The sequence below is a fragment of the Nonomuraea sp. NPDC050227 genome, assembly GCF_044459705.1.
Taxonomy (GTDB): domain Bacteria; phylum Actinomycetota; class Actinomycetes; order Streptosporangiales; family Streptosporangiaceae; genus Nonomuraea.
In genome coordinates this window covers 1-110,913 of the sequence record NZ_JBITJF010000019.1, presented here as the reverse complement: position 1 = coordinate 110,913, position 110,913 = coordinate 1, and the positions used below count along the sequence as shown (strand labels likewise).

Sequence of the window (110,913 nt, the reverse complement as noted above, 5' to 3'; positions counted from 1 at the left end):
GAACGACACCATCGCGACACTGCAGGACAACGCCCGCCGGCTGCCCCACCCCGCGCTCGCCTCCGCTGCCTTGGAGCATGCCGCGTTCCTGGGTGACCTGTCCGCCCGCCATGACCTGCTCAGGCGCCAGGTCCTGCTGGTGGTCCGCGAGCCCGTGGCAGGTGCGAAGGGACGCGACGCAGCCGCCGCGCGAGCGCTGCGCCGGTTGGACGAAGCGTTCAGAGTGCTCAGCTCGTGCGGGCTCACCGCCCGCCTTCTGGACGCCCGCGCCGTCACCGCGCTGCTGGCTTCCTGCTTCGACCCCTCCGCGCCTCCACTGCCCGACAACGACATCGCCCTTCCCAGCGAGGTCATCACGACGGGAGGCACCTGGTGAGACGCCGTCGTACTGCTCCCCCGCCCACCGGCTTCGGCCCACAGGCGGTGGACGTCGATGCCCGGCACGTACAGGTCGGCGACGGCGTGTGCGCCACTCTGGCGATCACGGGCTATCCCCGGGAAGTGGCCCCCGGCTGGCTGGAACCGCTGCTCACCTACCCGGGCCGACTGGATGTCTCGTTGCACATCGAGCCCGTGCCGTCGCTCGTGGCCGCCGACCGGCTACGCAAGCAACTGGCCCGGCTGGAGTCCGGCCTCCGCTCCGACCACGAGCACGGCCGGCTGCTGGACCCCGGCGCCGAGGCAGCCGCCGAAGACGCGCAGGACCTCGCCTCCCGGATCGCCCGCGGCCAGGCCAAGCTGTTCCGCGCCTCCATCTATCTCACCGTCCATGCCACCTCCCCCGTGGAACTGGACGACGCCTGCGCCCAAGTACGCGCCCTGGCCGCATCCCTGCTCCTGGACGCCCGCCAGGTGACCTACCGCCAGCTGCAGGGCTGGGTCTCCTCCCTCCCGTTCGCCTACGACAACCTCGGCATGCGGCGTACGTTCGACACGCCCGCGCTGGCCGCGGCGTTCCCGTTCACCAGCCCTGACCTGACCACCGAACTGGGCGACACCGCCGTTCTGTACGGCGCCAACCTCGCCAGTGCTTCCTTGGTCGCCTGGGACAGGTTCGCCCAGGACAACCACAACTCCGTCACCTTGGCCCGCTCAGGCAGCGGCAAGAGCTACCTGACGAAGTTGGAGGCCCTGCGTTCCCTGTACGCGGGCATCGAGGTGGCGGTCATCGACCCCGAGGACGAATACGCCCGCCTCGCCCACGCGGTCGGCGGCGCCTACGTCCATCTCGGTGCTCCCAAGGTTCGCCTCAACCCGCTCGACCTCCCCCCGAAGAACCAGCGAGGCGAGGATCCGCTCACCCGGCGGGCAATGTTCCTGCACACGCTGATCGCGGTCATGCTCGGCGAACCACTCGGCAACACCGGCAAGGCGGCACTCGACCGCGCCATTCTCGCCGCATACCGGCGAGCGGGCATCACCCACGCGCCACAGACGTGGAGCCGGCGGCCACCTCTCCTGAAGGATTTGGCGGCGATCCTCGAAGAGGATCCCGACCCGAAGGCCAAGGAGCTCGCGGCCGGCCTCGCGCCCTTCGTCTCCGGCAGCCATCGGCAGTTGTTCGACGGCCACACGACCACCCGCCCCGATTCGCATCTGATCGTCTTCTCCCTGCGCGATCTGCCTGACGAGCTCAAAGCGGTCGGAACCCTCCTGACCTTGGACGCGATCTGGCGTCGGGTCTCCGACCCCTACGACAGGCGCCCTCGCCTGGTCGTGGTCGACGAAGCCTGGCTGCTGATGAAGATCCCCGAGGGTGCGCAGTTCCTGCTCCGCATGGCCAAGTCCGCACGCAAGCACTGGGCCGGCCTATCGGTGGTGACGCAGGACGCGGCCGACCTGCTCGGCTCCGAGCTCGGCCAGGCCATCGTCGCCAACTCCACCACCCAGATCCTGCTGCGGCAGGCACCACAGGCGATCGACACCGTCAGCGAGGCGTTCCGGCTCTCCGACGGGGAGCGGCAACTGCTCCTCTCAGCGGAAAGAGGCACCGGGCTCCTCACAGCCGGCGCGAGCGGCCAGCGCTGCCCGCTCCAGGTGATCGCCAGCGCCCGTGAGCACGAACTGGTGACCTCCTCGCCCCAGGAACTGGCCGACCTCGAGTACGAGGAGGCAGACCTGTGATCCACGACCTTCTCACCGATCCCGACGCGTTCCTGGATCGGGTCCTCGAATGGCTGACCGCCCACGCCTGGCAGCTAGGTTCAGCGCTGATCTGCATTGAAGTGCTCGCCGTCCTGTTGCGTGCCTGTGTCGTACGGCTCCGGCACCGCAGCCTCGCCAGAGGTGCCAGGCGCGTGGAGATCCTGGCTCCGCCCGTGGCCAACATGCCGGGCGCCGAAGCGCTTTGGGGCAATCTCATGGGGCTGCTCAGGCCGGCCTGGAAGCGGGTCGTGTTCGGACAGCCGCACCTCGCCTTCGAATACGTCTTCGGATCAGGCGGCGTACAGATCAACCTCTGGGTGCCAGGCTCAGTTCCTCAGAACCTGGTCGAGCACGCGATCGAGGCTGCGTGGCCGTCCTGCCGCACGGTCATTCACCAGGCGGATCCCCCTGTTCCCCTCAGCGGCTACGCCACCGGCGGTCAACTGGTCCTTGCCCGTGGCGAGCGACTGCCGATCCGGCACGATCATCGTACTGACCCGCTGCGAGCCCTCATCGGTACGGCGGTCGGCATGCCCGGATGGCAGCACGCGTGCGTGCAGATCATCGCCCGTCCGGCAAGCGGGAGCCGGCTCACCAGTAGGGGCAACAACGCTGCAGCCTGGCTGCTGCGGTGTCTCCTCGACCTCCTCGTCCCAGGACCACGCCACCTGCCTCGACCGCACACCGACCGCGCCGAACGGCTGGAGGAGCTCAACGAAGCGCGGGCGATCAGGGACAAGGCGCACCACTCGCGCTACGAAGTCGCGATCCGCTACGCCGTACAAGCCGACGAGCTGGCTCCCGCCGAAGCTGCGCGTGAGGTCCGCCAGAACGCCATCCGAGGGCGCGCCCATGCTCTGGCCTCGGTGTTCGCGCTCTTCAGTGGCCACAACCGGTTGGAGCGACGTCGACTGCTCCGGCCTGCGAGCCAGTTGGCCTCCCGCCGAATGAACCGGGGTTACCTGCTTTCGGTGCCTGAGCTGTCCGCGGTGGCCCATCTCCCCTTGGACGTCGCGGTACCCGGACTGCAACGAGCAGGAGCCAACTCCGTCCCACCATCGCCGAAGATCTCCCACGGCGGGACAAACGCCAAGGCTCTCGGCTTCTCCGACGCAGGTCATCAGCGCTCAGTAGCGCTGCGGGTCGCCGACTCCTTTCACCACGTGCACGTGATGGGCCCCAACGGCACCGGCAAGTCCACATTGCTCGCCCAAATGATCCTCTCCGACATCGAGGCCGGCCGCGGCGTGGTGGTCATCGAGGCGAAAGGCGACCTCGTACGCGACCTGCTCGGGCTGATGCCCGAGAACAGGGCCGAGGACGTAGTGCTGATCGATCCCGACGACCGGCACCCGAGGCCGTCCCTCAACGTCCTTCGCGGATCCGACCTGGCCACAGGCGTGGACAACCTCGTCGGCATCTTCCACCAGATCTACGCCGACTACTGGGGTCCGCGCACCGACGACATCCTTCGCGGTTGCGCGCTCACCCTGGCCCGCAACGACGGCACCCTGGCCGACATCCCGGCCCTGCTGACCGACGAGTCCTTCCGCCGGCGGCAGGTCGCCACCATTGGCGATCCCCTGCTGCGCGGGTTCTGGAGCTGGTACGCCTCCCTGTCCGAGTCGGCTCAGGCCAACGTCACCGCACCCATCATGAACAAGCTCCGGGCGTTCCTGCTGCGACCGTTCATCCGGGACGTGCTCGGGTCCACGAGCTCCACGTTCGACCTGGGCGAAGTGCTCGACGGCAAGATCCTTCTGGCCCGGCTGCCGAAGGGCGTGCTCGGCGACGACTCCGCCCGGCTGCTCGGCTCGATGATGCTCGCCCAGGTATGGCAGGCCGCCTCCCGTCGCGCCAAGACGGGTCACGCGCGGCCCGCCTCGGCCCTGTACGTGGACGAATGCCACAACTTCCTGACTTTGCCGCACGCACTGGCCGACATGCTCGCCGAAGCCCGCGCGTATCGAGTCTCCCTCACCCTCGCCCACCAGCACCTGGCTCAGCTCCCCCGGCAACTGCGCCAGGCCATCTCCTCCGACGCCCGCAACAAGATCTACTTCTCGCTCTCGCCTGACGACGCCCGCGAGGTCGAGCACCACTTCACGCCTTTCCTGACCGCGCACGACCTGGCCAACTTCGACGCCTTCCAGGCCGCCGCCCGCCTGGTCGTCCGCTCGGCGGAGGCGCCTCCGTTCACGCTGCGCACCAGACCACTCCCCGAACCCTCCAGCGACGTCGCCCAGCACATCCGGAGCGCCGCCGCGCAAGCCCACGGCCGCACGGCAGCCGCGGCCACTCCCAAGCCGGATGCCCGGCGCACCTTCTGAAAGGAGACCATCGTGTCCATCCGCTACACCCCGAGGATGCTCGGCGAGCTGGCCGTCCGCCTCACCCAGCGCGACCGCACCCTGATCCGCCTGATCCGCGACTTCCGCGTCCTGACCTCACCCCAGGTCAGCGAGATGTTCTTCGACACCGACGACGCCGCCCGGCGTCGACTGCTGGCGCTGACCCGGATGGGCGTCCTGGAGCGCTTCCGCCCCAACCTCCCGCCCGCCATGGGAACCGCGCCCTACCACTACGTCATCGGCGAGACCGCCGCCGCGGTGCTCGCCTCCGAGGAAGGCGTCGACCTGGCCGACTTCGGCTATCGCCGTGACCGCGTCCTCGGCATCGTCTACAGCCAGAGGCTCGCCCACACCGTAGGGACCAACGGGATCGCCGCCGGCCTGTACGGGTTCGCCCGACGCCATCCGGTAACCGAGCTGACCACATGGTGGTCCGAACAGCGCTGTGCCAAGGAGTGGGGCTCCATGGCACGTCCAGACGCCTACTGCCGATGGACCGAGGGGGCCCACAGCATCGAGTTCTTCCTCGAGTACGACACCGGCACCGAGCCCCTGGATCGGGTGGCTCACAAACTCGACGGCTACGCGCGGCTGACCGAGTCCAGCCGCATCGTCACCCCCGTCCTGTTCTGGGTGCAGGGCGAGCGCCGGGAAGCCAACCTCCGCAACAAGCTCAGGCGCCACCCCGGCGACATGTTCGTCCCGATCGCCACCGGCCACGCCGACACCGTCAACGGCACCGTGGACGACGGACCGGCCGGCGCCCGATGGCTGCCGACGGATCTGGAACGCCCGCGCTGCCGTCTGGCCGAACTGGCCAAGCACTGGCCCGGCCTCGGTCCCCAGATTGCGCCCGAGCCGGTCGAGGAGGAGGCCGAATGATCCTCGAACTCGGTCTGGCCAAGGTCATCGCCGCCGGAGGCGGCCTCGTCTCCAGTATTGCCCTCATCGCCGGAATTGCAGGCGGAGGCCACTACGCCGCCGCCAAGGCCGAACCTGGCCGGCTCAAGTCTGCTGTTTGCGCGTACACCGACAAGAAGTCTTCACATCCACTCAAGGCGAGCGCTCTTACCGCCCGCCTTCGCCTGACTCCAGCGCAGGTGCGGAACGCACGAATCATCATCGAGACAGCCGAGGAGCTCGGGTTGCCACCACGAGCCGCTGTGATCGGCCTCGCCACAGCCTGGCAGGAATCCGGCTTCAACAGCGCAGCCGTGGGTGATCGCGGCCAGGCGTTCGGCATCTTCCAGCAGCATCCGCAGTACGGCTGGGGCACGCGAGCCCAGGTCTCCACCGCCGCCTACGCCAGCGAGGCGTTCTTCTCCCGACTCGCGAAAATCGAGAAGTGGACCAGAAAACCGCTCACAGTCGTCGCCCAAGCCATCCAGCGGTCAGCGACCCCGAATGCCTACGCAAGGCACGAGACGCGTGCGAAGCGCCTCTTCGCGGCATTGACCAGGTCAGGCGTTCAGAAGAAGCCCCGCGGCACAGTGCGGCTGTCCCCGGAGGACTTCCGGGCAGTTCGCAACAGCCTGGAGATGGCCACCGCTCTGGGAGTGAGCCGCGCCACGGTGGTCGCCGATATTCAAGAAGCCCTCAACGCCGGCAAGCTCCCTAGCGTGCCCCGGTCAGGAAGGACTTCGGACCTGGCCGAGAAGGTCTTCACAACGGTCGCCGAGAAGCTCTGCCAGGAACTGACTCAGAGGATCGACGAGGCGCTGGATCCAGCGGCTCTCGCTGCGCTCCAGACCTCGGGCAGAGGCTCCGTCGCCCTTGCCGCCGCCTTCAAGATGATCGGAGTTCCCTACTCGTGGGGCGGAGGCGGCCCGAACGGACCGAGCTACGGGACCGCGCAAGGCGCCGGAATCAACGGCTTCGACTGCTCGGGCCTGTCCGAGTACGCCTGGGCCAAGGCAGGCGTGAGGATCGGCAGCGACACGTCCGCGCAATGGCGGGCAGGCGTCCGGGTGCGGCGCTCACAGCTCAAGCCCGGCGATCTCATCTTCTTCGCCACCAACCCCAAGGATCCCTCGACCATCCATCACGTCGTCATGAACATCGACGGAAGGCGCTACATCCACGCACCGAGCACGGGTAGCCGTGTCCGGGTCGACACCTGGACCTCGTACCGAGAAGCCGAATACGCGGGAGCCGTACGGCCCGGATGACCTCGGCGTAAGCTTGAGACGACCGCTCTCACCTTTTGACCAATCGGTATGAGCAGGTCAACGGGGAGGATCTTGCGCCTAGCGCGGGTCCTCCCCGTGCTCGTCGGGGAAGCAAGCTTGCAACAGTATGTAGCCCGGCATGTGCTCAGCCGGGCGTACCCCGATCGTGAACATCTCCGGATCATCGAACACCGGCTCGCCGCTGGGGCGACGGCTGTACGGGACTCGCCCGTAATCCACCCCGTCGCCCTGGTCGAAGCTCATCCAGGTGATGGCTTCCTGTTCCCCTTCGCGGAGGGGATGGCTGGACATCGCACGGCTGTAGACCTTGTCCGGAGTGATCAGCCACACCTGGGGAACGGCGAGGATCCATCGGGTGGCCCCGACCTCCCGCACCTTGTCAGCGGCGCGCGTCTCGAACGCTGCGGCAGCCTGCTCGTCACGCAGGTAGTCGTAATCGCTGAGCACGAGCAGCCGCTCCCCCTGCATGGCGACAATCGCGGGGCGCTCACGAGCGGCGATGTTCTTTTCCAGGCGCTCGACGACGTCGAAGAGCAATGCGGTCGTCTCGTCGTTCATGGCGCCCTCCGAACTTCGCGGTCCCCCGATCCTGCCATGAGGGGGTGGAGAGTGGGCCGCCGTTCAGGCGGCCCACTCTCCTGCGTCAGACGGCCTTTCGAAGTACGGATCGGTCGAGCACTCTCTCCAGCGTCTTGAGCGTGCTCAGGTCGAGTTCGTCCACGCCGCCTGTCACCATGCGGAGCATGTTGCGTTCGGCGCGGACGGCTCCTCGCACGACCTGCTCGTGATGGGCGAAGGTGTTGACGGCCTGGATCACGCCGAACGCGGTTCCCTTCCACGGAGTGACCCGGTCGTCGTGGTTCCAGAGACGGTTCAGGCCGGCCCGCTTGGTCTCCGCCAGGGTGCGCTTGCGGCCACGTTCGCGGGGGATCGGCGTCTGAACGTCAAGGAAGGAGTTCCACTGTGCACCGGACACGTTGACCTGGCACAGCCGCTTGACTTCCTTGGCGAAGTCGTCGGCGACGCGGTGGATGATGCCCAGAGCGTCTCGGACTTCGGCGATCCGGTGCAGAGAGTTGCGTGAGTGCTTGACCTTGATCCGCTTCGCGGTGCCTTCGGCCAGCGAGGCGGAGAGGGTGTTGTCACACCTGATCAGCTGAGCGCCTGTCTGGTAGGTCGACGCCAGTGAGCCGTCGAGAGAGGTGGCCGCGGACAGGAAGGGGCGGAAGGTGATCCCCTCGGGAGTCGTGCAGGACTCGGGCACCTCGACCTGGACCCACGCGACCGCGCCGTTCTTGAGCAGCCCCGCGGACCCGATGAACAGCTCGTCGTCCAGGATCGTTTCGAGGTTCTCCAGGAGCCAGCGCTTGTACTCGTGGACTCGGAACTTCTGGCTGAAGACGCCGAGGACGGTTCCGGTGTCAGGACGAATGATCGTCTTCCGGGTGGGGTCGGTGATCCTGGTGACGCCGTCGTCGGTCACGTAGCTGGTCTCGACCGTCCCCTCGATCGGCGTCCAGGCGAACAGACGCCGCTTGACGTCGTCGACGGGGATCGGCCCGCTGTAGTGGTTCGGCTCGTCGCCCTGCTCGCTGGCGCGATAGTGCCAAGCGCTCCCGCGCTTGGCGGTGAAGCCGATCAGCGTGTTCTGGTTGAGCCATCGCAGTGATTCCCTGGACATGTGCCCTCCTGACAGGCGAATGGCGCCGGGCAAGTGCCCGGCGCCAGGGGTCGGCAGTGTGGTCAGGTCGTGGTGGGGTGGGGAGGAAGGATCGGCCGTGCTCCCAGTGGCTGCTTGGCCGCGAGCTCGGCGATCACCTGCGCCTGGGCGGCCCAGTCCACTTCTGCGAGCTGCGCGGGAGGTATGCCGACGTCCAGCCCGAAGCTGATCAGTCGGGCGAACCGGTACTCAGGATCGACTGCCAGCGCCCGTTCGACGGCGACGCGGGCAAAGGCTCCGTCGCCTGCGCCGAGAGCGATGAAGGCCAGGTTGGTCGCGGGGGCAGGGACATACTCGGGCTCGACTCGGCGGACCACCTCGGTCCACAGTCGCCGGCACACCGCGTATCCTCGCCGGGCGGTCTCCGTCATCGCGACGTCGCGGATCTGGATGCCGGTCAGCAGCACGCCGAGCCAGGCGACGTCATCGGCTGGGAGTTCACGGTTGGCCTCGACATGAGAGAAGCAGACTTCGATGTGACGGAGTCCCTCCGTGAACCAGTACGTATCCTTCTGCGTCCGCAGCAGGCCATGCGCACGAGCGCGCGCCAGTGCCGTGGCTTGCCGCATCTCTTCACGATCAGCCCCACTCACGGGGGCGAGGGAAGCGATCAGAGCGTCGCGGTTGGGCAGTGCGACGACGCCCTTGGCCACCGCTTCCACGGCGACTTGGTGGGTCGTGACGTCGTACGGTGTGCCCTCGACCGGGCAGCATCCCAGGTCGGAGCACGTGTACGACCAATATCGCCCCCCATCACAGCGGAGGGCCTCGACGATCTTGATGTCCGTCTCACGAAGTGCCTCGCGGACGGCGTCCATGGCGGGTGTCACCCGTCCGCCGCTCCCGTAGCCGATCAGCACGGCCGCCGGGACGCGTTCTCGGGTCAGGACACTCCGGCAGTTGGCAGCGATCTGATCTACGCCTTCGGCGCTGTCCGGCAGGTCGTAGCGGATCACGCTGGTTACCGATCCGGTGTGACCGATGCTCATGGCCACCAGGCTGAGCACTGGATGGAAGCCGAGCAGGTAAGGCAGGGCAGCGAGCAGGTCGGACGGCGCGCTCAGGACGATCGCCTTACCATCGGGACCGGTGGGGATGTTCATGTCTTCCGCCTCCAGGAATGACGAAGCCCCGGCTCGGTTCAGCCGGGGCAGGGGGATGTCAGGGCTTGTTTCCGTGGGCTGCGCAGCGAGGCCACGGAAGAGAGTTCCGCGAGGCCTTCCGGGACGGGCGTATGAATCGGAATCGCCGCGCCGAAGGTCGAACTATCTGGTTGTGGTCACATCTCGCAGGATCAAATCGATGCACAACCAGGGGAAACGTGATCTCCTCCGCAGTAGGCGCAGAGGTCATCCAGGGCATAGCCCGACAGAGCCTCGGCGAATTGATCGCGCCAGTTCAGTTGCGCCCGCGTGTAGTGGCTGAAGTACTCCTCGTCGGTGTCGCCCTCGCCGAGAGTGAGGAACGCCAGCACGGTCCGGCCGGTGGCGATCAGTGACTCGGTGCTCAAGGTGACACCGATCGGTGAGCTGACATCGGTAGCGTTGAAGATCGTCCGTCCGTAGCGGGACAGCCGGTAGAGCCAGCTGAGCCGCCCCTCGGTGGTGCGACCGCAAGGCCACAGCTCCAACAGGTGCTCACCGTCGATAGGCCAGCCGGGGAGCAGCCGCGGCGTGATCCTCCATCTCGGCGGCAGAGTGACGCCGTCAAGCACGGCCATAGGGGTGACCTCCTCGTGGTCGGCGCTCACGTGATGACGACTGCGCTTCCCGCCCATCGGCGCCAGCATCGGCCCGCCGGGTGCTGTCCTGGAGCGCGTCCGTGAGGCACTTGTGAAACAGGACTCCCGGAAACCGCTGACGGATCTGGTCCAGGTCCGTCACGGTGCCGCTCCAGTCGCCTGGCAGACCAGGCCGAGGCGGGATGAACAGGTGCCGGAAGGCGCAATGCGATGCGTGTGCCTCGGGCGAGAGATCCGGGCACAGCACCAAGATCAGCAGAGGCTCTGCGGGGATCACCTCCAACGGCGATACCTCCCTTGGATGTGTTGTCTCGTCCGGACGGCCGTGCTCGACTGTCCGGACGAGGAGCAAGGACGGAGAGGCGCTGAAGCCGGAGTCCGCGCTGCATCCGACGCTTCATCTACTAGTCATTCCAGGCGGACGGCCTGGACACTGGCTTGGTAGAACTGACCGGCGACCTGCACCTTGCCAGCGGCCCGATAGCCCCTCCATCCACTGACGGACTCGCGTGGAACAAGGCGAGAGGCCACGAGGCCGGCCAGCCCGGCGATCATGTCCTCTCTTGTGGCCATGACCTTGGATGCCGGGTTGCTCCGAGAGCGGACCAGCACGGCTTGGGCTTGTGCCCGGTACCGGATCTCCTCGGCGAGGACTTCGCCTGCGACGTAGAAGCCTCTGGATCCAGTGGAGAACTCCGTTGCCTCCAGTTCGGCATTGATCAGGATCACCAGGGCAAGGCTGATTTGCATGTAACCCCCTGCACGGCCATGGATCGGACCTTGTGCCCGAACCACATTCGTGAGGCGATACCAAAGGCCATACAGGGGACACCAGCGCAAGCGCACAGTGCGACCGCCGAAGTCACTCGGCTCTCACTTAAATACGGTGGCGGACAAGCCCCAACCGTCCGTGAACCTTCTCGATTTTCCGACCCGAGCTGCTTGCTCGGGCGACCCTCGGCGAGGCGCGAGAGCGAATTCGCTCTCACTTAAATACGGCCGCCGAGCCACCCCAGACGTCCGCCGAACCCAACAATTCTTCGCTGAATACACAAAGCCCTGGAGGTGTCACCTCCAGGGCTTTGTGTTCAGGCTTTTCAGTCGCTCACGGCTGAATCCTCCCCCGCGTGAACCAGATTGCCCCTTGCATCGTCCAGGCGCTCCGAGAGCTCGCGCAGCTCTGACCGCGCCGCGTCCCGGACACGGATGACGGCACGGCGCGAGCCGTAGACGCCGCCTTCTCGCTCCTGCGCGACGGTCGCGAGGATGCCTGCGCGTCCGAGGTCGTCCGCTTGCTCGGCCTTCGAGATGATCTCTCGGAGAACGGGGAACTCCTGCCCGTCGCCGAACGCCTGCCGGAAGATCTCCGCGCTGTGCTGGGCCGCGGAGAAGGAGACAGCCGCGTACGTCGCGTTCTCCACATGCGGGAGTCCTCGCATGAGTTGCGCTCCCGGCGTGCTCTCCACTTCGGTCGGAGGCACGTCCACCCGATAGCCGTTGCGCGCCGCGGCGTCGCGGACGGCCCAGCGCTGGAGCGTTGTCCGCGTGATGGTCATCTCCGTTCCGTCGCGCCGTACGTACGTCCACGCCTGGCTCTCCCGCGTCGAACCGCTCTCGGCAGTGGGCTGACACTTGTTCAGCACATCCCGGAGTCGCTGAGCGAACAGGAGAACCGCGTCCTGGTTGACGTCGTCAGAGACGTCGTCGGTGCCGTAAGGGGCGTGACCGGCCTTAACGATCGTGGCGCTACCGTCCATGCGCTTACGGGACCGCGTGGCATCGACCGTACGACAGTAGCCACGGGCCAGCTTACGGATCTCCGCCCAGTCCTCCGGCGTGACGCGGGCCATGTCTTCGGCGGCGAGACTCCCACCGGGAAGTGTCGTCGGTACGTGCTTTCCGGAAGCGCCCTTGGTCATGACCACTCCGATCTCTTTGTGTCTCCGCACCATCGCGAAGACCTCACCTTTTGACCACTTCAATTCAATCGCAAAATGCAGATCAAATCAATCGGCTTACCAGATTATTTACCTAGTTCCGCAGGTCAGGCGGCCAATCAAATAGAGGTCGCCATCCATTTATCCCTTAATTTTTTCGGAATGGCCTACATCAAATCCATGATCCATGCATGCGAATTGACACTTCCATCCCTCGGGTCCCCACCGGTCCTTCTTTAGTGGCCGCCACACCAAGAGTCGGAGCGCTCTACAGGTCTCTGACGGGCGCGCTACCTCGGGATACACACCGCCTGCCCCTACCACTTAATCTGGAGGCATATTCGCACCGCTATCCGAAGCCCTATCAGGACACGACATGATGCACAGAGATCGCGTCCAAGACGGCGGCCGCCGCGGTCGTGTGCCCTGCCCAGAAGCAGGCCGCTCGCGACGTCAAGACCTCGCAGTTCACACAGGCCACAGGCTCCCGATCACTGCGGCCCTTCGAACGCGTCATCACCGCCTCCCCCGGTGAGCTGACTAGGTCGCCTACGTCCTGAATGGGTCCCGGAGATCGGGAACGACACTCTCCGTGATCGCCTGTTTGTCAGTATGTGGCATCAACCAGCTCCAACATCACCACGGTGTGGCGCGGTGACCGATCACACGATGTGCGTCACGGAGCGTGGCGCGCCATGCGCTCCCGAGTGGTGATCGCCCACCACTCGTCGCCGGTCGCGGAGAACGTCGCAAGGGCAGTCTCATACCAGACGGTGGCCGCCGCCCGATCCGACGCCGCGGCACATCCCTCAGCCCGGTGGAAGGCAATCACCGCCTCTCCCCGAGGCATGTCCATCTGCTCGAAGAGTGCGTACGCTTCATCCAGCGCGCCTCCGGATTGTGCGAGGAGGCCGGATTCGCCCAGAACCGCGCCCAGCCAGCACAGCGCCCACGCCTCTCCAGCCCTGTCCCTCATCTCTGAGTAGAGCCGGGCCGAGCGCTCCAGAGTGTGGCGCGCCTCCTCCAGCTGGCCGGTGGCCTGCTGCGTCCTGCCGAGGTCGATCAGCACGGCCGCCTCGCCCCGAGACACCCCGGGGTGCAGCTTCGCGAAGAGTTCCAGGCTCTCCTCGAAAGACGCCATGGCACGCGGCCAGTCGCCCACGGCCCGGTAGTGGTCCCCCAGGCCGCGCAGTCCCCACGCCTCCCCGAACCGGTCTCCGGCGGCGCGGAAGAGCTCCAGGCAGCGCAGAACGGCCCGCTCCCCCTCGGCGTAACGGCCGAGGCCACGGAGCAGTTCTCCGAGGCTGCGTTGGTTCCAGCCCTCTCCCACCTGGTCGCCGAGGACCTCGAAGAGCGAGAGCGCCTGCTGCAGTGTGGTCATGGCCTCGCGGAGCCGCCCGGCCTCCATCTGTGTATCGCCCATGCACCGCAGGCACCACGCCTCGCCGACGCTGTCGTCGTACTCGCGGAACATGGCCAGGCACTCGTCGAAGAGCTCCAGGGCGCGGGCGAAATCACCCTGGTCCTTATGGACGCAACCCAGGCTGTTGATCGTGTACGCCTCGATGAGCGGGGCCGTGCCCAGCTCGCGGATGGCGGTCAGGCTCTCCTCCAGGCAACCGCGCGCATCGTCGAACCGGTTGAGTTCGAGGAAAACGTCGCCCATGTTGGACAGTGTCTGCGCGACCCCGAGGGACTGACCGAGGTCGCGGTAGAGCCGGACGCACTCCCCCAGAGACGTCAGTGCCTCCTCAAATCTGCGCTGGTCACGGTAGCAATTACCCAGGCTGCGCAGGATCGCCGCCTCGCCGCCCCCGTTGCCGGAGCGTCGGGAGGCCTGGAGCGCCAAGCCGTACAGGGTCTCGGCGTCGCGCCACTGCGACCGCAGCCGCAGATGATGGGTAAGGCTGTAGGCCAGTTCCCAGGCCACGCCCCACAGTTCGGCCGCGAACGCCTGCCGTACCGCCGACATCAGTACAGCCTGCTCCGCGGCGAACCACGAGAACGCCTCGGCCGTCGTCGGCCCGGCATCCTCGGCCAGCGGTTTCAGGGGGGACATGGCGGCCTCGGCGACCTTCAAGTAGTTCACCCCCGCGGGCAGCACGGCGAGGGCCCGCCGGGTCGAGTCGCTACAGACCTCCAGAAACGACAGCAGCGCGCCACGCCGGCCGTCCGCCGTCTCCTCCGCCGCGAGCTTCTCCCGGGCGAACAGGCGGAGGAGGTCGTGAAATCGGTAGCGGAGCTCGTAACGTGTGTCCTCACCCATGGATTCGATCAGCTGCGATTGCACGAGCCGGTCGAGGAGATCCTCGGCCTCCTCCTGGCTCACCCCGGCGAGAGCCGCGGCCGACCAGGCGGCGAAGTCGAGCGCCTCCAGCAGGCCAAGAGCGTGCAGCATTCGCCGTTCGCCGGGATCGCACATGGCGTAGCTGAGCTCGAAACCGGTCCTGACCTCGCGGTCGCCAAGTCGCAGTTCGTCGAGCCTGCGCCGTTCGTCCTCCAACCGGCCGGCCATGCGGGTCAGCCGCCAGTGCGGACGGGCGGCGAGCTTCGCCCCGGCGATGCGGATCGCCAGCGGAAGGCCGCCGCACAGCGTACAGATTCTCGCAGCGGCCTCCGGCTCCGCCTCGACCCGCGCCGTTCCGACGATCTTGGTCAGCAGGGCCAGCGCGGTCTCGGCCGAGAGGACGTCAAGGTCGAGGCTACGGCTCCCGTCGAGCCCTGCCAGCCGCGACCGGCTGGTGATTATCACTCCGCATCTCGCGCTTCCCGGCAGGAGCGGCCTGACCTGCTGTTCGGAGACAGCGTTGTCGAGGACCACCAGCATCGAACGTTCGGCGATCCTGGCACGGTACAGACGCTCCCGTACGTCGGGGTCGGCCGGTATGTCCGCGTCATCGGCACCGAGCATGCGCAGGAACTCTGCGAGCACGTCCTCTGGCCTCAGGCGCTGGGACTCGTACCCACGGAGGTTCACGTACATCTGCCCGTCGGGGTAGCGGGTGCTCAGCCGGTGACCCGCGTGAACGGCCAGGGCTGTCTTGCCGACCCCCGCCTTGCCTGAGATGGCGGAGATCACGACTGCGGCGCCGGCCGGGCGAGCCTCCACGAGCAGAGTCTCAAGCGTCTCCAGAGCATCATCTCTGCCCGTGAAATCAGAAATGTCTGGCGGAAGTTGCTGAACGCGCGGGACGGACTCCAAAGAGTCAGAGTGAACAGCGACGTTTGCCGCGTATGCGATGTTAACGATTTTTCCGACATGGCCACCTGTAACCACCGTGGCCAGTGCCGGGGGAGTCTCTGCGTCGCCGGGCATCGTCCTCATCCGCGGTCATGGCACGTCAGGTTACCTGGATCATCGGCGGCATCCCGCCCGAGGTCAAGGAGAACCAGGTAGTTCGTTCCCGGCTTTCCAGACACCATTACCTTTTCTACAGTGATGGAATGAGACCGCTGCGCGTGGCCTTGCTCCAGCTGTTCTCCAACGGCCTGGACATCGAGGCGAACCTGTGCAAGGGAGAGCATTACTGCAGGGAGGCCCGCCGCCTCGGCGCCGATATCGCCCTCTTCCCGGAAATGTGGAGTATCGGCTACACCTTTCCCAGCGACCTGACGGAATGGAGCCGGCTCGCAGTCTCCCGCACCGGCCCTTTTGTCACGCACTTCATGTCGCTGGCCGGGGAGCTGGAGATGGCGATCGGCCTGACCTACCTCGAACAATGGCCGGGGGCTCCGCGCAACTCCCTCACGCTCATCGACGGCCGGGGCGAGCCCGTCCTCACCTACGCCAAGGTTCACACGCTGGACGACGACGTCGAGGCGGCCTGCACCCCTGGCGACGGTTTCCACGTTGCCACTTTGTCCACCGCGGTGGGCGAAGTCACCATCGGGGCGATGATCTGCTACGACAGGGAGTTCCCCGAGAGCGCGAGGGTCCTGATGCTCAAAGGAGCCGAGCTGATCCTCACCCCCAATGCCTGCCGACTGGACGATATCCGCATCAACCAGTTCCAGGCCCGCGCGTTCGAGAACATGGTGGCTGTCGCCATGGCGAACTACGCCTCATACGGCCATTCCATCGCGTTCAGTCCCGTCGTCTACGACGACCGGGAGGAGCGTCTCGACCCGCTCCTGGTGGAGGCCGGAGCAGGTGAGGGGGTATTCCTCGCGGACTTTGACCTGGACTCCATCCGCGCCTACCGTTCCCGCGCCAAGTGGGGGAACGCCTTCCGCAAGCCCGCCCACTACGGCCTGCTCACCTCCGGCCTGGTCTCCGAGCCGTTCATCCGGCAGGCAGCCCGGTGACGGCGCCGCGCAGAGAGAGGATCAGCGTGCACGCACAACGTTCGGAACGCGCACTCCCATGGACCGCCGAGCAGGAGTCGGCGATGGTCAACGGGTTCGACGACGGTATGGGCATAGCCGAACTGGGCGCCGTGCTGGGCCGCCATCCCGCCACGGTCAGGGCTCGGCTGCACCTGTTCGGCCGCCTTCCCGCCTGTGATCCGGTGCGCGCGGCGGAGGACCTCCGCCTGCTGGAGCGGTTCGGCGACGCGGCTCGCGAGGAACCGGGGGAGGTGCTTCCCCCACAGGGCGCCGAGCGGAAGCCGAACGGACTCCTGCGCAGGCTGCTCGGTTCCTGAGCTGTCCGGCCCAGTGGGGGCCGGGCCGCTCACTTCACGATCAGCCTGTCACCGATCACCAGGGCGTCGAGGTCGGTCCCCGCCAGCGCGTCGAGTGCCTGCTTCGCCGTCTCGACGATGGGCTCGCCCCGCACGTTGAGCGAAGTGTTGAGCAGGACCGGGGGCCCTCCTTGCCGATGGAACTCCCTGATCAGCTCGGCGAGGACGGGATTGTGCGCATCGTCCGTGGTCTGCACGCGTGCCGAGCCGTCGACGTGGCACACGGCCGCGACCGACCGGCGCAACGACTCCTTGATCGGGTAAGAGAACTGCATGTACGGCGAGGGGTCGGCGCCAGGAAAGAAGTCGTGCAGATGCTCGGTGAGAATCACGGGGGCGAACGGCCGGAACCACTCACGCGACTTGATGCGGTTGAGCCGGTCCCGCGTCTCGGGGCGGCTCGGGTCGGCGAGTATGCTCCGGTTACCAAGGGCACGTGGGCCGAACTCCGCGCCCCCACGGAACCACGCCACGGCCTTATCCTGATGGAGCAGAGAGGCGACAGCGGCGCAGAGTTTCTCCTCGGTCAGGCGCACGCCGTAGGCGTCGAGGCCGTCGTCTCCGGGGTCACGCCCCAGGTAGGGCGAGTGGGAGAGGCGCCACGGGCGGTCGTTGCCCACCTCTTCCAGCGCACAATGCACCGCGGCGCCGATGGCGGTACCGCCGTCGCCGGGCGCGTACACCACGTGCACGCGTTCGAAGGGGGTGCGCTCCTTGATCTTTCCGTTGAAGACGCAGTTCAGGGCGACTCCGCCGGCGAGGCAGAGGTCGGAGTCACCTGTCGTGCGCCAGACTTCGTCCAGCACATGGAACAGGATCGTCTCCAGACACGACTGAACGGCGAAGGCGATGGCGGCGTTGGTGTCGAAATCGTCGTCGAGGGGACCGTTCGGGATGCCGTCGAGGATCTCCAGCACACCGCCCCTGTTCTCCATGGCGATGGAGTAGTGCCCGCGGGCCTCTAACTCGACGGCGTCCATCAACCGGTCCACGAACCGATCGTCTCCATACGGCGCGAGCCCCATGGTCTTGCCAGCCTGGAGGAACCCGAAGCCGATCGCCTCGGTGGCCGCTCGATAGAGGTCACCGAGAGAGTTCGACATCAGGGCGTCGGCGTCGTTCGAGTCGGGTGTGCCACGCTTCTCCCCGATGACGCGATCGAGCGGGCGCAGGAGGTTACCGCGGCCGAGCGCCCACGAGGTCGTCTCGCGCGCATGCCGTCCCAAGGACCGTCCCGGGACGTCGGACACGCTCCCGGCACCGTCCGCCACCACGATGGCCGCCTCCTCGAACGGACTGGTGAAGAACGTGCTCAGCGCATGGGAGTGGTGGTGGTTCATCCAGCGGAGCCGCTCGCCCGGCGCGTCGAGGACGGTACCCAGCACGCCCATGAGCATGTCGTTGGCACCGAACGTCGCTGTGTCGACGATGTCGGGGCCCACGGTGTCGAGGCAGTAGGCCAGGGAAGCGGAACAGGGATCTGGGTCACCGTCGGCGTAGCGGACCCGGCTCAGCCTCTCGTCCTCGATCGCGACGATCCGGCCCTCACCAGTCAGCAGACAGGTCGCGAAGTCATGGATGGAACCGCCGAAACCAATTGCCGGTCTCATGAGACTCCTCGTTGCGCGTGTCTCTTCCGCCCACTTGCCGCGCCTTCCTCACTATGCACACTATGGAAACGCATATCTAGAGCATGGCCACCGGTCCCACATGTCTTCACCCCCCCCCGCGGGCGACCGTAAAAGGAAAAGTGATGGCCGAAATAGGTATCGTCCTGGCTGTGGGAACTTTTCTCGTTCTCCTCGGAATGATGAATGTAATCCCCGCGATCAGCCCGGACGGACGGCGTTATCTCTCCGCCGGCCGCGGTGAGCCCGTGTCCATGCCTTTCGCCCTGCGGTGGCTGCTGCCGACGCTCTGCCGGGACAGGATCGCCCTCTGGCGCTGGAGCACCACGCTGCACCTGCTGGCACTGCCTGTGCTGGTCACGATATGGCTGGAGCCTTGGATCCCTGATGCACGGCTGCGTGTGACGGGCGGGCTGATGATATGCGGGCTCTCGGGGGTCTGGCGCATTCACCTCCGCTGGCCGGTCCTGGTGGACGCAGCGGCGATGACATGGGCCGTGGCCGCCGCGGTGGCGTTCCAAAAGGGGATGCCCATCCTGGGTGTCGGGCTCGCCCTGGTCTCCGGGAGCATCAAGGAGTCGGGGCCTGTCTTCGCCGCCTGCTACGCCTGGAACCCGCTCGCGCTCGTGGCGCTCGTCGGACCGCTGGCGCGCAGGCTCACGGTCAGGACCGGCGAGGACTTGATGGGGCAGCCTCACGTCACCCACCAGCCGCTGATCGCGAGTAGGGTGCATCACCTGGGCAAGTGGTTCGACCCCAAGGTCATGATCCTTCCCTGGGGCGCCGGAGTACTGGCCGTGCTCGCCGAGGACGCTCGCTTCCTCCCCATGCTGATCGTGACCTTGGCGCTGGCCTACGGGCAGACCGTCATCGCGACGGACACGTCCCGCCTCTACCAGTGGGCCGCCCCTCCAGTGATTCTCGCCGCGGTCAGCGTGATTCCCGACGAATGGGCGATAGCATTGCTCATCGCGCATCTCTTCAATCCATGGGCCGGCACCGCCGAGGTGTGAGGGAAGGGAAGAAAATGATCGACCCCGTGTTTCTCACCGCTGCCACCCTGTTCCTCTCCAAACTTATCGACGGTGTCACGGGAGAGATGGGGCGGGAAACCTGGAACGGAATGAAACGGCTCGTCGAGCTGGTGCGCGATCGCCTCTCCGGCGACGACTCCGCGCAAGAGGTGATCTCCGGTGTCGAGGCGGGCAATGACGTGCCAGAGGCGGCCAGGTCCCTGGCAGAGGTCCTCGATCGTCACGCCGCCTCCGATCCTGCATTTCGCCGTACGTTGGCGGAGCTCATTGGGGAGGGGATGGCGGATCCGGCGGCGGGCCGGATGGTCACGCAGATCTACGGCAATGCCGAGGTCGGCAAAGTCGTGACGATCGGCACCGTCACGGGTGACGTCTCCTTCTGACCGGTGGTTCCGTCCCGCAACCTCTGTTGCCGCGGGCAGCTCATCCTCAGCGGCGCGGCTCATGATCCGGATATGTGGCTGGCTGGTGTTGCCAGACCGGAGCGGAACAGCCAAGGGCACTAAGATCACGGTGCCTGCGACACGAGGCAGCGGCGACGCTCCTGCGCGTTCACCTCAGTTCTACCGGCAGATTCGGGGCTGGCTAGGTCATGTCTCGAAGGATTGTGAGCCAGTCGTTGATAGCCGCGATGTGGCCGGCGGCTTCGTAACGGACGGCGAGTTTGTCGTACCGGTGGCCATACCGTGATGGCGTTTGATTCGGTTGATGCCCCGCTCGACGGCTGAGCGGGCGCGGTAGTCGGCCGCGCCGAAGGACGGAGGACGGCCACCGTGACTGCCACACCACAACCGGGGACGACGCGGTCGGCCGGTTCGGGAATGGTGCACCGTCGGTAGCCCCCGCGCGCAGGGCGCGGCGGTAGCGGTCGCCATCCAACACCAGAGAGTTGGGCGGATGCTCCATGCGGTCCAGCGGCAGGCAGTCGTTGCTGGTAACCCGGCACTCGCCGGGCAGGGGGCGCCGACGCCGCGCAACGTGTTGGAGGACGTGCGCTGCCACTCCACGCCCGGATAACCCAGATCGGCGTGAGTCAGCGACAGACCATGGCGCTGGGACGGGCGGCCATCGGCGCTCTGCACCCCAAAGCTGATTGGTCGACTCCTGGGTGACCTGAACTGCTGAATTGCCCGCTCCGACCACGATCACTTGCTCACCTGGGGCAGCGAAGCCGGCTCGCGATAGTTGACGATGTGCAGCACTAGTGTGGTGGGCCGAAGGAGCCGCTCCCAGAGCCGAGGACAGCTCCATGATCATCTATGAGGTCCTCGGTCGGCTTCGATGCACCGATGCGTCTCAACGTCCTTGCATGTCCCCACTTGTCATCCTGACAGCATTGAGTCGCAGGTCATCTACTGACAGCAGTCAAGTCCTCCGACGTACCAGTTCAATCGGTACGGCTGCTTTCAGAAAGGGATCCCAGATGACCAAGTCCTCGGCTTTGTCAGTCGCTGAATCGGTATCCATTCGCCGCGGAGAGCCGCTGGTCGGCTCTATTCAAGTCGATGGCTCGAAGAACGCCGCTCTTCCCTTGATCGCGGCGGCCGCGGCGGTGGGACGACTCGTACACCTGAGCAACGTGCCGCAGTGCCAGGACGTGCAGACCATGCTCGATCTTCTCCAGCAGTGCGGCTACAGTGTCGCCCGATCGGTCACCAATCCCGAAGAGGTGGTGATTCAGCCCATCTCGTTCAATGGACAACCGCCGGAACTCGCCGACGCGGGACGCATCCGCGCCTCGTACTACCTGGTACCCGCACTCCTCGCCTCCTGCGGACAAGCACGCCTGCCATGGCCCGGCGGCTGTGCCATCGGAGAACGGGGCATGGATCTGCACTTCCGGATCTACGAGGCCTTCGCGGATCGAGTACTCCTGCACAGCGAGGGCTATCAGGTTCAGAGGGCAGCGCCCAGGACGATCTCGATGGAGATCTCACTGCCGTTCCGGTCCCGGGGCGCCACCGTGGCGGCCATGCTCCGGGCGGTCGTCGACCGCTGCCGGTTGACTCTCTTCCAGCCGAACCTGTCGCCTGAGGTGGTGGAGATCATGGCGTTCCTTCGGGAAGCCGGCTGGGACGTGTGCGGGGACGAGGTCGCGGTGAATCTGGTGCCACCGTCCGACGATGTCTGGGGTCCGCTCCTCTGGGAGGTGCCCGGGGACAAGGTCGAGGCAGTCACGCTGGCCTGCGCGGTAGCGGTGAGCCGGGGATGTGCAGTGATCAAGGGAGTCCGGGCGATGGACGTCCTGCCTGCGATCGAGGCGTTCGACTGGCTCGGCATCCCTGCAGACGCCAGCGCCGACACGCTGACGGTGCAGGCCATCGACACTCAACTGAGCGGACAGCCGCTGCGCGCGGTCGCGTCCCTGTCACCGGACGGGCTGGACGCGGACTTCGAGCCGCCGCTGATGGCCGTGGCCCTGGGGGCGCCAGGAGTGCACCTGTTCGCCGACGCCATCAACCCGGGACGGCACGGCAACCTGATCCCGCAACTTGCCCGGCTCGGCGCCGTCATCGAACAGTTGTCGGCGACGCAGTGCCGGTTCTCAGGCCCCCAGCGGCTCGTCGGCGCCCAAGTGACGGCCAACGACATCCGCAGCGGGTCCACCCTCATCATCGCTGCCTTGACGGCCACGGGGGTGACCACCGTACGAGGGATGGCGCAACTACGTCGCGGGCATGCCAATCTGCCGAGAAAGCTGCGACTGCTCGGCGCCGACATCACTGAGGAGGCAGCATGACCAGTCATCGCGTACTGGAGAGCATCGTGGCTACCACCGATGTTCACTCCAGCTTCGACCGGTCGCTGCCCATGCTCGCGCACCTGCACGCGGTTCGTGATCGGGCGTTGGTGGTCGATTGCGGCGACTTCTTCGAAGGTAGCGGCTACTACCGGCTCGGCGGCGGGTACATCGAGCGGCAGGCTCTGGTGCTGCTCTACGACGTCATCGCACCCGGCAATCACGGTTGGCGACACCATCTCGACCCCGACATCCGCTCGCTCAGTGTGTGTGCCAACACGATCGACGCCGGCACGGGAGAACCGCTGTTCCGGCCGCTCCACATCGCGCAGATCGGTGGCCGGCGGGTGGGCGTGACCGCCGTACTCGGCGAACAGGCATTCCTCACCATCCCTCTCGCAGATCGCAGCGATCACGCCGTCCTTCCACCTGCCCCTGCCCTCGAAGCGCTCTGGCACCGGTACGCCGAGGACATCGACGACTGGATCGTGCTCAGCCACTCCGGCTTCCAGAGCGACCTTGCCCTGGCCGCCGCCTGCCCGTTCATCTCGGTGATCTTTTCCGGTCACTGCCACAGCGAGCAGTACGGGCCGGTGCGCGTGAAGGACACGATCGTGGTCAAGGGCTACGAAATGAGCGCGGGTTATGCGGAAGCCGCCCCCGATGGCCGGCACTGGACCGCACGGGCTCAGGTCTTCACGGAGCCCACTGCCGTGACCGATCCCGTGGCTCGTCTGAGCGCGCAGATCCAGGCCCTGTCGGATCGCCTGGCCATGCCACTCGGCGCTCTTGCCATGCCCTTCCGCGATATGCCCCTCGACCGCAGGGAGCTCTTGACGCAGATCGCGCGACAGCTCCGCTCGCACCTCCAGGTGGAGGCCGTCGTCCTAAACGAAACCTGCCTCCGTCCGGCTCCCCTCGGCAGCGTTCTCCTTGAAAGAGACCTCCTGGCTATCGAGCCGCACGCCAACGAGCTTGTCTACGCCACGTTGCCGGAGACCCGCACCTGGGATGCGTTTCTCGGCGAGCTCGCCCTCCCGCTTGGGCCGCTCGTCGTCGCTCGTGATCCACGCGTCAGGCGGCCACGGCGGACCATCACCACCCAGTACCTGGCCGACACCTTCCTCGGCGGGCACTGGAGGGGGCCGAAGCTGCCGCTCGATCAAGCCGTACAGGCCATCTTGACGGGGCAAGGAGGCGACGTCCGGTGATTCTCACAGGGCCTGAGATCAGCACCGCTGCTGACGACGGCCGCATCAGAATCCACCCGTTCAACCCCGAGCAGGTCAACCCCAACAGCTACAACATCCGGCTCGGGCCAACCTTGCTGACCTACACCGCGCCCGTGATCGACGCCTACGAGGTCAACCCCACGCAAGCTGTCACGATCGGCAGCGAAGGTCACGTTCTGCTGCCAGGGGAGCTCTACCTCGGTCATACCGTTGAAAAGGTCGGCTCCGACACCTTCGTGCCACTGCTGTTCGGCCGATCGTCAGTCGGACGGCTGGGCCTGTTCGTCGAGATCACCGCGCCGATCGGCGACCTCGGCTTCCACGGCCAGTGGACCCTGATGCTCTCCCCTGTACGCCCGCTGAGGGTCTACCCCGGCATGAAGATCGGACAAATCATGTTCTTCGTGTCCGCCGGCGCCGTCGCCCTGTATCGCGGCAAGTATCAAGACTCCATTGGCCCACAACCGTCCCAGCATTGGCGCGACCGGCTGAAGGCAGGTGCGTCATGATCTTGACCGGAGCTGCCATCGGCGCCGCGATCGATCGGGGCCACATCACCATCGACCCCTACGATCCTCGGCGGCTGTCTCCCAACGCCTACGACTGGCGCCTGGGCGATCGCATCAGGATCTGCGATGGGGCCTTGGACGTCGCCCGCCCGGCCGACTTCGAGGAACTCGCCATCCCCCAAACCGGCATGGCACTCTCGCCAGGTCTGCTCTACCTCGGCGTAACCCACGAGCGGACCTGGTCAGAGCGCTACGCCCAGCTTCTCAACGGCAATCGCACCACCGGGGCCCTGGGCATCTGGGTCCATGTCTCGGCCCCGCTCGGCCACACCGGGCACGCCATCCCCTGGACCTTGGAGATCAGGGTCGCACGTCCCGTCCGGGTCTATCCCGGCATGACCTTCGGCAAGCTCGTGTTCCTCCACGTCTATGGCGCTTCAGCGAGCTACCAGGAGCACGGCAGCAAGTACACCGCCAGCACCGGGATCGACGTCTCCCGTCTCTACTTGGAGATCCGCTCTGGCGGAGGCCACGCATGAACCCCGTCGTCACCGCTCTGGACCTCCCACTGGGAAGCGCCGACGGCAGCGTCGAGCTGCTCCAGGATCTCTATGGCGGCGCAGAGCCGTTGATCTCCGCACGCGTGTTCATGCTGGACAACGGCAGTCCGCCGGCGCCGCCCTTCGAAGCCCTGAAGGTCGAGGCCAAGTGCCTGACCGGGCCGCGTTTCTGGACCTACGTCCATGCCCTCAGCACCGCGATGGCCAGCGTCCTCAGGCCTGACGACGGAGCCGTCGCACATCTGCAGCACCTGACCCTCGGCGCCACGCCTGCGCTGCTTCGTGCGCTCCCCCGGCGTCCGACTATCGCCCTCGTCCACGGCACCGACCTGCTATGCGCCACCTCCAACGCGACGCAGCGCCAAGTCCTGCGGCAGAGCGCCCACTGGGCGACCGCGATCGTGGTGCCGACGCCCGCGATGGCCGACGGCCTGCGTGACATGGTCCCAGACTTGGACGTCGCCAAGGTGGAACACATCCCGTGGGGCATCCCCGACCAGCTTCTGCAGCAGCTCCCAAGACCGTGCAGATCGAGCGACGAGCCCTTCCGCCTGCTCTATGCGGGGCGGCTCACAGCCGAGAAGGGCGTTGCTGCCCTGGCGGCGGCATGTGCGGACATCAGTGCCATGACCTTGAGCATCGCGGCCCCGGTCCACGAGTACGCGCGATTCGCCGAATAGCTTCGCCGATGCGGTTGTGATCATCACTACCTGGGCTGGCTCGATCGTCCTCAGCTGTGGGCCGCCTTCAGCGATCACGACGTACTCGCTGTGCCGTCCACCACGTTGGAAGCCTTCGGCCTGGTCGCCGTCGAAGCACAAGCCTGCGGCCTACCCCGTCCTCTACCAGCCCGTCCCCGGTCTCACCGACGTCCTGAGCGACACGGCGCTCCAGACCGACTTCACCCGCCCAGCGGCGCTCGCCTCCACGCTGAAGACCTTGAAACACGATCGAGGTGCGCGAGCCGAGCTGAGCACCGCAGGTCTCGCCAACGCACGCCGCTTCCCCATCAGCAGCACCGCCCAGGCACTCTCCAGACTGGGCGCCCAGATCACCTGACCGCCCCATCCGTGCGGCTCGCCGACCATCGTGTGAGTCCGTTACTACGCTGGCAACTGCAGCCACCCACCGAGAGGGAGATCATGACGCCCGATTCCGACCGCATCGAGAACCTCCTCCAGCAGGGCGTCCACCAGGAGGTCTATCCCGGCGCGGTCTGGGCGGTCGGCGACGCCGGCGGCACTCAACTCACCGGCTCCTGCGGCCTGCTCGATCCCCGCGACCCGGACCACCCCATGCCCCAGGACACCGTCTTCGACGTCGCCAGCCTCACCAAAATCATCGCCGTCTGGTCGGTCATCGGCATGCTCTGGGAACAGAAACGCCTCAGCCTGGACGACCCGCTCTCGGTTCACATGCCAGAGCTGGACGGCTTCGAGCTGGGCCCCGTCACCGTACGCCAGCTCCTCACCCACACCGCGGGCCTGCCCCTGCGAGCCAACCTCAAGAACCTCTACGGCAGCGACCCGCGCCAGATTCGCGACGGCGTCCTTCGCGAAGCCCTGCACCACCCACCCGGCCAGGCCGTCGAGTACACCGACCGGGCCGCCCTCATCCTGGGCTTCCTCGCCGAACATCTCGCCGGCACTCCGCTGGACCAACTCGCTCAGGCGCACATCTGGCGCCCCATGGGCATGACCACCACCAGCTTCGGGCCGCTTCCCCCCACCCTCATCGAGCGCTGCGCCCCCACTGAATACGACGAGAAATCTGGCCGACACCTCAAGGGCACACCCCATGACTTCTCAGCCCGGCTGCTCGGCGAGGTGTGCGGAATCGCCGGCGCCTTTTCCACCTTGCCTGATCTGGCGCAGTACCTGCGGCACTTGCTCGCTCCCAGCCCCGGGCGGGGGTTCGGCGCCGCCTGGACCCAGGAGTCCCTCCAAGTGCACACAGGAGACCTACAGCCGGCGCGCGGCCTGTTCTGGCACCCGGCCGCCGGAACCGATCCCGCTGACGGCATCTTCGTCCACTACGGCTTCACGGGGACCGGGATGTGGATCTCACCCAAGCAAGATCGATGGGCGGCGCTGCTGACCAACAAGCTCTATTTCGGTCGCGATCGCCAGCCGCTGACCGAGATTCGCAACGCCTTCCGCGCCTTGGCGTTCGCGTAGGCGAGGTCATCTGTGGAGCACCTCGCTCAAGCGCTTCTCTGTCCGATGGTCCCCTGGCACGCCAAGGCTGCGCTGGTGCTGACGTAGCAGCTCGGCGGTGCGCGAGGCATCGTCGCGCCGGTCGAGCCGCAGTTGCAGCCGGATGATGCGGAAGTACGTCTCTTCGGTATCAGGGTCCAGCTGGCGGGCACGCTCCAGCGCGGCCAACGCGCCCTCGGCGTCCACATCAGTGAGGTGTTCCGCCAGTTGGGCGAGAACATCGGCCTGGGAGCGGGTCAACGGATACCGCTGGTCGTCGATCCACTCCGCGGTGAGCCCCTCCGCCAGCTCGCCGGTGCACAGCTCGGCGGCCTTCGTGAGGGCAACGAGACGGTCAGCCGGCTCGACAGCCGACCTGATCCGCTCCAGCGCCTTCTCGTAGTCCCAGAGGTCAACGCTGATGAGGTCGCGATCGATGCGGTAGACCGCGGAGTCCTTCGTGGTCGAGGCACTGATGAACGGTACCCGCTTCGCCTCGACGCTCTTGTGCCCTGTCGCCGCCACAAGTGCGCCTCGGAGGTGCCGGAGGGCGTTGTGGATGTCCTTGCCGAGATCGTCCGGCCAGAGCGCAGTGGCCAGCTGATCACGGGTTACACCATTCGGATGCAGCGCGAGGTAGGTCAACATGTTCAGCTGCAGCCAACTCAGCGTCAGTGCTTCAGACCGGCCACGAACATGTACGGCAGGATGACCGAGAACCGTCAGGCGAACAAGCGTGGAACCTGGCCAATCGGACGGTTCATCATCTGTCACAGGCGCAGGACTGTCCTCCTCCACGGGGACGAGCTGCCGTAGGTGAGCCGCAGCCTCGTCCGCGTTGATGTGGAACAGGCGCGCGCCCATCATCGATTCGCTGTCACGCCCTTCGGCGCTTTCCACCTCACGCGTCTCGCCGATGTCGCAAGTGATGCCCCCTGGCCAGGACCCCAACAACAAGCCGCCCACCCCCGCACGCCAGCCGGCTGTGAGAGGTGCCGTGACGTGCTCATAGACCTCGTCATCGAGGTCGGTGATGAGCAGGATGGCCGGCAGGGCTTCACCTGGATCGTTTCGGCGTACTTCGCCGATGTCCGTCGACTCGCGTTCGAGCACGATCCGCGTGCGCATGAAGTACGCCTCCTCGAACTGCCGCAAGGCGTCCTCATGCGAAGCGGCAAGCACGAGCCCCGGCAGCGCGGCGCCGACCTGGCCGACCTCCTCTCCAGATAGACCGAACAGCTTCTCCGCCAGGGCCGAGCAGATGATGATCTGGACGCGGTAGTTGCTCGACTGGCGAAGCAGATCGACGATCAGATAGCGAACGACGTCATCTGCGCCGGCACCGGTGAGACCGAGCCCGGGTCCTTCAAGGGCGACGCGTAGCGGCGAGCCGTCCGGTCTCTGCCCCAGATGAATCTGGTTGGGGACGTCGATGGAGTACTCCTGCTGGATCAGTTCCCCATCGGCGGGTACCGGCTCGGCCCGTTGGGCGAACGCTCGACGGTGGGCACGATGTAGCTCCAGGACAGGGGCCGGCGGTTCGGACTCGGGAGTGATGCCCAGAGGCTCGTCGGCGGTCGGGGGAATTCGCCGGCGGCGTCGATGGAGACGACCAGCGACATAGGCGGTGCTGATCCCAGCGGCGTACGACAGCGCCACCAACGATCCCGATGAGAGCTGAACGACATCATCGCTTTCACGCTGCTTGGATGGCGTAATCGACGGTTTGGCCGGAGTCGGCTCTGCCGCAGGCGGCTGCTGCCTCGGCAGCGCTGCACGGGAGATCTCTGAGCGCTTGAGCGGAATGCGAAGCTTCCATCCAGGATGGATCACGCCTGGATTCGTGAAGGTCCGGCCATGTGGTTGCCGTGATCCGGCGTTAGCCTTCCAGATCTTCGGCCAACGGCGTGGGCTGCCCAGTTCCTCGTCGGCGATGCCCCAGAGGGAGTCACCTTCCTTCACCCGGTAGATCCGCTCTTTTGGGGACGACTCCACGTCTGGGGTGACGGTATGCCCCAGTGGATGCGCGGTCGCCACGGCGATCACGTCCGGTAGAGCTGCGGCACTACTAACCCCTGGCGTGAGGACTGCCAGTGTCGCTGAGGCGACCAAGTACGCGACAACGCGTTGCATCCCCTGAAGCCCAGAAAGCCGAGGTACGGCACTTCGGCCTCGCAGTTTGGCGACGACCTCGACCAGGACACTGAGAGTGAAGGCCGCCCATGCTCCCCATGCGACGACTTCCAGGCCCGCCACGAAGAGAGTTCCGTCGGCCGGGGCGCTCAACACTTCAGCGACTTCGCGCAAGCTCGGCAGGTGATCAGGAACGGGGAATCCCACGATCCTGACGAACAGGACAGGGAAGCCGACGACACCCGAGAGCAGTACAGCGAAGGCGGCCACAGCACGCAGCAGGCGAAGCATCGTCATCGGCCGGGTCCTTCCACGCCTGCGACCAGATTCGCATCGGCATGCGCCGTCATGGACACCGTCGCCATGCCTATCAGGGTGAGCAGCCAGGTCGCCTTGGCGACCGTGACAGTGACCCGGACAGAGGTGGGCCCTGAGATGACGACGTCGCCCTGATGGCCGGTGCGGGACAGATACGCTCGGGCCGCACGAAGAGCGGCACCACGGTCGACAACCAGCTTCTCACCGCGGTAGGCCGCGGTGCGATCGATCTGTCCTGCCCCCGCTCTGGCGGCTTCCTCAGCGATGCCGACCGCCTCCCATCCGGCCCTCAACTTGTTGCCCAGATCGACGACCAGGCCGACGAACAGCATCAGGATCATGACGAGAATCAGGGCGTACGGCGTGATCGAACCTTGCTCACTGTCCGGCGGCGTCCACCGTCGCATGGCTCACCTTCCCCTTGTTCTGTAGGGATCCAGCGGGCTGAGAGAGGTTGCGTGCCGCTCGATGCTGCCGGGCAGCCCGGGGAAGGCCACGTCCGCCAAAGGCACGGAGCAGGAGACCGTTGCGGACACGTCAGCCGGAGTGCCCACCGGGCGGCTGAAACCCTTGGTGTTCACCGTCACCGCCACCGCCCTGCAGTGCACGTCATGACCGGTCAGCGACTCCTGGCCACTCGCCTTGGCCTCGCGGGCAGCGGCGGCGGCCGTTCGAGCGATTGACGCTTGGCGGGCGGCATCCCGAGCAGCGGCTTCGACCGCGGCGCCGGCGACGGTGATGCGGCCGACGGCCACGCCGAACAAGATGATCAGCATGATGACCGTGATGGCAAGAATGGCTTCGACGGTGACGCTGCCTTGTTCCTTCATGGTGTGCCTTCTGCCGGGCTGAAGCGTTCGACGGCTCCGGCCGCCTGCTCGGAGATGCCGATCGCCGGAAGGAACGGCACAAGGGACAACGATCTGCCCGTCACGGTGACTCGAATCGTGTTGGCGTCGCCCGTGCTCGCGGCGCTGATCGAAGTCAGAAAGCCGCTGGCGGTTCGTTCGGCATACTGCTTGGCCACGCCGGCTCCGGAGGTATGGGAGGCGCCGTAGGCGCGGGCGGCCCGTACTCCCTGTTGGGCGGCGGCGAGCGCGGTCGACTTGGCGAAGAACAGCAGGCATATCTGCATGCAGGCCATGACGGCGAGCATGAGGATGGGCAGGGCGATCACCGCCTCCGCGGTCACGCTTCCCCGATCAGCGCGGGACATCGGTTACCTGTCTAGAAGTCGATCGAGTTCGCCTTGTCAATGATCTTGGCGGTCACGATGCCCATGACGGTGACCGCGACCAGTACCAACGCCGCGATGATGATCATCGCCTCCGCGGACATCGCGCCCTTCTCAGGTTCTCGGCGGGCACGCTGGAGACGGTCTCTGAGGAGGCTCGCCAGCGCGGTCCAGTACGCGGCCTGTGGCGGTAGGAGCTTGGGCATGATCGCTCCCTTTCAGCTCATGATGCGGTAGATGGCGGGGAAACAGACGAGCACCAGGAAGCCGAAGACGGAAACGCCGATCGCGATCGGCATCTCGCTCGTGCGGCTGTTGGCTGCGGCTCGGGCGTCGGCCAAGGCGGCCGTACGCATGGACTGGGCCTTGGCCAGGAGGGTGGTCAGCACGCGGGTGCCTTCGGACCCGGCGTCCTCCGCGATGTCGGCCAGTTCGGTGAGCTGCGCGATGCCGACCCGGTCTCCGAGCGCTCCAAGCCCTCTCCAGGGCTGCTCACCTGCGCGTTTGGCGTGCTGGATCACTTGGGCGATCTGGCCGAACACCCACCCGCTGCAGATGTCCACAGGTGCCTGAAGCGCCTGAGGAGGGCCGGAACCCGCGGCCCGCTCCAACGCGACCATGTCCAGGTACGTCGCGAGGGCGGCCCGAAATTCCTGGCGGCGTTCGCGGGCCTGGCGGCGCGTGCTGATGTCTGGGATGAGCACGAACAACAAGGCGAGCACCACGGCGGCACCTACGGGCACGGACCAGGGCAGCGGAACGCCGGCGAGCGTGCACAGCAGATTGAGCGGCACAGGGAAGATCAGGCCGATCAGTAAGAAGACGACGCGCTGGACGGTGAAGCGCTCCACGCTGATGCCCAAGAGGGCCAAGTCGTCGCGCGGGATCGGCAGCCGGGACAGGCGCGTCCTGATCCAGTCTCCTCGCGCCGGGGCGGGCTGCCCGGCGAGTCGCGCGAGCACGGCATCCAGTCTCGGAGGGCCGGGGAACAGCTCGTTCAAGAGGATCAGCAGCCCGAGGGCGAGCAGTGATCCGCCTGCCATGGCCAGCAGGTTCATCGCTTCGCTCCGGGACCGTTCAAGAAGCGGTAGCCAGGAGCGGCGTGTCCGAGCCGATGCAGCCATGCCAGGGTTACGGCGTAGAACAGCACCACGACGGTCAGCACCACCTGGCCGATTGGAGTGCCGAAGGGCGCGACGTAGCTCTTCTGGACAACCGCCAGCGCGGCGAACCCAACGAGGATGGCGATGATCCAGCGCGCTGTCGTGCGGTGCTCGGCGCGGGCCGCCTCCACCTCCCGCCGATCGGAGACGTCCTTGGCCACCAGCTCGGCCAGTTGCTGGAGCACGGCGCTGGCACCCTTGCCGCGGCGACGAGCGACCAGGATGAGGGCGGCGGCGATTCTGTCGCCGACGGCGTCATCCACTTCGTCCGCGAACAACCGCAACGCGTCCTCGGTCGACATGCGGGTGACACGGAGCCTGCGAGCCAGCGCGGTGACCGGAGCGGCGATGGCAGGCGGGACGTTCCGGGTCGCACTGTGTTCCAGCGCCTGTTCCAGGGCCCGACCGGCGATGAGCAGATCAGCCAGCCTGCGGGTCCACTGCTCCAACGCCTCCAGCTTGCGGATTCGGTCCGTAGCGGCTCGCCCGGTCATCACCTTGGGTAGTACGAACACCGCAGCCGCGCCGGCGACGGCGGCCACTGGCCAGTCAGTCAACACCCAGACCACAACGGCTGCCGCCAGTGCCACGGCTGCCATCCGACGATGTGCCTGGACCGCCTTGCGGACCACGATCCAGCGCGACGGGGGCCGAGCGGGCAAATCGGTGTCCGAGGTACGCAGAGCGACTACCGTCCAGATGACGCCACCAAGGATCATGGCACTGCCGAGTCCTGCCAGTAAGGCGTCGTTCATCGGACCTCCCATCGAGCGGCCATGGGATCGAGATGTGCGGGGTCGAAGCCCACGGACCTGAGCCGGGACAGGCACTGTGGGGTGATGTCGGGAACGGCCCGGCCACCAGGTCCCATGGGCCTGTAGAGGTGGTTACGGCTCGGCATCTCACTGTCGGCCGGAGGTAGCACCTCCAGAACCTCGGACACGAACCGTGTGTTGGTCACCGGGTCCAGGCGCAGGTGCACGACCAGGTCGATGGTCTCGCCGGTGTTGAGGTGGATGACGGCGGGCGGCGTCTGAGCTCCGACACCGCGGGTCCACAGCATGACGATCCTGTTGAAGATCTCCTCGGTGCCGTCGGCATGGATGGTGCACATCGAGCCGGGATGTCCGGTGTTCATGGCCTCGAACATCGGAACGATCTCATCCGCCCGTACCTCACCGACAATGATCCGCTTGATGTTCTTACGCAGAGAGTGTGGGATCAGATCGTTCAACCCGACGCCGCCGGCGCCTTCTGAATTGGGCTGCCGTGCCTGGAAGGCGATCACGTTCTGGTGGCGGTCCGTGAGACGGTCCAGGAACAGCTCGTAGTCCGATTCCAACGTCGCCAGCCGCTCCGCCGGATCGATCACGGAGGCGAGAGCACGCAGCAGCGTCGTCTTGCCCGCCGCGGTACCGCCGGTGATGACGATGTTCAGCCGGGCCAGTACGGCGGCCCTGAGGAACGCGTACAGGCTGCGGTTGATCGTACCGAGCTTGAGAAGGTCATCCAGGGTGACGTCCACCAGGCGATGGCAGCGGATGCTGGCGCAAGGCCTGCGGGTGACCGCCATGGTGGCGCTGAGTCGTACGCCGACGCCGTCATCGCCTTCCGCCGCCCGCAGCGCCACGTTGAGCAGCGGGCTGGCCGCGGAGAACTCGCGTGGGTTGTAGCTCTTGTGCAGCGCCCACATCTGGATCATCTTGACGAGGTCTTCGTCGCTGGCAGCGACCGCCGGCCCGCGCTCACATCGTCCGTCTCCATAGGTGATCCACACCTGATCACAGCCGTTGAGGTCGATGCTCTCCACCCGAGTGTCCCTCAGGTAAGGAGTGAGCGCCCCCAGCTCGAACCGCTCGTCGATCACCGCTTCCACCAACTGGCGCTGCATGGCGAAGCTCACCGGTTTCCCGGAACCGACCTGGCCCTGGGCCCAACGCTGGACGTGCGTCTGGATGATCCGCTGGGCGTCGTCGCGATCCTCGCTGTCCCTCAGGTCGTCGGCGACAGCGACCGATACGGCCAGCACCGCCTCTCGGAACGTCCGATCGTCGGGCACCACCGCGGCCTGAGGAAAGGCGATCGGATCCATCGTGGTCCGCGGCGGCCAGGAGTCGCTCACGGCGCCGTCACCTTCTTCTCCAGATGCGACCTCATCGCCGCCCCCAGCCGTGAAGCACCGCGCAACAGGCCAGACCGATGAAAGGACTTCCTGGCCGGCACGCCGTCGGACAACACCATGGCCGCCCTCCAGTCGTCAGGGATCTGCGCGAGCACAGGCAGGTCGAACAGCGCCTTGCTGACCTCCTGAGAGGTGTACGGCCCACCACCGACGGTGCACAGCCCGACCGAGACATCCGTCCCTACCCGGCGCCCCAACGCGTCGAGCCGCGGGCGAGCCTGAACCACATGCCGCAGTGTCGGCCGGACCAGCATCACCGCCACATCACAGGCCGCGATCAGGCTCATCGGCGTGTCGGACCGGCCGACCTGCCCTACGTCGACGACCACATCGACCTTCTCCTGAGCGGCCATGAGCACCCCTGCGACGGTCTCCCAAGCACCTTCCAACTGCACGAGGTGGCGGGGATCACGCAGCCCGGGAAGCAGTAACCACTTCCTCGCCTCCTGATCAAGTGCAATGACGTGCTTCCACACGATGGCCGGGTCCGAGTGGTGAGCGGCGGCCAAGGCCAGCTCCAGCAGCCCGTACTCGTGCCCGTCCATGTTTCCGGCCAGGAAACCCGGCAAGACGCTGCCGCCCTGAGGGTCACACTCGGCCAGCAGGGCGCGTCCCTCCCAGACGTACGTCGTGGCCAGTGCCGTGGTGGTGACCCCGGGAGACCCGCCCGGACTCATCAGCGCGAACATCGCCATCAGGGCCTCCTGGGCGCCAGGGCCATGGCGATGTTCCCGTCTGACGCCAGCGCGGCCAGCCTTGGGCCCTCCCGACTGGGCACGAGGACGTCCACCACCATCAGCCCGTCGTTGTCCGGCCCCTTAACCTGATCCACCACAGCCTCGACCCCTCCCGATGGGGCCTTGACATCAGCAGGCACCGGCTGAGCCTCCGAGGTGGGCACGACCAGAAGCCGATCACCGGGTCGTAGCCCTCTGGCCGGGAGCCGGCTGGGCTTGACGGCGATCGGTATGAGCTGCTGATCAGTCAGGGGTGTGACCTGATCGGTCACCATCCGGGACTGGACGAGCACGCCTTTCATCAGGTCGACGGCCGCTCGCTTGCCGATCACCCGCTGCAGCTCATGACCTCCTACAGCGGCGACGGCCTGATCGGCGCCCACCATGGCAGTCGAGATGTTCTGCGTGGTGAAGGGCTGTCCGAGCGCCACATCCTGAGTCACCACCAGCACCGGCTCACGGTCGTTCAGCCGCATGACCGTCTGGACGGTGAGGAAGGCGCCGCCTGCGACCACAAGCGTCCCGAACACCAGCGAGCTACGCCGACGCTGACGCGGCTGCGCCAGGAGCTTGGGGGCACGTGTCGGAGGCACCTCACCTGCGGACAGCTGTCCCGATGCATCGGAAGTCGTCTCGCGCGCCATTCAGGAACCCCTTCCAACCAACGCCGGCGCCTCGCCGATCCGTAGCGGGAACGTCGTCGAGGTCGTGATGGGCGCCACTGGCCCACTGGCGCCACCCGACCCAGCCCATCGAGCAGTCCAGACCACCGAGACCTTCACCTGGTACTGCGCCCCGGGGAGCCCAGCGCTCGACTGCGTGAACACGTAGGTGCACCCAAGGTTCTGTTCGTCGGGAGACCTCGCGTGGTCATGGGGCGCTCCCGGGCCCGAGCATGTGAGGGCTTTCTGGCCCGCCCCGGGCTGAACGGTCAGCTTCGAGGGAGTGGCGGTCACCTCGGCCCACACGGGTCCCGCCGTGACCTTTTTACTGATCGCATGCCACTGAGCAGGCTGCACCCGAAAGAACTGCCGCAGCCCTACGTAGCCGTTCTCCCCTCGGGGTGGCGCGGTGACGATCCCCGGCTTCGGTGGAGTGAGGAGACGTCGCGCCTCCTTCATGAGGTCTTCTGGAGAGACCCCAGGACCTGCCTGATCAGGAGCAACGGCGTTGAAGACGTTTCGCTTACTGTCAGGACCGCGCTCACACTCGATGTAGCTGATCGAGCCCCCGTCGATGCTGTGGCAGCCGCTGAAGGCACCACCCGACCCTCTCCGGGCGCTTTGAGCGGGGCCACCGGGATTCACCTGCCCATGTGAGCTATATGTGACCCAGTTCCCACCCAAACGGACGGCTCCGTTGTCGTCATGCGGCGGCCCATGCAACGCCGTAGCCAGGATCGTGCTCACCGCGACGGCGAGGTGCATGTCGTTCCCTTCATGCTCAGGTCCGTCAGCCGCCACCGCCCGTCGCGGGATCGTTCCAGGACTGCCGTGACCGTCGTGGTGGTTTTGGCGTCCGCAGTCTCCGGAAGAAGCCGGTGAGTGCGGCGATCCGCCATGGCCGCAGCCGACATATCCAGACAGTCGGTGACCTCGGCGTAGGCGCCACTCACACGTACTTCCTTGATCCGAGGCACGGCCTGACCAAACGGCTCCCGCCCCTGCGCGACCATGTCTCGGACACCGTCGACCAGATGGTCGAGATAGCCGCCTCTCACGTACGGCTGCAGCAACTCGCGCGCCTTCTCGGGCGACGACCTGCCCGCCTCGGCGAGGACGGGCCAGTATGCCGAGTACGTCTTCACGATCAGATCGTGCGGACGGGTTGCCCGCTCTGTCGCCATCGCGGTCGGCGTCGTGGGCGTCGATCTGGCCTGAGGCGGAGTCGAAGATGGCGTCGCTTGGCATGCCCCTACGACCAACAGGACGGACACAAGACCTACGGCGCGGGCGCGAGACCCCACAAATATCGCCACTTGACTCCCAATCATTATGTGATCGAAAACGGTCGCGCAGGGTTCGATAGATCGATCATCAAGACCGAGAGCGGCGCGTTCTGGGACAACGTTTCGCGAGGTGCCACACTCAGGCCGGACTAGCACTCGCCGACCTGATGGCTACGCACGGAATGCGCGACACCGACTCGCCGGCCTCCAGGGATACCAGCCGCCTTGATGGCGGCAGGGAAGTGCTGTGAGGGGGCCACCCGCCCCCTCGCGCTCTCTATCTCACATCGTCAGGCTTGGGCTTCGCCCATACCGGCGTCCCGCATTTCTCCCAGACCGCATGCCGCTTGGCGTCGAGATGTCCCCAGCAGAGCTTGAAGACCCACACATCGCCAAGGACTGAACTGTCGGTCTCGCAGCCCCCCTGGGGGGCACGCACCTCGAACGGCCTTCGCGCGTCGATCTTGTTGTCGTTCATCCAGACCGCCTTGTAAACGCGGTCGTCGACCTTTCCGTCGCAGACCTTGACCGCCGATCGGTCCGGCAGGACGCTCACCCTGCCGTCGCCATAGCTGGCCTGCCAGCCCTCAGTTGTCCCTGCGTGTGCCGTCGCCCCCGACATCAGAGCACCCACCAGGACGCCTGCCGCCGTCCACGCTCGCACTGCCACCCGTTCTCCCATCTCTCGGTTTCTGCCGACCAGAGAAGATAACTTTAAGTAATTGGTCAACTTCGTCAAGTGAAGGTTGGGTATGAAGCGCCCCTGGATGACCTCTATGAAGGCATTTCTGAGCAGGCGAATTCAGCGTGCTCGCATCGTTTCGAGCCGGGGTGCGTCAGCGGTGGAATGGGTGATCATCACCGCCATCATCGCCGGGGTAGCACTTGGGCTGGCAGCCGTGATCAAGTCCGCGGTGGAGAGCCGCCAGGCCGACATCGTGACCGAGCTCAACGCCAAGTAAGCACTCGCATCAGTCCATCACCCCTAGGGGCGGAGGCGGCACGGCCGAGAGTCGACTCCTCGCTTCAGAGCGACTTTCACCTTCGTTGCGTCTGTTCGACGCCACGGCGCGCCTCACGCTGCCGAGTCTCTTTCGTCCCGTGACACTCTCGTGACCGTCCCAAGGCCACACGCTTCAGCGCATGGCCTTGGGACGGCGGGCGTGACCAGGTTGGTAGCGATCTCGCACAGCCAACGCCCGATCCTTCACACAGGACTCGTCTCCAGCTGGAGCCGTTAGGCGATCTCTCCCCTGGTGCAGAGAACACGACCAAAGACGCACGTGTATGGCCGACACCGGACCGACGGCGCTCACGCCGCGCCAATCGCCGCCCTGAACGTTCCGGATTTCCTGTCCGTACCTGTCCGGCCTTGTCATCCTCCCATTCCCCAGTGCACTTGCTCTGCTTGTCGGAATGACACACACGTCTTCTCATCACTGCCTGTCTGCAGCCCCTGTGCGGGTGATTCGACTCTTCGCATGCGCCCAGCGCCCGGCCTCGACCAATCACCAGCGAGGTCAGCGGCGCTCGCCGGCCCGTGTTCTTGTCCCAGAACGAGCCCGGCAGGACAGGCCATGACCAGCGCCCATCAGAAGATCGGTATGCGGGTGACCATTGTGGACGTCCTGCACAGCCATAGCAGGGCGCGGGCGTACCGAGATCAACTTCTCGGCCGGCAGGGCGTCATCGTGGCCGTCCTGAGAGAGGGACTGCTTGCCCTCGTGAAGCTGGACGACGACACGGAAAAGTATCCGGGGGGTGTGCGCCGCTGGTCTCTGTGTTGGGACGACCTGGCCTTGGAAGAAGACGAAGACCATGTCGACGACGTGCTCGAAGCGGGCTACAGGGCGGGATTCGTCTGGAGCGGGCGCCACGCTGTCCAGCATGCCGTGCTCACTGGTACGGAGGTCAGCTTGTGCGGACGATCCGTGTGCGCGTTGCCGATCTGTGGGTGGTCTCTGACCTTCTCGCCCGGCTCATCCCGGGCCTGCCCTCTCTGCGTGGACCTGACAGGCGTATCGCGCCCGAGACTCTTCTCGAGAGCTGCCCCCTCTGCAGGAGGCCATCCACCCACCGCCGAGTCCAGGCAACCTGTTCCTCATGTCCCACACAAACCGGACAACAACTGCGGCGAGGACTGCAATCTTGCCGCTGAACAGAGAAGATGAGACATCCAGGGCCCAGAAGAAGCACCGGGCGGACGAGGAGGCGGACATGGCCGACCACCCATTGTTCTGGCCGATCCGAATTCGGGCGGAACGTAAGGCCCGCAAATGGGACACCCACGCCATGGCCAGACAACTCCGAGAGGCGGCCGGCGAAGACCGACATGATCTGCCCGAGCACGGAGATCTCGTTCGTTCCATCCGCCGATGGGAATCCGGCTCCATCGCCCTGATGAGTGAGCGCTATCGCCTGTTGTACTGCGCCGCATTCCAGTTGGACGAGGCGGCTCTCTTCGCGGCGACCGCCGAACCTGCCGCACCATGTCTGTCTCTGGAGGCCGACAACGACCTCGGAAAGATGCGCTCCCTTCGGCAAGCTGACCGACAGGTAGGCGGAGGCCATCTCTATGCCAGTGTTCTCGGCTACCTCCAAGCTGACATCGCACCGCGTCTCTTCGGCGGATCCGACGGACCGCAGGCGTTCGTCGCCGCGGCGGCATTCACCGAGATGGCCGGCTGGATGGCTCATGATGCGGGCAAGGACAATATCGCCGACCGGCATTTCTGCCGCGCACTCGACTTCGCCAAGACCAGTGGGGACCTGCAACTCGAAGCCCACATCATGGGCAGCATGAGCCACCTTGCGCGGCATCGCGGACAGCCGGAGGAAGCGATCCGGCTTGCCCAGTTGGGAACGGCGAGGCTGGGCAGCCGTACGACAGCCCCGCGGATGCAGGCGCGTCTGCTCTCCATGGCCGCGCGCGCCCATGCGGTCATGGGCGAGTCCAATGCCTGCGCTCGGCTCCTGATCCGGGCCGAGGATGCACTGACTCAGGTGCAAGCGTCTGCTCACTCACCCTGGGCAGGACCGTTCGACGAGGGCACTCTGGCGCTGGACACGGCACGGGCGATGCTGAGCTTGGGCCAACTGGGCGAAGCACAACGGCAAGGGTGCCGAGCGCTGGAGCTTCGAGCGCGCGACCGAACACGCAGCCGAGCTCTCACCCAAGTTCTCCTGGCCCAGGTGACGCTCGCACAAGACCATGTCGACGAAGCGTGTGCACGGGCCAAGCATGCGGTGGAAGACACTCGGTCATTGAGCTCGTTCGTCATCGCTCAGCAACTGGCCGACCTGCGCGGGCAGTTGCAAGTCCATAAGAAGCACGCCTCCGTGCCGGACACACTCCGAATCCTCGATGACGCCCTTCGCGAGCGTTACTGGTTGTACCAGTGGGGAGACTCTTATCGTGAACCCGGACGCACCGCTGTACGAGCGTGATCCCAAAGCGTGGAACGCCTACCTTGCTGAAGGCAACGCGCGCCAGGCGCGCAAGAGAGTTGGGGCGGATGTACTGATTCGCGACGCGCTCGGACGAATCCTTCTCGTGAATCCGTCTTATAAACCTGATTGGGATCTACCTGGCGGCATGGCCGAAGCCAACGAGCCTCCCGCTGCCGCAGCGCAACGCGAGCTCAAGGAGGAACTGGGCTTGGATTTGGAGATTGGCCGACTCCTCGTGGTGGATTGGGTACCTCCACACGGACCTTGGGATGACTCACTCATGTTCATTTTCGACGGAGGGGTATTGCCGAGCGATCGGGTCGACGCCCTCCGTATCGTCGACTCCGAGCTGTCTGAATTTCGGTTCGCCACAGCAGCCGAGGCAGCCGAGCTGCTGCGCCCATACGTTTGGAACCGAGCGTGTTCTGCCATCGCCGCGATCTCTGGGGGGCAAGCCATCTATTGCGAAGAAGGAGAAGGACGTTACTGGTCAGAGAATTGAGCAGGCTCCCACCTTGTGAACGTATAACCCGCTCGCGTGCCAATACAGGTTCAGAGGACGCGCTGTAAGCGGGATTGTTCTGAACCACTGTCCTCCCCCTCGCCCTGCGCGGTCGATCGGCCCGCGCACGTGGTACATGACCGCGTCGATCGCAAGCATGACGATCAGGATCCGCCGCCGGGTCAGCCCGTCTGACCTCGCTCCCCCGGCTAGGAGCAGGCACGACGACGCGATGCCCTTGGCGGCGAGCAGACGCGGACCGTCGACGCGCCGACTCAGGCGCTGAGCACGGAGACGGCAACGGCGACCGCCAGGGTCTGCTCACCCATGACAAGCGCTGAAATGCTCATTAGATCCTCGATTGTCACCCCAGCCCGCGGCGACGGTCTCAAGCCGGATCAAGGCGTCGTAGATGGCCTTAGGGGCATCTTCCCGAGGCGGTCCACCGACCAGTTGCACATCGGGGCGTTGAGCACGCCCTCAAACTCCTTACACCCTGTCGAGAAGTCCCCCTCGGACTCGGGCCAAGAGCGGCCGCAACCTAACCGAGTAGTCACAAAGGGCCTGCTCAGGGCCTCCCGAATCAAGTTCAGGCCCCTAACCTGAAGATCCCCCGCACGCCGTCGGACAACGGATGAGACGGCCACACGACGGGGTGCGCGAAACACCTCGCGCCATCGTTCCCAAGGAGTAAAGGACCTGTGCCATCGAACGCTGACCTACACGCAACACCAGCCGAAGACCCGCACGACAACGATGCGCCACACATCTGGCGCACGACCGAGGAAGTCGCAGCCATTCTCACCGTCGACCCGTCAACCCTCCGCCGCTGGCGCTCGGCCAAGCCACCGCAGGGACCTCCCTTCGTCCGGCTCACAACGCGCCTGACCCTCTACAGCACCCACGATCTCCAGCGATGGCTGGCCGAGCACCGCATCGACCCTCGCGAGGTGACCTGATGGCGGCGCGACCCGAACTGCCGCCCGTCGGCATCGCCCTCGCCTCCGACGTGGAGGTTCGCGCGGGCAGCAATCCGTATCGAGCCCGCGTGCGATGGGTCGATCCCCTCACCGGCAATCGGCGCTCCAAGTCCGTGGCTCTCCCTACCGAAGGCGCAGCCTCGGAGTGGATCACGGAGATGGAGAGCGCCGCACGGGGCGGTGTCGATCCGAAGATGGCGACAATGCCTCTTATCGAGTACGGAGAGTGCGTCATGCACCTGGCCATACGCGGTCTGGAGCCCAAGACGCTGGCTCCCTATCTGGCTGGGTGGCGTAAACGGGTGGTGCCCACCTTGGGGCACCTTCCCGTCCGTATGATCACGAACGGAGCGGTCGATCGTGGCGTACACGGCTGGATCGCCGACGAGTGCAGCCGATCCACGGTCAAGAACAGTCTCGCCATCCTGGTACGCGTCATGGAGCAAGCAGTGCGGGATGGCATCATCGACCGCAACCCGGCTCGCGTGACAGGCTGGCAACGGGAGTACAAGAAGGCCGAGGACGAACTGGACGACCCGCGCGGGCTGGCTCTACCCAACTGGGCGGCGCTGGAGCGGCTCTCCCACGCACTCGTGGCTCGCTCGGCCGACGGCTTCCCGGGCTGGGGACAGGTCGTCATCTTCGCCGCCTGCACGGCCGCACGCATCGGCGAGGTCTCCGGAGTACGTGCGGGGGACATCGACACCCGCACATGGACCTGGACGGTCCGCCGGCAGACCACACCGAGTCCCGGAGGGCTGGCGGACAAGGGCACGAAGGGCAAGCGGGCCCGGCGAGTTCCGCTCATCGTCGAGGTTCGCGATCTTTTGCTCACGCGGCTACAGGCGGCCGGGAACGATCCAATGGCCCGCTTGTTCACGGGCCCGAGGGGTGGGCGTATCACCACGGCCGTCCTGAGGGATGCCACGCACTGGGATGAGGTGGTGGCCGCACTCGGGTACGAGCATCTGCGCCGTCACGATCTTCGTCACACCGGCCTGACCTGGATGGCCGACGCCGGGGTCCCGGTGCACGTCCTTCGAAAGATCGCTGGCCACGGCTCCCTGACGACCACGCAGCGTTATCTCCACCCGGACGGCGCTGCCCTTGCCGCCGCGGGCACCGCACTCAGCGCCCATCTCACAGGGGGCTGGTCCCAAACTGGTCCCAAACTGAGAGTGGTCTAGATCATCGATCAAGGTCGAGCGATCAACGAAAAAGGCCAGCCGACCTGGGTTTTTATCCAGATCCGCTGGCCTTTTGCAACCGTCGGGACGACAGGATTTGAACCTGCGACCCCTTGACCCCCAGTCAAGTGCGCTACCAAGCTGCGCTACGTCCCGGTTGTGTCGGCCGCCCCCTGCGGGGCGGGACGTCATAACCTTAGCGCACATCGGAGGTAGGCGCGTACACGGAAAGCGGGAGCGGAGGGCGTGGTGGGGCGGAGGCCGAGCGTTGATCGGGCGGAGCTGGCGCGGCTGGTGGCCGGCGGGATGAGCGTGCAGGAGCTGGCCGCTCATTTCGGGGTGTCCGAGTCGGGGGTGCTCCAGGCCAAGCGGGCCGCCGGGCTGGCCAAGCCGATGCTCGACCACAGTGCCGCCGTACCGTGGAAGCTGGCGCGCGTGCACGCGCAGTCCGGGCCGGCCACCAATCTGCGGAACCTGTCGGCGGCGGCGCAGGGGAAGCCGCCGGCGGCGGAGCGGTTGAACACGGCGCTGCGATGGGCGCAGCGGCTCGTGGACGCGGGGCTGGACGTCCGGTACGAGGCGGATGAGGGGTTCAGTGAGGTTCCGGCGTCACCTGCCGGCTCGCACGTCGCGACGGTGCTGGAGGCCGCCAGGAAAGGGCTTGCAGCTCACTGAGCACGCGAGTTTCGATGGCCTTGATCGTGGGCAGTCGCAGGTCTCATTACAGAGACCGGAGGCGAACATCAATGACCACCTTGATCTGGGTGGCCGTCGTCGTGGTCGCGGTGGTGGCGCTCGCCGCAGTGGGCTATGTCGTGCTACAGCAGCAACGCCGCAGCCGTCTCCGCGAACGTTTCGGCCCTGAGTACGAGCGTACGGTGGCCGAGAGTGACAACCGGCGTGAGGCCGAGCGGGAGCTCATCGCCCGCGAGCAGCGCCATTCCGAGCTCGACATCCGGCCGCTGCCGGAGGAGACGCGCGACGCGTACGCCAACCGGTGGACCGAGGTCCAGGAGCGTTTCGTCGACGCTCCCGGGTTCGCGGTGACCGAGGCGGACCAGCTCGTCACCTCGGTGATGGCGGACCGCGGCTACCCCACGGACGACTTCGAGCAGCGGCTGTCCGATCTGTCGGTCGGGCACGCGGCCACTCTCGACCACTACAGGACGGCCCACGAGATCAGCGGGCGGGCGGCCAGGAAGGAAGCCTCGACCGAGGAGCTCCGGCAGGCCATGGTTCATTACCGCGCGTTGTTCGAGGAACTGCTGCACGAGACCACGCGAGGGCGGTGAACGTAGATGAGCAGCAGCAGAAGGAACGAGGACGAGCTCAAGGTCCCGTCGCAGCGGTCGGACGAGGCCGGCAGGGACGGCGAGCACAGGGACCTCACCGACGGGTCCGACGACACCACAGGGCGGCACGACGGCGGCTACCCGAACGACGCCGGTCACACTTCGGCGAGCCACGGGTACGCCCCCACGGTCCCCGACCGGGACCATGACGACGAGCCGTCCTACAAGGACCCCTACGCGAGCACCGGCGACGCCGGCGAACTGCCGACCGAGCCGCACCGCGAGACCCTTCTGGGACACGGTGCCGATCACCGCTCCCCCGACCCCGTCCCCGACCCCGACCCCGCTCACGCCGGCGTCCCCGCCGACGAGACGCCCGGGCACGAGACCTCCCGGGACGTGCTGTCCGGAACCGGGGCACGCCACGACGACCGGTCCGACGACGTGCTCGTGCACAGCGACCGGTCCGACGACGTGCTGGTCCACGGCGACCGGCCCGAGGACAGGTCGGTGCACGGCGACCGGCCCCACGACGAACTGGCCCATCACGGGCGAGCTCAGGACGACGTCCTGGTTCACGGCGAGCGGGACGACGACGATCTGGCGCGCGACGATCTCGCGCGTGACAACCTGACCCCAGCTGGGGCGGCCCGCGACGGGCTGGCGACCGACGGCGGTCTCACCGACAGCCGTCGCACCGACAACGATCTCACCGACGGTGAGTTCGGCGAGGGCGGGCGGCCGGTCGAGGGGGCTCCCCTCGAAGGGGCGCCCGTCCAGGGAGCGCCCGTCCAGGGAGCGCCCGTCGAGGGCGCTCCGGTCGATGACGTTCCCTCTCACGCGGCCCCTCTGGAGGTCGCCCTGTTCGACCAGGACCCCGCCGAGGTGCAGGCCCGCTGGCGGGACGTCCAGGCGTCCTTCGTGGACGACCCCGCCGAGGCGATCCAGCGCGCGGACGGCCTGGTCGGCGAGGTGGTGGAGTCGCTGACCAACTCTCTCACCAGCCGTACCGGCGCTCTGCGCGAACGCTGGAAGGACGTCGACTCCCCCGACACCGAGGACCTGCGTCAGGCGTTCCGCGACTACCGCAACGTCCTGGAGCGGCTGCTGGCGCTGTCCACGCACAATCTGTCCGCTGAAACGAGGAGGTGATCGGCATGCTCGCAGTCGTCGCAGCGATCATCTTCGGGTTGGGCTTCCTGCTCGACCTCGTGGGTGTGAAGATCGGCGGGATCTCCGGCATGACGTTCGTCCTGCTGGGGCTGACCTTGCTGGCCCTGCATCAGGCAGGCGTCGGCACGGCGAGCATCCGCGGCGGGACCGGCCACTGGCGCGGCCGCAGCCGCCGCTGAGCAGCCGCTGAACGCGCGGTCAGGGTGGGAGGCCGACCGGCCTCCCACCCGAAACACCCCAAAGAACTAAATAGGGCTAAATATCCAGAAAAATCGGGGCGGACCCGGGGCAGAGCGGAATGAAGAAGAGTCAACGCCGAGATCGACGAAGACAGGCCCAGCGCACCCGGGCCAGGCGCCGAAGCCGGCTTCCCCGAGGATCACCCCTTACCGGGAAACCTCATGATCACGGTGCTCCCCCCGCTCCCCACCCGCAACGTGAAATCAGAGGACAGCAGCCGCGCCACCCACAACCCCATCCCCCCCACCGCCCCCGGCAGCGGCCCCGGCTTCCAGAAGCCCTCGTCGTGCACCTCGACCACCAGGTCCCCGCTGATCACCCAGGTCCGCATGGCCGCCCGGTCGGCCCCGTGCGTGACCGCGTTGGTCGCCACCTCGTTGACCGCGATGACGAAGTCGCCGACCGCCTCCTCGGGCATCCCCACGGCGCGGGCCTCGTCCTCGGCGAACTGCCGGACCTCCGGCAGGTCCGGCAGGCGGAAGCGCAGCTCCTTCACGGGCACGCCGGGTGGCGGGCTCGTGTAGCCCGACTGAGGCTCGACGTCCTCGTTCACCCGGCGACTCGCCTTTCTCTCACCAGCCGGCCAGCGGCTAACCGACCAGCAGCTCACTGCGGAGCTGGTCGAGTACCTTACGGAGAATCCGTGAGACGTGCATCTGCGAGATGCCGAACTCGGCGGCGATCTCGGCCTGCGTCATGTTGCCGAAGAAGCGCAGCAGCAGGATGTGCTTCTCGCGGCTGGGCAGCGCGTCGATGAGCGGCTTGACGGCCTCGCGGTCGACCATGGTGCTCAGCGTGTCGTCGTCCTCGGGGATGACGTCGCCGAGCGAGGCCGCGTCGTCGTCGGTGCCGAGCGGCGCGTCGAGCGACAGCGTGCTGTACGCGGCCGAGGCGTCGAGGGTGAGCAGGACGTCCTCCTCCGAGATGTTCATCTTCGCGGCCAGCTCGGCCACGGTCGGGGACCTGCCGAGGTCCTGGCTGAGGTCGGCGACGAGCCGGTTGAGCTCGGACCGTCGCTCCTGGTAGAGACGCGGGACCCGGATGGCCCAGGTGCGGTCGCGGAAGTGCCGCTTGACCTCACCGGTCATCGTGACGACCGCGTAGCCCCTGAAGGCGTGGCCGAGGGTCGGGTCGAAGCCGTTGACGGCCTTCATCAGGCCGACGTACGCGGCCTGGAGGAGGTCCTCCAGAGGTTCGCCCCGGTATCGGTAACGCCTGGCGATTTCCATGGCCAGTGGCCGGTGCATCTCCACGATGCGCTCGCGCAGCCGTTCCCTGTGGCTGTCGGGTGTGTCTTCCCTGACCATCTCAGCCAGGAGTTCTTCCGCGGTCATCTCCTCGAGGACGTACTCCTGCACAGCCATCGCTGCTCCTCATATGGGTCGCAGGGCGGCCTCCGCCAGCAGAAAAGCCCAGGCAGAGGCACGCCTCGCTCTACTCTCGAGACGGAAGCCCTCTGCTGGACTTCGGTCCCAGTCTCCCCCCTGCCGCGGGAAGTATTCCTCGGTCGCGTGGTGACAGTAGGGTTGCTTCGTGACAATGCCCGAAAACGGCGAGGGGCCCGTGGCCGCCCTGAGCCTGACGTCATCGCCCGTCGGCGAGATCACCGTCGTCAAGGTCGACGGTGTGCTCGACGCCACGACGCGTGAGCAGTTCGCCGACTACCTGTCGCTGGCCGGAGCCGACCTGATACTCGATCTGGCCGGGGTGACGTTCATGGATTCGCGGGCACTCGGGCTGATCGTCCATCACTGGCAGACGAGCCTGGCCTCACGTGCGAAGTTCGCGCTGGTCGGCGTGGAGTACTCCAAGTCGAAGGTGATGTGGATCACCGGGCTGGCCCAGCGTCTGCCGCTGTACGACACGCTCGACGACGCCCTGGCCGCCATCGGCTGAGGCCCTATGAGCGACGCGTCGACTTGCGCTGGTGCTCCTCCACCAGCAGCCTGGCCAGATCGGCCACCTTGACCTGATGGTGCTGCGAGATCCTGCGCAGCTCCTCGAAGGCGGCCTCGGCCGTGCATCCGCTGGTCTGCATGATGATGCCCTTGGCCTGGTCGATGACCGACCGGCCGGCCAGGGCCTCCTGGAGCTGGGCGGCGTCGGTGCGCACCTCCTCGAACTCCCACATGTTCGCCATGGCCACCCCGACCTGCTCGGTCAGCATGTCGGCCAGCGAGTGGGCGGCCTGCGGGGAGAAGGCACCCGGGCGCACGGAGTAGAGTCCGACGATGAGCTGCGCCGGCGCCACCTCGATGGGCACGATCAGTACCGAACGCACCCCCCAGCGGGTCGCCAGTGCGTTGTAGCGGGGCCAGCGGCTGTCGCTCAGCACGTCGCTCACGCTCGCGCGGGCGCCGCTCTGGCGGGCCTCCAGGGAGGGTCCCTCACCGAGTTCGCGTTCGCCCTCGACCAGCATGATCAGCTCGCTGTGCGAGCCGGAGACCAGCACCCGCTGGTCGCGCCAGTGTTCGGCCGAGCCGCCCGAGCACCCGGGCACACCGGCCGCCAGCGCCGTGGTCAGGCCGCGCAACACGCTCTCCGTGGAGGTGTCCTCACCCAGTCGCCCCAGCGCCGCCAGGTCTCGGGCGAGCCCGGGAGTGATCATCGCGGTCGATTCCATAGCAAGAAGCCCCTACCCCTTATGGCTACCGTTATCCCCGGTGGCGTAGCGTCAAAGGATGACCATGCCGGACCTCGAACACGCTCTGGACGCGCTGGCGGGACGCGTGTCGTCCTTGCGTGAGGCGAGGACCGCCTACCCTACCGACCTCGCGCCCACGCTCGACGCGGCCCTGGCCGAACTGGACACCGCCGCCGAGTTGCTCGCCGAGGCGCGCGAGGCGCTGCGCAAGGCGCCCAAGCGCGCCGCGAGCAAGAAGGACGGCACCCAGCGGGAGCTGAAGCTGCTGCGCCAGGTGTTCCGGGCCTTCCCGGTGCCGGTGATCGTGCTCGACGGCGGCGGGGTGGTCCGGCGGATCAACCCGGAGACCTCGCGGGTGCTCGGCAGCCCCGACGGCTACCTGGTGGGGCGGTCGTTCCCGCTGCTGGTGGACGTCTCCAGGCGGGCGGCGTTCCGCTCGCACCTGAACTCGGTGCTGCAGACCGGGCAGCCGTCGGCGTTCGAGACGCGGCTGGCGCACCAGGGGCGGACGCACACCGTGCAGCTCGCGCTGACGCGGGTGACGATGCCGGGCGAGCCGCAGCAGATGGTGGCGGCCGTGGCGCTGCCCACCGAGGTGCAGCTCCCCGAGCCCGGGGGGCGGCGGCCCGAGCAGTCCGACGGGGCGCTGCTGCTGGCCGCGTCCAAGCGGCAGGACCTGCTGGCCAGGGTCGGCGGGCTGCTGCTGGACGAGGAGGCGCTGCTGCGCCCGGTGGCGCTGCCGCGGACGACGCGCCTGCTGGCGGCCGAGTGGGCCGACTGGGTGATCGCCGACCTGGTGCGCGACGGGCTGCCGCGGCGTTCGGTGGTGGTGGCGCCGAAGAACCACCCGCTGGGCGACCTGGTGCGGCTGGTGGAGTCGGCCGACCCGGCCGGCAGCCAGGTGGTGATGCAGGTGCTGGAACGCGGCTCGGGCGTGGTGCACGAGATGGTCGACGACGAGTCGCTGCTCGGCTTCACCGCCGACGGGCCGCTGCTGACCGCGATGGGCGCCGGCTCGCTGCTGTCGGTGCCGATCGGGCAGTCCGACGGGGTGCTGACGCTGGTGCGCACGCACGACCGGCCGCCGTTCTCGCTGGCCGACCTCGGCGTGCTGCAAGACGTCGGGATGCAGCTCGGCCTGGCCGTGCGCGCCCAGTCGAGCTTCCAGAGCCGTTCGCGGGCCGCCGACGCGCTGTCGGCCAGCGTGGCCCCGCGCAACCTGCCCGACGTGCCCGGCTACGAGGCGTCTGCGGTCTACCATCCGGGTGCGTCGGTGGGCGCGGAGTTCTACGACGTGTTCCCGGTCGCGGGCGGCTGGGGGTTCGCCCTGGGCGGCGCGGCGGGCAAGGGCGAGGAGGCGGCCTCGGTCAGCGCCATGGTGCGCGGCGGGCTGCGGGTGCTCAGCACCTGGGAGTCCCATCCCGACCTGGTGATGCGCAAGGTCAACGAGGCTCTGGTGGCGCAGGGCACGGGCATGTTCGTGATGGCCGTGGTGGGGTTCGTCAAGGGCCGGACGATCCAGCTCTCCTCGGCCGGTCACCATCCGGCGGCGCTGCTGCAGCCCGACGGCAACGTGCGCTTCGCGGCGGGCGGCGGCGTGCCGATGGGCATCTCCCCCGAGGCCGAGACGGGCGTGCAGGAGCTGACCGTCTCCGTCGGGGAGACGCTGGTGCTCTACTCCGAGGGCCTGATCTCCTCCAGGAACGACGCCGGCGAGCCGTACGGCGAGGAGCGGCTGGCCGACGTGCTGGGCCGTTGCGCGGGCCAGTCACCGGCCACCGTGGTCAAGGCCGTGGAGGCCGACCGGCACGCCTTCTCGGGCGGCCAGGTGTGGGACGAGATCGTCGTCCTGGCCCTCAAGGGTGTCTGATCTGCGGGGGTTTGCGATCCGGCTAAACATGGGTATTGTCTTTCCGTAGAACAACGTGCCTAAGACGCAGGCACACCTTGAAGGCTTTTCCACGCTGAGGTGTGCCATGAATATTGCGATCGTCGCGTCCGCCAAGGGAAACCAGCGCCACCGTATTCTCTCCGTAGCGCGCGAGCTGGGCCGCGAACACCACGTCACCATCTACTCCCGCCGTGACGACGCCGAGGGCAAGCCCAAGACGCGGGTGGCCCCGGGGGTCACTCTGGAGCAGATCGACGTGGGCCCGGCCAAGGACCTCACGCCCGAGGACGTCGTACCGTACCTGAACGACGTGGGCGAGCACCTCATGAAGCGCTGGAACCAGGAGCGCCCGGACGTGATCCACGCCCACTCGTGGACCGGGGGGCTCGCCGCCGTGGCGGGCGCCAAGGGGTTGGACGTTCCGGTCATGCAGACCTTCCACACCGTGGACGCCGCGCACCAGAAGCTGGAGCGGGCGCTCGGACGCCGGGCCAAGGCGGTCATCGCCGGCTCGGGCGACGAGGAGTCGGCGTTGATCAGGCTGGGCGTGCCGCGCGGGAACATCGCGATCGTGCCGCACGGTGTGGACACCGAGCGTTTCCAGCGGCGCGGGGCGATCGCCACCAAGGGCGCCCGCAAGCGGCTGCTGCACGTCGGCCCGCTGTCCCCCGAGCGCGGGGCGTACACGGCGGTGCGGGCGCTGCAGGGGCTGACGGACGTCGAGCTGGTCATCGCCGGCGGCCCCGAGCCCGAGGAACTGGACGACGACAGGGACGCGCGCCGGCTGCGCGCCCTGGCCGAGCAGCTCGGCGTCGCCGACCGGGTGACGCTGCTGGGGCAGGTCAAGCGGGCCTCGGTGCCGAAGCTGATGCGCAGCGCGGACGCCGTGGTGTCGGTGCCGCGCGAGGCCGCGACGGGCGTCGTCGCGCTGGAGGCCATGGCCTGCGGCGTGCCGGTGATCGCCTCGGCCGTGGGCGCCCACCTCGACTCCGTGATCGACGGCGTGACCGGCCTGCTGGTCCCGCCGGACCGGCCGGCGCGCACCGCGCGGCTGGCCCGCGAGATCCTGTGCGACCCGACGCTGCGCACCGCGCTCGGGTACGCCGGCGCCGACCGGGCGCGCTCGCGCTACTCCTGGGAGCGCGTGAGCCAGGAACTGGTCCGCGTCTACGAGTCGGCCTGCGCCTGACGGAGACCGCGCGGGAGGCGGGCGGCGGAAGCCGTCCGCCTCCCGCCGTTCCCGGGCATGACCGCCGGCGCCCAACCTGTCCGGAAGGGGCCCTTGTTACCAGAGTGAGATCTTTGCTTCGATGGTCCGCATGTCTACTCGCGGTTCGAAGCGGGCGGCGGTGGCGGCGCTGATCACGGCCCTCGCCCTGCCCCAGAGCGCACAGGCGGAGACGTCGAGGTGGGGCGCGCCCGTCCTCGTCGAGAACTTCGACGGCTCCTCGGTCGACACGGGCAAATGGATGGTCTACCACTCGCCGGACGCGGCCCGTAACCCCCGTACGGGCCGGGCCGCCACGGTCGCGGACGGGATGCTGCGCCTCAAGGGCGGCCGGTACGGCGGCAAGGACCTGTCCGGCGGCGTGGCCACCCGGCTCACCCAGCGCTACGGCAGGTGGGAGGTGCGGTTCAGGGCCGAGGCGGGCAACGGCTACACGCCGGTCGCGCTGCTGTGGCCCACCACCCAGAGCGAGGGCGACGGTTACGCCGAGGTCGACTTCGCCGAGATCGTGGACCCGCGCCGTCAGGGCGGCGGCATCTTCGTGCACGGCGGGCGCGGCCGGGCGCAACGGCAGCTGCGGGCCGACTTCACCCGCTGGCACACCGCCGCCGTGGACTGGCTGCCCGGCCGGCTGACGTTCTGGCTGGACGGCAGGAAGGTGTGGGACTACCGCGGCCCGTACGTGCCCGACGGCGACCGCATGGGCCTGGCGCTGCAGAACGACGTGGTGTGCGAGCCACGCTGCCGCGACTCCTCCACCCCCGCGACGGTGTCGATGTACGTGGACTGGGTGAAGGTCTACCGGCCGTCCTGAGGCAGCAGCCTGGCCGCCTTCAGCCCGAGGTGCACGGTCAGCCGGTCGTCGCCGTCGGACAGGTCCCGGTGCAGGAGGCGTTCGGCCTTGCCCAGGCGGTAGTAGAGGGTCTGGCGGTGGACGCCCAGCTCGGCGGCCGTCTTCTGGGCGTGGCCGCCGAGATCGAGGTAGACCTCCAGCGTCTGGGCCAGCTCGGCGTCGAGGGCGGCGGTCTCGGCGGCCAGCTCGCGCAGGTCGGCGCGGCCGAGGCGGGCCAGCAGGCGGTGCACGCCCAGGTCCTGCCAGCGGGCGATGGGGGCGTGCCGGGGGAAGTGCTCGGCGATGCGCAGCGCCTGGCGGGCCTCGCGCCAGCTCTGCCACGCCTCGGCCGGGTCGTTCCTGGGGGCGCCGATGCCGGCGGCGGTGCCGTACGCGCTCTGCAGGGTCTGGGCGACCTCTCCGGCCAGGTGGGCGGGGGCCAGCAGGGCGACGGGCGAGCCGGTGCGGGCCAGCACGCCGCGCGGGAGCGTCCAGAGGGCGGCCACGCGCTCGCTGGACTCGCGCACGGCGACCGCGGTGACCGGGCCGGGGACCTCGATGGAGGCCGCGGCGCGTTCCTCGGGGTCGGCGGAGAGCAGGGCGAGCAGGCCGCGGCCGAGGTCCTGGCGGCTCCTGGCCTCCTGGGCGAGCGCCGCGGCGGCCCTGGCGACCAGCGGCGCGACGCGGCGCAGCGCCTCGTCGGCGAGGGTGCCGGAGTCCAGCAGCCACAGGTAGCCGTAGGTGACCTCGCCGTGCCGCAGCGGCCAGCAGACCCGGGCCAGCACCTTGAGCTCGGCGTCGGCCGGGATCCGGACCGGGCCGCCGGCCCTGGCGATGCCATAGCGTTCGAAGTAGTCGCGCACCTCGCCGGTGGCGCGCCGGCGCAGGATCGACTCCTGGCGGACCGTGTCGATGTCGCCGTGCTGGGCGCCGTAGGCGAGCAGCCGGAACGAGCGGTCCTCCAGCGTCGCGGACGCCCCGAGCGTGGCGGCGATCTCGTCGACGATTTCCTGAAGGTCGGACGTGTTGTGCATTTGTATGACAGCCTGCCACATCGATCGTTACGCGCGTTCATGGCCCCCTCTGACCTGGGGTTTCTAGACTTGAGGCATGTTGGGTCAACTGCTCCTTGCCGCCTCCGGGAGCGGCGTCGTGCGCCGTTCCGTGTCAGGCTTTCCGCTCACCCGCAAGGTGGTGGACCGGTTCGTCGCGGGCGAGAGCGTCCAGGAGGCCCGGAACGCCATCGAACGGCTGCGTGACGCCAACCTGGCCGTGACCGTCGACCACCTCGGCGAGGAGACGCGCGACGCGCGCGCCGCCGAGACCGTGGCGCGGGCGTACGTGACGCTGCTGGAGGCGCTGAAGCCGCTCCAGCTCGGCGCCCGGGGCGAGGTGTCGGTCAAGTTGTCGGCGGTCGGGCAGCGGCTCGACGACGGCATGGCCCTGGAGCACGCCCGCGAGATCTGCGCCGCCGCCGCGGCCAACGGCTCGACCGTGACGCTCGACATGGAGGACCACACCACCGTCGACTCGACGCTGGGCATCCTGCGCAAGCTGCGCGAGGACTACCCGTCGACCGGCGTGGCGATCCAGGCCTACCTGTTCCGCAGCGAGGACGACTGCCGCGACCTGGCCCACGAGGGCTCGCGCGTCCGGCTGGTCAAGGGCGCCTACCGCGAGCCCGCCTCGGTCGCGCACCAGGACAAGCAGGCCGTGGACAAGGCGTACGTGCGATGCCTGCGCATCCTCATGGCGGGGAAGGGTTACCCCATGGTGGCCACGCACGACGACCGGCTGATCTCCATCACCGAGCTGCTCGCCGACCGCTTCGGCCGGACGCTCGGCGACCACGAGTTCCAGATGCTCTACGGGATCCGGACCGACCGGCAGGAGGCCCTGGCCGGGGCCGGCCACACGGTCCGCGTGTACGTCCCCTACGGCGACGACTGGTACGGCTACTTCATGCGCCGGCTGGCCGAGCGCCCCGCCAACGTCGCCTTCTTCCTTCGTGCCCTTGGGGGTAAGTAAATGGATGCCATCAGCAACGTCCCCGTCCCCGTGAACGAGCCCGTGCTCGGCTACGCGCCGGGCAGCGCCGAGCGTTCGGCACTGGAGGACCGCATCAAGGAGCTGGCCGGCTCCCCCGTCGACCTGACCATGACGATCGACGGCGAGCAGCGGCTCGGCGGCGGCGCGCCCATCGACGTGGTGCAGCCGCACAACCATGCCTCCGTCCTGGGCCGTACCAACGACGCTACGGCTCAGGACGTGCAGGACGCCATCGACAGCGCCCTGCGGGCGGCGCCCGCCTGGCGGGCGCTGTCCTTCGACGAGCGGGCCGCGGTCTTCCTCAAGGCCGCCGACCTGCTGGCCGGTCCGTGGCGCCAGACGCTGAACGCGGCCACCGTGCTGGGCCAGTCGAAGTCGGCGCAGCAGGCGGAGATCGACGCGGCCTGCGAGCTGATCGACTTCCTGCGCTTCAACGTGGCCTACGCCCGTCAGCTCTACTCCGACCAGCCGATCTCGTCGCCCGGCGTGTGGAACCGGATGGAGTACCGGCCCCTTGAGGGATTCGTGCTGGCGATCACGCCGTTCAACTTCACCGCCATCGCCGGAAATTTGCCGACTTCTGCCGCTTTGATGGGGAATGTCGTCGTCTGGAAGCCGTCGCCGACGCAGCAGCTCGCCGCGCACCACACGATGCGCCTGCTGGAGGCGGCCGGGCTGCCGCCGGGCGTGATCAACATGGTCACCGGCAACGGGCAGGCCGTCTCCGAGGTCGCGATGACGCACCCGGCCCTGGCCGGCGTGCACTTCACCGGCTCGACCCCCACCTTCCAGCACCTGTGGGGCACGATCGGCGCTAACATCGCCTCCTACCACGGCTACCCGCGCCTGGTGGGCGAGACCGGCGGCAAGGACTTCGTGCTGGCCCACCCGTCGGCCGACCCGGCGGTGCTCTCGACCGCGCTGGTCAGGGGCGCCTTCGAGTACCAGGGCCAGAAGTGCTCGGCGGCCTCGCGGGCGTACGTGCCGCGTTCGGTGTGGAACCGCATGCGTGACGACTTCGTGGGCGTGGCCGAGTCGCTGACCGTGGGCGACGTGGCGGCCGACCTGTCGACGTTCATGGGCGCGGTCATCGACGAGCGGGCCTTCGCCAAGCACAAGGACGCCATCGACCGGGCGCGGGCCGCCTCGAACATCGACGTGCTCACCGGCTCCTACGACTCCGGCGTCGGCTACTTCGTCAAGCCGACCATCCTGGAGTGCGCCGACCCGACGGACGAGATCTTCGTCAAGGAGTACTTCGGGCCGATCCTCGGCGTGCACGTCTACGAGGACCGCGACTTCGACACGGTGCTCGACCAGATGGAGGGCATCGCCCCGTACGCGCTGACCGGCTCGATCATCGCCCAGGACCGGTACGCCATCGCCGCGGCCTCGGAGCGGCTGCGCTTCGCGGCGGGCAACTTCTACGTCAACGACAAGCCGACGGGCGCGGTCGTGGGCCAGCAGCCGTTCGGCGGCGCGCGCGCCTCGGGCACCAACGACAAGGCCGGCTCGATCTTCAACCTGATCCGCTGGGTGAACGCCCGCACGATCAAGGAGACCTTCGTCCCGCCGACCGACCACCGCTACCCCCACATGGGCTGACGCCCCCAAGAGCCACGGCCGGCACCCCTGCAGGGGTGCCGGCCGTCTCCAATTCCGTCAGAAACCGCCCTCTACGATCGTCAGGAGACTTCCCGCGCCTCTGGCGAAGCCCGGAACGCCTGCCCTGCCCAGCGCGGCGAGGACGTCATGGACGGTCATGGGCGGACGGCGTTTCCCCGCCGCCATCCGGGCCAGCACGCCCAGCACCTCACGCGAACTGCGGCCCAGCAGCGAGCGCAGGTACGCATCGGGAGTGCTGACGCTCACCCCGTGGCGGCCGAGGAACGACGCCGGGAAGTCCGTGACGTTCCAGGTGACCAGGGTCCGGGCGTGACCCGCTATCGCGGCAGCCATGTGATGGCGGTCGTCGAGGTCGGGGCCCTCCATCTGATCGATCAGGTGCTTGTAGTCGTCCTCGGAGACCCGGCTGTCGGCGAAGAACTCACGGATCACCTCCCCGATGCGCGCCGCCGCATGGGCGGAGCGGTGCTGCTCGCGCACGATGACACGTTCCCATTCCGAGAGCAGGTGATCGCTCCAGACCCACGTGTGCACGGCGTCCTCGGTCAGCGCGAGCATGAGGTCCATCAGCGAGAACGGGAACAGCACGTCGGTGTCGACGAAGACCCGCGCCATCAGCCAATATCCCTCGGGAGATCAGTAGGGTAGTTCCGCCTCCTCGGCGACCTCCATGATCCTGCGACGGGCTTCGGCGCGACGCTCCCGGCGATCCTGGAACTCCAGGACATCTTCCAGGCGAACGACACGATGACGGCTGCCTGGAAGAGGTTGCGCGGGGATCTCGCCTTCGTCCAGCAGTCGCACGACGAAGGGACGCGACAGCCCGAGCAGCTCCGCGACCTCGTTGGGGCTCAACAGGGCTTCGGCGGGCAGGGCCCAGACGGCGTGTCCCTTGCCGAGGTCGCGCGCCGCGGCGACCAGGAGCCTGACCAACGAGCGCGGCAGCACGAGGTCGGTGCCGTCCGGCCCGCGCAGCACCAGCGACGCGTTCCCTGCGGCAGCCGTCGCCTCCAGATGTTCGAGCAGCTTGCGGTCACCGCTGTCGGCTTCGACGCGCGTCGCGCCGGCCAGGACGCCGCTGCGGGGCATGACCACCTCCGACCCTCGATATCTGCAATAAGTGTAACCCGCCTGCGCCAGGAGGCGGGAGCGGGTGGCGTAATGTGCAAGGTTTGTGTCATTGACGCCAATGCAGGGCCGCGACCAGCATGAAGGCATGCAGCGACGGATCGTGATCGTCGTCTTCCCGGGCTTCCAGTTGCTGGACATGGCCGGGCCGGCGGACGTGTTCGCGACCGCCGACCTGATCGCCCGGGGACGTGGTTACCGGGTCGAGGTGGCCGGTGTGGCGGGGGGCGCGGTGAGCGCGTCGAACGGGGTCACCGTCATGGCGGGGGCGCTCGGCGAGGTGTCGGGGCCGATCGACACGCTCATGGTGGCCGGCGGGCTGTCGGTGCCCCGGCAACTGGAGGACCGCGCGCTGGTCGGGGCGGTCGCCGCCCTGGCCGCGCGGGCGGGACGGGTGGCCTCGGTCTGCAACGGGGCCTTCCTGCTGGCCGAGGCCGGGCTGCTCGGCCGCCGCCGGGCCACCACCCACTGGCTGTCCGCCGACGACCTGCGCCACCGCTACGCCGACGTCGAGGTGGACCCCGATCCGCTCTACATCGAGGACGGCAACGTGTGGACCTCGGCGGGCGTGCTGTCCGGCGTGGACCTCGCGCTCGCGCTGGTGGCCAGGGACCACGGCCACGAGCTGGCCCGCGACGTCGCCCGCGGGCTCGTCGTCTACCTGCACCGGCCGGGCGGGCAGAGCCAGTTCAGCGCGCCGATGCGGGCCATGACGCCGCGCAGCCTCCCCCTGCGGGAGCTGCAGGGCTACATCGACGCCAACCCGGCCGCCGACCTGAGCGTGCCCGCGCTCGCCCGGCGCGTCGGGATGAGCGAACGGCACTTCTCCCGCGTCTTCACCGAGCAGACCGGCCTGCCACCCGGCCGGTACGTCGAACGCAGCCGCGCCGACGCCGCCAGACGCCTCCTGGAGGTCACCGGGCACCCCCTGGAGACCGTGGCCAGGGAGGCGGGCCTGGGCACGCCGGAGACCCTCTACCGCGTCTTCCGCCGCCACTGGCGGGTGTCGCCGGGCGAGCACCGCCGCAGATTCCAGTCGAAGGAGAAATGACACCATGCACGTGGCAATCCCGCTTTATCCCCGTTTCACCGCTCTCGACGCGGTCGGCCCCTACACGGTGCTGGCGTTCGCGCCCGGCGTCACGGTGACGTTCGTCGCCGGGGAGGCGGGGCCGGTGACCGACGACCAGGGCACCCTGTCGATCGCCGCCACCGCCACCTACGCCGACCTGCCGCGTCCCGACGTGGTGCTCGTGCCCGGCGGGCCCGGCACGATGGAGGCGATGTCGGACGAGGCGCTGCTCGGCTGGCTGCGCGAGGCCCACGAGCACACGCGGTGGACGACGTCGGTGTGCAGCGGCTCGTACGTGCTGGGCGCGGCGGGGCTGCTCAAGGGCGTGCGCGCGACCACCCACTGGGCGGTGCTGGACGGCCTGGCGGGCGTCGGCGCCGAGCCGGTTGGCGAGCGCGTCGTCACCGAGGGCAAGATCGTGACGGCCGCCGGGGTGTCGGCCGGGATCGACATGGCCCTGACCCTGCTGGCCCAGGCCGACGGCGTCGAGACGGCCCAGGCGGTGCAGCTCGCGATCGAGTACGACCCGCAGCCGCCGTTCGACGCGGGCTCGCCCGCCAAGGCGCCCGAGGGCACCGTCGAGCGGGCCATGACCCTGATCTCCTGATCGTCCGGCCACGGCGCCCCCGTCCCTCCCGGGACGGGGGCGCCGCGCGTCGCAGGGGTCAGGACCGGTCCTGCGCGGGCGGGTCGCCCGTGGCGCCGAGCGGCAGGACGTCGAAGTGCACGACGACGTGGGCGCCGTCGGCGGGGGCGTCCCTGCCGTCCGACAGGCGGCGGAAACGGTCCAGCACCTCCAGCACCCGGTCGCGCAGGTCGGCCGTCTCCTCGGGGGTGAGCCGCAGCGAGCGGCGGGCGAACACGCTGGCCTGCATCCATTCCTCGGGAGCCTGCGCCGAGCCCTCGCGCCAGCGGGTCAGCTCCGCGCCGCGCTGCCGGACCATGTCGTCCAGCAGGAACTCCAGGGCGTCGGCCTCCTCCGGGTGATCCCTGGCCGGCCCGAAGCCGAAGCCGCCCGGCGTGATCCGCCAGTACTTCTCCTTGCCCCGGCCCAGCTCGGGCGCGATCTCGATCATGCCGTGGCGGGCCAGCTCGCGCAGGTGGTAGCTGGTGGCCCCGGTGTTCTGCCCGAGCAGGCCGGCCAGGCCGGTGGCGGTGGCCGGGCCGTGCTCGTCGAGCAGCTCGTAGATGCGCAGCCGCAGCGGGTGCGCGAACGACTTCAGCGCCTTCGCGTCGAGGGTGCGGGCGGAAAAGCCCTTGCCGTCTGTCACTGTGCAAGCCTATCTTTGCAAAGGAATCTATGCACACTTTTCCTTACACACTATCGGAGTGACTCGTGAACCGTCTCGGGCGGGCCTTCTGGTTCCTGTGGTCGTCCACCGCGCTGTCGAACCTGGCCGACGGTGTGCTGCGGGTCGGCGCGCCGCTGCTGGCCGTGTCCATGACCCGCTCCCCCACGCTGGTGTCGCTGGCCGGGGCCGCCGCGACCGCGCCCTGGCTGCTGCTGGCCCTGCACGCGGGGGCGGTGGCCGACCGGGTCGACCGCCGCCGGATCATGACGCTGGCCAACGCCGCGCGTACGGCGGTGCTGGCGGTGGCGGCGCTGCTGGCGACGGCGGGCCTGCTGAACCTGTGGACGCTGCTCGCGGTGATCTTCGCGGCCGGGGTGAGCGAGGTCTTCGCCGACACCTCGGCCCAGTCCGTCCTGCCCATGACCGTCGCCAAGGACGACCTCACCAGGGCCAACGCCCGGATCGTCGGCGTCCAGACCGTCGGCAACGACTTCGTCGGCGCGCCGGTGGCCGGGCTGCTCGCCGGCCTGCTGCCCGCCGCCCTCTTCGGCGCCCCCGCCCTCCTGTACGCCGCCGCCGCCCTGCTGCTGACCGGCATGGCCGGCTCCTTCCGGGCGGCTCCGGCCGCGTCCGGGCCGCGCCGCCCGCTGCGTGCCGACATCGGCGAGGCGCTGCGCTACCTGTGGGCCCACCGGCTGCTGCGCAGGCTGGCGATCTCCGCGGGCATGCTGAACATGGCCAACGCCGGATACTTCGCCGTCTTCGTCCTGTGGGCCGTCGGCGACGGGTCGCGCATCGGCCTCGACCCGAGCGGCTACGGCCTCATGATGACCGCGTTCGCGGCCGGCGCGGTGCTCGGCTCGCCGCTGACCGGGCCGGTCACGCGGCTGATCGGCGAGGCCGGCACGCTGGTCGGGGCGTGGCTGATCAGCAGCCTGCTGCTGCTCGTCCCCATGCTCGTGCCGTCGCCGTGGGCGCTGTACCCGGTCGCGGTGGTGTGGGGCGTGACGGGGGCGGCGGCCAACGTGCTGGTCGTCTCGATCCGCCAGCGGCTGATCCCCGGCGAGATGCTGGGACGGGTGAACTCCGCCTACCGGCTGGTCGGCATGGGCGGCATGCCGGTGGGCGCGGCGATCGGCGGCTTGGCGGGCGACCTGTTCGGGCTGGCCGCCGTCCTGGCCGGGGCCGCGGGGCTGTGCCTGGTGGCGGTGGGGCTCGTGTGGCGCGCCCTGCCTGGGCGAATTTCTGCGGCGCTGACCAGCGAACCTACACTTCCCGACATATCCAGATCACGTTAGGCACCCTATGCCGTGTGCGGAGATGACATGATTATCCCCGAGCTTGAGGGGATGGTATGCGGGAGATCGGCGGACGGTACCTCCTGAACGAGGAGGCCGGTCGTGGGGGTATGGGAGTCGTCTGGCGGGCGTTCGATCGGCTCCTCCACCGAGAGGTGGCGTTGAAGGAGCTGACTCTGGCCGGTGAGGCCGAGATGGTTCGCCGCCGGGTGCTGCGTGAGGCCCGGATGGCGGCCGGCCTGACGCACCCCAACATCGTCACGGTCCACGACCTGATGGAAGTGGGCGGCAAGCTCTGGATCGTGATGGAGTACCTGCACGGGCTCTCACTCCACCAGCTGCTCTCCCAGGTGGGCACGTTGCCCGCGCAGTCGGTGGTGGCGATCGGCCAGCACCTGCTCGCCGCGCTGCGCACCGCGCACAAGGCCGGCGTGCTCCATCGCGACGTCAAGCCCGCGAACGTGATGCTGACCGGCGACCGCGTGGTGCTGACCGACTTCGGCATCGCCACGGCCGAGGGCGACATCCGCATGACGACCTCGCGGCGGCTGCGCGGCACGCCCGCGTTCATGGCCCCGGAGCGGCTGCATGGCGGGCCGGCCAGCAAGGAGGCCGACATGTGGTCCTTCGGCGCGACGCTCTACAGCGCCGTCGAGGGCCAGCCGCCCTACCCCGGGCAGGACGCGGCCACGGTGCTCGGCATGGCCCGCAGCGGCCCGTACCCGCCGCCGCGGCGGGCCGGGGTGATGCGCCCGCTCATCGAGGGGCTGCTCCACCACGACCCGGTGCGCCGCTACACGCCGGAGCAGACGGCGGGCCTGCTGGCGGGCATGCGCGCCAGCGCCTACCAGGCCGCCATCTGACCGGTTCAGGCGGCCTCGGGCGGGCTCAGTCCCGCTGGGCGCGGGCCTCGGCCTCGGCAGCGTCCATGGCGGCCGCCTCCTCGGGGGTGGGCGCGGTGCCGCCCAGGTGCGCGGGCTGCCACCAGACACCCGGCGGCACCTCGGGATAGGTGCGCTGCGCCCGGTCGACCAGCTCCGACAGGCGCGTGTGCAGGTCGACGGTGTGCTGGTTGACGTCCTCCCCGCGCTTGGGGTGGAACGGCTCGCCCACCAGGATGGTGATCGGCACGTGCCGCTGGGTGAGCTGCTTGGGACGGCCCTTCGTCCACAACCGCTGGCTGCCCCACAGGGCGACCGGGATGACCGGCACGTTGGTGGCCTGGGCCATGCGGATCGCGCCGTTCTTGATCTCCTTGACGGTGAAGGAGCGGCTGATCGTGGCCTCGGCGAAGACGCCCACCACCTCGCCGGCCTTGAGCTTGCGCAGTGCGGTGGCGTACGAGCCCGCCCCGGCCCCGCGGTCGACCGGGATGTGGTGCATGCCGCGCATCAGCGGCCCGGAGACGCGGTGGTCGAAGACGTCCTGCTTGGCCATGAAGCGCACCAGCCGCTTGGACGGCACCGCGGCGAACCCCGCGAAGATGAAGTCGAGATAGCTGATGTGATTGCTCACCAGCACCGCTCCCCCGGTCCGCGGCACGTGCTCCGTGCCCTCCATGTGGAAGCGGTAGTCGAGCACGCGAAAGAGGGTCCGCGCGGCGGCGATCACCGGCGGGTACACAATCTCAGCCATGAGCAGAAGGTAGCCTACTCACGCCGGTCGGCAGGCCACCCGGGAGACCTGGTCCCGCCCGGAAAAGATCGGCTCGGGTCACGAGATCGTAGGACATCCCCCCTGTTCACGCGGCGGCGCTTGCCCTCCCGTGCGAACGGGCAGATGTTCTGACCATGAAGAAGCTCATCAACACCGCCGACTCCGTGGTGGAGGACGCGCTGAACGGCATGGCCGCGGCCCATCCCGAGCTGAGGGTCCAGGACCGCGTGGTCTACCGGGCCGCGGGGCCGCGCCCCGGCAAGGTGGGGCTGGTGTCGGGCGGCGGCTCGGGCCACGAGCCCCTGCACGCCGGGTTCGTCGGCCACGGCATGCTGGACGCCGCCTGCCCCGGCGAGATCTTCACCTCGCCCGTGCCCGACCAGATCATCGAGGCCACCAAGGCCGTCGACGGCGGCGCCGGGGTGCTGCACATCGTCAAGAACTACACCGGCGACGTGCTCAACTTCGAGATGGCCGCCGAGCTGGCCGAGGACAACGACGTGGCCTCCGTGCTGGTCGACGACGACGTGGCCGTCCAGAACTCGCTCTACACGGCCGGGCGGCGCGGCACGGGCGCGACGCTGTTCGTGGAGAAGATCGCGGGCGCGCTGGCCGAGGAGGGCGCGCCGCTGACCGAGGTGGCCAGGGTGGCCGCCGAGGTGAACGAGCGCAGCCGGTCCTTCGGCATCGCGCTGACCTCGTGCACGACGCCGTCGGCGGGCAAGCCGACGTTCGACCTGCCCGAGACGGACGTGGAGCTGGGCATCGGCATCCACGGCGAGCCCGGCCGCACGCGGGTGCCGATGGCCTCGGCCCGCGAGCTGGCCGCCGTCGCCATGGAGGCCCTGCACAGCGACCTGCCGCTCCGCGGCGACCTGCTGGTCATGGTCAACGGCATGGGCGGCACCCCGCTCATGGAGCTGTACGTGCTGTTCGCCGAGGTCGCGGCGTTCGTGAAGGGCAAGGACGCGCGGGTGGCCCGCTCGCTCGTCGGCAACTACGTGACGAGCCTGGACATGCAGGGCTTCTCGGTCACCGTGTGCCGGGTCGACGACCCGCTCATCCGGCTCTGGGACGCGCCCGTCGAGACGCCGGCGCTGCGCTGGGGGCGTTGATGGACACCCGCTTCTTCGCGGACTGGCTCGACGAGGCGGCCCGGCTGGTCCGCCGCGACCGCGAACGGCTGACGGACCTCGACGCGGCCATCGGCGACGCCGACCACGGCGCGAACCTCGACCGCGGCTTCACCGAGGTCGCCAAGGCGCTGGCCGACCGGCCGCCGGGCTCCCCGGGGCAGGTGCTGGCCGACGCGGGCACGGCCCTCATCCGCCGCGTCGGCGGCGCCTCCGGCCCGCTGTACGGGTCGATGTTCCGGCAGATGGGCCGGACGCTGGAGTCCCCGGTGACGCTGGCCCGCTTCGAGGCGGCGTTCGAGGAGGGGGTGGTCGCGCTGGAACGGCTGGGCAAGGCGGCCGTGGGCGACAAGACCATGGTGGACGCGCTGGTCCCGGCCTCCCGGTCGCTGGCCCTGGCCGTACGGGACGGCATCGGGGCGCTGGAGGCGTTCGAACGGGCGGCGGACGCGGCGGCCGAGGGCGCGCGCGAGACGATCCCCCTCCAGGCCCGCAAGGGCCGGGCCAGCTACCTGGGCGAACGCAGCGTGGGCCACGAGGACCCGGGAGCCGCCTCGGCGGCCCTGATCATGCGCGCCCTGGCCACGGTGGCCCGGAACCGGGCAGAGGGCCAGGACCAGGCAGCGGGCCAGGATCAGGCCGAGAGCCGGACCCCCGGGGAGGGCCGGAGCCCGGCGGAGGGCCAGGGGCGGGCGGAGGGCTGATGGTCGGGGTGGTGCTGGTCTCGCACAGTGCCGGGCTGGCGGCCGAGACGGCGGCGCTGGCCCTGGGGATCGCCGCGGAGCCCGTGCCGGTGGCGGCGGCCGGCGGCACCGCGGACGGCGGCCTGGGCACCAGCTTCGACCTCGTCGAGCAGGCGGTGCGCAGCGTGGACCGGGGCGACGGCGTGCTGATCATCCCCGACCTCGGCAGCTCGGTGCTGACCGCCCGGCTGCTGGAGGAGGACGGGCGGGTGGTGATCGCGGACGTGCCGTTCGTGGAGGGGGCGGTGGCGGCGTGCGTGGCGGCGTGCACGGGCGGGTCGCTGGCGGAGGTGCTGGCCGCCGCCGAAGAGGCCCGCACCTATCGCAAACTCTGACCGCCCCGAACCCCGGCCCCGGACCCGGCCCATGGCCCCGCTCAGTGGCCTTTGAAGGCCTCCTCCAGCCACCAGGAGCCGCGTTCGCCGGTGATCCTGGCGTGCACCAGCAGCGGGCGGTCCCTGGGCCCCTTGAGCCATTCGGCCACGCCCGCCAGCCCGGCGGCGTCCGTGACGGTCACCGCCGCGAACCCGTGGCCCCGGGCGATCGCGGCCAGGTCGGCGGGCGGGAAGCGGACCGTGCCGAGCGGATGCCCGTGCGGCCCGAAGTGGTGCACCTCCGCCCCGTACGCCTCGTCGTCGTAGACCACGACCACCATGGGCAGCCCCAGCCGGACGACGGTCTCCAGCTCGGCGATGCCCATGAACGCGCCGCCGTCGCCCAGGGCGGCCACCGGCAGCCGGTCCGGACGGGCCAGGGCGGCCCCGATCGCGGTCGCCAGGCCGAGCCCGACCGACTGGAACGCCTGGGTGAAGCAGAACCCGCCGGCGTCCGGCACGTCGAGGAACATCGAGGGGTATCCCATGAAGTTGCCCGAGTCGACGGACACGACGCGCTCGCTCGGGAGCAGGTCGTCCAGGGCGATGGTGAGCGTTCTCGGGTCGATGCGGCCCGCGCCGCTCTCGTCCCGGTACGGCACCGAGCGCCAGCGCCCCTCGTCCCTGATCCGCCGGGCCAGCTCGGCCGACCGGTAGCCCGGCGCGGCGCCGCCCGGCACGGTGAGGGCCGCCGCCACGGCGCGGACGTCCCCGACCACGCCGAGGTCGGCCCGGACGTGCGCGCCGACGGCCGCCGGGTCGAGGTCGACCTGGGCCACCTTCGCCTCCGGCGGGATCAGCGTGCCGTGGCGGGTCGTCCACATGTTCAGGGCGCATCCCCAGCCGACGATCAGGTCCGCGCCGCGGATCAGCTCGGCGGCCAGCGGGGTGGCGAAGCCGCCGCTCACGTCGAGGTCCCAGGGGCTGCCGTGGAACAGGCCCTTGGCGACGGCGGAGGTGGCCAGCAGGGCGCCGGTGCGGTCGGCCAGCGCCTCCAGCTCGCGGCGGGCGTGCCGGGCGCCGCGGCCCGCGACGAACACCGGCCGCCGCGCCCCGGCCAGCAGCCGCCCGAGCTCGGCCGTCGCGTCGTCCGCGGCCGCTCGGTCGGGCCCGGCCGTCGTGTCCTGCGCCGCTGAGCGGTCGGGCCCGGCCGCGCCGGTCAGGGCAGGGGCGGGGGCGCGGGAGCGGGAGGGGGCGGACTGCACGTCGAGCGGCAGGTTCAGCAGGACCGTGCGGCGTTCCCGCGAGGCCACGCGGAAGGCTTCGAGCGCCTGCTCCTCGGCCCGCGCGGCGTCCGTGAGACGCATGGGGACCGCGCCCACCGCCGCGGCCAGGGCGTCCTGGTCGATGTGGAAGTTGGAGCGGGCGTCCGTCGCCTCACCGGCCAGGACGATCATCGGCGTACGGCTCTTGGCCGCCTCGGCGATCCCCGTCATCGCGTTGGTCAGCCCCGGCCCCTGGTGGACCGTGACGACGCCGACCTCGCCGCTCATCCTGGCGTAGGCGTCGGCCATGGTCGCCGCCCCGCCCTCGTGCCGCGCCGCGACGAACCGGACGCCGTGCTCGACCAGCGCGTTCGTGACGTGGAAGTTGCCGCTGCCGACCACCCCGAACGCCGTGCGGACGCCGCCGGCGGCCAGCGCCCGGCCGACCGCCGCGGCCGCCGTCTCCGGGACGGTCAACGTTCCACCAGGGCCAGGACGCGGACGGGGCTGCCGGAGCCGCCCACGATGGGCAGCGGCGGGGCGACCACGGCAGCCCCGGTCACCGGCAGGCGGTCGAGGTTGCGGAGCTGGGTCAGTCCGTACTTGCCCGCGCCGAGCAGGAAGGAGTGGCAGGGGAAGGGCGGGTCGAAGGAGTGGGCGGCCCCGGCGTCGGTGCCTACGGTCTCCACGCCGAGCCCGAGGATCGGGGTCTCGGCGGCCAGCCAGGACGCGCACTCGACCGAGATGCCCGGCGAGTGCGGGCCGGTCTCGTCGGCGTTGAGGAAGGCGGCCTGGTCGGCGGAGCGGGCGTCCCAGCCGGTGCGGTAGAGCAGCCAGCCGCCGTCGGGCAGCGGGCCGTTGGCGCGTTCCCATTCCTTGACGTGGTCGATCTGCAGCAGGAAGTCGGGGTCCTTGGCCGCCTCGGCGGCGAAGTCGAGCACGACCGCGGGCGCGATCAGGCTGCGTACGGGCACCTGGGAGACGTCCTGGCCGTCGCGGGCGGTGACCCAGTGGACGGGGGCGTCGAAGTGGGTGCCGGAGTGCTCGCCGGTGTGGATGTCGTTCCAGTACCAGGCGGGGCCGCGGTCGTCGTAACGGCTGATCTCCTCCAGCCGGAACGGGATGGTGTTGCCGAACGGCTCGGGCAACTGGAGGATCGGCGTCTCGGAGGACAGGGGCGCGGTGAGGTCGACCACCTCGATCGCACCGCCGCGCACGCTGTCCAGGAAGCTCTGCAACACCGACATGTCATCCTCCTTGTTGGGCTGAGCGCATCCTCCTCCAGCGGGACTCACCCGCGCAACGACACGGCAGGGCGGTCTTCACAGGTCGTCCCAGGTGGGTTGGGCGGCGGTGCCGCCGGCCGCGCGGGTGGACAACGATCCGCAGGCCACGGCCACGTCGAGGCATTCGCGCGGGCTCATCCCGCGCAGCCTGGCGGCGAGGTAGCCCGCGTCGAAGCTGTCGCCCGCGCCGACGGTGTCCACGGGTTCGACGGGCCTGGCCGGGGCCCGCGTCACCAGGCCGGACTCCCAGGCCAGGGCGCCGTCCGCGCCGTCCTTGACGACGACGGCCGGTCCGAGGGCGCCCAGCCGCGCCGCGACGGCCTCCAGCGGCCCGTCACGGACGCCGGACAGGCGGGCCGCGATCGCCCTGGCCTCGCCGGCGTTGGGCAGGAACACGTCGGTGACGGCGAGCACGTCCGCCAGGCCGTCCCAGCGGCCGGCCGGGTCGTCGTTGGTGTCCAGCGAGGTCGTGGCGCCCGCCGCGCGCAGCTCCGCCAGCAGCGCGGGCAGCCCGTCCGCCAGTCCCGGCTGCAGGAAGTACGACGACACGTGCACGTGCCGGGCCAGGCCGCGCGGCACGTCCGCGGCGGTCAGGTGCGGCAGGCAGCCCGGCGAGGTGAGGATGGCCCGGTCCGTCCCGTCGGCGAGCACGACGGTCATGGCCGTGGGCCGGGGGTCGGTGACGCAGTGGGAGACGTCCACCCCGCGCTCGGCCAGCGCGCCGAGCACGAAACGCCCCGCCGCGTCGTCGCCCACGCGGCCGGCGAAGGCGGTGCGCAGGCCGAGCCTGGCGGCCCCGCACGCGGTGATCGCGCCGGACCCGCCGAGGACCAGGTCGCCGCCCGCGACGAGCTGTTCGCGCTGGCCGTACGCCAGGTCGCGCGGCGCGCCGGTCAGCACGATGTCGGGGTTGGCGTCGCCGACGACCAGGAGGTCGAACCCACCGGCCGCCGTCACGCCTTGGTCCACTGTGCGCATCCGGCGGTCTGGAACGCCTTGTCGCCCGGCTCGATGGTGACGCTCGCCGGGCCGGTCGGCGCGCCCGCGTTGATCACCGAGCCGAGGTCGGGGGACGTGCTGTTCAGCCGGGCCCAGAAGCAGTTCGTGGAACCGGCGACGGGACCGGTCGTGCGGTAGGTGCCGGGCTGCATGTCCACGCCCACGACGAACGTGCGCATCCCGGCCATCGGCCCGGTCTGCGCGGGTCCGGGCTGCGTGGGACCGGTCTGCGCGGGTCCAGGCTGCGTGGGACCGGTCTGCGCCGGTCCGGGCTGCGTAGGACCGGTCTGAGCGGGACCGGTCTGGAGGGGGTCCGTCTGGAGAGGGCCGGTCTGCGGGGCGTCCGTCGGGGCGGGCTGGGTGGCGGGGACGGAGGCCGAGGGCGGGCCGGTGCCCTCGACCGTCACCGTGACCCTGGGGGCCGGCGAGGCCGACGAGCCCTCCGCGCCGTACCCGACGAAGATGCCCAGGATGAAGGCCACCACGGCGGCCAGCCCGGACACGAGCAGGATGATCGGCGGACTGCTCGTCGCCCGAGGGGGCTCAGGGGGGCCGTACGTCACGGACCCAAGGGTGCCACCTCCATCGACGCCCCTGTCAACGCCCCGGTCAGCGGTGGAGGTAGTCGACGAGCGACGCCTTCTCCGTCTCCAGCTCCTCGATCGCGCTCTTGACCACGTCGCCGATGCTGACGATGCCCACCAGGCGGCCGTTCTCGACCACGGGCATGTGGCGGAACCGGTGGGTGGTCATCGTGCGGCGCAGCTCGTCGACGTTGTCGCCGGGCCCGGCCGTGCGGACCTCGGTCGTCATGATCGAGGAGACCGGCGCGTCGAGGATCTCGGGGCCCCGGTCGTGCAGCCGCCGCACCACGTCGCGCTCGGAGACGATCCCCTGGATCGTCGTGCCGTCGGTGGAGACGACGACCGCGCCGATGTTGTGGTCGGCGAGCTTGCCGAGCAGTTCCCGGACCGTCGCCGCCGGCGCCACCGTGGTGACAGCGCTTCCCTTGTTGCGCAGGATCGTCCCGATGAGCATGTGCACCACCTCTGCTCCCGTTGTCCCCGGCCGAGGGCCGGCTTATGCCCGGTCCTCACAGGCAAACAACCGAGTGGGGACACCGTCAAGCGGTCACGTAGGCTGACTTGCCGCATCTCCGACGACGTGGAAGGCATCGATGACCGAGCAGCTCAACACCGGAAGCCACGACCTGCCCATCACCCCGGAGCTGGCCGCGTTCATGCGCACCGGCTGGGCCGACACCCGGCGCACCGGCGTGACCGCGCTGCCGATCGCTCCCTGGGCGGCCCGGCGCAGGGCGGCGCTGGCCGCGCGTTTCCCCGGTGAGCGGCTGGTCGTCCCGTCGGGCACGCTCAAGGTGCGCAGCAACGACAGCGACTACCGGTTCCGTCCGCACAGCGCGTACTCCTACCTGACGGGCGCGGGCGAGCCCGGCGACGTGCTGGTCATCGAGCCGTCCGGGCAGGCCGTGCTGTACGTGCGCCCGCGCTCGCCGCGCGAGGAGGGCGAGGAGTTCTACCGCGACCGCCGCTACGGCGAGTTCTGGGTGGGCCGCAGGCCCGACCTGGCCGAGGCGTCGGAGCTGTACCAGATCGAGTGCGCGCACATCCGCGACCTGCGCTCCGAGGGCCCGGCCCGGGTGCTGCGCGGCGTCGACGCCTCCGTCGACGCGCTGGTGCCGGCGGGCGGCCGCGACGCCGAGCTGGAGGTGTTCCTGTCGGAGATGCGGCTGGTCAAGGACGAGTGGGAGGTCGGCGAGCTGCAGTCGGCCGTGGACGCCACCGTGCGCGGCTTCGAGGACGTCGTGCGCGCCCTGCCCGCGGCCCTCGGCCACCCGCGCGGCGAGCGTTACCTGGAGGGCGTCTTCGGGCTGCGCTCGCGCCTGGAGGGGAACGCGGTCGGCTACGACAGCATCGTGGCCTCCGGCGCCCACGCCTGCGTGCTCCACTGGATCCGCAACGACGGCGCGCTGGCCGAGGGCGACCTGCTCCTGCTGGACGCCGGGGTCGAGACCGACACCCTCTACACCGCCGACGTCACCCGGACGTTCCCGCTGTCGGGCCGGTTCACCGCGGCGCAGCGGCAGGCGTACGAGCTGGTGCTGGCCGCCCAGGACGCCGGCATCGCGGCGCTGAAGCCCGGCGCGAGCTTCCGCGACTTCCACCTGGCGGCCATGCGCGTCATCTGCGAGGGCCTGCACGACTGGGGCCTGCTGAAGGACTCCCCCGACGCCCTCATGGAGTCGGGCCTGTACCGCCGCTACACGCTGTGCAGCAGCGGCCACATGCTCGGCCTCGACGTGCACGACTGCGCCAGGTCGCGGGCCGAGGTCTACCTCGACGGCGTGCTGGAGGAGGGCAACGTCCTGACGGTCGAGCCGGGCCTGTACTTCCAGCCCGACGACCTGACGCTGCCCGCCGAGCTGCGTGGCATGGGCATCCGCATCGAGGACGACCTGGTGGTCACCGCCGAGGGCGCCACCCTGATGTCGAAGGCCCTCCCCCGCCACCCCGACGAGATCGAGTCCTGGATGAACGTCGTCCGCTCGTGACGGCCCGGTCACTTTTCGTGGCCGACTGACAAGGTTCGCCTGGGCTGGCATCGTGGGCTGGAGTGCGGCGGGACGGCGGCGGGGGCGGCGGTGGGCGGGCGGTTCACACGGGGGCGGGTGCTCGGCGCGCTGGCGGCGCTGCTGGCGGCGGCCGTCGCGGCCACGGCCGTGCCGCAGTGGATCGACGCCTCCCGGGCCCGGGACGCGCTGGCCCGCCTGGAGCGCGAACGCGCCCTGCGCCTGGAGGTCTCCGGCGCCGCGAGCGCCTTCGGCCGGGCCCTGCTCAGCTACGACTACAAGGACCTCCAGAGCGCCCGCTCGACCCTGTCCGCCCAGGCCACGGGCGACTTCCAGGCCACCTACGACGCGGCGTTCGGCGGCGCGATGTCCCAGGTGATCGTCAAGCTCAAGGCCGTCTCCCAGGCCAAGGTCCGCGAGGTCTACCTGGCCGACGCCGGCCAGGCCACCGCGCACGCCATCGTCGTCGTGGACCAGCAGGTGAACACCGCGCAGGCGATTCGCTCGGTGCAGGATTCGCACCTTAAGATCACGCTTGTGAAACAGAAGGGCGCGTGGAAGGTCCAGGACGTGACCGTGCTCGGCGCGGCTTCGGAGGACCAGCACAAGCTCGACGACCCCGCGGCGAAGAAGAAGGACTGACGATCGTCCCCCTGGCGATGGGCGGCCGCCCCGAAGAGGTGCGCGCCCCCGAGACGTGGCTGACCGAGGCCGAGCGCGAACGCGCCGACCGGTTCGTCTTCCCCGCCGACCGCGCCTGTTTCGTCGCGGCCCACCTGCTCGTCCGCCTGTGCGCCGCGGCCGTGCTGGATCTGCCGCCGGAGGGGCTGACCCTGCTGCAGCACTGCGAGGTGCACGGCCCCGGCCACGGCAGGCCGTACCTGCGCGAGGCCCCCGATCTGGGCGTGAGCTTCAGCCACACCCGCGGCTACGTGTGCGCCGCGGCCGGCCCCGGCCGGGTCGGCGTGGACGCCGAGCACGTGCCGACAGGCCCGCTGAACGAGGGCCTGGCCGACCACGCGCTCACCCCCGCCGAACGCGCCCTGGTGACGGGCAACGACGACCTGATCCGCCACTGGACCCGCAAGGAGGCCCTGGTCAAACGCGGCGAGCTCACCCTGGACGAGCTGCGCACGACCGGCGTCGACCCGCTGCCGTTCGGCCACCTGCTGGAATGGCGGGCCGCCCCGGACATCAGGGTCGCCGTCGTCACCGACACGCCGGCCGAGCGGATTCCCGTCCCGTCGCTCTGAGGGGCCCGGCCGGCTAGACGATCATCGCCCCCTTCACGCTGACGTCATGGCCGCGACCTGGGCGTCCATGAGTGCGTAGTAATGGCGACAACCCAGCAGCCCGTAGGGGAAACCCCGGGAAGCCACCTCAGGGACTGCTCATTCCAGGGAAGGATGACTGTCCCCGAGTACTTCCTGATCCTCAAAAGCATGAAAATGTTGATCGTAAGCACGGTGGCGATCCTCACTATGTCGGCCTGTTCCAACACCTCTTCCAGCGCCGCCGACCAGTCCGACAAGCCCACGCCGCCGCCCCGGATCACCAGCGCGCAGCTCACCCTGCCACCGCCCACCGGCCCGAAAAGGATCGGCACCAGGATGCTGCGGCTGGTGGACTCCACCCGCCGTGACGACTGGGTGGACGGGCAACCGGTGCGTGAACTGATGGTTCAGCTCTGGTATCCCACCTCGACATCCAGCGGAACGCTCGCGCCGTACATGACCAAAGGCGCCGAGGCGCGGACCCGGCAGATCAACGCGATCCCCGATGAGGTGAAGCTGCCCGTCACCCACGCCTACCTGAACGCCCCGATCGCCCCTGGCGCTCACCCGGTCATCGTGTACGCCCACGGCTCCCACGACACCCGGACCGGCAACACCGTCCTGGTGGAGGAGCTGGCCAGCCACGGCTACCAGGTCGTCACCATCGACCACACCCACTATGCCGAGGAGGTGGAGTTTCCCGATGGCCGCATCGTCGACGAGGTCAAGGACCCCGACACCGCCCATGAGGTCGCCACCCGGGTCGCCGACGTGCGCTTCGTCCTGAACCAGCTGGGCCTGGCACGAGTTGGCATGTTCGGCGCCTCCTTCGGGGGCGTGGCGACGGTCGCGGCGATGCACGACGACCCGCGGATCATCGCCGGTGTCAACCTGGACGGTCCCTGGACCGAGCCGATCTTCGGCGACGTCAGCCGCTGGCCGATCACCAAACCCCTGTTGTCGCTGACCTCCGCCCAAGCCGACAGCCACCCCCCGCTGCCAGGCCGGGTCATCCGGCTGGCCGGCGCCCAGCACCTGACCTTCTCCGACGGCGAATGGCTCGACCCCAACCCCACCCCCGAGCAGTACGGCACCATCGACCCCCAGCAAGCCCTCCGCCTGCAACGAAAAGCCCTGCTCGACTTCTTCTCCCAAACCCTTCACTAGATCGCGGATTTCGCGACTGTCTCGGGCAACGAGGTCGCACGTTCGAGTGGGAAGCGAACCTTCTCTGGAGGGGGCGCGGCCGAACCTGATCGGAGAAACAGCCCTAGCGGCGGCGGGTCGGGGTGGGGTCGAGGAAGACCAGGGTGACGCCGGAGAAGCGGTCGCGCAGCCGCCGGTCGATCTCGTCACAGGCGATCTCCACGCCCGCCGCGCTCGCCTCGTCCCGGAAGTCGATCTTGGCGGCGATCATGATGGAGCCCGGCCCGATCATCATCGTCAGCAGCTCGACCACGTCGTCCACCTCGGGCTGGGCCAGCAGCACCGCGCGGATGCCGACCTCGATCTGCCTGGGGGCGGCCTGGCCGATCAGCAGCGACAGGTTCGACTGGATCAGGATGAGCGCGACCACCAGCAGGAGCAGGCCGATGGCGACCGAGGCCGCGCCGTCCCACAGGGCCGAGCCGGACCACTGCGAGCCGAGCAGCCCGAGCGCCGCGATCACCAGGCCCACCAGCGCGGCGGCGTCCTCGAACAGCACGGCCTTGAGCGCGGTGTCGGACGTGATCCGCACCAGCCGCGCCGGACGCACCTTGTACCGGCCGGCCTCGGCGCGCAACTGCGAGTACGCCTTCGTGAACGAGATGCCCTCGATCACGAACGAGACGGCCAGCACGACGTAGGACGGCGTGAGGTTGCCCAGCTTCTCGCCGTGGCTGATCTCGTGCAGCCCGTGGGTGACGGAGAACCCCGCACCGCCGACCAGCGTCGCGACCGCCGCCATCATCGCCCAGAAGAACCCCGCCTTGCCGTAGCCGAACGGGTGGCGCTCGTCGGGCGGCTTGCCCGCCCGGCGTACGGAGACCAGCAGCAGCAGCTCGGTCATCGTGTCGGCGGCCGAGTGGGCCGCCTCGGACAACATCGCGGCCGAGCCGCCGATCAGCCCCGCGACGAGCTTGGCCAGGGCGATGGTCAGGTTCGCGGCGCCCGCGACCAGCACGGTCGCCAGGCTCTCCCCCGACTTCTCCTCCATCAGATCACTGTACGGCGGCCCTGCGCGGCGGCCCCCCGCAGGTAGCCGCGTCGTCGCGGGCGTGCGATAGATTGGGGATCATGAGCGCGCCCCGCTGGCTTTCCCCCGCCGAACAGCGTGCCTGGCGTACGCATCTCGCGCTGCACAAGCTGCTCATGCACCGCCTCGACCGCGAGCTGCAGGAGCACCAGCTCTCGCTGAACGACTACGAGATCCTGGTCAACCTCTCCGAGAGCCCCGAGCGGCGCATGCGGATGAGCGACCTGGCCGACGCCACGATCCAGTCGCGCAGCAGGCTGTCGCACCAGATCTCGCGCATGGAGGCCAAAGGGCTGGTCACCAGGGAAGACTGCCGCGACGACCGGCGCGGCACGTTCGCCGTCCTGACCGACGAGGGCTGGGCGACGATCCAGCGGGTCGCGCCCGACCACGTCGCGAGCGTGCGCGAGCATTTCGTCGACCGGCTCACCGACGACCAGCTGGAGGCGCTGGAGCAGGCGTTCGGTCCCATCGTCGACCACCTGAAGAAGCTGCGCTGAGGCCCAACCGATATCGGCGACGGCTCACCGGCATTCCCGGGCGCTCGCTACGATCCGCTCATGCTCCGAAAGCTGCTGATCGTTGTCGTGCTCGCGCTGATGCCGGCCTGCTCCGCGGGGGGCGGCGGGGGTGACGCGCTCCCCGCCGGGCCCGAGGTGATGAAGAAGTCCGCGGAGGCCATGAAGGCCGTCAGGTCGGCCGGTTTCTCGATCGCCACGGAGGGCAAGCCCAACGTGCCGCTCAAGAAGGCCGACGGCAGGCTCACCTCGGCGGGCGACGCCGACGGCACGATCACGCTGGACGTGCTGGGCACGCTGCAGGAGATCACCTTCGCCCTGATCGGCGACACCGTGCACTTCAAGGGGCCGACCGGCGGCTTCCAGACGATGACCAGGCAGCAGCTCGCCCAGTTCTACGACCCGTCGGTGATCCTCGACCCGGGCAAGGGCATCGCGCAGCTGCTCGCCTCGGCGACCGACCCCACGGTGGAGGCGGTCGAGGACGGCTCGTACCGGGTGGCCACGACGTTCTCCGGGCAGGTCGTCGGGCAGATCGTCCCGGGCGTCACGCAGGGCGTCAACGGCAAGGTCTGGATCGACAAGGCCACCAGCAGGCTCACCAAGGCGAGCCTGCCGCTGCAGAACGGCACGGTGACGGTGACGTTCAGCGACTACGACGCGCCGGTGACGATCACGCCGCCCCCGTCCGGATGAGCCAGGTGAGCGGGAACGTCCCGGCGGACCGCGCCCGCCGGGTCGCGCTCGGCGCGGGCGGCGCGGTGGTGCTGCTGGCCGCGCTCGACGCCTACGTGGTCGTGACGGTCCTGATGGACATCGCCCACGACGTCGGCGTGCCGCAGAACCATCTGGAGCGGGTCACGCCGGTCGTCACCGGGTTCCTGCTTGGCTACGTCGCCGCGATGCCGCTGCTCGGTCAGCTCTCCGACCGTTACGGCCGGCGGCCGCTGATCCACGCCTGCCTGGCGGCGTTCGCGCTCGGCTCGGTGCTGACCGCGCTGGCGGCCGGTGAGGCGATGGTGGTGTCGGGCCGTACGGTGCAGGGCGTGGCGGGCGGGGCGCTGCTGCCGATCACGATGGCGCTGATCGGCGACCTGTGGGAGGAGCGCGACCGGCCGCTCGCGCTGGGCGCGGTGGGCGCGGCGCAGGAGCTGGGCAGCGCCCTCGGCCCCCTGTACGGCGGCGTGCTGGCGCTGGTCCCGCCGGTCGCCGTGGCGGGCGTGGAGCTGGGCGGCTGGCACGCCATCTTCTGGGTCAACGTGCCCCTCGCCGCCCTGGCCGCCGTCGCCGTGCAGCGTACGGTCCCGGCCCGGCCGCCCTCCGGCACGGCCCGGGTCGACGTCGCCGGCGGCGCCCTGCTGGCGCTGGCGCTGGCCCTCCTGGTCGTCGGCCTGTACAACCCCGACCCGGCCACGACGGTGCTGCCGCCGTGGGGGCCGCCGGTGATCGCGGCCGGGGCGGTGGCGGGCGGCGTCTTCGTCTGGTGGGAGATCCGCTCCCCCGTCCGGCTGCTCGACCTGTCGGCCGCCCGCAAGTCGCCGCTGCTGGCGACGCTGGGCGTGAGCTTCCTGGCGGGCGCGGCCCTGCTGGTGACGATGGTGTTCGTGCAGTTCGCCGCCCAGACGCTGCTGGACAAGGACGCCCTGGGCGCGGCGCTGGTCCTGGCCCGGTTCCTCGGCGCGCTGGCCGTGGGCGCGCTGCTCGGCGGCGTGCTGGCCCGGCGGGCCGGCGAACGCACGGTGGCGGTGCCCGGCCTGCTGATCGCCGCGGCCGGATACTGGCTGATGAGCCGCTGGCCGCTCGACCTGGCCGGCGCGGGCCTGGCCGTGGACGCCGACCTGGTCGTGGCGGGGCTCGGCCTCGGCCTGGTGATCGCGCCGGTCTCGTCGGCGGTCCTGCGGGTCAGCCCGGCCGTCCAGCACGGCGTCGCCTCGGCGGCGGTCGTGGTGGCCAGGATGATGGGCATGCTCGTCGGCGTGGCGGGCGTGTCGGCGTGGGGGTTCCACCGGTTCCAGTCGCTGACCGCGAACCTGGACACGCCGCTGCCGTTCGGCGTGGACGCGCAGACCTACCAGCGGCGGTTGGCCGACTACCTGGCCCAGATCGATGCCGCCCTGCACGTCGAGTACACCGAGATGTTCCTGCTCACGGCGTTCGTCTGCCTGCTGGGGGCGGCGGTGGCGCTGCTCATGCCGCGCCGCGCCCTGCCGGAGGCGGCGCCCGCCCTCGCGGACGCCGCCCCCGACCCCGAACATTGACGTGAATCAGGTGGCGCCGCCGGTCAGGGCGACAGGCGGTGCAGGTCGTGGGGGAAGGCGGTGGTCTGGCGGATGTTGGCGGCGCCGGTCAGCCGGGCCGTCCAGCGTTCCAGGCCGAGGGCGAACCCGCCGTGCGGCGGCATCCCGTACCGGAACGCCTGGAGGTAGCCCTCGTACGGCTCCACGTCGCCGCCCAGGGCCTGGACGTAGTCGTCGTACCGGTGCAGGCGCTGGCCGCCGGTCACCAGCTCCAGGCCCCTGAACAGCAGGTCGAAGCCGTTGGAGTAGCCCGGTCTGGCCGGGTCGGGATGGGTGTAGAACGGCCGCTTGGACATCGGGTAGCCGGTGACGAACAGGAACTCCGACCCGTGCTCGCGCAGCGCCCAGTCCGACAACCAGCGTTCCTGGGCCGGTGACAGGTCGGGCTCGTCCTCGCCGGTCAGCCGCTGTGCCTCGGTGAAGTGCACGGCCGGGATCTCGGCGGGCACGGCGGGCAGCACGGCCCCGGCCGCCTCGACGGCGGACGCGGCCCGGCGGCGCACCGACTCCACCATGCCGGCGACGACCTCCCGCAGCACGGCCATCACGTCCCGGTGGTCGGCCACGAAGCCCAGCTCGGCGTCGAGGCTGGTGTACTGGGCCAGGTGGCGGACGGTGTCGTGCGGCTCGGCGCGGAAGACCGGCCCGACCTCGTAGACCCGCTCGAACACCCCGACCATCGTCTGCTTGTAGAACTGCGGCGACTGCGCGAGGTAGGCGCGGCGGCCGAAGTAGTCGATGCCGAAGACGTTCGCGCCGGACTCGGTGGCCGAGGCCACGATCTTGGGCGTGTGGATCTCGGTGAAGCCGAGGCCGTCCAGCGTCTCGCGGAACCCGGCCACGCTCGCCGCCGAGATCTCCAGCGGCGCCCGCAGCAGCGGATGCCGCAGCGCGACGGGCGCGTGGTCGAGGACGGTCGGCAGCGTCGCGGCCACGACCGGCCGGTAGAGGTCGAACGGCGGGGCCTGGGCGGGCTCGGCCAGGACCTCGATCTCCGGGCCGGTCAGCTCGACCCCGCCCGGCGCCTGCCCGGCCGGGGTCACGGTGCCGGTGACCCGGACGACGCTCTCCTCCGGCGGCAGTTCCCCGTCCGCGCTGACCACCTGGGCCAGCCCGGCACGGTCGCGTACGACCAGGAAGGAGACGGATTTCAGGTGCCGGCGGCGATGGACCCAACCGGCGATCGTCACTCGTCGGCCGGCGTGCTCAGCGAGCGACGCCGACAGGACACGAGAGATCATTACAGCTCCTCTGCAGGAAATGCATGACCCCTTGGGAGTGCGGGGGAGAAGGGAGCTCCCGGTGCCACCGCACTTTCGCCGCCCGCGAGGGGCGGCCTCCACGACCCGATGACGGGGGTCAGCCGGCGGGGCATTTCCTCCCCGCACTCGGGAGTGTCTTCACCAGCGGACACGGGACCGCCTTCACAGCTGCCGGCGGCTCTCTGGGCCCGTGCGGCCCGCTGGCTACTCGTCTCCGTCCACGTGTTGCCGTAGATGATACGGCAACGCCGTTACTTGTCCTTCTTCGGGCGCTTCTCGCGGATCTTCATCGTGACGTCGATCGGCGACCCGGCGAACCCGAACTCCTCGCGGATGCGCCGCTCGATGAAGCGCCGGTAGGTGTCCTCCAGCCAGCCGGAGGTGAACAGCACGAACTTGGGCGGCTCGACGGACGCCTGCGTGGCGAACAGGATCTTCGGCTGCTTGCCTCCCCGGACGGGCGGCGGCGTCGCGTGCACCAGCTCGGTGAGGAACGCGTTGAGCCGTGCCGTCGGCACCCGGGTGGACCAGGAGTCGAGCGCCTTCTCCAGCGCCGGCACCAGCCGGTCCATGTGGCGGCCGGTCTTGGCGGAGATGTTCACCCGCAGCGCCCACGGGGTGCGCACGAGCTGCCGGTCGATCTCCTTCTCCAGGTAGTAGCGGCGGTCTTCGTCGACGAGGTCCCACTTGTTGAAGGCCACCACCATGGCCCGCCCCGACTCGATCACCAGGCCGATGATCCGCAGGTCCTGCTCGGTGAGCGGCTCGCTGGCGTCGATCAGCACGATCGCCACCTCCGAGCGCTCCAGGGCGGCGCGGGTGCGCATGGCCGCGTAGAAGTCGGCGCCCTGCAGCTCGCGGTCGCGGCGCCGGATGCCGGCGGTGTCGACGAAGCGCCAGGTGCGCCCACCCAGCTCGATCAGCTCGTCGACCGGGTCGCGGGTGGTGCCCGCCATCGGGTCGACCAGCACCCGCTCTTCGCCCGCCAGCTTGTTGAGCAGCGAGGACTTGCCCACGTTGGGCTTGCCGAGCAGCGCCACGCGGGCCGGGCCGCGCTCGCCGCCGAAGGTCACCTGCGGCGTCTCGGGCAGCGCGTCGAGCACCACGTCGAGCAGGTCGCCGCTGGAGCGGCCGTGCAGCGCGGAGACCGGGTAGGGCTCGCCCAGGCCGAGCGCCCACAGCGCGGCGGCCTCCAGCTCCAGCTGCTGGTTGTCGACCTTGTTGGCGGCCAGCAGCACCGGCTTGCCCGACTGGCGCAGCACCGCGCCCACGATCTCGTCGGCGTCGGTGGCGCCCACGGTGGCGTCGACCACGAACACGATCACGTCGGCCAGCTCGACGGCGACCTGGGCCTGCTCGGCGATGCGCAGGTTCATGCCGGTGGCGTCAGGGTCCCAGCCGCCGGTGTCGACGACGGTGAAGCGGCGGCCGCGCCAGTTGGCGTCGTAGGTGACGCGGTCGCGGGTGACGCCCGGAACGTCCTCCACGACTGCCTCGCGGCGGCCGATGATGCGGTTGACCAGCGTGGACTTGCCCACGTTGGGGCGGCCCACGATGGCCACGACCGGCAGAGGCGTGGTGTCGCCGTGCTCGGTGACTTCCAGCTCGTCGAGGTCAGCCTCGACCCAATCCCCCGTTGACATGCTTGTTCATCCTTAGGTGAGTACCGCACCTGGAGGTCAGGTGCGCTCCTTGACCAGCCTCAGCACCTCCGCGATGACCTCTTCGAGGTTCAGCGCGGTGGTGTCGAGCTCGACGGCGCCATCCGCCATCGAGAGTGGGTCCGTCTTACGTGTCGAGTCCAGGGTGTCACGCCGCTCCATGGCGGCCTGCTGCGCCTCCACCGTCGAGCCGGCCAGCTCGGCGCTCCTGCGCCGGGCACGGGCCTCGGCGCTGGCCGTCAGGTAGACCTTGACGGGCGCGTCGGGGCAGACGACCTTGCCGATGTCGCGGCCCTCGACCACGATGTCACCGGCGGCGGCGATCTCCCGCTGCAGCGCGACCAGCCGCCTGCGCACCTCGGGGACGGCGGCCACGGCGGAGACCGAGCCGGTCACCTCGGCCTCCCGGATGGGCCCGCCCACGTCGACGCCGTCGACCAGGATCGTCGGCCCCTCGGGGTCGGTGCCGGAGACGATGGACGGCTCGCCGCAACGGGCCGCGACCGCCTCGGGATCGGCCAGGTCGACGCCCTGCCGGAGCATCCACCACGTCATCGCCCGGTACATGGCCCCGGTGTCGAGGTAACGCAGGCCCAGCGCACGGGCGACCCCGCGCGACACGCTCGACTTGCCCGACCCCGAAGGACCGTCCATGGCGACGACCAGACCGGACACGGCCTCTCCCTCTTCACGTGTGTTTCCCCAACCTGAAGAGGCTACCGCCTCCGGTCAGTCCGCGATCCAGCTCCCGTGGAAGCCGAGCGGGACCCTGGCGGGCAGGTGCACGACCGCGACCGGCTCGCCGGTGAAGTCCTGGGCCGAAAGGATCACCAGGTCGGCCGCTCCCCTGGCCGGGTCGTTGACGTAGGTGAGCAGGTAGCCGTCGTCCTCGGCGGCGCCGGAGGGCACGAAGACCGGCTCCCCCACGTACGCGCCGCGCCCGAACCGCCGCGCCTCCTGCGTGCCGCGTTCCAGGTCGTGCTTGATGAGCGTGTTGTCGAACGCCTCGTCCGGCAGGTCCTCCAGCTCGGCGGCCGGGTAGATCACGTCGTGCAGGTCGGCGGCGGCCGAGGTGTAGCCGTAGCGGTACGGGCTGCCGGTGCGGCGCTCGTCGATGCGGGGGAACTCCTGGGGGCGGTCGTCCAGGCGGGTGGTGGTGACCCGGCCCGCGCCGGGGTCGATGCGCCACCGGTCGAGCGTGGGCGCGCCGCCCAGGTCGAGCCGGGCGTCCACGAACCGCTTGGGGTAGCGGACGACGTCCACCACGACCTGGTCGCCGTCGTCGTAGGCGTTGAGGGTGTGGAAGACCCAGCAGGGGTCGATCTCCACCCACTGCACGTCGCCGGTCTCGCGGGAGAGCAGGCCGAGCCGGGCGGGCCGGGCGTCGTCCCACGCGTACGGGAGCGGCGCGCCGCGCTCGGCGTGGGCCATGCTGAGCGTGACCGGCAGGTCGTAGATCACGACGTACCGGCGGGTCAGCGCGAAGTCGTGCAGCATCGGGCGGTCGGCGACGGGGATGTCCCTGACCTGGGCCACCACGCCCTTGGGGTCGATCACGATGTGCTGGTGGTGGTCCCAGCCGGCGAAGTAGGCCATCGCGTGCAGCTCGCCGGTGACCGGGTCGAGGTGGGTGTGGGCGGCGTACCCGCCGGGCAGGCCGCCGACGAAGTCGCACGCGCCGACCGTGTCGAGCTCGTAGCTCAGCTCGTACGGCAGCCCGCCCGCCTCGACGGTCGCGAACGTGCGCCCGGCGATGCCGATGACGTGCGTGTTGGCCGCGAAGTCCATGCCCGCGTGCACCGGGCCCGGCGCCGGCGGCTCGCCCAGCCGGCGGGCCACCTCGGCGTTGCGCACCCACCGGTTGCGGTACCACTCGGCCCGCCCGCCGCGCAGCCGCACGCCGTGGACCATGCCCTCCCCCATGAACAGGTGGGTGGCGGCCGGGTCGTCGAGGCTGAGCGGGTTGGGGCCGTTGCGCAGGTAGCGGCCGTCGAGCTCGGCGGGGATGCGGCCGGTGACCTCCAGGTCGAAGGCCGTGATCTCCTCCGTCGCGGGTGCGAAGCCGTTGCGGAAGGGGGTGCTGGTCATCGTGCGCTTCCTCTCAGGTCAGGAACGGCGTGAGCACGGAGGTGTAGAGCAGCCGGTAGCGCCGCTCCGCCTCGGCGCTGTCGAAGAAGCCGGAGATCTCCAGGCTCACCGCGCCGTGGATCGCCATCCACAGCACGTCGGCTATCTCGCCGGAGTCGGCCCCGCGCAGCCGTCCGGCCTCCAGGCAGGCGGCCACGGCCTCGACCAGGATGTCGAAGGTCCGCCGGCCGGCCGCGACCGCGTCGGGGGCGGGCTGGAAGCCGTGCATCGCGTTCTGGAACATGACCCGGTAGTAGTCGGGCTCGTCCAGCGCGTACTCGCGGTAGGCCGCCAGGCCCGCGTGCAACGCCGGGAGCGGGTCCTCCTGGGCGGGGACGGCCAGCAGGCGCGCCTCCAGCCGGGCGAAGCCCTCCAGCCACAGCGCCTCGCTGAGACCGTCCTTGCCGCCGAAGAGGGTGTAGATCACCTTCGTGGAGCAGCCGACCTCGCCGGAGATGCGCCGGACGGTGAGCGCCGCCGGGCCCTCGGCGACGAGCAGGTGTTTGGCGGCGTCGAGAATGGCCGTCCTGACCACGCTCTGGCCTTCCTGCTGGGCTTGCCGGTACGCGGTGACCGCCATGTGAGTAACACCGTTTCTTCTCGGTAACGCTGTTACCGACCTTTGTACGCCTCCTGCGTCCCGCCGTCAATGCCGCCGGCGAGGAGTAAGGGCGTCCGCCCAGGTAAGGAGGTCCGGCGTGACGGAGACGAACCGAGCGCGGGTCACGGTCGTGGTGGCCACCAGGGACCGGGTCAGAACGCTGGCCCGGACGATCCCCCGCCACCCGAGGCCGGTGATCCTCGTCGACAACGGCTCCTCCGACGGGACCGCCGGGTTCGTCCGCAAGCACTTCCCCGACGTCCAGGTGGTCGAGGCGGGGGCCAATCTGGGCGCGCCGGGCCGCAACGTCGGCGTGCGCCTGGCCGAGACGCCCTACGTCGCCTTCGCCGACGACGACTCCTGGTGGGCGCCCGGCGCCCTGGAACTGGCCGCCGACGTGCTGGACGCCCACCCCCGCCTGGCCGTGCTGGGCGCGCGCGTGCTGGTCGGGCCGCAGGAGCGGCTGGACGCGGCGTCGGAGGCGATGCGCGACTCCCCGCTCGGCGTCGAGGACGACCTGCCGGGGCCGAGCGTGCTGGGCTTCCTGGCCTGCGGGGCCGTCGTGCGCAGGGAGGCGTTCCTGGAGGCGGGCGGCTTCGACGACGTGATCTTCTTCTTCGGCGAGGAGGAACGGCTGGCCGTGGACCTGGCCGCGCGCGGCTGGGGGCTGGCCTACGTGGACGGCGTCGTCGCCCACCACCACCCCTCCCCCGCCCGCGACCCGCGCGGCAGGCAGGCGCTGGCGGCGCGCAACGCCGTGCTGACCGCCGTGCTGCGCCGTCCCTGGCCGGTGGTGGCGCGCCGGTCCCTGGAGGCGCTGCTGGGCGGTCCGGCGGGCCGGGAGGGGCTGCGCACCGCCGTACGGCGGCTGCCCAGGGCCCTGGCCGCCCGGCGCGGCCTGCCGGTCGCCGTGGAACGCGCCCGCCGCAGACTGGAGCGCACGGCCGGCTGACGCCGTGGGCGGGGCTCGGCGCCCGCCCGTCGCGTCGTGCTCAGTGTCCCCGGTCGGGGAACGTCAGGGGACCTGCCAGCCGCGTTCGCGCAGGGCGTCGGCGAGCGGGGCGGCCGCGTCCGGCTGGACCCACAGCTCGGCGATGCCCAGGGGCAGCCCGGGCGCGTGCTCCAGCCGCACGTCCTCGACGTTGACGCCGACCTCGTCGCACACCTGGAACAGCCGCGCCAGCTGGCCGGGACGGTCACCGATGACCACCTGGACGACCACGTACGCGGGAGCGGGGCCGCCGTGCTTGCCGGGGATGCGCCCGTGCCCGGCGACGCCGCGCTTGAGGAGCTGGGTGAGGTCGCCGCTCGCGGTGCCGTCGCCCTCGGCCAGGGAGCGCAGCGCGGTCGCGGCCTCGGCCAGGTCGCGGGAGACCGCCTCCAGCACCTCGGCGACCGGGGTCGCGTTGCCCGACAGGATGCCGAGCCAGAGCCCGGGGTCGCCGCCCGCGATCCTGGTCACGTCGCGCACCCCCTGCCCGGCCAGGCCGAGCGCGACCTCGGTGGCGTCGGCCAGGCGGGCCGCCACGGCCGAGGCGGCGACATGCGGGGCGTGCGAGACGACGGCGACCGCGCGGTCGTGCTCCTCCGCGCCCACCTCGACGGGGTTGGCGCCGCACAGCTCGACCAGCTTGAGCACCGCCGCCCTGGCGTCGTCGGCGGCCTCGCCGGTCGGGCAGAGCGCCCATGGCCGGCCGAGGAACAGGTCGGCCCTGGCCGCGCCCGGACCGGACTTCTCCCGCCCGGCCAGCGGGTGGGAGGCGACGTAGGTCGTCAGGTCGCAGCCGAGCCGCGCGGCCATGCGGATGGGCTCGGCCTTGACGCTGGCGACGTCGGTGTAGAACCGGGCCACGCCGCGGCTCTGCAGCTTCAGCAGCTCGTCGGCCACGTGCGCCGGGGGCACCGCGATGACCGCCAGGTCGACCTGCCCGGCGGGCAGCCGCTCCGGCTCCCACTCCTCGCCCGCGCCCAGTTCCCTGGCCAGCCGCACGGCGGCCGCGTCACGGTCGGCGAGCAGCACGCGCACGTCGTGCTTGCGCAGCGCCAGGGCCGCCGAGGTGCCGATGAGACCGGTGCCGACGACGAGCACGGTACGGAGTTCCGAGGCCATATCGATGTCCTGATTTATCGGGCTAGTGAGAGTGTTGCCTGCCGTGTCCGTCAGGCACGTGCCGCACGACGATCCGGCTCACGCCGGTCGCCTACTGGGCGATGTCCTGCCGCAGCGCCACCGCGCCCCGCAGATACACATGCTGCATCTCTGCCCGCGGACGGTCGGTCTCCACATGCGCCATCAGGCGCACCACGCGCGGCAGCGCCCCCGGCACGCCGATCTCGGTGCAGCAGATCAGCGGCACGTCGTGGAAACCCAGCTTGCGCGCCGCGAGGGCGGGGAACTCGGAGGTCAGGTCGGGGGTGGCGGTGAACAGCACGCTGATCACGTCGTCGGTGGTCAGGCTGTTGCGCTCCATGATCGCCTGGACCAGCTCGGTCGTCCCCTGGATGATCGAGTCGCGGTCGTCGGCATCCACCTGGATCGCCCCGCGGATCGCCCGCACCATGCGCCCTGTTCCCCTTCCATAGCGGGAGAGCCCGTGCGGAGAATGCGCACGGGCCCCTGCGTTCCGGCCAGATTACAGCTTCACGGCCGCGTAAAGCTCGCCGACCTCCTTCAGGCTCAGCGCGCGGACCGTGCCGGCCTTGGTGCGGCCCAGCTTCACCGGACCGAACTCGATCCGGGCCAGGTCGATCACCCGGTGACCGGCCTCCTCCAGCATGCGCCGCACGACGTGCTTGCGGCCCTCGTGCAGCACCACCTCGACCAGCGCCTGCTGGCCGTGCTCCTGGACGATGGCGAAGCTGTCGGCCTTGGCGATGCCGTCCTCCAGCTCGATGCCCTGCTTGAGCCTGCGGCCCAGGTCGCGCGGGATCGGCCCCGGCACCTTGGCCCAGTACTTCTTCTGCACCCCGTAGCTCGGGTGCGTCAGCCGGTTGGCCAGCTCGCCGTCGTTGGTGAGCAGCAGCAGGCCCTCGGTCTCGGTGTCGAGCCGGCCGACGTGGAACAGGCGGGGAGCCAGCTCCTCGACGTAGTCGGCCAGGCACGGGCGGCCCTGCGGGTCGTCCATGGTGGACACGACGCCGATCGGCTTGTTGAGTGCGTAGTAGACGAGGTCGGGGGCGGTCGGGATGCGCTTGCCGTCGACGTGGATGACCTGGGCGGCGGGGTCGACCTTGGCGCCGAAGCGGCGCACGACCTGGCCGTTGACCGTGACGCGGCCGTCGCCGATCATCTCCTCGCAGGCGCGCCTGCTGGCCACGCCCGCCTGGGCGAGCACCTTCTGCAGGCGAACGCCGTTGGGCACCTCGGTGGTGTCGCGCTCGTCGGTGTAGTCGTCGTCGTAGAAGGCACGGTCGCGCAGCGGCTGACGGGCGGCCTTGACGCGCCTGGCCTGGGGGCTCTCGGCGCCGGCCGTACGACGTCCGCCGCCGAGCGTCTGCACGTCGTCGCGCCTCGGGGTGCGCGGCTGCTGCCCGCGGGGGTTGTCCTCGCGCCTGCCGAAGCGGGCGCGGGTGTTGCCGGCGGAGGCGGATCTGGGAGCGTCGTCCCTGCGCCCGCCGCGGTCGGCACGGAAGCCGCCGCGCTCCTGACGCTCGCCGTCGCCGCCGCGTACGGGACGCCCGTCGCCACGGGAGCCGGCGTAACCGCCACGCTCCCCGCGCCGCTCGCCCGCGTAGCCGCCGCGGCCCGCGGAGGATCCACCACGACCGCCGGAGAACCCGCCACGGCCGCCGGAGAACCCGCCACGGTCACCCGAGAAGCCACCGCGCTCGCCGGAGCCGCCACGGTCGCCGGAGTATCCACCACGGCCGCCGGAGCCGCCGCGGTCGCCGGAGTACCCGCCGCGCTCGCCACCGGCGTAGCCGCCGCGCTCACCGCGCCGGTCGCCGCCGTAGCTGCCGCGCCGGTCGTCGCCGAACCTGCTCCGGTCGCCGGGCCGGGAAGCCCCGCCGAAGCCCTCGCCACGCGGCCGGTCCCCGCCCTCACGACGCGGACGGTCGAAACCGCCCTCACGGCGTGGACGGTCGAAACGGTCGCCGCCACGCGGGCCGCGGTCACCGCGGTCGTCACGGGGACGGTCATCGCGGAAGCGGTCGCCATCGGCGGGCCGGTCGGCGCGCTGGTAGCGGTCGTCGCGCGCCGGACGGTCCGCGCGGTCGCCGCGCGAATAGCCGTCACGGTCGCCACCGGAACGCCCGAAGCGGTCACCACCGGAAGCGGGACGACCGGAACGGTCACCGCCGAAGCCGGGACGACCCGAACGGTCACCACTGAAACCGGGACGACCCGAACGGTCACCCCCGAAGCTGGAGCGCTCGCCACCGGGGCGACCCGAACGGTCACCGCCGAAGCCGGAGCGGTCGCCGCCGGAGGTGGGGCGGCCGGAGCGGTCGCCGCCGCGGAAGCCGGAGTCCTGGCGGGGCCGGTCGTCGCGGTCGCCGAAGCGGGCGCGGGCGCCGCCGCGGTCGGCGCGAAGGGAGTCGCGGCGGGGGTCGTCCCCGCCGAAGCCGCCGCCGGAGCCGTCGCGGCGGTTGTCGTCGGAGCGGAAGGCGGGACGCCCGCCGCGGCCGGAGCCGCCGGTACGTCCACGACCGCGTCCATCACCGGACGGGGTGCTGCGCCTGTTGATCACTTTGTTGTCTCCTCGAGGTTTTCCACGTCGTCGGGGAGGAAGGGGGCGAGCTCGGGAAGCTCGCTCAGGTCCCGCAGTCCCAGACGTTCCAGGAAGTATGAGCTTGTCCGGTAGAGCACTGCCTGGCTCTCCGGGTCGGTGCCGGCCTCCTCGACCAGCCCCCTGGCGACGAGCGTCCGCATGACGCCGTCGCTGTTGACGCCGCGTACGGCGGCGACACGGGCGCGGCTCACCGGTTGCCGGTAGGCCACGACCGCGAGGGTCTCCAGCGCGGCCTGGGTCAGCCGCGTCTGCTGGCCGTCGCGGACGAACCGCTCGACCAGCGCCGCGCAGTCGGCCCGCGTGTAGAAACGCCAGCCACCCGCGACTTCCCGCAGATCAAAACCCCGCCCGGCGGCCGTATATTCCGCCGCCAGCCCCCTGAGTGCCGCCGCGACCTCGTGGGTGGGGCGCTCCAGCACCTGGGCCAGCGTGATCTCGGCGACGGGCTCGTCGACGACCATCAGGATGGCCTCCAGGGCCGCCTCAAGAACGGGCCCTTCCGCCCGAACGCCCTCCTCCGGGCCCTGCTGCTCTTCCTCCAGGTCAGCGGCGGTGTCCACGGGCCGCTCGGGGCCCGCGGAAGGCGACTCGGTGAAGGACGACTCGGGCGACGGCGACTCAGGGGACGGCGACTCGGGCGACGGGGAGGGCTTCGGCGGCGCGACCGGCACTTCGGGGCCGGCGGGCAGGGCGGACGCCTCCTCCGGCGAGGACGGCTGGACGAGGGAGCCCGGGAGCGTCATCCAGGCGGGCAGCGGCGACCCCGAGTCGGGGGCCTTGCGGGGGCCCGGCAGGGGGTTGGGGTTGTCAGTCATTCGATGGTTTCTCCGCGGATTCCTCGTAGTCGTCCCCCACCGCGACGTCGCCGTCGTCGGCGCCCGTCCAGGTGACGTGGAGCTCTCCCAGCGCCTCGACCTGCTCGAACGTCACCGCGGACTCCCGGAACAGCTCCAGCACGGCCAGGAAGCGGGCGATGACCTGGAAGGTGCCCTCGCAGTCGGCCGTCAGCGCGCGGAAGGTGGCCCGGCGCAGCCTGCGCAGGTGCATGACCAGGATGGCCGCCTGCTCCTTGACGCTGGCCAGCGGCTGGTAGATGTGGCCGACGCTGACGGTGGGCGGCAGTTTCGGGGTGAACGCCTTGGCCGCGATGCGGGCGAGCTGCTCGGGCCCGATGCCGAGGATGAGCTCGGGCAGCAGGTTGGCGAACTGCGGCTCCAGCGACACCGTGCGGGGGAAGCGCAGGCTCTCCTCGGCCATCCGCCCCGCGAAGACCTTCGCGACCTCCTTGTACGCCTTGTACTGCAGCAGCCGGGCGAACAGCAGGTCTCTGGCCTCCAGGAGGGCGAGGTCCTCTTCGTCCTCCACCTCGCCGGACGGCAGCAGCCGGGCCGCCTTCAGGTCGAGCAGCGTGGCCGCGACCAGCAGGAAGTGGCTGGTCTGGTCGAGGTCCCACTCCGGGCCCTTGGACCGGATGTAGGCGATGAACTCGTCGGTGACCTTGGAGAGCGAGACCTCGGTGATGTCGAGCTTGTGCTTGGCGATCAGGCCGAGGAGCAGGTCGAAGGGGCCTTCGAAGACGTCCAGGTGTACCTGGAAGCCTTGGGGGGCCTCGGTCTGCTCTGCGGTCACCTGGCCATTGTCGCAGGAGCCGGCCAGCGCGAGAGCACCTCGCGGGCCAGTTCGCGGTAGGCGTTGGCGCCGAGGGACGACGGATCGAAGGTGGTGATCGGCTCGCCGGCGACGGTGGCGTCGGGGAAGCGGACCGTACGGTTGATCACCGTGTGGAACACCTTGTCGCCGAACGCCTCCACCACGCGGGCCAGCACCTCGCGGCCGTGCAGGGTACGGGCGTCGTACATGGTGGCGAGCAGGCCCTCGATCTCGAGGTCTTCGTTGAGCCGCTCCTGGACCTTGGAGATGGTGTCCATGAGCAGCGCCACGCCGCGCAGGGCGAAGAACTCGCACTCCAGCGGCACCATGACGCCGTGGGCGCAGGTCAGCGCGTTGATGGTGAGCAGGCCGAGCGACGGCTGGCAGTCGATGAGGCAGACGTCGTAGTGCGGCAGCAGCGGCTTGATCACCCGGCCGAGCACCTGCTCGCGGGCGACCTCGGTGACGAGCTGCACTTCGGCGGCCGACAGGTCGATGTTGCTGGGCAGCAGGTCGAGGCCCTCGACGCCGGTCTCCAGCAGGACGTCCTCGGCGGTGACGCCGCGGTCCATCAGCAGGTTGTAGACGGTCAGGTCGAGCTGGAGCGGGTTGATGCCCAGGCCGACCGAGAGCGCGCCCTGCGGGTCGAAGTCGACCAGCAGCACCTTCAGCCCGCACTCGACCAGCGCCGCGCCCAGGTTGATGGTGGTGGTCGTCTTGCCGACGCCGCCCTTCTGGTTGACCATCGCGACCACTCGCGCCGGGCCGTGCACCTGCGGCGGGACCGGTTCAGGGAACACCGGTCGCGGGCGCTGGGTGGGGCCCAGGTTGACGCCGTTGGAAGGCGCGTTGGTCTTGGTGTCACCCCAGGGGTTGTCGGGGGTCCCCGGGGTCGAACCCTTGGTCGTCACAGTCACCAGCTCGAACCTCCCTGACGATCCCGAACCGGACCGTCCGGACGGACACTATGGCGTCACCACTAAACGCGGCAAGGCGGCACGCCGGGGCACCGCGCACGCGCAAAAGACTATAGATCACTGCCGGGCGCGCGGGTGCGCCGCGGCGTAGACCTCGCGGAGTTTGTCGACCGTCACCAGGGTGTAGACCTGCGTGGTGGTGACGGAGGCGTGACCGAGCAGCTCCTGGACCACCCGGACGTCCGCGCCGCCGTCGAGCAGGTGGGTGGCGAAGGAGTGGCGCAGGACGTGCGGGCTGATGCCGGCCAGGCCGGCGCGTTCGGCCGCGGCCTGGAGCACTTCCCAGGCTCCCTGCCTGGTCAGCCGGCCGCCGCGGGCGTTGAGGAAGACCCCGGGGGTGCCGCGGCCGTGGGCCAGCAGGCCGGGCCTGGCGCGGACGAGGTAGGCGTCGAGCGCCGAGCGGGCGTAGCGGCCGAGCGGGACGACGCGGGTGCGGCCGCCCTTGCCGCGCAGTCGCACCTGGTCGGGTTCGAGGTCGTCCACGGCCAGGCCGACGGCTTCGGAGATGCGGGCGCCGGTGCCGTACAGGACCTCCAGCAGGGCGCGGTTGCGCAGGGTGAGCGGGGCGCCGTCGGGGCCGGAGGCGGCGATGAGGCGTTCGACCTCGTCGACGGCGATCGCCTTGGGCAGCCTGCGGAGCTGGCGCGGCGGGCGTACCTCGTGGGCGGGGTCGTGGGCCGTGACGCCTTCGCGCAGGGCGAACCGGTGGAGCCCCCGTACGGCCGAGACGGCCCGCGCGGCCGAGCTGGCCACGAGGGCGGGATGTTCCCGGTCGCCCTCGCGCAACGCGGCGAGGAAGGCCTGGACGTCGGCCTCCCCCACCTCGTCGAGCTTCAGCCGCCCGCGCGCCTGCAGATGTTCGAAGTATCGCCGCAGGTCACGGCGGTAGGACGCGAGCGTGTTGGCAGCCAGGCCCCGCTCCACCGCCAGATGGGCGAGGTAGCTGGAGAGCACCGCCTCCACGACATGGTCCTTCCGTCACGCCTCCGGGGCGTCGGCGGGGCGCAACAGGGCGAATCCCTCAACCGAAGCCGCATATGCGGCGAGGATACCGGCCACGGCCGGGGAATTGTGGATCATTCCCATGAGCGCCTTCTCGACCGCGTCGGACAGCGGCACCCATTCGACCGGCATGCCGATCTCCTCGTGCCGGTGGACGAAGGTGTTCTCCTCGTCGGGGATCCTGCTCAGGCCGCGGGCGAGGAAGACCCTGATCCGCTCGTCGGTCATGCCGGGAGAGGAGCGCAGGTCGACCAGGGTGTGCCAGGTGTCGGCGCGGTAGCCGGACTCCTCGGCGAGCTCGCGGGCCGCGGTGTCGGCGAGCGGTTCGCCCGCCACGTCGCGGATGCCGGCCGGCAGCTCCCACATGAGCTGCCGGGTGGGGTGGCGGTACTGCCTGATCATCAGGACGCGGTCGTGGTCGTCGAGCGCGAGCACGGCGACCGAGCCGGGGTGGACGACGTAGTCGCGGTCGGCGACCTCGTCCTGGGGCATCCTGACCGTGTCGGTGACGACCTTGATCACGTAGCCCTGGAAGTGCTCCTTGGACGCGACGACGTCCCACGCCTCGGGCGTGTCCTGAACGTTCACTTGCCGACCTTGGTGGTCACGCGGCTGTCGGCGTAGGTCAGGGCGGCGCCGATGAGGCCCTTGAACATCGGGTTGGCCCGGGTGGGACGGGAGCGGAACTCGGGGTGCGCCTGCGTGCCGATGAAGAACGGGTGCACGTCGACGGGCAGCTCGGTGTACTCCACCAGGCGGCCGTCGGGCGACAGGCCGGAGAAGACCAGGCCGACGTTCTCCAGGCGCTCGCGGTAGGCGTTGTTGACCTCGTACCTGTGACGGTGGCGCTCGTCGGCCTTGGCCTTGCCGCCGTAGAGCTGCCTGGCCAGGGTGCCCTCGCCGAGCTTGGCGGTGTAGCTGCCGAGCCGCATGGTGCCGCCCATGTCGCGCTCGCCGGCGACGACGTCCTCCTGGTCGGCCATGGTGGAGATGACCGCGTGCTTGGTGTCGGGGTCGAACTCGGCGGAGTTGGCGTCCTCGATGCCGGCCATGTTGCGGGCCGCCTCGATGACCATGCCCTGCATGCCGAGGCAGATGCCGAGCAGCGGGATCCGGCCCTCGCGGGCGTGCCGGATGGCGCCGATCTTGCCCTCGATGCCGCGCACGCCGAACCCGCCGGGGATCAGCACGCCGTCGACGCCGTCGAGCTCGCGCTCGGCGCCCTCGGGGGTCTCGCAGTCGTCGCTCTTGACCCAGCGGATGTTGACCCGCGCGTCGTTGGCGAAACCGCCGGCGCGCAGCGCCTCGGTGACCGACAGGTACGCGTCGGGCAGGTCGATGTACTTGCCGACCAGCGCGATCGTAACCTCCTTGGCCGGGCGGTGCACGCGGCGCAGGAGCTGCTCCCACTCCTTCCAGTCGACGTCGCGGAAGGGCAGGCCGAGGCGGCGCACGACGTAGGCGTCGAGGCCCTCGGCGTGCAGCACCTTGGGGATGTCGTAGATGGAGGCGGCGTCGACGGCCGAGACGACGGCGTCCTCGTCGACGTCGCACATGAGGCTGATCTTGCGCTTGATCGCCGTCTGGACCGGACGGTCGGAGCGCAGCACGATCGCGTCGGGCTGGATGCCGATGCTGCGCAGCGCGGCCACGCTGTGCTGGGTCGGCTTGGTCTTCAGCTCGCCGGACGGGCCGATGTAGGGCAGCAGCGACACGTGCAGGAAGAAGACGTTGTCGCGGCCGACCTCGTGCCTGATCTGGCGGACGGCCTCCAGGAAGGGCAGCGACTCGATGTCGCCGACCGTGCCGCCGACCTCGGTGATCACGACGTCGACGTCGGGGCCGGCCATGCCCCGGATGCGGTCCTTGATCTCGTTGGTGATGTGCGGGATGACCTGGACGGTGTCGCCCAGGTATTCGCCGCGCCGCTCCTTGGCGATGACGTTGGAGTAGACCTGGCCGGTGGTGACGTTGGCCGAGCCGTGCAGGTCGGTGTCGAGGAACCGCTCGTAGTGGCCGACGTCGAGGTCGGTCTCGGAGCCGTCGTCGGTGACGAAGACCTCGCCGTGCTGGAACGGGTTCATCGTGCCGGGGTCGACGTTGAGGTAAGGGTCGAGCTTCTGCATGGTGACCCGGAGACCGCGCCCCTTGAGCAGCCGGCCGAGGCTGGAGGCCGTGAGCCCCTTGCCGAGACTGGAGGCGACACCGCCGGTGACGAACAGATGCTTGGTTTGCGATGCGCTGCGCAAAGGGGCTCCCGTGGCTCGAATGGTGGCCGAAGTGTCCACGGGCTCTCAGGATATCAAACAACGCCCCTCACATGCCTGAACGGCATGACCTAGCGGTAACTTTGGGCCCTATGTCACTAGTACGCCGGGCCATGGGCGCACTGATTCACCGTGCGTACGCGGCGATCCGCCACGCCGGGGCGATCTCCCCGGACTCCACGGCGGGTTACCGTTTCCGCCGGATCGGCGAGGGAGTCAGCATCGCCTTCCCGCCGGGGGCGATCTTCGGCGAGCGGTGGATCGAGATCGGCGAGCACACGCTGATCGGCGAGCGCGTGTCGATCTCCTGCGGCATGTGGCCGGGCGTCGAGCTCGGCCCGGACTCGATCCTGCGGATCGGCGGCTCGTGCTCGATCGGCAGGGGCTCGCACATCGTGGCCCACCAGTCGATCGACATCGGCGACCACGTCTTCACCGGCCCGTACGTCTACATCACCGACCAGAACCACGTCTACGACGACCCCGAGACGCCGATCGGGCGGCAGTGGCCGCGCAACAGCCCGGTCTCGATCGGCGCCGGGTCCTGGCTCGGCACGGGCGCGATCATCCTGCCGGGCACGGTCCTCGGGCGGCAGTGCGTGGTGGCGGGGGGCGCGGTGGTGCGCGGCGAGTTCCCCGACCACAGCGTGGTCGCCGGGGTGCCCGCCAAGCGCGTCCGCGGGTACACGCCGGAGCTCGGCTGGCACGCCCCCGGCGCCGCCGAGGCGGCCGCCGCGATCGCCCTGGCGCTCGACGGGCAGACCGGGCCGTCCTGAGATCCGGGACGCCCGGACCCGGGAACGGGGATGGACCGAACAAGCTTCTGGAGGTTAGCGTCGGTGCATGCGGACCGCCATCTGTGAGCGCCTGGGCGTCGAGTTCCCGTTGTTCGCCTTCAGCCACTGCCGCGACGTGGTGGCCGCGGTCACGAATGCGGGCGGGTTCGGGGTGCTGGGGGCCGTCGCGTACTCGCCGGAGCGGCTGGACGCCGAGCTGACCTGGATCGACGAGCGCGTGGGCGGGCGGCCGTACGGGGTGGACGTGCTCGTCCCCGGCCGGATCGACGCCTCGGCGCTCGACCTGCGGGCCCACCTGCTGGACTTCGTGCCCGACCGCCACCGCGACTTCGTCGCCCACCTGCTGTCCAAGTACGGCGTGAACGCGCCGCCGCAGCCCCTGAGCGCGGTGGCCGACGAGTTCGGCCGGCGGGTGACGGCGCCGGGGGCGACCGCGCTGGTCGACGCGGCGCTCAAGCACCCGATCGGACTCATCGCCAGCGCGCTCGGACCGCCGCCGCCGGAGATGGTGGCGGGCGCCAGGCAGGCGGGCGTGCCGGTGGCCGCGCTGGTCGGGACCGTGGAGCACGCCCGCAGGCAGGTGGCGGCCGGGGCGGACATCGTCGTGGCCCAGGGCACCGAGGCGGGCGGCCACACCGGCGAGATCTCCACGATGGTGCTCGTGCCGCAGGTCGTGGACGCGGTCGCGCCGGTCCCGGTGCTGGCCGCGGGCGGCATCGCCTCGGGACGCCAGATGGCCGCGGCCATGGCGCTCGGGGCCGAGGGCGTCTGGTGCGGCTCGGTGTGGCTGACCACCGAGGAGGCGGAGACGTCGCCCGCGCTGCGGCGCAAGCTGCTGGCCGCCTCGTCGCTGGACACCGTCCGGTCCCGGTCGCGCACGGGCAAGCCGGCGCGGCAGCTCAGGTCGGCCTGGACCGAGGAGTGGGACTCCGGGCCGGAGAGCCCGGGGCCGCTGGGCATGCCCCTGCAACTGCTGCTGGCCGAGGGGGCGATGGCCCGCATCGGCGCGGCGGCCGACCGCGGCGACCCCGGGGCCGTGGAGCTCGTCACGTACTACGTGGGCCAGGTGGTGGGCCAGCTCGATCGCGTGCGACCGGCCCGTGACGTGGTGTACGACATGATCAGCGAGTTCACCGACGCCGTGACCCGTCTCTCGTCCTCCTGAGTGGTTCCTCCCGTTTGGCCCGATAGCATGCGCGTGTGGTCGGGACACCGCCTGAGCTGGAGCGTGGCACCGGGGTTCCCGCGCACACGCAGATCGAGCAGTGGCTGCTGGCGGCGATCTCCTCCGGCGAGATGGCCCCGGGCGACCGGCTGCCCGGCGAGCGGGAGCTGGCCGCCCGCCTCGGCGTGAGCCGGATGACCCTGCGCCAGGCCCTGGCCACCCTCGAACGCGACGGCGTGCTGATCAGGCTCCCCGGCAGGTCGGGCGGCGCGTTCGTGGCCGAGCCGCGCATCGAGTGCGACCTGACGGGCCTGGCCGGGTTCACCGAGCAGATGCGCCGCGCCCACCTGCGGGCCGAGGCGCGGATCCTGACGGCCGCCACCGTGCCCGCGCCGGCGGCCGTGGCCGCCGCGCTCGGCGTCGGGCCGGGCGAGCCGGTGCACGAGGTGGCCCGGGTGCGGTCGGCGGGCCGCTCGCCGGTGGCGCTCGAACGGTCCTTCTTCCCCGCGCTGCCCGGTTTCCTGGACGAGGACCTCGGCGGCTCGCTCTACGCCCTGCTGGGCGGCCGCTACGGGCTGGAGCCGCGGACCGCGGTCGAGCATCTGGACCCGGTGATCGCCGGTCCGGAGGAGGCGGCCGAGCTGGGCATCGCGGCGGGCGCGCCGCTCATGCTGATCGAGCGCACGGCCTACGCCGCCGACGGCGCCCCCGTCGAGTACGCCCGCGACCTGTTCCGCCCCGACCGGGTGCGCCTGTCGGTGCGCAGCGGCGTCACCGCGCCCGCGACCCCGCCGGGTCGTGCAGCGGCTCCCTGACCACGACGCCCGGCACCCACTCCCCCTCGACCTCGACCTCCACCTCGGCCCCCGGCCCGACCGGCAGGTACGCGTAGGCGATCGACCGCTCGACCGTGTACCCGTAGCCGCCGGAGGTGACCCGGGCCACGACCTGGCCGTCCACCCGGACGGGCTCGTTGCCCAGGGCGACCGCCCGCGGGTCGGCCAGGGTGAGGCAGCGCAGGCGGCGGGCCGGGTCGGGGTCGAGGGCGTCGCGGCCGAGGAAGTCCTTGCCGGGCTTGACGCAGAACCCGAGCCCGGCCTCGTACGGCGTCGTCTCGGGCCCGATGTCGGCGCCCCACACCCGGTACCCCTTCTCCAGCCGCAGGCTGTCGATGGCCCGGTAGCCGCCCGCGACCAGCCCGTACGGCTCGCCCGCCCGCCACAGCGTCTGCCACAGCGCGAGCCCGTACTCGCTGGAGCAGTACAGCTCCCAGCCGTGCTCCCCCACGAACGTCACCCGCAGCGCCAGCGCGGGCACGTCGCCCACGGTGAGCTCCCGGGCCGACATGAACGGCAGGTCCGGCGGGTCCGGGGTCAGCCCGGCCAGGATGTCCCGGGCCTTCGGGCCCCACAGGGCGAAACAGGCGTACTGGCCGGTGACGTCGGCGATCCTGGCCGTCGAGCCGGTGAGCGCGGCCTGCCGGCGCAGCCAGGCGAGGTCGCGGGAGCCGGACGCGGTGCCGGTGACGATGAGGAACTCCTGCTCGCCGCGCCGGGTGACGGTGAAGTCGCACTCGATGCCGCCGCGCCGGTTCAGCGCCTGCGTGTAGGTGACGGCGCCCACCTGACGGGCCACGTGGTTGTCGCACACCCATTCCAGCAGGGCGGCGGCGTCCGGACCGGTGACCTCGATCTTGGCGAAGGAGCTCTCGTCGAACAGCCCGGCCGTGGTGCGGGTGGCGCGGTGCTCGGCCCCGACGGCGGGCGACCACAGGCGTCCGGCCCAGCCGCGGGGGCGCTCGTCCGTGCCGTCGGGGGCGGCGGAGTAGTGGTTGACCCGCTCCCAGCCCGCCTTCTCGCCGAAGACCGCCCCGTGGGCGGCGTGCCAGGAGTAGGCGGGCGAGACCCGCAGTGGGCGTCCGGCCGCGCGCTCGTGGCCCGGGTAGCGGATGTCGTAGTACGTCTCGTAGTTCTCGACCGAGCGTTTGACCGTGTACGACGGCGACCGGTACTGGCGGCCGAAGCGGCGCACGTCCATGTGGTGGACGTCCATGCCGGGCTCGCCGTCGACGATCCAGTCGGCCATGACCCTGCCGATGCCGCCCGCGCCGGCGATGCCGTGGGCGCAGAAGCCGGCCGCCACGAAGAACCCGCCCACCTCGGTCTCCCCCAGGCAGAACTCGTTGTCCGGGGTGAACGCCTCCGGCCCGTTGATCAGCTTGCGGATGCCGACGTCGGCCATCGCGGGCACCCGGATCCGGGAGTTGGCGGAGATCTCCTCCAGGCGCGGCCAGTCCTCGGGCAGCAGCCTGCCGTTGAAGTCGGCCGGCACGGCGTCGTAGGAGGTCGCGGAGGCCGTCCAGGGGGCGCAGGTGCGCTCGTAGCCGCCCATCACCAGGCCGCGCACCTCCTGCCGGTAGTAGACGAGCAGGTCGGGGTCGCGCAGCGTGGGCAGGACGGGGTGGTCGTGGCAGGCGTCGGTGACGACGTACTGGTGGGACATCGGCACGATCGGGACGCGCACCCCGGCCATGCGGCCGATCTCGGCGGCGAACATGCCGCCGCAGTTGACCACGATCTCGCAGGCGATGTCGCCCTGGTCGGTGCGGACGCCGGTGACGCGCCCGCGCTCGACGTCGATGCCCAGCACCCGCGTACGGGTGCGCAGGCGGGCGCCGCCCTCGCGGGCGCGGGAGGCGAGGGCGTAACACAGCATCGAGGGGTCGATCTGGCCGTCGGTCGGCAGGTACGCCGCTCCCACCACCCCCGACGGGTCCATCAGCGGGAACAGCTCAACCGCCGCGGCGACCGAGATCTCCTCCAGCGGCAGCCCGAACGTCCTGGCCCAGCCGATCTGGCGGCGGATCTCGGCCATCCGCTCGGGGGTGGAGGCCAGCTTGAGCCCGCCGCACTCGGTCCAGCCGGCGTCCAGGGTGCGGTAGAGCTCGACGGAGTACTGGTTCATCCGGGTCAGGGTGGGGTCGGAGCGGAGCTGGCCGACCAGGCCCGCCGAGTGGAAGGTGGAGCCGCTGGTGAGCTCGTCCCGCTCCAGCAGGACGACGTCGCGTTCGCCGCGCCGGGTGAGGTGGTAGGCGACGGACGCGCCGCCCACCCCGCCGCCGATGATCACGATGCGGGCCGAGTCGCTCATGGTCGCGAGGCTAACCCGCGTACCCTAAAAGGTCTAGACCGTTTAGGACGGCGGAGCTAGCATCGATCATGGCGATCGCCCGGGTCCTCGACCGCATCCCGCTGCTGTCCGGCCTGCCGCGCTCCGTCGAGGAGCTGCCCGGCGGGATGACCAACCGCAACTACAAGGTCACCACCCCGGACGGGGTCTACGTCGTGCGGGTGGCCGCCAGCGACGGCTCCCTGCTGGGCATCGACAAGGACGCCGAGCACGCCGACTCGCTCGCCGCCGCGCGGGCCGGGGTCGGGGCGCCCGTGCACGGCTACCTGCCGGAGGCGGGCGTGCTGGTGATCGGGTTCCTGCCGGGCCGGACGTTCACCGAGGCCGACCTGTGGGAGCCGGCGAACCTGGCGCGGGTGGCGGAGGTGTGCCGGCGGTTGCACGCGGGGCCGCGCTTCGTCCGCGATTTCGACATGTTCGAGGTGCAGCGGGGGTATCTGCGGATCGTCCAGGAGCGAGGTTTCCGACTTCCTGCGAAATATCTGGATTTCATGCCCGTCACCGCAGAAATCAGGAAATGTCTGGCGGTACGCGCCGAGCCCACCGTCCCCTGCCACAACGATCTCCTTCCCGGCAACATCGTCGAGAGCGGCGAACGCCTCCACCTCATCGACTACGAGTACGCCGGCAACAACGACCCCTGCTTCGAGCTCGGCAACCTCTGGAGCGAGGCGGACCTGCCGCCCGGCCACCTGGAGGAGCTCGTCACCGCCTACTACGGCCGCCGCCTGCGCCACAGGATCGCCCGCGCCCGGCTGCTCGGCCTGATGTCCAAGTACGGCTGGACCCTGTGGGCCTCGATCCAGGACGGCGCCAACGACACGATCGACTTCGACTTCTGGTCCTGGGGCATGGAGAAGTACGAGCGTGCGGCGGCCGAGTTCACCCGGCCGGGCCTGGCCCGCGTGATGGAGGCCGCGGCGGGGGCAGACTAGGGGGATGTTCGCCGCGCTGACCGGTCTCGGCCTCTCCACCGCCGCCGGCCTTAACGCCTACATCCCGCTCCTGGTCGTGGGCGTGCTGGCCAACCTCACCGACAAGGTGAAGCTGCCCGACGGCTACGCCTGGCTGTCGAACTGGGGCGTGCTGGCGATCATCGCGGTGCTGCTGCTCGCCGAGATGGTGCTCGACAAGGTGCCGGCCGTCGACACCGTCAACGACGCCATCCAGACCGTGGTGCGCCCGGCCGCGGGCGGCGTGGTCTTCTCCGCCACCAACGCCGCCGCCGAGCTCGACCACTCGACCTGGATGACCGAGAACCCGTGGGCCGGCTGGCTGCTGGGCATCGTGATGGCGCTGGCCGTCCACACGCTGAAGGCGACGGCCCGTCCGGTGATCAACGCGGGCACGGCGGGGGTGGGCGCGCCCGTGGTGAGCACCGCCGAGGACGCCGGCTCGCTCGGCATGAGCCTGATCGCGGTGTTCCTGCCGGTGCTGGTGATCGTCGCGCTGCTGCTGTTCGTCGTGCTCGCGTGGTGGACCTTCCGGCGGGTACGCCGGCTGCGCGCCCGGCGCAGGATCAGGAGGAATCCACCCGCAGGCTGAGTACGCCTCACCCTGCGGGCTGATTCGCCGCCCCGTCCGGCGCTTCTACGGTGTTCCCTCATGAAGCGAGTCATCATCACGGGGGGAGTCGCTGCTCTCGGCCTGGCCGCGTCGGTCGCGCCCGCCCCGGCGTCGGCGTCGGCGTCGGCGAGCGTCACGGTCGTCGCCGCCAAGCTCGACGGCCCGCGCGGCCTGACCTTCGGCCCCGACGGCGCCCTGTACGTCGCCGAGTCCGGTTCCGGCGGGAAGATCAAGTGCGCGACCGTGCCCGCCGAGCCGGGCGGCGAGGCGAGCAAGGTGTGCCTCGGTCTCACCGGGAAGATCTCCAAGCTGGCCGACGGCACGCTGACCACCGTGGTCAAGGACCTGCCCTCGGCCGGCTCCGACGGCCTCGGCACCGGCCCGCACGACGTCGCCTTCGCCGCGGACGGCTCCATGCTGGTGCCCGTCGGCCTGGGCGGCAACGGCAAGCTGCGGGCCGACCTCGGCCCCAAGGGCCGCACCCTCGGCACGCTGCTGAAGATCAAGGACGGGAAGTCGTCCGTCATGGGCGACCTGCTGGCGTTCGAGGTCAACCACAACCCCGACAAGAAGGACAAGGGCAGCGCGATCGACTCGTACCCGTTCGCGGTCGTGCCGACCCCGCAGGGCGGCGCGCTGGTCACGGACGTGGGCGGCAACGACGTGCTCCAGGTCAGCGCGTCGGGCAAGGTGACGCTGCGGGCGGTGTTCCACGCGCGCAAGGTCGCGGCGCCGGCCATGCTCAAGCTGCCCAAGGGCAGCAAGGTGCCGATGCAGTCGGTGCCGATGGGCATCGCGGCCGCCCCCGACGGCTCCTACTACGTGGCGGAGCACGCCGGGTTCCCGCAGCCCGACGGCGTGGCCAGGGTGTTCAGGCTGGCCGGGAAGAAGGCCGAGACCGCCGTCAAGGGCTTCACCACCGCGGTCGACGTCGCCTTCGACGCCTCGGGCCGGCTGCTCGTGCTCGGCTCGGTCGGCCCGGTGCCCGCCGACCACCAGCCCCGTACGTCGCTCTACCGCATCGAGGCCGACGGCACGCGCACCGAGCTGCTCAAGCCGGGCACGCTGACCGTGCCGCTGGGCATGGCGGTCGCCGGCGACGGTTCGGTCTACGTGTCGAACAAGGGCTTCACCCCCGGCAAGGGCGAGATCGTCCGGGTGGAGCCGCCCGCATAGACGTGTGAGCGCCATGGCCCCCAACCCCCGTGGCGCGCTCACACGGAGGGCCCGGCAGCAGCGTCCGCGCTGCCGGGCCCTTCACCATGCCGGTCAACGCCGGTCGATACCGGTCAATGCCGGTCAACGCGCCCTGAGCCAGCCCTCCAGCACGCGGACGAACTCCGCCGGGCGCTCCTCGTGCAGCCGGTGGCCCGAGCCCTCCCAGCACACGACCTTCGAGCCCGGATGCTTGAGCAGCCCGGACTCCCAGGCCGCGCGTCCGGGGTCGGCCCAGATCGACAACACCGGGCAGCGCCGGCGGGCCAGGTACTCGTCGCTGACCGGCCGCACGCCGATGGCCCCTGGGCCGGTGAACATGGCCTCGAACGCCTCGGCCAGCACGTGCGGGGGCATGCCGTACAGGCGGCGTTTGTGCCAGCGCCGGATGACGGCGGGGGTCGCGGAGGTGGTGCACCACCGGTCGATCTCCTCGGCGGCGGCGTGCGGGTGCGCGCCGCGCAGGCCCGCGATCATGCCGGGGAAGCCCGCGGCGAGGTCCTGGCCCATGCCGTAGCCGGGGTCGAGGGTGACCAGCGCCCGTACGCGGCCCGGATGCTCGACCGCGAGGATCGAGACGACCTGGCCGCCCATGGAGTGGCCGACCGCGACCACCTCGGGGACGTCCAGGCGGTCGAGCAGCGTGTTCAGGTCCTCGGCCATCGCCTGGGGGGTGTTGCCGGTCTCCGGGACCGAGGAGTAGCCGTGGCCGCGCAGGTCCACGGCGATGACGCGGTGGCGGGCGGCCAGGGCGTCGATGTGCCAGGACCACTGGTGGGAGTCGGCGCCCCAGCCGTGCACGAGCAGCAGCGGCGGGTCGCCGGCGCCGTCGTCGGTGTAGAAGAGGCTGATGGTTACCGAAATTTCGGCGTACGGCATGAAAAATCCCCTTATTTGACGGCGCGGATGGCGGCGCACACCCGGTCCGTGGCGTCGGCGGCGGCGGGCAGGATCGCGCCCGTGCCGAAGAAGCCGTGGAACAGGCCCTCGTACCGGACGCACTCCGCCTCGACCCCGGAGTGGCGCAGGTGGCGGGCGTACGCCTCGCCCTCGTCGCGCAGCGGGTCGTGCCCGGCCGTGATCACCAGGGCCGGCGGCAGGCCGCTCACGTCCGCGCCCAGGGGCGAGCTGTACGGCTCCCCGCGCCGCTCCCGGTCGGGCTGGTAGCAGTCCCAGAACCACCGCATGTGCGCCGTCGTCAGGAAATATCCCTCGCCGTTCTGGTCGTACGAGGGCCAGTGACGGACGCCGTCCGTCGCGGGATAGACCAGCACCTGCAGCACGATCGGCGGCCCGCCCTCCTCGCGCGCCCGCAGGCAGGTGACGGTGGCGAGGTTGCCGCCCGCGCTGTCGCCCGCCACCACCAGCGCCCCCGGGTCGGCGCCGAGCCCGGCCGCGTGCTCGTGGGCCCACCGGGTGACGGCGAAGGCGTCCTCGACGGCGGCCGGATAGGGGTGCTCGGGCGCGAGCCGGTAGTCGGCGGCGACCACCACCGCCCCGGACCCGGCGCAGATCTGCCGGCAGACGCCGTCGTGGCTGTCCAGCGACCCCAGGGTGAAGCCGCCGCCGTGGAAGTACACGACGAGCGGCCGCCTTTCGGCGCCCTCCGGTGGCCAGTAGATCCGCACGGGGACGCCCGCCGCGTCGCGGTCCTCCACCCGGCCCACGGGCATCGGCTCCGGGCTCGGGACCGAGGCCAGCACCCGCCGTGCCTCCTCCGGATCCCAGGGGCCCTCGCCCTTGGGGAAGAACTCGCTCATCAGGTCGATGACCGCGCGGGTCGGCTCGTCAACGGCCATCTCCGGCCCCCTCCTCCGCGACGGGAGCGGCCTCGCGCGGGACGGAGCCGAGCAGGGCCGTCTCCCCCGCCGTCCAGCCGCCGTCGATCGCCAGCTCCGCGCCCGTGACGTACGAGGCCGCGTCGGACAGCAGGAACGCGATGGCCTCGGCGACCTCCTCGGGCTCACCCCATCGCCCGGCGGCGGCCAGCGGGAACGTGCCCTCGCCCGAGACCGCCCCCAGCGAGGTCGTCATCGGGGTGACGATCATCCCGGGATGCACCGAGTTCACCCTGATGCGGTCCCGCCCGAACTCCAGCGCCGCGATCTTGGTCAGCCCGCGTACGCCCCACTTCGACGCGCCGTACCCGCCCGTGCCGGGCAGCGCGGTCAGCCCCGCGACCGACGAGAGGTTCACCACGGCCCCGCCGCCGGACGCCCGCATGGCCCCGGCCACGGCCTTCAGCCCGAGGAACACGCCGACCAGGTTCACCTGGAGCACCCGCTCGAACTCCGCCAGGGTCTGCTGCTCGATGGTCCGCACGGTGACGATCCCGGCGTTGTTCACCAGCCCGTCGAGCCGCCCGTGCGCCTCGACGGTCGCGGCCACCACGGCCGCCCACTGCTCCGGGTCCGTCACGTCGTGCGGGACGAACGTGCCTCCGACGTCCTTGGCGGTGGCCGTCCCCTCCTCGGTGAGCACGTCGGTGAGCACGACCCGCGCCCCGGCCGCCGCGCACCGGCGCGCCGTGGCCGCGCCCATGCCCCGGGCGGCGCCCGTGATGATCACTACCTTGCCGTCGAGCACGCGCACCCCTCATCCGAGACGACCGAACATGTGCACTGAAACACGCGCCCACGTCCCCGATCAAGAGCTTGCTCGGCACGGTCGGCGGAACCCGGGATCCCCGTCGCGCGTTGAACCCCTTGGGGGTCGAACTATCCTTCTAGGCAACAACCCAACGGGAGGTGGCGGAGATCAGCGAGTTCCTTGTCATCGTGCTGGCCATCCTGGCGTTTCTCCTGCTGCTGACCGGCGTGGGCGTCTATCTGCTGGTCAAGGTGGGCAAGAAGGCGGCCAAGAAGGCCCGGCAGGCCACCACCCGGCTGACCACGCACGTCAACGCCATGGGCACCGGCGACGCGGCCGAGGTCGAACGCCTCCGCCTCGACCTGCGCCGCGAGGTGACCCTCACCCGCCAGGCCGTCGAACAGGCCCAGCAGCGCGGCTGGGGCCTCGGCGACCTGCCCCGGCTGCTGGCCGACCTGTCGGCCCAGGCCGACGTGCACGACGGCCAGCTCGCCACGTACGCCCAGCAGCGCCGCGTCTCGCCGTACGTCGACCACGCCGCCCTCGACCGGCTGCGCGAGCACCAGGCCAAGCTGACCGCCATGTGCGCCCGCATCCGCGCCGACCTCCTGGGCGACCAGATGCACCACGCGTCCTCCGGCATCGACGAGCTGTACTCGCGCACGGAGCTGGAGATCGAGGCCCGCCGCCGTCCCCCGGACCCGCTGGACCAGATCGACGAGCTCTACCGCCGCTCGATGGAGCAGCGCAAAGACCACTCCTGAGGTCCGCCTGACGTGGCACCATGAGCGCGCCGAGCGCTCGTCCGGAAGGTGCCCGCCCGATGTCCCCAGCCGTGCCCGCCCGGTCGCGCCCCTTCACCGCGGCCGGCCCGCTCGACGCGCTCCCGTCGGACGCTCCCCGGCACGCCGAGCTGATCGACGGCGTGCTCGCGACGCGGCCGCCGCAGAGCGCCTTCCGCATGTTCGCGACCCGGCTGTTCGAGCGGTCGCTCAGGCCGCCCGCGCACCTCGCGGTGATCCGCTCGATGACCGTGGCCCTCGGGCCGCGCCTGCTGCTCGCGCCGGACGTCCTGGTGGCCCCCAGGTCGGCGATCGGCCCGGCCACCACGTCGTTCCGTCCTGATCAGGTGCATCTCGTCTGCGAGGTGGTCCCGGCGGCGTCCCGGGAGCGGGATCGCCGTACCAGGCCGATCAGGTACGCCGGGGCGGGCATCGAGCACTACTGGCGGGTGGAGTGCGAAGACGACCAGCCGGTGGTGCACGCCTTCCACCTCGACCGCGACGCCGGGGCCTACGTGTCCGCCGGCGTCCATCGCGGGCGGCTGCGCCTCGACGTCGGTTTCGACGTGGACATCGACCTCGGTCTGGAATGGCCGCCCGCCTAGCTCCGGGCGTGGCCATGAGGGGCCCAGACGGTCCTCAGGCTCCTCGGCGGCGCGGACCGGCAGCGGCCGGGGTCAGCGGTGGCGGCGGTACTGCAGTTCCATGATCCCTCCGTCGGAGGCGAAGCTGGAGACCAGGTCGAGCCGGTAGGACTTGGGGAAGCCGTCGAACAGCCGGGTGCCCTCGCCCGCGACGTAGGGGAACACGCTCAGCCGGAACTCGTCGATCAGGTCGAGCCGCATGAGCGACCGCCAGAGGCCGACACCGCCCCAGACCAGGATGTGGCCGTCGCCGTCCAGCCGGAGTTTGTCGATCTCCTCCGCCGGGTCGCCGTCGGCGACGGTGGTGTTGGCCCAGTCGGCCGTCTTCATGGTCCGGGAGAAGACGACCTTGCGCCCGGCGGTCAGAATGTCGGCGAACGGGTGGTCGGTGGCGGTCGTCATGCCCTTGGCGATGCCCTCGTAGGCGTTGCGGCCCATGACGTGCGCGTGCGCGCTCCGCAGGAAGTCGAGGTAGGCCGGGGAGTCGGGCCGGTTGTTCTCGGGCAGGTCGAAGCAGAACTTCCAGAAGTCGGTGCCCTCGTCGGCGAGCAGGCCGTCGAGGGAGTAGTTGAAGACCGTCGCTATGAGCTTCCGCATGATCGCATCTCCGTGGTCGCGGGTCGTCCGGTGACACGTACGACACCGGAGCCGCCCGGAAATCATCGGTGTCCGGCCGGCAGCTCAGTACTTGTCGACGCAGATGGTCAGCGCGGGGACGGGCCACGTCCAGGAATGCCTGGTCACGCCATCGCAGGCGGTGGCGTCCTTGTCGGCGTTCCCTCGCAGAACGCGCCGCACGGTGAACGTCTTCGGCGCTCGGCATTTCCGGGCGAAGTCCACGTACTCATCGTTCTTCGACCACTTGTAGCAGTAGTTCCGCCCGAACTGGTAGGCCAGGCAGTACAGCACGTCGTCGTGGATGAGATAGCGGTGGTTGGTCGTGCCGTCGCAGAGCCCCGAGGGAGTGGTGATGGAGGCCACCCGATAGGGCGCGCCCTGCTTGCAACTGTCGACCACCGGCGCGTCCGGCAGGCCGGACAGGCAGTCGCCGACCTCGAAGGCGGCCGCCGGCTCGCTCGCCGCCGAGGTCGGGGCCACAGTCGGGGCCACGGTCGGGGCCGAGGTGGGTGGCGCCTGGGTGGGGAAGTCGGCGGGCGCGGGGAACGACGACGACGACGTCTCGGCGGGCTCGGCCGTGGCCTCCGAAGAGCCGGTCAGGGCCTCGCGTACGTTGTTCTTGACCACGTTCTTCGCGACCACCGCGAGCACCACCAGCACGACGGCCACCACCGCGGCCCCGATGCCGATCATTTTCGACCGTCCGGCACCCGAAGCCGCCTCGGCCTGCCGGGCAGGCGGCGAGACCGGCTCCGGCCGCGCGGCCTCGCGTAATCGCTCGGCCCATTGCGCGGGCATGGGGCGGCTGAACGGGGGCTGGTCGAGCGCGGTCGTGGCGAACTCCGCCAGGCCGGGATGGACGGCGGCCAACGCGGACACGTCGGTGGTGGACGGACCACGGGCGAAGACGCGGATGGCCAGCAGCGCGAACTGGTAGGCGTCACCCTGCGGCGTCCCCGGCTGCTCCCCGGCGGGGATCCGCCGGTCGGGCGGCGTCTTCACGGGCGGCAGCGCCCGCGCTCCGCCCAGCCCCATCGCGTCGCAGCCGATGAGGAAACATCCCGGCGGCGGCTCTGTCGTGAACAGCACGTTCTCAGGGGACAGGTCGCCGACGACGACGCCCGCCGCGTGCAGGCGGGCGAGCGTGTCGGCGAGATCGGCCAGGATCAGCAGGCGGTCGCGGTCGGTGACGTCCTCCTGCCCGAACAGGCGGTCGAGGGTCGCGAGCCGGCGTACGGCGCCGGACGGGCCGGGCGTCTCGCGGAAGAACCGCTGTGGCACGGTCCGCATCAGGAAGCCGACGACGGCGCCGTTCTCCTCCACCAGTTCGGCGGGCCAGGCCGCGCGCTCCTCCAACCAGGCGACGTCCGAGGGCGAGAGACGGCCGGCCAACTGCGTCATCGCGGTGAGGACGGCGACGTCGAGGCCCGGTCGGACGTCGTAGTCGATCTCCTTGTACGCGACGCCCGGCCGGCCGTTGATCCGGCCGCTGAGCTCCTCGTGAACCATTCCCTGGCCCTCACGGCCGAGCGGCCGCCCGAGGGCGAGCTTTGCGCGGCCGATCACGGTTTGTCACCTCTGGCCTTGACCATGCAGCGACCCTAGTTCCGCGGGCACCGGAGATCAAAGAGACATGTCTCACCTCCGGCACCGGGCCGTTCGGCCGCCGACGACTTTCCCAAGAGGAAAACAGATGCTACTTTCCTTACAGGAAAGCAGTAGCCGATCCCGGAGAAGGCCCATGAACCAGCACGACGCCCAGACTTCGCTCGACGACATCCACCGCCTCCAGGCCAGGACCCGGCAGCAGATCGTCCGCCAGAGCTTCGCGCTCCCCCGCGTGCTCGTCTCCGCGCTCGGCCTCTTCGTCATGCTCGCGGCCTTGGACCTGCCGAGCCCGTGGTTCTACCTCGGCGCGGCGCTCGGGGTGGTCGTGTACGCGGGCGTGGGGATCGTCTACGAGCACCGGGCCTCGGTCCGGCGGAAGGCCACCGGCCGGGAGGCCCTGTTCCACGGCGTGCTGCTGGCCTGCGTCATGGTGGCCTTCGGCATCGGCCGGATCGCCTCCTTCGCGCTGTTCGACCTGCCGCCGCACGGGCTGCTGTCGCAGGCGGTCGCGGGCGCGGTGGTGGCGGCCCTGGCGTACGTCGCGGCCACGCCCGTCAACCGCCTGGTCATGAGGTCGATCGTGCGGCAGGACGGCGGGGTCGCCTGATGGATCCGCTCTTCGACGAGTTCCTGCACGTCCCGGCGCGTCTGTCCATCGTGGCGCTGCTGGCGCCGGCCGAATGGGTGGACTTCGGCTTCCTCAGGGACTCGGTCGGCACCAGCGACTCGGCGCTGTCCAAGCAGGTCTCCGCGCTGGCCGCCGCCGGGTATGTGGTCGTCCGCAAGGACCAGGACAAGCGAGCGCGGCGGACGTACGTGCAGCTCACCCCGCAGGGGCGGTCGGCCTTCCAGCGGCATGCGGCGGCCCTGGAACGGATCGTCGCCCTCGCCCGCGACTCCGCCGCCCGCCCCGCCGCCGACCAGTAGTGACGGGCCCCGCCGGGGCCTTCGGCAGGGCGCGTGTCGCGCTCAGCTGTTCCAGTCCGCGTAGATCACGGCGGCCAGTTCCTGTTCCGTGGCGCCCTTGCGGGCCAGGGCCTTGGTGGCCTGGGCCTGGGCCGTCGTGGGCAGGCGGCCCTCGATCAGCACGGGCAGCGAGAGCCGGCGCACCAGCACCTCCGTGGCCGCGATCCCGTACGGGCGGCGCGTCACGGCCACGTTGACCCGCAGCGCGTGCTCGTTGCCGGGCGGCACGCCGGGGCGGTCGATCTCGACGGCCGAGTAGCGGAAGCCGTTCGCGAGGTCGCAGGAGGCGCATCCGGCCGGGCCGCGGCTCAGCCGGCCGCCGCACTCGGGGCACGTCAGGCGGTCGTAGGCGGCGTCCACGACCCGCCACGGGTGCTTGTCGGGCTCGTCGACCACCATGCGGGCGATGAGCTGCTCGTCCGGCGGGGCCACGGTGCCGAACTCCGCCAGCAGGAAGGCACGCCAGCCCTCCTCGACCAGTTCGTCCACCAGCCCGGCGCAGCGGTCGCAGTCCGGCGCGCCGGCGGGTTCCTGATGTCCGCACACCTCACATCGCCGCATGGCCGAACCGTACAAGCCTGGCTGGTCGCGGCGCACCCGGTTATCGGGCCGCCGTTTATTCGATTGCGAGTGCCGTGCCGGACCCGGCATACTCGTCCGCGTCGATCGCAGCGAGACGAAGGGAGGCTGAGACCGTGACGACCGTTGCCCGCGTGCCGTTTTCCGCGACCTCAGACCTTCCCACCAGGTGTCCGCTGACCTGATCCGTCCGGCGAGCCGGTGGGGCCTCGAAACTGGAGACATCTCACCGTGCCCAAGCACTCGCAACACCGCCGCCGTGGCAAGTTCGCGCTCGACGCCGACGACATCGAATGGCTCGAAAGCGCCCCCGAGACCGATGACGGCCCGTCCGAGGGCGACCGCTGGTCCACCTGGGACCAGAGCACGCCCACCGAGAAGGGGCCGAAGCCGCACCCCGGCTGGCTGGTCACCGAGCTGGCCGCCGTCGACACCGAGCTCGGCCTGCTCAAGACCGGCAAGGAGGCCGACGTCCACCTGATCTCGCGGGGCGTGCCGGGCACCGACCGGGTCTGCCTGCTGGCGGCCAAACGTTACCGCTCCTCCGAGCACCGCCTGTTCCACCGGGACTCCGGCTACCTGGAGGGCCGCAGGGCCCGCGAGAGCCGGATGAACCGGGCGATGGCCAACCGCACCGCCTTCGGCAAGCAGGTGATCGCCGCGCAGTGGGCGGTGGCCGAGTTCACGGCGCTCTGCCGGCTGTGGGAGCTGGGGGTGCCGGTGCCGTACCCGGTGCAGATCGTGGGGACGGAGATCCTGGAGGAGTTCGTCGGCACTCCCGACGGGTACGCCGCCCCGCGCCTGGCCCAGGTCTCCGACGGCCTCGACGACCTGTGGGAGCAGCTCGTGGCGGCCATGGTGACGCTGGCCGCCGAAGGGCTGGCGCACGGGGACCTGTCGCCGTACAACCTGCTGGTGCACCAGGGGCGGCTGGTGATCATCGACCTGCCGCAGATCGTCGACGTGATCGCCCATCCCGCGGGCCCGTCGTACCTGGAACGGGACGCCCGCAACGTGGCCACCTGGTTCGCCGCCAAGGGCGTGGCCGCCGCGGACCCCGAAGCGCTCGCCGACCTGCTCCGCAAGGAGTCCGGCCGGACGTGACCGGCGGAACGCGCGCGGCCCGGCCGCCGGAGCGCCGGGCCCGTCCGCGCGGATCGGCTACGTACGGGCGGTGGCGGGCAGGGGCCGTTCCTCCCCTGCCACCGCCGGGAGCCGGGTGTCGAGGAGGACGCGTACCGCGCCCACCCACACCATCGCCGAGCCCAGCAGGTGGGCCAGGACGACGACCTCGGGCAGGTCCGTCACGATCTGCGTCAGGCCGACGAGCCCCTGGCCGAGCAGCACGGCGAGGAACAACGTGGTGCGCTGATGGGCCGCCGAGCCCGGCTCGCGCCGGGTCCTGAGCCACAGGGCGACGGCCAGGCCGAGGCTGAGCGCGGCGGCGACCCCGTGCAGCCAGACCATCGCCGTCCAGTTGAACGGCATGCGCGGCACGTCGGAGGAGTCACCCGCGTGCGGCCCGGTGCCGGTGACGATCGTGCCGGCCGCGACCAGCACCGCCACGGACGCCACCAGCGCCGCCGGAAGGCGGCCCACCGGCACGGAGAGCGGCCGCGCGGGCCGGTCGAGCAGGCGGGCCTTGTGCCAGACGACCGTGGTGGCGGTCAGGAACAGCACGGCGGCCAGGAAGTGCGCGGCGACGAGGTACGGGCTCAGCCGCGCCCACACGGTGAGGCCGCCGACGACCGCGTTCAGCACGACGATCCAGAACTGCACCCAGCCCCACCGGGTCAGCTCGGGCACCGGACGGCGCTGCAGCCGGGCCACGACGATGAGCCAGCCGACGGCGACGCACACGACCCCGGACAACACCCGGTTGGTGAACTCGATCGCGCCGTGGACGCCGAGCTCGGGCGTGGCCGCGAAACCGGCCTCCGAGCAGCGCGGCCACCCGTCACAGCCCAGCCCGGAACCGGTCAGCCGGACGACTCCGCCAGTCACGATGATCATCAGGCTGGTGGCCAGCGCCGCGCCCGCGGCCCGTCGCAGGGCGGCTCGTTCGAAGGCGACCCGGGCGGCGAGCCACTGGAAGGGAGTGGTCATGGGGGAAGAGGTCTCTCTGCTGCTCGGCGAACCGCCGCGGGGCGGCCGAAAACACGATCAAGACCTTACTCTACAGCCCGTAGAGCACCCCTTCCGGCTCCACCTCCTCGGCAGGCGTCCAGAGCCGTGCGGCCCCCTAGCGGCAATGCCGGGAAGTTAAGGGCTTTGGGCTGCTGTCAACTGGTGTTCGGTGAGGATGTTGATGGTGGTGCTCGCGCGGTGGTTGGTGCGGTCGA

Annotated in this window: 112 protein-coding genes, 1 tRNA gene and 1 pseudogene (1 of these 114 only partly in view); 56 read left to right on the top strand and 58 right to left on the bottom strand. The window is 70.0% G+C overall.

Translation table 11 applies throughout. The features are described 5' to 3' along the window. The 5 genes in view from ACIBK9_RS49870 to ACIBK9_RS49850 are tightly spaced (at most 12 nt apart) and all read left to right on the top strand, a layout consistent with a single transcriptional unit that may run on beyond the window. On the top strand, positions 1-376 hold the end of the coding sequence (locus ACIBK9_RS49870) for a PrgI family protein (protein ID WP_397166302.1). 566 nt of this gene lie to the left of the window's left edge; only the last 376 of its 942 coding nucleotides appear in the window; the start codon falls outside the window, past its left edge; it ends in the stop codon at positions 374-376. Continuing rightward, positions 373-2,124 (top strand): VirB4 family type IV secretion system protein, encoded by a 1,752-nt coding sequence (locus tag ACIBK9_RS49865; RefSeq protein WP_397166300.1) that lies wholly within the window; start codon positions 373-375, stop codon positions 2,122-2,124. Before ACIBK9_RS49870 ends, ACIBK9_RS49865 begins: the two co-directional genes overlap by 4 nt. After that, positions 2,121-4,475, top strand: a complete 2,355-nt coding sequence (locus ACIBK9_RS49860; RefSeq protein WP_397166299.1) for a type IV secretory system conjugative DNA transfer family protein — start codon at positions 2,121-2,123, stop codon at positions 4,473-4,475. The genes ACIBK9_RS49865 and ACIBK9_RS49860 overlap by 4 nt, the downstream gene beginning before the upstream one ends. 12 nt (positions 4,476-4,487) lie before the next feature. Beyond that, positions 4,488-5,378, top strand: coding sequence for a replication-relaxation family protein (locus tag ACIBK9_RS49855; RefSeq protein WP_397166298.1), 891 nt, complete (start codon positions 4,488-4,490; stop codon positions 5,376-5,378). Continuing rightward, positions 5,375-6,664, top strand: a complete 1,290-nt coding sequence (locus tag ACIBK9_RS49850; RefSeq protein WP_397166296.1) for a C40 family peptidase — start codon at positions 5,375-5,377, stop codon at positions 6,662-6,664. Before ACIBK9_RS49855 ends, ACIBK9_RS49850 begins: the two co-directional genes overlap by 4 nt. A 78-nt stretch (positions 6,665-6,742) precedes the next feature. Here ACIBK9_RS49850 and ACIBK9_RS49845 read toward each other — a convergent pair whose 3' ends face one another. The 7 genes from ACIBK9_RS49845 to ACIBK9_RS49815 form a co-directional block, all read right to left on the bottom strand. Then, positions 6,743-7,243, bottom strand: coding sequence for a hypothetical protein (locus ACIBK9_RS49845; protein WP_397166295.1), 501 nt, complete (start codon positions 7,241-7,243; stop codon positions 6,743-6,745). Positions 7,244-7,328: 85 nt separating this feature from the next. Next, positions 7,329-8,366 carry a DUF932 domain-containing protein gene (locus tag ACIBK9_RS49840; RefSeq protein ID WP_397166294.1) on the bottom strand — a complete coding sequence of 346 codons (1,038 nt, stop codon included), beginning with the start codon at positions 8,364-8,366 and terminating at the stop codon, positions 7,329-7,331. 62 nt (positions 8,367-8,428) lie between these two features. Continuing rightward, positions 8,429-9,508, bottom strand: a complete 1,080-nt coding sequence (locus tag ACIBK9_RS49835; RefSeq protein ID WP_397166293.1) for a DUF4192 domain-containing protein — start codon at positions 9,506-9,508, stop codon at positions 8,429-8,431. A 191-nt stretch (positions 9,509-9,699) separates the two neighbouring features. Continuing rightward, positions 9,700-10,125: a hypothetical protein gene (locus tag ACIBK9_RS49830; protein ID WP_397166291.1), complete on the bottom strand. Its 426-nt coding sequence runs from the start codon at positions 10,123-10,125 to the stop codon at positions 9,700-9,702. Positions 10,126-10,554: 429 nt separating this feature from the next. After that, entirely contained in the window at positions 10,555-10,896 is a 342-nt protein-coding gene (locus ACIBK9_RS49825; protein WP_397166290.1) for a hypothetical protein, read from the bottom strand. A 347-nt stretch (positions 10,897-11,243) separates the two neighbouring features. Then, positions 11,244-12,065 (bottom strand): hypothetical protein, encoded by an 822-nt coding sequence (locus ACIBK9_RS49820; RefSeq protein ID WP_397166288.1) that lies wholly within the window; start codon positions 12,063-12,065, stop codon positions 11,244-11,246. Positions 12,066-12,759: 694 nt separating this feature from the next. After that, positions 12,760-15,399 carry an ATP-binding protein gene (locus ACIBK9_RS49815; RefSeq protein ID WP_397166286.1) on the bottom strand — a complete coding sequence of 880 codons (2,640 nt, stop codon included), beginning with the start codon at positions 15,397-15,399 and terminating at the stop codon, positions 12,760-12,762. Positions 15,400-15,416: 17 nt separating this feature from the next. Here ACIBK9_RS49815 and ACIBK9_RS49810 point away from each other — a divergent pair, with 17 nt between their 5' ends. Both ACIBK9_RS49810 and ACIBK9_RS49805 read left to right on the top strand, forming a co-directional pair. Further along, complete coding sequence (locus ACIBK9_RS49810; RefSeq protein ID WP_397166284.1) at positions 15,417-16,388, top strand: carbon-nitrogen hydrolase family protein; 972 nt, start codon at positions 15,417-15,419, stop codon at positions 16,386-16,388. 26 nt (positions 16,389-16,414) lie between these two features. Next, entirely contained in the window at positions 16,415-16,726 is a 312-nt protein-coding gene (locus ACIBK9_RS49805) for a hypothetical protein (RefSeq protein ID WP_397166283.1), read from the top strand. Positions 16,727-16,755: 29 nt separating this feature from the next. Here the strand turns inward: ACIBK9_RS49805 and ACIBK9_RS49800 are convergent, their stop codons facing one another. Then, a complete protein-coding gene (locus ACIBK9_RS49800) occupies positions 16,756-18,375 on the bottom strand; it encodes a carbamoyltransferase (RefSeq protein ID WP_397166281.1) in 1,620 nt (539 codons plus the stop codon). A gap of 143 nt (positions 18,376-18,518) precedes the next feature. Here ACIBK9_RS49800 and ACIBK9_RS49795 point away from each other — a divergent pair, with 143 nt between their 5' ends. The 9 genes and pseudogenes from ACIBK9_RS49795 to ACIBK9_RS49755 all read left to right on the top strand — a co-directional run bounded on the left by ACIBK9_RS49795 (position 18,519) and on the right by ACIBK9_RS49755 (position 26,645). Further along, a complete protein-coding gene (locus ACIBK9_RS49795) occupies positions 18,519-19,406 on the top strand; it encodes a hypothetical protein (protein WP_397166280.1) in 888 nt (295 codons plus the stop codon). Between the two features lie 14 nt (positions 19,407-19,420). Further along, positions 19,421-19,810, top strand: a complete 390-nt coding sequence (locus tag ACIBK9_RS49790) for a hypothetical protein (protein ID WP_397166279.1) — start codon at positions 19,421-19,423, stop codon at positions 19,808-19,810. Positions 19,811-20,850: 1,040 nt separating this feature from the next. After that, on the top strand, positions 20,851-22,167 hold the full coding sequence (locus tag ACIBK9_RS49785) for a hypothetical protein (RefSeq protein ID WP_397166278.1): 1,317 nt from the start codon (positions 20,851-20,853) through the stop codon (positions 22,165-22,167). Then, positions 22,164-23,378, top strand: a complete 1,215-nt coding sequence (locus ACIBK9_RS49780) for a metallophosphoesterase (protein WP_397166276.1) — start codon at positions 22,164-22,166, stop codon at positions 23,376-23,378. Before ACIBK9_RS49785 ends, ACIBK9_RS49780 begins: the two co-directional genes overlap by 4 nt. After that, on the top strand, positions 23,375-23,908 hold the full coding sequence (gene dcd / locus ACIBK9_RS49775; protein ID WP_397166274.1) for a dCTP deaminase: 534 nt from the start codon (positions 23,375-23,377) through the stop codon (positions 23,906-23,908). Before ACIBK9_RS49780 ends, dcd begins: the two co-directional genes overlap by 4 nt. Next, positions 23,905-24,447: a dCTP deaminase domain-containing protein gene (locus ACIBK9_RS49770; RefSeq protein ID WP_397166273.1), complete on the top strand. Its 543-nt coding sequence runs from the start codon at positions 23,905-23,907 to the stop codon at positions 24,445-24,447. Before dcd ends, ACIBK9_RS49770 begins: the two co-directional genes overlap by 4 nt. Further along, positions 24,444-25,148, top strand: coding sequence for a glycosyltransferase (locus ACIBK9_RS49765; RefSeq protein WP_397166272.1), 705 nt, complete (start codon positions 24,444-24,446; stop codon positions 25,146-25,148). Before ACIBK9_RS49770 ends, ACIBK9_RS49765 begins: the two co-directional genes overlap by 4 nt. 30 nt (positions 25,149-25,178) lie before the next feature. Continuing rightward, a pseudogene (locus ACIBK9_RS49760) lies at positions 25,179-25,244 on the top strand (hypothetical protein); the annotation flags it as partial. Between the two features lie 366 nt (positions 25,245-25,610). Next, positions 25,611-26,645: a serine hydrolase domain-containing protein gene (locus ACIBK9_RS49755; RefSeq protein WP_397166270.1), complete on the top strand. Its 1,035-nt coding sequence runs from the start codon at positions 25,611-25,613 to the stop codon at positions 26,643-26,645. A gap of 6 nt (positions 26,646-26,651) precedes the next feature. On the opposite strand, the gene ACIBK9_RS49750 is transcribed toward ACIBK9_RS49755, so the two are convergent. From ACIBK9_RS49750 to ACIBK9_RS49690, 13 genes are all read right to left on the bottom strand, one after another. Further along, positions 26,652-29,093: a LysM peptidoglycan-binding domain-containing protein gene (locus ACIBK9_RS49750; protein ID WP_397166268.1), complete on the bottom strand. Its 2,442-nt coding sequence runs from the start codon at positions 29,091-29,093 to the stop codon at positions 26,652-26,654. Then, complete coding sequence (locus ACIBK9_RS49745; protein WP_397166267.1) at positions 29,090-29,521, bottom strand: pilus assembly protein TadG-related protein; 432 nt, start codon at positions 29,519-29,521, stop codon at positions 29,090-29,092. The genes ACIBK9_RS49750 and ACIBK9_RS49745 overlap by 4 nt, the downstream gene beginning before the upstream one ends. A gap of 3 nt (positions 29,522-29,524) precedes the next feature. After that, positions 29,525-29,944, bottom strand: coding sequence for a TadE/TadG family type IV pilus assembly protein (locus tag ACIBK9_RS49740; protein WP_397166265.1), 420 nt, complete (start codon positions 29,942-29,944; stop codon positions 29,525-29,527). Continuing rightward, a complete protein-coding gene (locus ACIBK9_RS49735) occupies positions 29,941-30,306 on the bottom strand; it encodes a TadE family protein (RefSeq protein WP_397166263.1) in 366 nt (121 codons plus the stop codon). Before ACIBK9_RS49735 ends, ACIBK9_RS49740 begins: the two co-directional genes overlap by 4 nt. Positions 30,307-30,341: 35 nt before the next feature. Beyond that, positions 30,342-30,554, bottom strand: coding sequence for a hypothetical protein (locus ACIBK9_RS49730; RefSeq protein ID WP_397166261.1), 213 nt, complete (start codon positions 30,552-30,554; stop codon positions 30,342-30,344). 12 nt (positions 30,555-30,566) lie between these two features. Further along, entirely contained in the window at positions 30,567-31,406 is an 840-nt protein-coding gene (locus ACIBK9_RS49725; RefSeq protein WP_397166260.1) for a hypothetical protein, read from the bottom strand. Further along, positions 31,403-32,266: a type II secretion system F family protein gene (locus tag ACIBK9_RS49720; protein WP_397166258.1), complete on the bottom strand. Its 864-nt coding sequence runs from the start codon at positions 32,264-32,266 to the stop codon at positions 31,403-31,405. The genes ACIBK9_RS49725 and ACIBK9_RS49720 overlap by 4 nt, the downstream gene beginning before the upstream one ends. Beyond that, positions 32,263-33,633, bottom strand: a complete 1,371-nt coding sequence (locus tag ACIBK9_RS49715) for a CpaF family protein (RefSeq protein ID WP_397166257.1) — start codon at positions 33,631-33,633, stop codon at positions 32,263-32,265. The genes ACIBK9_RS49720 and ACIBK9_RS49715 overlap by 4 nt, the downstream gene beginning before the upstream one ends. Beyond that, positions 33,630-34,388 (bottom strand): hypothetical protein, encoded by a 759-nt coding sequence (locus ACIBK9_RS49710; protein WP_397166255.1) that lies wholly within the window; start codon positions 34,386-34,388, stop codon positions 33,630-33,632. The genes ACIBK9_RS49715 and ACIBK9_RS49710 overlap by 4 nt, the downstream gene beginning before the upstream one ends. Continuing rightward, entirely contained in the window at positions 34,388-35,074 is a 687-nt protein-coding gene (locus tag ACIBK9_RS49705; RefSeq protein ID WP_397166253.1) for an SAF domain-containing protein, read from the bottom strand. Before ACIBK9_RS49705 ends, ACIBK9_RS49710 begins: the two co-directional genes overlap by 1 nt. Before the next feature lie 761 nt (positions 35,075-35,835). Continuing rightward, the gene (locus ACIBK9_RS49700) at positions 35,836-36,237 is read right to left on the bottom strand and encodes a hypothetical protein (RefSeq protein WP_397166251.1); all 402 of its coding nucleotides are present in this window, start codon (positions 36,235-36,237) and stop codon (positions 35,836-35,838) included. Between the two features lie 418 nt (positions 36,238-36,655). Further along, positions 36,656-37,117, bottom strand: a complete 462-nt coding sequence (locus ACIBK9_RS49695; protein ID WP_397166249.1) for a hypothetical protein — start codon at positions 37,115-37,117, stop codon at positions 36,656-36,658. A 781-nt stretch (positions 37,118-37,898) separates the two neighbouring features. After that, on the bottom strand, positions 37,899-38,267 hold the full coding sequence (locus ACIBK9_RS49690) for a hypothetical protein (protein ID WP_397166247.1): 369 nt from the start codon (positions 38,265-38,267) through the stop codon (positions 37,899-37,901). Between the two features lie 328 nt (positions 38,268-38,595). Between ACIBK9_RS49690 and ACIBK9_RS49685 the strand changes: the two genes are divergently transcribed. The 4 genes from ACIBK9_RS49685 (at position 38,596) to ACIBK9_RS49670 (ending at position 42,497) form a co-directional block, all read left to right on the top strand. Continuing rightward, positions 38,596-39,825, top strand: coding sequence for a hypothetical protein (locus ACIBK9_RS49685; protein WP_397166246.1), 1,230 nt, complete (start codon positions 38,596-38,598; stop codon positions 39,823-39,825). Then, positions 39,794-40,330, top strand: coding sequence for an NUDIX domain-containing protein (locus ACIBK9_RS49680; RefSeq protein ID WP_397166244.1), 537 nt, complete (start codon positions 39,794-39,796; stop codon positions 40,328-40,330). Before ACIBK9_RS49685 ends, ACIBK9_RS49680 begins: the two co-directional genes overlap by 32 nt. Before the next feature lie 701 nt (positions 40,331-41,031). Further along, positions 41,032-41,289 carry a helix-turn-helix transcriptional regulator gene (locus tag ACIBK9_RS49675; protein ID WP_397166242.1) on the top strand — a complete coding sequence of 86 codons (258 nt, stop codon included), beginning with the start codon at positions 41,032-41,034 and terminating at the stop codon, positions 41,287-41,289. Next, a complete protein-coding gene (locus tag ACIBK9_RS49670) occupies positions 41,289-42,497 on the top strand; it encodes a tyrosine-type recombinase/integrase (RefSeq protein WP_397166240.1) in 1,209 nt (402 codons plus the stop codon). The genes ACIBK9_RS49675 and ACIBK9_RS49670 overlap by 1 nt, the downstream gene beginning before the upstream one ends. Before the next feature lie 82 nt (positions 42,498-42,579). On the opposite strand, the gene ACIBK9_RS49665 is transcribed toward ACIBK9_RS49670, so the two are convergent. Next, positions 42,580-42,653, bottom strand: a tRNA-Pro gene (locus ACIBK9_RS49665). 90 nt (positions 42,654-42,743) lie between these two features. Between ACIBK9_RS49665 and ACIBK9_RS49660 the strand changes: the two genes are divergently transcribed. From ACIBK9_RS49660 to ACIBK9_RS49645, 4 genes are all read left to right on the top strand, one after another. After that, on the top strand, positions 42,744-43,172 hold the full coding sequence (locus ACIBK9_RS49660) for a hypothetical protein (RefSeq protein ID WP_397166238.1): 429 nt from the start codon (positions 42,744-42,746) through the stop codon (positions 43,170-43,172). 71 nt (positions 43,173-43,243) lie between these two features. Beyond that, positions 43,244-43,789, top strand: coding sequence for a hypothetical protein (locus ACIBK9_RS49655; RefSeq protein WP_358293686.1), 546 nt, complete (start codon positions 43,244-43,246; stop codon positions 43,787-43,789). A gap of 6 nt (positions 43,790-43,795) precedes the next feature. Beyond that, positions 43,796-44,941: a hypothetical protein gene (locus ACIBK9_RS49650; protein ID WP_397166237.1), complete on the top strand. Its 1,146-nt coding sequence runs from the start codon at positions 43,796-43,798 to the stop codon at positions 44,939-44,941. 5 nt (positions 44,942-44,946) lie between these two features. Beyond that, the gene (locus ACIBK9_RS49645) at positions 44,947-45,141 is read left to right on the top strand and encodes a hypothetical protein (RefSeq protein ID WP_358293688.1); all 195 of its coding nucleotides are present in this window, start codon (positions 44,947-44,949) and stop codon (positions 45,139-45,141) included. A 200-nt stretch (positions 45,142-45,341) separates the two neighbouring features. On the opposite strand, the gene ACIBK9_RS49640 is transcribed toward ACIBK9_RS49645, so the two are convergent. Together ACIBK9_RS49640 and ACIBK9_RS49635 are read right to left on the bottom strand one after the other, a co-directional pair. Continuing rightward, positions 45,342-45,755 (bottom strand): ATP-binding protein, encoded by a 414-nt coding sequence (locus tag ACIBK9_RS49640; RefSeq protein WP_352330973.1) that lies wholly within the window; start codon positions 45,753-45,755, stop codon positions 45,342-45,344. Positions 45,756-45,792: 37 nt separating this feature from the next. Then, complete coding sequence (locus ACIBK9_RS49635) at positions 45,793-46,566, bottom strand: SigB/SigF/SigG family RNA polymerase sigma factor (RefSeq protein WP_352330971.1); 774 nt, start codon at positions 46,564-46,566, stop codon at positions 45,793-45,795. A 175-nt stretch (positions 46,567-46,741) separates the two neighbouring features. On the opposite strand from ACIBK9_RS49635, the gene ACIBK9_RS49630 reads away from it, so the two are divergent. Next, positions 46,742-47,098 carry an STAS domain-containing protein gene (locus ACIBK9_RS49630; RefSeq protein ID WP_358294288.1) on the top strand — a complete coding sequence of 119 codons (357 nt, stop codon included), beginning with the start codon at positions 46,742-46,744 and terminating at the stop codon, positions 47,096-47,098. Between the two features lie 4 nt (positions 47,099-47,102). Here ACIBK9_RS49630 and ACIBK9_RS49625 read toward each other — a convergent pair whose 3' ends face one another. Continuing rightward, positions 47,103-47,825, bottom strand: coding sequence for a GAF and ANTAR domain-containing protein (locus ACIBK9_RS49625; protein WP_352358114.1), 723 nt, complete (start codon positions 47,823-47,825; stop codon positions 47,103-47,105). 58 nt (positions 47,826-47,883) lie between these two features. Between ACIBK9_RS49625 and ACIBK9_RS49620 the strand changes: the two genes are divergently transcribed. The 3 genes from ACIBK9_RS49620 to ACIBK9_RS49610 all read left to right on the top strand — a co-directional run bounded on the left by ACIBK9_RS49620 (position 47,884) and on the right by ACIBK9_RS49610 (position 51,779). Then, positions 47,884-49,716: a SpoIIE family protein phosphatase gene (locus ACIBK9_RS49620; protein ID WP_358293691.1), complete on the top strand. Its 1,833-nt coding sequence runs from the start codon at positions 47,884-47,886 to the stop codon at positions 49,714-49,716. Positions 49,717-49,822: 106 nt separating this feature from the next. Continuing rightward, complete coding sequence (locus ACIBK9_RS49615; RefSeq protein WP_352358118.1) at positions 49,823-50,926, top strand: glycosyltransferase; 1,104 nt, start codon at positions 49,823-49,825, stop codon at positions 50,924-50,926. Between the two features lie 130 nt (positions 50,927-51,056). After that, the gene (locus ACIBK9_RS49610; RefSeq protein WP_397166234.1) at positions 51,057-51,779 is read left to right on the top strand and encodes a glycoside hydrolase family 16 protein; all 723 of its coding nucleotides are present in this window, start codon (positions 51,057-51,059) and stop codon (positions 51,777-51,779) included. On the opposite strand, the gene ACIBK9_RS49605 is transcribed toward ACIBK9_RS49610, so the two are convergent. Next, positions 51,764-52,831 carry a PucR family transcriptional regulator gene (locus ACIBK9_RS49605; protein ID WP_397166232.1) on the bottom strand — a complete coding sequence of 356 codons (1,068 nt, stop codon included), beginning with the start codon at positions 52,829-52,831 and terminating at the stop codon, positions 51,764-51,766. The genes ACIBK9_RS49610 and ACIBK9_RS49605 overlap by 16 nt on opposite strands. 76 nt (positions 52,832-52,907) lie before the next feature. On the opposite strand from ACIBK9_RS49605, the gene ACIBK9_RS49600 reads away from it, so the two are divergent. Then, positions 52,908-53,825, top strand: coding sequence for a proline dehydrogenase family protein (locus ACIBK9_RS49600; protein WP_397166230.1), 918 nt, complete (start codon positions 52,908-52,910; stop codon positions 53,823-53,825). Further along, the gene (pruA, locus tag ACIBK9_RS49595; protein ID WP_397166228.1) at positions 53,826-55,451 is read left to right on the top strand and encodes an L-glutamate gamma-semialdehyde dehydrogenase; all 1,626 of its coding nucleotides are present in this window, start codon (positions 53,826-53,828) and stop codon (positions 55,449-55,451) included. It abuts the gene before it with no gap. A gap of 57 nt (positions 55,452-55,508) precedes the next feature. On the opposite strand, the gene ACIBK9_RS49590 is transcribed toward pruA, so the two are convergent. Together ACIBK9_RS49590 and ACIBK9_RS49585 are read right to left on the bottom strand one after the other, a co-directional pair. Further along, positions 55,509-56,087: a putative toxin-antitoxin system toxin component, PIN family gene (locus ACIBK9_RS49590; RefSeq protein ID WP_397166227.1), complete on the bottom strand. Its 579-nt coding sequence runs from the start codon at positions 56,085-56,087 to the stop codon at positions 55,509-55,511. Between the two features lie 21 nt (positions 56,088-56,108). Next, positions 56,109-56,561, bottom strand: a complete 453-nt coding sequence (locus tag ACIBK9_RS49585; protein WP_397166226.1) for a helix-turn-helix domain-containing protein — start codon at positions 56,559-56,561, stop codon at positions 56,109-56,111. A 127-nt stretch (positions 56,562-56,688) separates the two neighbouring features. Between ACIBK9_RS49585 and ACIBK9_RS49580 the strand changes: the two genes are divergently transcribed. Next, the gene (locus ACIBK9_RS49580) at positions 56,689-57,651 is read left to right on the top strand and encodes a GlxA family transcriptional regulator (RefSeq protein ID WP_387666752.1); all 963 of its coding nucleotides are present in this window, start codon (positions 56,689-56,691) and stop codon (positions 57,649-57,651) included. 4 nt (positions 57,652-57,655) lie between these two features. Further along, positions 57,656-58,279: a DJ-1/PfpI family protein gene (locus ACIBK9_RS49575; protein WP_397166224.1), complete on the top strand. Its 624-nt coding sequence runs from the start codon at positions 57,656-57,658 to the stop codon at positions 58,277-58,279. 58 nt (positions 58,280-58,337) lie between these two features. Here the strand turns inward: ACIBK9_RS49575 and ACIBK9_RS49570 are convergent, their stop codons facing one another. After that, entirely contained in the window at positions 58,338-58,943 is a 606-nt protein-coding gene (locus ACIBK9_RS49570) for an ArsR/SmtB family transcription factor (RefSeq protein ID WP_397166222.1), read from the bottom strand. A 65-nt stretch (positions 58,944-59,008) separates the two neighbouring features. Between ACIBK9_RS49570 and ACIBK9_RS49565 the strand changes: the two genes are divergently transcribed. Both ACIBK9_RS49565 and ACIBK9_RS49560 read left to right on the top strand, forming a co-directional pair. Beyond that, positions 59,009-60,262: an MFS transporter gene (locus ACIBK9_RS49565; protein WP_397166220.1), complete on the top strand. Its 1,254-nt coding sequence runs from the start codon at positions 59,009-59,011 to the stop codon at positions 60,260-60,262. A 56-nt stretch (positions 60,263-60,318) separates the two neighbouring features. Then, a complete protein-coding gene (locus tag ACIBK9_RS49560; protein ID WP_352358144.1) occupies positions 60,319-61,125 on the top strand; it encodes a serine/threonine-protein kinase in 807 nt (268 codons plus the stop codon). 25 nt (positions 61,126-61,150) lie between these two features. On the opposite strand, the gene ACIBK9_RS49555 is transcribed toward ACIBK9_RS49560, so the two are convergent. Continuing rightward, positions 61,151-61,897, bottom strand: a complete 747-nt coding sequence (locus tag ACIBK9_RS49555) for a lysophospholipid acyltransferase family protein (RefSeq protein ID WP_352358146.1) — start codon at positions 61,895-61,897, stop codon at positions 61,151-61,153. Positions 61,898-62,052: 155 nt separating this feature from the next. Here ACIBK9_RS49555 and dhaK point away from each other — a divergent pair, with 155 nt between their 5' ends. Genes dhaK through dhaM form a run of 3 tightly spaced genes read left to right on the top strand, consistent with a single transcriptional unit; the run spans position 62,053 to position 64,129 of the window. Beyond that, a complete protein-coding gene (dhaK, locus tag ACIBK9_RS49550; RefSeq protein WP_397166218.1) occupies positions 62,053-63,033 on the top strand; it encodes a dihydroxyacetone kinase subunit DhaK in 981 nt (326 codons plus the stop codon). Then, positions 63,033-63,755 (top strand): dihydroxyacetone kinase subunit DhaL, encoded by a 723-nt coding sequence (dhaL, locus tag ACIBK9_RS49545; protein ID WP_397166216.1) that lies wholly within the window; start codon positions 63,033-63,035, stop codon positions 63,753-63,755. The genes dhaK and dhaL overlap by 1 nt, the downstream gene beginning before the upstream one ends. Then, on the top strand, positions 63,755-64,129 hold the full coding sequence (gene dhaM, locus ACIBK9_RS49540; RefSeq protein WP_352358152.1) for a dihydroxyacetone kinase phosphoryl donor subunit DhaM: 375 nt from the start codon (positions 63,755-63,757) through the stop codon (positions 64,127-64,129). The genes dhaL and dhaM overlap by 1 nt, the downstream gene beginning before the upstream one ends. Positions 64,130-64,170: 41 nt before the next feature. Here the strand turns inward: dhaM and ACIBK9_RS49535 are convergent, their stop codons facing one another. From ACIBK9_RS49535 to ACIBK9_RS49515, 5 genes are all read right to left on the bottom strand, one after another. Beyond that, positions 64,171-65,850, bottom strand: a complete 1,680-nt coding sequence (locus tag ACIBK9_RS49535) for a thiamine pyrophosphate-binding protein (protein WP_397166214.1) — start codon at positions 65,848-65,850, stop codon at positions 64,171-64,173. After that, entirely contained in the window at positions 65,847-66,620 is a 774-nt protein-coding gene (locus ACIBK9_RS49530; RefSeq protein ID WP_352321865.1) for a cyclase family protein, read from the bottom strand. Before ACIBK9_RS49530 ends, ACIBK9_RS49535 begins: the two co-directional genes overlap by 4 nt. Positions 66,621-66,695: 75 nt before the next feature. After that, the gene (locus ACIBK9_RS49525; RefSeq protein WP_397166212.1) at positions 66,696-67,616 is read right to left on the bottom strand and encodes a carbohydrate kinase family protein; all 921 of its coding nucleotides are present in this window, start codon (positions 67,614-67,616) and stop codon (positions 66,696-66,698) included. Continuing rightward, positions 67,613-68,221 carry a hypothetical protein gene (locus ACIBK9_RS49520; RefSeq protein WP_397166211.1) on the bottom strand — a complete coding sequence of 203 codons (609 nt, stop codon included), beginning with the start codon at positions 68,219-68,221 and terminating at the stop codon, positions 67,613-67,615. Before ACIBK9_RS49520 ends, ACIBK9_RS49525 begins: the two co-directional genes overlap by 4 nt. A gap of 46 nt (positions 68,222-68,267) precedes the next feature. Further along, positions 68,268-68,696, bottom strand: a complete 429-nt coding sequence (locus tag ACIBK9_RS49515) for a CBS domain-containing protein (RefSeq protein ID WP_364331049.1) — start codon at positions 68,694-68,696, stop codon at positions 68,268-68,270. A 139-nt stretch (positions 68,697-68,835) separates the two neighbouring features. Between ACIBK9_RS49515 and ACIBK9_RS49510 the strand changes: the two genes are divergently transcribed. The 4 genes from ACIBK9_RS49510 (at position 68,836) to ACIBK9_RS49495 (ending at position 72,689) form a co-directional block, all read left to right on the top strand. After that, positions 68,836-70,230 (top strand): aminopeptidase P family protein, encoded by a 1,395-nt coding sequence (locus tag ACIBK9_RS49510; RefSeq protein WP_358293722.1) that lies wholly within the window; start codon positions 68,836-68,838, stop codon positions 70,228-70,230. A 90-nt stretch (positions 70,231-70,320) separates the two neighbouring features. After that, a complete protein-coding gene (locus ACIBK9_RS49505; protein ID WP_397166209.1) occupies positions 70,321-70,890 on the top strand; it encodes a hypothetical protein in 570 nt (189 codons plus the stop codon). Between the two features lie 17 nt (positions 70,891-70,907). Continuing rightward, a complete protein-coding gene (locus tag ACIBK9_RS49500) occupies positions 70,908-71,501 on the top strand; it encodes a 4'-phosphopantetheinyl transferase family protein (protein ID WP_397166207.1) in 594 nt (197 codons plus the stop codon). Between the two features lie 213 nt (positions 71,502-71,714). After that, entirely contained in the window at positions 71,715-72,689 is a 975-nt protein-coding gene (locus ACIBK9_RS49495; protein WP_397166205.1) for an alpha/beta hydrolase family protein, read from the top strand. A gap of 103 nt (positions 72,690-72,792) precedes the next feature. Here ACIBK9_RS49495 and ACIBK9_RS49490 read toward each other — a convergent pair whose 3' ends face one another. Further along, on the bottom strand, positions 72,793-73,719 hold the full coding sequence (locus tag ACIBK9_RS49490; protein ID WP_397166203.1) for a cation diffusion facilitator family transporter: 927 nt from the start codon (positions 73,717-73,719) through the stop codon (positions 72,793-72,795). Positions 73,720-73,799: 80 nt separating this feature from the next. Here ACIBK9_RS49490 and ACIBK9_RS49485 point away from each other — a divergent pair, with 80 nt between their 5' ends. Genes ACIBK9_RS49485 through ACIBK9_RS49475 form a run of 3 tightly spaced genes read left to right on the top strand, consistent with a single transcriptional unit; the run spans position 73,800 to position 76,534 of the window. Further along, entirely contained in the window at positions 73,800-74,258 is a 459-nt protein-coding gene (locus ACIBK9_RS49485; RefSeq protein ID WP_352321897.1) for a MarR family transcriptional regulator, read from the top strand. 60 nt (positions 74,259-74,318) lie between these two features. Beyond that, positions 74,319-74,972 carry an LppX_LprAFG lipoprotein gene (locus ACIBK9_RS49480; protein WP_397166201.1) on the top strand — a complete coding sequence of 218 codons (654 nt, stop codon included), beginning with the start codon at positions 74,319-74,321 and terminating at the stop codon, positions 74,970-74,972. A 5-nt stretch (positions 74,973-74,977) separates the two neighbouring features. After that, entirely contained in the window at positions 74,978-76,534 is a 1,557-nt protein-coding gene (locus tag ACIBK9_RS49475) for an MFS transporter (RefSeq protein ID WP_397166200.1), read from the top strand. Between the two features lie 23 nt (positions 76,535-76,557). Here the strand turns inward: ACIBK9_RS49475 and aspS are convergent, their stop codons facing one another. The 5 genes from aspS to ACIBK9_RS49450 all read right to left on the bottom strand — a co-directional run bounded on the left by aspS (position 76,558) and on the right by ACIBK9_RS49450 (position 82,203). Next, positions 76,558-77,814: an aspartate--tRNA(Asn) ligase gene (aspS, locus tag ACIBK9_RS49470; protein ID WP_397166199.1), complete on the bottom strand. Its 1,257-nt coding sequence runs from the start codon at positions 77,812-77,814 to the stop codon at positions 76,558-76,560. 272 nt (positions 77,815-78,086) lie between these two features. Continuing rightward, complete coding sequence (gene der, locus ACIBK9_RS49465; protein WP_352358193.1) at positions 78,087-79,478, bottom strand: ribosome biogenesis GTPase Der; 1,392 nt, start codon at positions 79,476-79,478, stop codon at positions 78,087-78,089. A gap of 36 nt (positions 79,479-79,514) precedes the next feature. Then, complete coding sequence (cmk, locus tag ACIBK9_RS49460; RefSeq protein ID WP_397166197.1) at positions 79,515-80,171, bottom strand: (d)CMP kinase; 657 nt, start codon at positions 80,169-80,171, stop codon at positions 79,515-79,517. Between the two features lie 54 nt (positions 80,172-80,225). After that, on the bottom strand, positions 80,226-81,584 hold the full coding sequence (locus ACIBK9_RS49455; RefSeq protein WP_397166195.1) for a carotenoid oxygenase family protein: 1,359 nt from the start codon (positions 81,582-81,584) through the stop codon (positions 80,226-80,228). Between the two features lie 13 nt (positions 81,585-81,597). Next, positions 81,598-82,203, bottom strand: coding sequence for a TetR/AcrR family transcriptional regulator (locus ACIBK9_RS49450; RefSeq protein ID WP_397166193.1), 606 nt, complete (start codon positions 82,201-82,203; stop codon positions 81,598-81,600). A gap of 118 nt (positions 82,204-82,321) precedes the next feature. Here ACIBK9_RS49450 and ACIBK9_RS49445 point away from each other — a divergent pair, with 118 nt between their 5' ends. Continuing rightward, positions 82,322-83,176, top strand: a complete 855-nt coding sequence (locus tag ACIBK9_RS49445) for a glycosyltransferase family 2 protein (RefSeq protein ID WP_397166191.1) — start codon at positions 82,322-82,324, stop codon at positions 83,174-83,176. Positions 83,177-83,239: 63 nt separating this feature from the next. Here the strand turns inward: ACIBK9_RS49445 and ACIBK9_RS49440 are convergent, their stop codons facing one another. From ACIBK9_RS49440 to ACIBK9_RS49400, 9 genes are all read right to left on the bottom strand, one after another. Further along, positions 83,240-84,334, bottom strand: a complete 1,095-nt coding sequence (locus ACIBK9_RS49440) for a prephenate dehydrogenase (protein ID WP_397166190.1) — start codon at positions 84,332-84,334, stop codon at positions 83,240-83,242. Between the two features lie 91 nt (positions 84,335-84,425). After that, positions 84,426-84,785: a chorismate mutase gene (gene aroH / locus ACIBK9_RS49435; RefSeq protein ID WP_357968329.1), complete on the bottom strand. Its 360-nt coding sequence runs from the start codon at positions 84,783-84,785 to the stop codon at positions 84,426-84,428. 72 nt (positions 84,786-84,857) lie between these two features. Next, positions 84,858-86,915, bottom strand: coding sequence for a pseudouridine synthase (locus tag ACIBK9_RS49430; RefSeq protein ID WP_397166188.1), 2,058 nt, complete (start codon positions 86,913-86,915; stop codon positions 84,858-84,860). Then, positions 86,912-87,499 (bottom strand): SMC-Scp complex subunit ScpB, encoded by a 588-nt coding sequence (scpB, locus tag ACIBK9_RS49425; protein WP_397166392.1) that lies wholly within the window; start codon positions 87,497-87,499, stop codon positions 86,912-86,914. Before scpB ends, ACIBK9_RS49430 begins: the two co-directional genes overlap by 4 nt. Before the next feature lie 265 nt (positions 87,500-87,764). Continuing rightward, positions 87,765-88,586 (bottom strand): segregation and condensation protein A, encoded by an 822-nt coding sequence (locus ACIBK9_RS49420; RefSeq protein ID WP_397166186.1) that lies wholly within the window; start codon positions 88,584-88,586, stop codon positions 87,765-87,767. Then, positions 88,583-89,518, bottom strand: coding sequence for a ParA family protein (locus ACIBK9_RS49415; RefSeq protein WP_387645452.1), 936 nt, complete (start codon positions 89,516-89,518; stop codon positions 88,583-88,585). The genes ACIBK9_RS49420 and ACIBK9_RS49415 overlap by 4 nt, the downstream gene beginning before the upstream one ends. A gap of 123 nt (positions 89,519-89,641) precedes the next feature. Continuing rightward, the gene (locus tag ACIBK9_RS49410) at positions 89,642-90,547 is read right to left on the bottom strand and encodes a site-specific tyrosine recombinase XerD (protein WP_352358212.1); all 906 of its coding nucleotides are present in this window, start codon (positions 90,545-90,547) and stop codon (positions 89,642-89,644) included. A 15-nt stretch (positions 90,548-90,562) separates the two neighbouring features. Further along, positions 90,563-91,174 carry an NUDIX domain-containing protein gene (locus ACIBK9_RS49405; protein ID WP_397166184.1) on the bottom strand — a complete coding sequence of 204 codons (612 nt, stop codon included), beginning with the start codon at positions 91,172-91,174 and terminating at the stop codon, positions 90,563-90,565. Further along, positions 91,171-92,835 carry a CTP synthase gene (locus ACIBK9_RS49400; protein WP_358293745.1) on the bottom strand — a complete coding sequence of 555 codons (1,665 nt, stop codon included), beginning with the start codon at positions 92,833-92,835 and terminating at the stop codon, positions 91,171-91,173. Before ACIBK9_RS49400 ends, ACIBK9_RS49405 begins: the two co-directional genes overlap by 4 nt. 131 nt (positions 92,836-92,966) lie before the next feature. On the opposite strand from ACIBK9_RS49400, the gene ACIBK9_RS49395 reads away from it, so the two are divergent. The 3 genes from ACIBK9_RS49395 (at position 92,967) to ACIBK9_RS49385 (ending at position 95,630) form a co-directional block, all read left to right on the top strand. After that, entirely contained in the window at positions 92,967-93,629 is a 663-nt protein-coding gene (locus ACIBK9_RS49395; protein ID WP_397166182.1) for a DapH/DapD/GlmU-related protein, read from the top strand. Positions 93,630-93,696: 67 nt separating this feature from the next. Continuing rightward, positions 93,697-94,815: an NAD(P)H-dependent flavin oxidoreductase gene (locus tag ACIBK9_RS49390; RefSeq protein ID WP_397166181.1), complete on the top strand. Its 1,119-nt coding sequence runs from the start codon at positions 93,697-93,699 to the stop codon at positions 94,813-94,815. Positions 94,816-94,850: 35 nt separating this feature from the next. Next, positions 94,851-95,630 (top strand): GntR family transcriptional regulator, encoded by a 780-nt coding sequence (locus tag ACIBK9_RS49385; RefSeq protein ID WP_397166180.1) that lies wholly within the window; start codon positions 94,851-94,853, stop codon positions 95,628-95,630. On the opposite strand, the gene ACIBK9_RS49380 is transcribed toward ACIBK9_RS49385, so the two are convergent. Continuing rightward, complete coding sequence (locus ACIBK9_RS49380) at positions 95,587-97,965, bottom strand: FAD-dependent oxidoreductase (RefSeq protein WP_397166178.1); 2,379 nt, start codon at positions 97,963-97,965, stop codon at positions 95,587-95,589. The genes ACIBK9_RS49385 and ACIBK9_RS49380 overlap by 44 nt on opposite strands. Positions 97,966-98,033: 68 nt before the next feature. On the opposite strand from ACIBK9_RS49380, the gene ACIBK9_RS49375 reads away from it, so the two are divergent. From ACIBK9_RS49375 to ACIBK9_RS49365, 3 genes are read left to right on the top strand one after another with little or no spacing between them, the layout of a single operon-like run. Next, a complete protein-coding gene (locus ACIBK9_RS49375) occupies positions 98,034-98,939 on the top strand; it encodes a phosphotransferase (RefSeq protein ID WP_397166176.1) in 906 nt (301 codons plus the stop codon). Positions 98,940-98,943: 4 nt separating this feature from the next. Beyond that, on the top strand, positions 98,944-99,549 hold the full coding sequence (locus ACIBK9_RS49370) for a DUF4126 domain-containing protein (protein ID WP_397166174.1): 606 nt from the start codon (positions 98,944-98,946) through the stop codon (positions 99,547-99,549). A gap of 60 nt (positions 99,550-99,609) precedes the next feature. Then, positions 99,610-100,746: a ScyD/ScyE family protein gene (locus ACIBK9_RS49365; RefSeq protein ID WP_397166172.1), complete on the top strand. Its 1,137-nt coding sequence runs from the start codon at positions 99,610-99,612 to the stop codon at positions 100,744-100,746. Between the two features lie 123 nt (positions 100,747-100,869). Here the strand turns inward: ACIBK9_RS49365 and ACIBK9_RS49360 are convergent, their stop codons facing one another. The 3 genes from ACIBK9_RS49360 to ACIBK9_RS49350 are packed head-to-tail and all read right to left on the bottom strand — an operon-like array spanning position 100,870 to position 103,371. Further along, positions 100,870-101,664: an alpha/beta fold hydrolase gene (locus tag ACIBK9_RS49360; protein ID WP_397166171.1), complete on the bottom strand. Its 795-nt coding sequence runs from the start codon at positions 101,662-101,664 to the stop codon at positions 100,870-100,872. 11 nt (positions 101,665-101,675) lie between these two features. Beyond that, positions 101,676-102,584: an alpha/beta hydrolase gene (locus ACIBK9_RS49355; protein WP_397166169.1), complete on the bottom strand. Its 909-nt coding sequence runs from the start codon at positions 102,582-102,584 to the stop codon at positions 101,676-101,678. Beyond that, the gene (locus ACIBK9_RS49350; protein WP_397166167.1) at positions 102,574-103,371 is read right to left on the bottom strand and encodes a glucose 1-dehydrogenase; all 798 of its coding nucleotides are present in this window, start codon (positions 103,369-103,371) and stop codon (positions 102,574-102,576) included. Before ACIBK9_RS49350 ends, ACIBK9_RS49355 begins: the two co-directional genes overlap by 11 nt. Before the next feature lie 161 nt (positions 103,372-103,532). Between ACIBK9_RS49350 and ACIBK9_RS49345 the strand changes: the two genes are divergently transcribed. After that, positions 103,533-104,138: a hypothetical protein gene (locus ACIBK9_RS49345; protein ID WP_387666666.1), complete on the top strand. Its 606-nt coding sequence runs from the start codon at positions 103,533-103,535 to the stop codon at positions 104,136-104,138. 59 nt (positions 104,139-104,197) lie between these two features. Further along, entirely contained in the window at positions 104,198-104,761 is a 564-nt protein-coding gene (locus tag ACIBK9_RS49340) for a Uma2 family endonuclease (RefSeq protein ID WP_397166166.1), read from the top strand. Positions 104,762-104,833: 72 nt separating this feature from the next. On the opposite strand, the gene ACIBK9_RS49335 is transcribed toward ACIBK9_RS49340, so the two are convergent. Both ACIBK9_RS49335 and ACIBK9_RS49330 read right to left on the bottom strand, forming a co-directional pair. After that, positions 104,834-105,397 (bottom strand): dihydrofolate reductase family protein, encoded by a 564-nt coding sequence (locus tag ACIBK9_RS49335; RefSeq protein WP_397166164.1) that lies wholly within the window; start codon positions 105,395-105,397, stop codon positions 104,834-104,836. Between the two features lie 84 nt (positions 105,398-105,481). Beyond that, complete coding sequence (locus ACIBK9_RS49330) at positions 105,482-106,984, bottom strand: hypothetical protein (RefSeq protein WP_397166162.1); 1,503 nt, start codon at positions 106,982-106,984, stop codon at positions 105,482-105,484. A 175-nt stretch (positions 106,985-107,159) separates the two neighbouring features. On the opposite strand from ACIBK9_RS49330, the gene ACIBK9_RS49325 reads away from it, so the two are divergent. Both ACIBK9_RS49325 and ACIBK9_RS49320 read left to right on the top strand, forming a co-directional pair. Continuing rightward, complete coding sequence (locus tag ACIBK9_RS49325) at positions 107,160-107,633, top strand: hypothetical protein (RefSeq protein WP_397166161.1); 474 nt, start codon at positions 107,160-107,162, stop codon at positions 107,631-107,633. Next, complete coding sequence (locus ACIBK9_RS49320; RefSeq protein WP_397166159.1) at positions 107,633-107,953, top strand: winged helix-turn-helix domain-containing protein; 321 nt, start codon at positions 107,633-107,635, stop codon at positions 107,951-107,953. Before ACIBK9_RS49325 ends, ACIBK9_RS49320 begins: the two co-directional genes overlap by 1 nt. 42 nt (positions 107,954-107,995) lie before the next feature. Here the strand turns inward: ACIBK9_RS49320 and ACIBK9_RS49315 are convergent, their stop codons facing one another. Then, the gene (locus ACIBK9_RS49315; protein WP_387666654.1) at positions 107,996-108,553 is read right to left on the bottom strand and encodes a hypothetical protein; all 558 of its coding nucleotides are present in this window, start codon (positions 108,551-108,553) and stop codon (positions 107,996-107,998) included. 249 nt (positions 108,554-108,802) lie between these two features. Here ACIBK9_RS49315 and ACIBK9_RS49310 point away from each other — a divergent pair, with 249 nt between their 5' ends. Further along, positions 108,803-109,675: a serine protein kinase RIO gene (locus ACIBK9_RS49310; protein ID WP_397166156.1), complete on the top strand. Its 873-nt coding sequence runs from the start codon at positions 108,803-108,805 to the stop codon at positions 109,673-109,675. A gap of 57 nt (positions 109,676-109,732) precedes the next feature. On the opposite strand, the gene ACIBK9_RS49305 is transcribed toward ACIBK9_RS49310, so the two are convergent. After that, complete coding sequence (locus tag ACIBK9_RS49305) at positions 109,733-110,677, bottom strand: heme A synthase (protein WP_397166155.1); 945 nt, start codon at positions 110,675-110,677, stop codon at positions 109,733-109,735. Positions 110,678-110,913: the final 236 nt, after the last annotated feature.

What these genes read in the sequence shown, in the direction of transcription:
- ACIBK9_RS49850 (WP_397166296.1), top strand. Translation starts at nt 5,375, where the DNA reads ATGATCCTCGAACTCGGTCTGGCCAAGGTCATCGCCGCCGGAGGCGGC.
- ACIBK9_RS49845 (WP_397166295.1), bottom strand. Translation starts at nt 7,243, where the DNA reads ATGAACGACGAGACGACCGCATTGCTCTTCGACGTCGTCGAGCGCCTG.
- ACIBK9_RS49840 (WP_397166294.1), bottom strand. Translation starts at nt 8,366, where the DNA reads ATGTCCAGGGAATCACTGCGATGGCTCAACCAGAACACGCTGATCGGC.
- ACIBK9_RS49835 (WP_397166293.1), bottom strand. Translation starts at nt 9,508, where the DNA reads ATGAACATCCCCACCGGTCCCGATGGTAAGGCGATCGTCCTGAGCGCG.
- ACIBK9_RS49830 (WP_397166291.1), bottom strand. Translation starts at nt 10,125, where the DNA reads ATGGCCGTGCTTGACGGCGTCACTCTGCCGCCGAGATGGAGGATCACG.
- ACIBK9_RS49825 (WP_397166290.1), bottom strand. Translation starts at nt 10,896, where the DNA reads ATGCAAATCAGCCTTGCCCTGGTGATCCTGATCAATGCCGAACTGGAG.
- ACIBK9_RS49820 (WP_397166288.1), bottom strand. Translation starts at nt 12,065, where the DNA reads ATGACCAAGGGCGCTTCCGGAAAGCACGTACCGACGACACTTCCCGGT.
- ACIBK9_RS49815 (WP_397166286.1), bottom strand. Translation starts at nt 15,399, where the DNA reads ATGCCCGGCGACGCAGAGACTCCCCCGGCACTGGCCACGGTGGTTACA.
- ACIBK9_RS49810 (WP_397166284.1), top strand. Translation starts at nt 15,417, where the DNA reads ATGGCACGTCAGGTTACCTGGATCATCGGCGGCATCCCGCCCGAGGTC.
- ACIBK9_RS49800 (WP_397166281.1), bottom strand. Translation starts at nt 18,375, where the DNA reads ATGAGACCGGCAATTGGTTTCGGCGGTTCCATCCATGACTTCGCGACC.
- ACIBK9_RS49795 (WP_397166280.1), top strand. Translation starts at nt 18,519, where the DNA reads ATGGCCGAAATAGGTATCGTCCTGGCTGTGGGAACTTTTCTCGTTCTC.
- ACIBK9_RS49790 (WP_397166279.1), top strand. Translation starts at nt 19,421, where the DNA reads ATGATCGACCCCGTGTTTCTCACCGCTGCCACCCTGTTCCTCTCCAAA.
- ACIBK9_RS49785 (WP_397166278.1), top strand. Translation starts at nt 20,851, where the DNA reads ATGACCAAGTCCTCGGCTTTGTCAGTCGCTGAATCGGTATCCATTCGC.
- ACIBK9_RS49780 (WP_397166276.1), top strand. Translation starts at nt 22,164, where the DNA reads ATGACCAGTCATCGCGTACTGGAGAGCATCGTGGCTACCACCGATGTT.
- ACIBK9_RS49770 (WP_397166273.1), top strand. Translation starts at nt 23,905, where the DNA reads ATGATCTTGACCGGAGCTGCCATCGGCGCCGCGATCGATCGGGGCCAC.
- ACIBK9_RS49765 (WP_397166272.1), top strand. Translation starts at nt 24,444, where the DNA reads ATGAACCCCGTCGTCACCGCTCTGGACCTCCCACTGGGAAGCGCCGAC.
- ACIBK9_RS49755 (WP_397166270.1), top strand. Translation starts at nt 25,611, where the DNA reads ATGACGCCCGATTCCGACCGCATCGAGAACCTCCTCCAGCAGGGCGTC.
- ACIBK9_RS49750 (WP_397166268.1), bottom strand. Translation starts at nt 29,093, where the DNA reads ATGACGATGCTTCGCCTGCTGCGTGCTGTGGCCGCCTTCGCTGTACTG.
- ACIBK9_RS49745 (WP_397166267.1), bottom strand. Translation starts at nt 29,521, where the DNA reads ATGCGACGGTGGACGCCGCCGGACAGTGAGCAAGGTTCGATCACGCCG.
- ACIBK9_RS49740 (WP_397166265.1), bottom strand. Translation starts at nt 29,944, where the DNA reads ATGAAGGAACAAGGCAGCGTCACCGTCGAAGCCATTCTTGCCATCACG.
- ACIBK9_RS49730 (WP_397166261.1), bottom strand. Translation starts at nt 30,554, where the DNA reads ATGCCCAAGCTCCTACCGCCACAGGCCGCGTACTGGACCGCGCTGGCG.
- ACIBK9_RS49725 (WP_397166260.1), bottom strand. Translation starts at nt 31,406, where the DNA reads ATGAACCTGCTGGCCATGGCAGGCGGATCACTGCTCGCCCTCGGGCTG.
- ACIBK9_RS49720 (WP_397166258.1), bottom strand. Translation starts at nt 32,266, where the DNA reads ATGAACGACGCCTTACTGGCAGGACTCGGCAGTGCCATGATCCTTGGT.
- ACIBK9_RS49710 (WP_397166255.1), bottom strand. Translation starts at nt 34,388, where the DNA reads ATGGCGATGTTCGCGCTGATGAGTCCGGGCGGGTCTCCCGGGGTCACC.
- ACIBK9_RS49705 (WP_397166253.1), bottom strand. Translation starts at nt 35,074, where the DNA reads ATGGCGCGCGAGACGACTTCCGATGCATCGGGACAGCTGTCCGCAGGT.
- ACIBK9_RS49690 (WP_397166247.1), bottom strand. Translation starts at nt 38,267, where the DNA reads ATGCTGGACAGCGTGGCGCCCGCTCCAGACGAATCCCGCCCTGTAGCC.
- ACIBK9_RS49685 (WP_397166246.1), top strand. Translation starts at nt 38,596, where the DNA reads ATGGCCGACCACCCATTGTTCTGGCCGATCCGAATTCGGGCGGAACGT.
- ACIBK9_RS49670 (WP_397166240.1), top strand. Translation starts at nt 41,289, where the DNA reads ATGGCGGCGCGACCCGAACTGCCGCCCGTCGGCATCGCCCTCGCCTCC.
- ACIBK9_RS49655 (WP_358293686.1), top strand. Translation starts at nt 43,244, where the DNA reads ATGACCACCTTGATCTGGGTGGCCGTCGTCGTGGTCGCGGTGGTGGCG.
- ACIBK9_RS49650 (WP_397166237.1), top strand. Translation starts at nt 43,796, where the DNA reads ATGAGCAGCAGCAGAAGGAACGAGGACGAGCTCAAGGTCCCGTCGCAG.
- ACIBK9_RS49645 (WP_358293688.1), top strand. Translation starts at nt 44,947, where the DNA reads ATGCTCGCAGTCGTCGCAGCGATCATCTTCGGGTTGGGCTTCCTGCTC.
- ACIBK9_RS49635 (WP_352330971.1), bottom strand. Translation starts at nt 46,566, where the DNA reads ATGGCTGTGCAGGAGTACGTCCTCGAGGAGATGACCGCGGAAGAACTC.
- ACIBK9_RS49630 (WP_358294288.1), top strand. Translation starts at nt 46,742, where the DNA reads ATGCCCGAAAACGGCGAGGGGCCCGTGGCCGCCCTGAGCCTGACGTCA.
- ACIBK9_RS49625 (WP_352358114.1), bottom strand. Translation starts at nt 47,825, where the DNA reads ATGGAATCGACCGCGATGATCACTCCCGGGCTCGCCCGAGACCTGGCG.
- ACIBK9_RS49620 (WP_358293691.1), top strand. Translation starts at nt 47,884, where the DNA reads ATGACCATGCCGGACCTCGAACACGCTCTGGACGCGCTGGCGGGACGC.
- ACIBK9_RS49615 (WP_352358118.1), top strand. Translation starts at nt 49,823, where the DNA reads ATGAATATTGCGATCGTCGCGTCCGCCAAGGGAAACCAGCGCCACCGT.
- ACIBK9_RS49610 (WP_397166234.1), top strand. Translation starts at nt 51,057, where the DNA reads ATGTCTACTCGCGGTTCGAAGCGGGCGGCGGTGGCGGCGCTGATCACG.
- ACIBK9_RS49605 (WP_397166232.1), bottom strand. Translation starts at nt 52,831, where the DNA reads ATGCACAACACGTCCGACCTTCAGGAAATCGTCGACGAGATCGCCGCC.
- ACIBK9_RS49600 (WP_397166230.1), top strand. Translation starts at nt 52,908, where the DNA reads ATGTTGGGTCAACTGCTCCTTGCCGCCTCCGGGAGCGGCGTCGTGCGC.
- pruA (WP_397166228.1), top strand. Translation starts at nt 53,826, where the DNA reads ATGGATGCCATCAGCAACGTCCCCGTCCCCGTGAACGAGCCCGTGCTC.
- ACIBK9_RS49590 (WP_397166227.1), bottom strand. Translation starts at nt 56,087, where the DNA reads ATGGCGCGGGTCTTCGTCGACACCGACGTGCTGTTCCCGTTCTCGCTG.
- ACIBK9_RS49585 (WP_397166226.1), bottom strand. Translation starts at nt 56,561, where the DNA reads ATGCCCCGCAGCGGCGTCCTGGCCGGCGCGACGCGCGTCGAAGCCGAC.
- ACIBK9_RS49580 (WP_387666752.1), top strand. Translation starts at nt 56,689, where the DNA reads ATGCAGCGACGGATCGTGATCGTCGTCTTCCCGGGCTTCCAGTTGCTG.
- ACIBK9_RS49575 (WP_397166224.1), top strand. Translation starts at nt 57,656, where the DNA reads ATGCACGTGGCAATCCCGCTTTATCCCCGTTTCACCGCTCTCGACGCG.
- ACIBK9_RS49560 (WP_352358144.1), top strand. Translation starts at nt 60,319, where the DNA reads ATGCGGGAGATCGGCGGACGGTACCTCCTGAACGAGGAGGCCGGTCGT.
- ACIBK9_RS49555 (WP_352358146.1), bottom strand. Translation starts at nt 61,897, where the DNA reads ATGGCTGAGATTGTGTACCCGCCGGTGATCGCCGCCGCGCGGACCCTC.
- dhaK (WP_397166218.1), top strand. Translation starts at nt 62,053, where the DNA reads ATGAAGAAGCTCATCAACACCGCCGACTCCGTGGTGGAGGACGCGCTG.
- dhaL (WP_397166216.1), top strand. Translation starts at nt 63,033, where the DNA reads ATGGACACCCGCTTCTTCGCGGACTGGCTCGACGAGGCGGCCCGGCTG.
- dhaM (WP_352358152.1), top strand. Translation starts at nt 63,755, where the DNA reads ATGGTCGGGGTGGTGCTGGTCTCGCACAGTGCCGGGCTGGCGGCCGAG.
- ACIBK9_RS49530 (WP_352321865.1), bottom strand. Translation starts at nt 66,620, where the DNA reads ATGTCGGTGTTGCAGAGCTTCCTGGACAGCGTGCGCGGCGGTGCGATC.
- ACIBK9_RS49515 (WP_364331049.1), bottom strand. Translation starts at nt 68,696, where the DNA reads ATGCTCATCGGGACGATCCTGCGCAACAAGGGAAGCGCTGTCACCACG.
- ACIBK9_RS49510 (WP_358293722.1), top strand. Translation starts at nt 68,836, where the DNA reads ATGACCGAGCAGCTCAACACCGGAAGCCACGACCTGCCCATCACCCCG.
- ACIBK9_RS49500 (WP_397166207.1), top strand. Translation starts at nt 70,908, where the DNA reads ATGGGCGGCCGCCCCGAAGAGGTGCGCGCCCCCGAGACGTGGCTGACC.
- ACIBK9_RS49490 (WP_397166203.1), bottom strand. Translation starts at nt 73,719, where the DNA reads ATGGAGGAGAAGTCGGGGGAGAGCCTGGCGACCGTGCTGGTCGCGGGC.
- ACIBK9_RS49485 (WP_352321897.1), top strand. Translation starts at nt 73,800, where the DNA reads ATGAGCGCGCCCCGCTGGCTTTCCCCCGCCGAACAGCGTGCCTGGCGT.
- ACIBK9_RS49480 (WP_397166201.1), top strand. Translation starts at nt 74,319, where the DNA reads ATGCTCCGAAAGCTGCTGATCGTTGTCGTGCTCGCGCTGATGCCGGCC.
- aspS (WP_397166199.1), bottom strand. Translation starts at nt 77,814, where the DNA reads ATGATCTCTCGTGTCCTGTCGGCGTCGCTCGCTGAGCACGCCGGCCGA.
- der (WP_352358193.1), bottom strand. Translation starts at nt 79,478, where the DNA reads ATGTCAACGGGGGATTGGGTCGAGGCTGACCTCGACGAGCTGGAAGTC.
- ACIBK9_RS49455 (WP_397166195.1), bottom strand. Translation starts at nt 81,584, where the DNA reads ATGACCAGCACCCCCTTCCGCAACGGCTTCGCACCCGCGACGGAGGAG.
- ACIBK9_RS49450 (WP_397166193.1), bottom strand. Translation starts at nt 82,203, where the DNA reads ATGGCGGTCACCGCGTACCGGCAAGCCCAGCAGGAAGGCCAGAGCGTG.
- ACIBK9_RS49440 (WP_397166190.1), bottom strand. Translation starts at nt 84,334, where the DNA reads ATGGCCTCGGAACTCCGTACCGTGCTCGTCGTCGGCACCGGTCTCATC.
- aroH (WP_357968329.1), bottom strand. Translation starts at nt 84,785, where the DNA reads ATGGTGCGGGCGATCCGCGGGGCGATCCAGGTGGATGCCGACGACCGC.
- ACIBK9_RS49395 (WP_397166182.1), top strand. Translation starts at nt 92,967, where the DNA reads ATGGGCGCACTGATTCACCGTGCGTACGCGGCGATCCGCCACGCCGGG.
- ACIBK9_RS49390 (WP_397166181.1), top strand. Translation starts at nt 93,697, where the DNA reads ATGCGGACCGCCATCTGTGAGCGCCTGGGCGTCGAGTTCCCGTTGTTC.
- ACIBK9_RS49380 (WP_397166178.1), bottom strand. Translation starts at nt 97,965, where the DNA reads ATGAGCGACTCGGCCCGCATCGTGATCATCGGCGGCGGGGTGGGCGGC.
- ACIBK9_RS49375 (WP_397166176.1), top strand. Translation starts at nt 98,034, where the DNA reads ATGGCGATCGCCCGGGTCCTCGACCGCATCCCGCTGCTGTCCGGCCTG.
- ACIBK9_RS49370 (WP_397166174.1), top strand. Translation starts at nt 98,944, where the DNA reads ATGTTCGCCGCGCTGACCGGTCTCGGCCTCTCCACCGCCGCCGGCCTT.
- ACIBK9_RS49365 (WP_397166172.1), top strand. Translation starts at nt 99,610, where the DNA reads ATGAAGCGAGTCATCATCACGGGGGGAGTCGCTGCTCTCGGCCTGGCC.
- ACIBK9_RS49360 (WP_397166171.1), bottom strand. Translation starts at nt 101,664, where the DNA reads ATGCCGTACGCCGAAATTTCGGTAACCATCAGCCTCTTCTACACCGAC.
- ACIBK9_RS49355 (WP_397166169.1), bottom strand. Translation starts at nt 102,584, where the DNA reads ATGGCCGTTGACGAGCCGACCCGCGCGGTCATCGACCTGATGAGCGAG.
- ACIBK9_RS49340 (WP_397166166.1), top strand. Translation starts at nt 104,198, where the DNA reads ATGTCCCCAGCCGTGCCCGCCCGGTCGCGCCCCTTCACCGCGGCCGGC.
- ACIBK9_RS49335 (WP_397166164.1), bottom strand. Translation starts at nt 105,397, where the DNA reads ATGCGGAAGCTCATAGCGACGGTCTTCAACTACTCCCTCGACGGCCTG.
- ACIBK9_RS49325 (WP_397166161.1), top strand. Translation starts at nt 107,160, where the DNA reads ATGAACCAGCACGACGCCCAGACTTCGCTCGACGACATCCACCGCCTC.
- ACIBK9_RS49320 (WP_397166159.1), top strand. Translation starts at nt 107,633, where the DNA reads ATGGATCCGCTCTTCGACGAGTTCCTGCACGTCCCGGCGCGTCTGTCC.
- ACIBK9_RS49315 (WP_387666654.1), bottom strand. Translation starts at nt 108,553, where the DNA reads ATGCGGCGATGTGAGGTGTGCGGACATCAGGAACCCGCCGGCGCGCCG.
- ACIBK9_RS49305 (WP_397166155.1), bottom strand. Translation starts at nt 110,677, where the DNA reads ATGACCACTCCCTTCCAGTGGCTCGCCGCCCGGGTCGCCTTCGAACGA.